Origin of the sequence: Methylophilus sp. Leaf416, assembly GCF_001424665.1 — a bacterium.
In the GTDB taxonomy this organism is placed as follows: domain Bacteria; phylum Pseudomonadota; class Gammaproteobacteria; order Burkholderiales; family Methylophilaceae; genus Methylophilus.
In genome coordinates, this window is the sequence record NZ_LMQS01000002.1 from 402,790 (window position 1) to 518,132 (window position 115,343).

The 115,343-nt window shown below is 44.5% G+C and carries 117 protein-coding genes and 2 tRNA genes (2 of these 119 only partly in view); 40 read left to right on the forward strand and 79 right to left on the reverse strand.

Translation table 11 applies throughout. The features are described from left to right. From ASG34_RS06780 to ASG34_RS06800, 5 genes are all read right to left on the reverse strand, one after another. Nucleotides 1–460 carry the 5' portion of a pyridoxamine 5'-phosphate oxidase family protein gene (locus ASG34_RS06780; protein ID WP_055828432.1) on the reverse strand. The gene continues 194 nt to the left of window position 1, outside the view, so 460 of the gene's 654 nt are visible here — the first part of the coding sequence; it begins with the start codon at nucleotides 458–460; its stop codon lies off the left edge, out of view. 434 nt (nucleotides 461–894) lie between these two features. After that, the gene (locus tag ASG34_RS06785; RefSeq protein WP_055828435.1) at nucleotides 895–3,264 is read right to left on the reverse strand and encodes a hypothetical protein; all 2,370 of its coding nucleotides are present in this window, start codon (nucleotides 3,262–3,264) and stop codon (nucleotides 895–897) included. Between the two features lie 9 nt (nucleotides 3,265–3,273). Next, complete coding sequence (locus ASG34_RS06790; RefSeq protein WP_055828437.1) at nucleotides 3,274–4,026, reverse strand: ABC transporter permease; 753 nt, start codon at nucleotides 4,024–4,026, stop codon at nucleotides 3,274–3,276. Between the two features lie 3 nt (nucleotides 4,027–4,029). After that, nucleotides 4,030–5,037, reverse strand: coding sequence for an ABC transporter substrate-binding protein (locus ASG34_RS06795; protein WP_055828440.1), 1,008 nt, complete (start codon nucleotides 5,035–5,037; stop codon nucleotides 4,030–4,032). A 13-nt stretch (nucleotides 5,038–5,050) separates the two neighbouring features. Continuing rightward, nucleotides 5,051–5,824 (reverse strand): ABC transporter ATP-binding protein, encoded by a 774-nt coding sequence (locus tag ASG34_RS06800; protein ID WP_235559694.1) that lies wholly within the window; start codon nucleotides 5,822–5,824, stop codon nucleotides 5,051–5,053. Between the two features lie 285 nt (nucleotides 5,825–6,109). Between ASG34_RS06800 and ASG34_RS06805 the strand changes: the two genes are divergently transcribed. After that, nucleotides 6,110–6,805, forward strand: coding sequence for a GntR family transcriptional regulator (locus tag ASG34_RS06805; RefSeq protein WP_235559695.1), 696 nt, complete (start codon nucleotides 6,110–6,112; stop codon nucleotides 6,803–6,805). Nucleotides 6,806–6,855: 50 nt separating this feature from the next. On the opposite strand, the gene ASG34_RS06810 is transcribed toward ASG34_RS06805, so the two are convergent. Continuing rightward, nucleotides 6,856–7,116 carry a hypothetical protein gene (locus ASG34_RS06810; RefSeq protein WP_055828445.1) on the reverse strand — a complete coding sequence of 87 codons (261 nt, stop codon included), beginning with the start codon at nucleotides 7,114–7,116 and terminating at the stop codon, nucleotides 6,856–6,858. A 197-nt stretch (nucleotides 7,117–7,313) separates the two neighbouring features. After that, nucleotides 7,314–7,544 carry a DUF2171 domain-containing protein gene (locus tag ASG34_RS06815; RefSeq protein ID WP_055828448.1) on the reverse strand — a complete coding sequence of 77 codons (231 nt, stop codon included), beginning with the start codon at nucleotides 7,542–7,544 and terminating at the stop codon, nucleotides 7,314–7,316. A gap of 290 nt (nucleotides 7,545–7,834) precedes the next feature. Here ASG34_RS06815 and ASG34_RS06820 point away from each other — a divergent pair, with 290 nt between their 5' ends. Then, the gene (locus ASG34_RS06820) at nucleotides 7,835–8,278 is read left to right on the forward strand and encodes an OB-fold protein (RefSeq protein ID WP_055828451.1); all 444 of its coding nucleotides are present in this window, start codon (nucleotides 7,835–7,837) and stop codon (nucleotides 8,276–8,278) included. Nucleotides 8,279–8,326: 48 nt separating this feature from the next. On the opposite strand, the gene ASG34_RS06825 is transcribed toward ASG34_RS06820, so the two are convergent. From ASG34_RS06825 to ASG34_RS06850, 6 genes are all read right to left on the reverse strand, one after another. Further along, nucleotides 8,327–8,602: a hypothetical protein gene (locus tag ASG34_RS06825; protein ID WP_055828454.1), complete on the reverse strand. Its 276-nt coding sequence runs from the start codon at nucleotides 8,600–8,602 to the stop codon at nucleotides 8,327–8,329. Nucleotides 8,603–8,704: 102 nt separating this feature from the next. After that, on the reverse strand, nucleotides 8,705–11,782 hold the full coding sequence (locus ASG34_RS06830) for an efflux RND transporter permease subunit (RefSeq protein ID WP_055828457.1): 3,078 nt from the start codon (nucleotides 11,780–11,782) through the stop codon (nucleotides 8,705–8,707). Between the two features lie 6 nt (nucleotides 11,783–11,788). Then, nucleotides 11,789–13,024: an efflux RND transporter periplasmic adaptor subunit gene (locus tag ASG34_RS06835; protein ID WP_055828459.1), complete on the reverse strand. Its 1,236-nt coding sequence runs from the start codon at nucleotides 13,022–13,024 to the stop codon at nucleotides 11,789–11,791. 17 nt (nucleotides 13,025–13,041) lie between these two features. Further along, nucleotides 13,042–14,430, reverse strand: a complete 1,389-nt coding sequence (locus ASG34_RS06840) for a TolC family protein (RefSeq protein WP_055828462.1) — start codon at nucleotides 14,428–14,430, stop codon at nucleotides 13,042–13,044. Next, the gene (locus tag ASG34_RS06845) at nucleotides 14,427–15,779 is read right to left on the reverse strand and encodes an ATP-binding protein (RefSeq protein WP_055828465.1); all 1,353 of its coding nucleotides are present in this window, start codon (nucleotides 15,777–15,779) and stop codon (nucleotides 14,427–14,429) included. The genes ASG34_RS06840 and ASG34_RS06845 overlap by 4 nt, the downstream gene beginning before the upstream one ends. Next, complete coding sequence (locus tag ASG34_RS06850; RefSeq protein ID WP_055829150.1) at nucleotides 15,776–16,435, reverse strand: response regulator; 660 nt, start codon at nucleotides 16,433–16,435, stop codon at nucleotides 15,776–15,778. Before ASG34_RS06850 ends, ASG34_RS06845 begins: the two co-directional genes overlap by 4 nt. 264 nt (nucleotides 16,436–16,699) lie before the next feature. On the opposite strand from ASG34_RS06850, the gene ASG34_RS06855 reads away from it, so the two are divergent. Further along, the gene (locus ASG34_RS06855; RefSeq protein ID WP_055828468.1) at nucleotides 16,700–17,449 is read left to right on the forward strand and encodes an AAA family ATPase; all 750 of its coding nucleotides are present in this window, start codon (nucleotides 16,700–16,702) and stop codon (nucleotides 17,447–17,449) included. Between the two features lie 142 nt (nucleotides 17,450–17,591). On the opposite strand, the gene rnk is transcribed toward ASG34_RS06855, so the two are convergent. Both rnk and ASG34_RS06865 read right to left on the reverse strand, forming a co-directional pair. Beyond that, nucleotides 17,592–17,951, reverse strand: a complete 360-nt coding sequence (gene rnk, locus ASG34_RS06860; protein ID WP_055828471.1) for a nucleoside diphosphate kinase regulator — start codon at nucleotides 17,949–17,951, stop codon at nucleotides 17,592–17,594. Nucleotides 17,952–18,191: 240 nt separating this feature from the next. Further along, nucleotides 18,192–19,097 carry a LysR family transcriptional regulator gene (locus ASG34_RS06865; RefSeq protein ID WP_055828474.1) on the reverse strand — a complete coding sequence of 302 codons (906 nt, stop codon included), beginning with the start codon at nucleotides 19,095–19,097 and terminating at the stop codon, nucleotides 18,192–18,194. A 124-nt stretch (nucleotides 19,098–19,221) separates the two neighbouring features. Between ASG34_RS06865 and ASG34_RS06870 the strand changes: the two genes are divergently transcribed. Together ASG34_RS06870 and ASG34_RS06875 are read left to right on the forward strand one after the other, a co-directional pair. Beyond that, nucleotides 19,222–19,575 (forward strand): hypothetical protein, encoded by a 354-nt coding sequence (locus ASG34_RS06870; protein WP_055828477.1) that lies wholly within the window; start codon nucleotides 19,222–19,224, stop codon nucleotides 19,573–19,575. Nucleotides 19,576–19,953: 378 nt separating this feature from the next. Then, nucleotides 19,954–20,490: a M15 family metallopeptidase gene (locus ASG34_RS06875; RefSeq protein ID WP_055828480.1), complete on the forward strand. Its 537-nt coding sequence runs from the start codon at nucleotides 19,954–19,956 to the stop codon at nucleotides 20,488–20,490. 63 nt (nucleotides 20,491–20,553) lie between these two features. Here the strand turns inward: ASG34_RS06875 and ASG34_RS06880 are convergent, their stop codons facing one another. Next, on the reverse strand, nucleotides 20,554–22,713 hold the full coding sequence (locus ASG34_RS06880; RefSeq protein ID WP_055828483.1) for an ATP-binding protein: 2,160 nt from the start codon (nucleotides 22,711–22,713) through the stop codon (nucleotides 20,554–20,556). Then, nucleotides 22,710–23,300: a biliverdin-producing heme oxygenase gene (locus ASG34_RS06885; protein WP_082504826.1), complete on the reverse strand. Its 591-nt coding sequence runs from the start codon at nucleotides 23,298–23,300 to the stop codon at nucleotides 22,710–22,712. The genes ASG34_RS06880 and ASG34_RS06885 overlap by 4 nt, the downstream gene beginning before the upstream one ends. A 163-nt stretch (nucleotides 23,301–23,463) precedes the next feature. Here ASG34_RS06885 and ASG34_RS06890 point away from each other — a divergent pair, with 163 nt between their 5' ends. From ASG34_RS06890 to ASG34_RS06905, 4 genes are all read left to right on the forward strand, one after another. Next, complete coding sequence (locus ASG34_RS06890; RefSeq protein ID WP_055828489.1) at nucleotides 23,464–25,464, forward strand: MHYT domain-containing protein; 2,001 nt, start codon at nucleotides 23,464–23,466, stop codon at nucleotides 25,462–25,464. A gap of 101 nt (nucleotides 25,465–25,565) precedes the next feature. After that, the gene (locus ASG34_RS06895; RefSeq protein ID WP_255352320.1) at nucleotides 25,566–26,783 is read left to right on the forward strand and encodes an MFS transporter; all 1,218 of its coding nucleotides are present in this window, start codon (nucleotides 25,566–25,568) and stop codon (nucleotides 26,781–26,783) included. 327 nt (nucleotides 26,784–27,110) lie between these two features. Next, nucleotides 27,111–27,521 carry a hypothetical protein gene (locus ASG34_RS06900; protein WP_055828495.1) on the forward strand — a complete coding sequence of 137 codons (411 nt, stop codon included), beginning with the start codon at nucleotides 27,111–27,113 and terminating at the stop codon, nucleotides 27,519–27,521. Between the two features lie 41 nt (nucleotides 27,522–27,562). After that, nucleotides 27,563–28,093 (forward strand): cytochrome b, encoded by a 531-nt coding sequence (locus tag ASG34_RS06905; RefSeq protein ID WP_055828504.1) that lies wholly within the window; start codon nucleotides 27,563–27,565, stop codon nucleotides 28,091–28,093. A gap of 520 nt (nucleotides 28,094–28,613) precedes the next feature. On the opposite strand, the gene ASG34_RS06910 is transcribed toward ASG34_RS06905, so the two are convergent. Both ASG34_RS06910 and ASG34_RS06915 read right to left on the reverse strand, forming a co-directional pair. Then, entirely contained in the window at nucleotides 28,614–29,123 is a 510-nt protein-coding gene (locus tag ASG34_RS06910) for an OmpA family protein (RefSeq protein ID WP_055828507.1), read from the reverse strand. A gap of 367 nt (nucleotides 29,124–29,490) precedes the next feature. Further along, nucleotides 29,491–29,697 carry a cold-shock protein gene (locus tag ASG34_RS06915; protein ID WP_055828509.1) on the reverse strand — a complete coding sequence of 69 codons (207 nt, stop codon included), beginning with the start codon at nucleotides 29,695–29,697 and terminating at the stop codon, nucleotides 29,491–29,493. A gap of 467 nt (nucleotides 29,698–30,164) precedes the next feature. Between ASG34_RS06915 and ASG34_RS06920 the strand changes: the two genes are divergently transcribed. The 4 genes from ASG34_RS06920 (at nucleotide 30,165) to ASG34_RS06935 (ending at nucleotide 36,430) form a co-directional block, all read left to right on the forward strand. Next, nucleotides 30,165–30,662: a cupin domain-containing protein gene (locus tag ASG34_RS06920; RefSeq protein WP_055828512.1), complete on the forward strand. Its 498-nt coding sequence runs from the start codon at nucleotides 30,165–30,167 to the stop codon at nucleotides 30,660–30,662. 1,074 nt (nucleotides 30,663–31,736) lie between these two features. Then, a complete protein-coding gene (locus ASG34_RS06925) occupies nucleotides 31,737–33,164 on the forward strand; it encodes an aminotransferase-like domain-containing protein (protein WP_055828515.1) in 1,428 nt (475 codons plus the stop codon). 128 nt (nucleotides 33,165–33,292) lie between these two features. Continuing rightward, nucleotides 33,293–35,404 (forward strand): sensor domain-containing protein, encoded by a 2,112-nt coding sequence (locus ASG34_RS06930; RefSeq protein ID WP_055828517.1) that lies wholly within the window; start codon nucleotides 33,293–33,295, stop codon nucleotides 35,402–35,404. Nucleotides 35,405–35,596: 192 nt separating this feature from the next. After that, nucleotides 35,597–36,430, forward strand: a complete 834-nt coding sequence (locus tag ASG34_RS06935; RefSeq protein ID WP_055828520.1) for an EAL domain-containing protein — start codon at nucleotides 35,597–35,599, stop codon at nucleotides 36,428–36,430. A gap of 187 nt (nucleotides 36,431–36,617) precedes the next feature. Here the strand turns inward: ASG34_RS06935 and ASG34_RS06940 are convergent, their stop codons facing one another. Continuing rightward, nucleotides 36,618–37,475 (reverse strand): LysR family transcriptional regulator, encoded by an 858-nt coding sequence (locus ASG34_RS06940; RefSeq protein WP_235559696.1) that lies wholly within the window; start codon nucleotides 37,473–37,475, stop codon nucleotides 36,618–36,620. Between the two features lie 144 nt (nucleotides 37,476–37,619). Here ASG34_RS06940 and ASG34_RS06945 point away from each other — a divergent pair, with 144 nt between their 5' ends. The 9 genes from ASG34_RS06945 (at nucleotide 37,620) to ASG34_RS06985 (ending at nucleotide 45,216) form a co-directional block, all read left to right on the forward strand. Further along, nucleotides 37,620–38,459, forward strand: a complete 840-nt coding sequence (locus ASG34_RS06945; protein WP_055828523.1) for an oxidoreductase — start codon at nucleotides 37,620–37,622, stop codon at nucleotides 38,457–38,459. An 84-nt stretch (nucleotides 38,460–38,543) separates the two neighbouring features. Beyond that, nucleotides 38,544–38,858, forward strand: coding sequence for a putative quinol monooxygenase (locus ASG34_RS06950; RefSeq protein ID WP_055828526.1), 315 nt, complete (start codon nucleotides 38,544–38,546; stop codon nucleotides 38,856–38,858). 234 nt (nucleotides 38,859–39,092) lie between these two features. Further along, entirely contained in the window at nucleotides 39,093–39,440 is a 348-nt protein-coding gene (locus ASG34_RS06955) for a FlxA-like family protein (protein WP_055828528.1), read from the forward strand. A gap of 335 nt (nucleotides 39,441–39,775) precedes the next feature. Beyond that, nucleotides 39,776–39,982 carry a hypothetical protein gene (locus ASG34_RS06960; RefSeq protein ID WP_055828532.1) on the forward strand — a complete coding sequence of 69 codons (207 nt, stop codon included), beginning with the start codon at nucleotides 39,776–39,778 and terminating at the stop codon, nucleotides 39,980–39,982. A 148-nt stretch (nucleotides 39,983–40,130) separates the two neighbouring features. Continuing rightward, on the forward strand, nucleotides 40,131–40,517 hold the full coding sequence (locus ASG34_RS06965; protein WP_055828536.1) for a BLUF domain-containing protein: 387 nt from the start codon (nucleotides 40,131–40,133) through the stop codon (nucleotides 40,515–40,517). Nucleotides 40,518–41,071: 554 nt separating this feature from the next. Then, the gene (locus ASG34_RS06970) at nucleotides 41,072–41,548 is read left to right on the forward strand and encodes a DUF2243 domain-containing protein (RefSeq protein WP_055828537.1); all 477 of its coding nucleotides are present in this window, start codon (nucleotides 41,072–41,074) and stop codon (nucleotides 41,546–41,548) included. 712 nt (nucleotides 41,549–42,260) lie between these two features. Next, nucleotides 42,261–44,216, forward strand: coding sequence for a hybrid sensor histidine kinase/response regulator (locus ASG34_RS06975; protein WP_082504828.1), 1,956 nt, complete (start codon nucleotides 42,261–42,263; stop codon nucleotides 44,214–44,216). Between the two features lie 91 nt (nucleotides 44,217–44,307). Beyond that, nucleotides 44,308–44,604 (forward strand): hypothetical protein, encoded by a 297-nt coding sequence (locus ASG34_RS06980; RefSeq protein ID WP_055828540.1) that lies wholly within the window; start codon nucleotides 44,308–44,310, stop codon nucleotides 44,602–44,604. 18 nt (nucleotides 44,605–44,622) lie between these two features. After that, nucleotides 44,623–45,216, forward strand: a complete 594-nt coding sequence (locus ASG34_RS06985) for a sensor histidine kinase (RefSeq protein WP_082523820.1) — start codon at nucleotides 44,623–44,625, stop codon at nucleotides 45,214–45,216. Here ASG34_RS06985 and ASG34_RS06990 read toward each other — a convergent pair. From ASG34_RS06990 to ASG34_RS13985, 14 genes are all read right to left on the reverse strand, one after another. Next, a complete protein-coding gene (locus ASG34_RS06990; protein ID WP_055828547.1) occupies nucleotides 45,183–45,875 on the reverse strand; it encodes a hypothetical protein in 693 nt (230 codons plus the stop codon). The genes ASG34_RS06985 and ASG34_RS06990 overlap by 34 nt on opposite strands. Before the next feature lie 789 nt (nucleotides 45,876–46,664). Continuing rightward, nucleotides 46,665–47,081: a hypothetical protein gene (locus tag ASG34_RS07000; protein WP_156376462.1), complete on the reverse strand. Its 417-nt coding sequence runs from the start codon at nucleotides 47,079–47,081 to the stop codon at nucleotides 46,665–46,667. Nucleotides 47,082–47,724: 643 nt separating this feature from the next. Next, nucleotides 47,725–48,051, reverse strand: coding sequence for a hypothetical protein (locus ASG34_RS07010; RefSeq protein ID WP_055828558.1), 327 nt, complete (start codon nucleotides 48,049–48,051; stop codon nucleotides 47,725–47,727). An 87-nt stretch (nucleotides 48,052–48,138) separates the two neighbouring features. Then, complete coding sequence (locus ASG34_RS07015; RefSeq protein WP_055828561.1) at nucleotides 48,139–48,714, reverse strand: hypothetical protein; 576 nt, start codon at nucleotides 48,712–48,714, stop codon at nucleotides 48,139–48,141. Between the two features lie 119 nt (nucleotides 48,715–48,833). Further along, a complete protein-coding gene (locus ASG34_RS13980) occupies nucleotides 48,834–49,088 on the reverse strand; it encodes a hypothetical protein (protein WP_156376463.1) in 255 nt (84 codons plus the stop codon). 109 nt (nucleotides 49,089–49,197) lie between these two features. Continuing rightward, nucleotides 49,198–49,728: a DUF6882 domain-containing protein gene (locus ASG34_RS07020; RefSeq protein WP_055828564.1), complete on the reverse strand. Its 531-nt coding sequence runs from the start codon at nucleotides 49,726–49,728 to the stop codon at nucleotides 49,198–49,200. Between the two features lie 128 nt (nucleotides 49,729–49,856). Continuing rightward, nucleotides 49,857–50,396, reverse strand: a complete 540-nt coding sequence (locus ASG34_RS07025; protein WP_055828567.1) for a hypothetical protein — start codon at nucleotides 50,394–50,396, stop codon at nucleotides 49,857–49,859. A gap of 500 nt (nucleotides 50,397–50,896) precedes the next feature. Continuing rightward, nucleotides 50,897–51,235: a hypothetical protein gene (locus tag ASG34_RS07035; protein WP_055828573.1), complete on the reverse strand. Its 339-nt coding sequence runs from the start codon at nucleotides 51,233–51,235 to the stop codon at nucleotides 50,897–50,899. 746 nt (nucleotides 51,236–51,981) lie between these two features. Further along, complete coding sequence (locus ASG34_RS07045; protein ID WP_055828579.1) at nucleotides 51,982–52,500, reverse strand: YfbM family protein; 519 nt, start codon at nucleotides 52,498–52,500, stop codon at nucleotides 51,982–51,984. A 74-nt stretch (nucleotides 52,501–52,574) separates the two neighbouring features. After that, a complete protein-coding gene (locus ASG34_RS07050) occupies nucleotides 52,575–53,036 on the reverse strand; it encodes a GNAT family N-acetyltransferase (protein WP_055828582.1) in 462 nt (153 codons plus the stop codon). A 70-nt stretch (nucleotides 53,037–53,106) separates the two neighbouring features. Beyond that, entirely contained in the window at nucleotides 53,107–53,568 is a 462-nt protein-coding gene (locus tag ASG34_RS07055) for a tetratricopeptide repeat protein (protein WP_055828585.1), read from the reverse strand. Nucleotides 53,569–53,693: 125 nt separating this feature from the next. Further along, nucleotides 53,694–54,167, reverse strand: coding sequence for a DUF6985 domain-containing protein (locus ASG34_RS07060; RefSeq protein WP_055828588.1), 474 nt, complete (start codon nucleotides 54,165–54,167; stop codon nucleotides 53,694–53,696). Nucleotides 54,168–54,242: 75 nt separating this feature from the next. Further along, nucleotides 54,243–54,569: a hypothetical protein gene (locus ASG34_RS07065; protein ID WP_055828592.1), complete on the reverse strand. Its 327-nt coding sequence runs from the start codon at nucleotides 54,567–54,569 to the stop codon at nucleotides 54,243–54,245. Between the two features lie 1,158 nt (nucleotides 54,570–55,727). Then, a tRNA-Met gene (locus ASG34_RS13985) sits at nucleotides 55,728–55,796 on the reverse strand. 406 nt (nucleotides 55,797–56,202) lie between these two features. On the opposite strand from ASG34_RS13985, the gene ASG34_RS07080 reads away from it, so the two are divergent. Both ASG34_RS07080 and ASG34_RS07085 read left to right on the forward strand, forming a co-directional pair. Continuing rightward, a complete protein-coding gene (locus tag ASG34_RS07080) occupies nucleotides 56,203–57,837 on the forward strand; it encodes a sensor domain-containing protein (protein ID WP_055828601.1) in 1,635 nt (544 codons plus the stop codon). A 182-nt stretch (nucleotides 57,838–58,019) separates the two neighbouring features. Further along, a complete protein-coding gene (locus tag ASG34_RS07085) occupies nucleotides 58,020–59,495 on the forward strand; it encodes an EAL domain-containing protein (protein ID WP_082504848.1) in 1,476 nt (491 codons plus the stop codon). Here the strand turns inward: ASG34_RS07085 and ASG34_RS07090 are convergent. The 3 genes from ASG34_RS07090 to ASG34_RS07100 all read right to left on the reverse strand — a co-directional run bounded on the left by ASG34_RS07090 (nucleotide 59,488) and on the right by ASG34_RS07100 (nucleotide 63,653). After that, nucleotides 59,488–61,770 (reverse strand): nitric-oxide reductase large subunit, encoded by a 2,283-nt coding sequence (locus tag ASG34_RS07090; protein ID WP_055828607.1) that lies wholly within the window; start codon nucleotides 61,768–61,770, stop codon nucleotides 59,488–59,490. The genes ASG34_RS07085 and ASG34_RS07090 overlap by 8 nt on opposite strands. A gap of 95 nt (nucleotides 61,771–61,865) precedes the next feature. Further along, on the reverse strand, nucleotides 61,866–63,119 hold the full coding sequence (gene hmpA, locus ASG34_RS07095; RefSeq protein ID WP_055828610.1) for an NO-inducible flavohemoprotein: 1,254 nt from the start codon (nucleotides 63,117–63,119) through the stop codon (nucleotides 61,866–61,868). Nucleotides 63,120–63,182: 63 nt separating this feature from the next. Next, entirely contained in the window at nucleotides 63,183–63,653 is a 471-nt protein-coding gene (locus ASG34_RS07100; protein WP_082488117.1) for an RrF2 family transcriptional regulator, read from the reverse strand. Nucleotides 63,654–64,667: 1,014 nt separating this feature from the next. On the opposite strand from ASG34_RS07100, the gene ASG34_RS07110 reads away from it, so the two are divergent. Continuing rightward, nucleotides 64,668–67,466: a DNA methyltransferase gene (locus ASG34_RS07110; protein ID WP_055828616.1), complete on the forward strand. Its 2,799-nt coding sequence runs from the start codon at nucleotides 64,668–64,670 to the stop codon at nucleotides 67,464–67,466. Here the strand turns inward: ASG34_RS07110 and ASG34_RS07115 are convergent. Further along, entirely contained in the window at nucleotides 67,463–68,683 is a 1,221-nt protein-coding gene (locus ASG34_RS07115) for a phospholipase D family protein (protein ID WP_055828620.1), read from the reverse strand. The two genes, ASG34_RS07110 and ASG34_RS07115, sit on opposite strands and share 4 nt — an antisense overlap. A gap of 185 nt (nucleotides 68,684–68,868) precedes the next feature. Between ASG34_RS07115 and ASG34_RS07120 the strand changes: the two genes are divergently transcribed. From ASG34_RS07120 to ASG34_RS07130, 3 genes are all read left to right on the forward strand, one after another. Then, nucleotides 68,869–69,498, forward strand: a complete 630-nt coding sequence (locus tag ASG34_RS07120) for an EcsC family protein (RefSeq protein ID WP_055828623.1) — start codon at nucleotides 68,869–68,871, stop codon at nucleotides 69,496–69,498. Nucleotides 69,499–69,610: 112 nt separating this feature from the next. Then, nucleotides 69,611–71,371: a DUF262 domain-containing protein gene (locus ASG34_RS07125; protein ID WP_082504831.1), complete on the forward strand. Its 1,761-nt coding sequence runs from the start codon at nucleotides 69,611–69,613 to the stop codon at nucleotides 71,369–71,371. 12 nt (nucleotides 71,372–71,383) lie between these two features. Continuing rightward, nucleotides 71,384–71,740, forward strand: a complete 357-nt coding sequence (locus tag ASG34_RS07130) for a hypothetical protein (RefSeq protein ID WP_055828625.1) — start codon at nucleotides 71,384–71,386, stop codon at nucleotides 71,738–71,740. Nucleotides 71,741–71,842: 102 nt separating this feature from the next. On the opposite strand, the gene ASG34_RS07135 is transcribed toward ASG34_RS07130, so the two are convergent. The 12 genes from ASG34_RS07135 to ASG34_RS07185 all read right to left on the reverse strand — a co-directional run bounded on the left by ASG34_RS07135 (nucleotide 71,843) and on the right by ASG34_RS07185 (nucleotide 79,430). Then, on the reverse strand, nucleotides 71,843–73,030 hold the full coding sequence (locus ASG34_RS07135) for a site-specific integrase (RefSeq protein ID WP_055828630.1): 1,188 nt from the start codon (nucleotides 73,028–73,030) through the stop codon (nucleotides 71,843–71,845). A 66-nt stretch (nucleotides 73,031–73,096) separates the two neighbouring features. Next, nucleotides 73,097–73,393, reverse strand: a complete 297-nt coding sequence (locus tag ASG34_RS07140) for a hypothetical protein (RefSeq protein WP_055828633.1) — start codon at nucleotides 73,391–73,393, stop codon at nucleotides 73,097–73,099. Nucleotides 73,394–73,440: 47 nt separating this feature from the next. Continuing rightward, the gene (locus ASG34_RS07145; RefSeq protein WP_055828636.1) at nucleotides 73,441–73,743 is read right to left on the reverse strand and encodes a hypothetical protein; all 303 of its coding nucleotides are present in this window, start codon (nucleotides 73,741–73,743) and stop codon (nucleotides 73,441–73,443) included. A gap of 95 nt (nucleotides 73,744–73,838) precedes the next feature. Next, nucleotides 73,839–75,317, reverse strand: coding sequence for a hypothetical protein (locus ASG34_RS07150; protein WP_055828639.1), 1,479 nt, complete (start codon nucleotides 75,315–75,317; stop codon nucleotides 73,839–73,841). Nucleotides 75,318–75,420: 103 nt separating this feature from the next. After that, the gene (locus tag ASG34_RS07155; protein ID WP_055828642.1) at nucleotides 75,421–76,032 is read right to left on the reverse strand and encodes a hypothetical protein; all 612 of its coding nucleotides are present in this window, start codon (nucleotides 76,030–76,032) and stop codon (nucleotides 75,421–75,423) included. 177 nt (nucleotides 76,033–76,209) lie between these two features. Then, nucleotides 76,210–76,497, reverse strand: a complete 288-nt coding sequence (locus ASG34_RS07160) for a hypothetical protein (protein ID WP_055828645.1) — start codon at nucleotides 76,495–76,497, stop codon at nucleotides 76,210–76,212. Between the two features lie 15 nt (nucleotides 76,498–76,512). Beyond that, a complete protein-coding gene (locus tag ASG34_RS07165) occupies nucleotides 76,513–76,923 on the reverse strand; it encodes an antirestriction protein (RefSeq protein ID WP_055828648.1) in 411 nt (136 codons plus the stop codon). A 149-nt stretch (nucleotides 76,924–77,072) separates the two neighbouring features. Beyond that, the gene (locus tag ASG34_RS13990) at nucleotides 77,073–77,225 is read right to left on the reverse strand and encodes a hypothetical protein (protein WP_156376464.1); all 153 of its coding nucleotides are present in this window, start codon (nucleotides 77,223–77,225) and stop codon (nucleotides 77,073–77,075) included. 359 nt (nucleotides 77,226–77,584) lie between these two features. Further along, nucleotides 77,585–78,061 (reverse strand): hypothetical protein, encoded by a 477-nt coding sequence (locus tag ASG34_RS07170; RefSeq protein WP_156376465.1) that lies wholly within the window; start codon nucleotides 78,059–78,061, stop codon nucleotides 77,585–77,587. An 83-nt stretch (nucleotides 78,062–78,144) separates the two neighbouring features. Then, a complete protein-coding gene (locus tag ASG34_RS07175; RefSeq protein WP_055828654.1) occupies nucleotides 78,145–78,615 on the reverse strand; it encodes a hypothetical protein in 471 nt (156 codons plus the stop codon). A gap of 70 nt (nucleotides 78,616–78,685) precedes the next feature. Next, nucleotides 78,686–79,069 (reverse strand): hypothetical protein, encoded by a 384-nt coding sequence (locus ASG34_RS07180; protein WP_055828657.1) that lies wholly within the window; start codon nucleotides 79,067–79,069, stop codon nucleotides 78,686–78,688. A gap of 22 nt (nucleotides 79,070–79,091) precedes the next feature. Then, nucleotides 79,092–79,430, reverse strand: coding sequence for a hypothetical protein (locus ASG34_RS07185; RefSeq protein WP_055828660.1), 339 nt, complete (start codon nucleotides 79,428–79,430; stop codon nucleotides 79,092–79,094). 104 nt (nucleotides 79,431–79,534) lie between these two features. Here ASG34_RS07185 and ASG34_RS07190 point away from each other — a divergent pair, with 104 nt between their 5' ends. The 3 genes from ASG34_RS07190 (at nucleotide 79,535) to umuC (ending at nucleotide 81,917) form a co-directional block, all read left to right on the forward strand. Next, on the forward strand, nucleotides 79,535–79,843 hold the full coding sequence (locus ASG34_RS07190) for a helix-turn-helix domain-containing protein (RefSeq protein ID WP_055828662.1): 309 nt from the start codon (nucleotides 79,535–79,537) through the stop codon (nucleotides 79,841–79,843). A gap of 207 nt (nucleotides 79,844–80,050) precedes the next feature. Further along, complete coding sequence (locus ASG34_RS07195; protein WP_082504833.1) at nucleotides 80,051–80,644, forward strand: LexA family protein; 594 nt, start codon at nucleotides 80,051–80,053, stop codon at nucleotides 80,642–80,644. Beyond that, nucleotides 80,622–81,917: a translesion error-prone DNA polymerase V subunit UmuC gene (gene umuC / locus ASG34_RS07200; RefSeq protein WP_055828665.1), complete on the forward strand. Its 1,296-nt coding sequence runs from the start codon at nucleotides 80,622–80,624 to the stop codon at nucleotides 81,915–81,917. The genes ASG34_RS07195 and umuC overlap by 23 nt, the downstream gene beginning before the upstream one ends. A 313-nt stretch (nucleotides 81,918–82,230) precedes the next feature. On the opposite strand, the gene ASG34_RS07205 is transcribed toward umuC, so the two are convergent. Next, entirely contained in the window at nucleotides 82,231–82,641 is a 411-nt protein-coding gene (locus ASG34_RS07205; RefSeq protein WP_055828668.1) for a hypothetical protein, read from the reverse strand. 515 nt (nucleotides 82,642–83,156) lie between these two features. On the opposite strand from ASG34_RS07205, the gene ASG34_RS07210 reads away from it, so the two are divergent. The 6 genes from ASG34_RS07210 (at nucleotide 83,157) to ASG34_RS07235 (ending at nucleotide 90,953) form a co-directional block, all read left to right on the forward strand. Then, the gene (locus ASG34_RS07210; protein WP_055829159.1) at nucleotides 83,157–85,646 is read left to right on the forward strand and encodes a heavy metal translocating P-type ATPase; all 2,490 of its coding nucleotides are present in this window, start codon (nucleotides 83,157–83,159) and stop codon (nucleotides 85,644–85,646) included. Between the two features lie 73 nt (nucleotides 85,647–85,719). After that, nucleotides 85,720–85,917, forward strand: coding sequence for a heavy-metal-associated domain-containing protein (locus ASG34_RS07215; protein ID WP_235559697.1), 198 nt, complete (start codon nucleotides 85,720–85,722; stop codon nucleotides 85,915–85,917). A 60-nt stretch (nucleotides 85,918–85,977) separates the two neighbouring features. Continuing rightward, complete coding sequence (cueR, locus tag ASG34_RS07220; RefSeq protein ID WP_055828674.1) at nucleotides 85,978–86,382, forward strand: Cu(I)-responsive transcriptional regulator; 405 nt, start codon at nucleotides 85,978–85,980, stop codon at nucleotides 86,380–86,382. A gap of 573 nt (nucleotides 86,383–86,955) precedes the next feature. Next, nucleotides 86,956–88,188: a DUF2231 domain-containing protein gene (locus tag ASG34_RS07225; RefSeq protein WP_156376467.1), complete on the forward strand. Its 1,233-nt coding sequence runs from the start codon at nucleotides 86,956–86,958 to the stop codon at nucleotides 88,186–88,188. Further along, complete coding sequence (locus ASG34_RS07230) at nucleotides 88,178–89,557, forward strand: TolC family protein (protein WP_055828681.1); 1,380 nt, start codon at nucleotides 88,178–88,180, stop codon at nucleotides 89,555–89,557. The genes ASG34_RS07225 and ASG34_RS07230 overlap by 11 nt, the downstream gene beginning before the upstream one ends. A gap of 49 nt (nucleotides 89,558–89,606) precedes the next feature. Beyond that, nucleotides 89,607–90,953 (forward strand): multicopper oxidase family protein, encoded by a 1,347-nt coding sequence (locus ASG34_RS07235; RefSeq protein WP_369814187.1) that lies wholly within the window; start codon nucleotides 89,607–89,609, stop codon nucleotides 90,951–90,953. A 333-nt stretch (nucleotides 90,954–91,286) separates the two neighbouring features. Here the strand turns inward: ASG34_RS07235 and ASG34_RS07240 are convergent. From ASG34_RS07240 to rpsU, 5 genes are all read right to left on the reverse strand, one after another. Next, a tRNA-Ile gene (locus tag ASG34_RS07240) sits at nucleotides 91,287–91,365 on the reverse strand. Between the two features lie 20 nt (nucleotides 91,366–91,385). Next, nucleotides 91,386–93,332: an RNA polymerase sigma factor RpoD gene (rpoD, locus tag ASG34_RS07245; RefSeq protein WP_055828686.1), complete on the reverse strand. Its 1,947-nt coding sequence runs from the start codon at nucleotides 93,330–93,332 to the stop codon at nucleotides 91,386–91,388. Between the two features lie 158 nt (nucleotides 93,333–93,490). After that, complete coding sequence (gene dnaG / locus ASG34_RS07250; protein ID WP_055828689.1) at nucleotides 93,491–95,230, reverse strand: DNA primase; 1,740 nt, start codon at nucleotides 95,228–95,230, stop codon at nucleotides 93,491–93,493. Nucleotides 95,231–95,310: 80 nt separating this feature from the next. Beyond that, the gene (locus ASG34_RS07255; protein ID WP_055828692.1) at nucleotides 95,311–95,754 is read right to left on the reverse strand and encodes a GatB/YqeY domain-containing protein; all 444 of its coding nucleotides are present in this window, start codon (nucleotides 95,752–95,754) and stop codon (nucleotides 95,311–95,313) included. Between the two features lie 129 nt (nucleotides 95,755–95,883). Continuing rightward, entirely contained in the window at nucleotides 95,884–96,096 is a 213-nt protein-coding gene (gene rpsU, locus ASG34_RS07260; RefSeq protein WP_055828694.1) for a 30S ribosomal protein S21, read from the reverse strand. Between the two features lie 138 nt (nucleotides 96,097–96,234). On the opposite strand from rpsU, the gene tsaD reads away from it, so the two are divergent. Next, entirely contained in the window at nucleotides 96,235–97,257 is a 1,023-nt protein-coding gene (gene tsaD, locus ASG34_RS07265) for a tRNA (adenosine(37)-N6)-threonylcarbamoyltransferase complex transferase subunit TsaD (protein ID WP_055828697.1), read from the forward strand. Between the two features lies 1 nt (nucleotide 97,258). On the opposite strand, the gene plsY is transcribed toward tsaD, so the two are convergent. Further along, a complete protein-coding gene (plsY, locus tag ASG34_RS07270; protein ID WP_055828699.1) occupies nucleotides 97,259–97,876 on the reverse strand; it encodes a glycerol-3-phosphate 1-O-acyltransferase PlsY in 618 nt (205 codons plus the stop codon). 116 nt (nucleotides 97,877–97,992) lie between these two features. On the opposite strand from plsY, the gene folB reads away from it, so the two are divergent. After that, entirely contained in the window at nucleotides 97,993–98,343 is a 351-nt protein-coding gene (gene folB / locus ASG34_RS07275; RefSeq protein WP_055828703.1) for a dihydroneopterin aldolase, read from the forward strand. Between the two features lie 139 nt (nucleotides 98,344–98,482). Here the strand turns inward: folB and xerD are convergent, their stop codons facing one another. The 19 genes from xerD to ASG34_RS07370 all read right to left on the reverse strand — a co-directional run bounded on the left by xerD (nucleotide 98,483) and on the right by ASG34_RS07370 (nucleotide 112,041). After that, on the reverse strand, nucleotides 98,483–99,397 hold the full coding sequence (gene xerD / locus ASG34_RS07280; protein WP_055828706.1) for a site-specific tyrosine recombinase XerD: 915 nt from the start codon (nucleotides 99,395–99,397) through the stop codon (nucleotides 98,483–98,485). Nucleotides 99,398–99,399: 2 nt separating this feature from the next. Further along, entirely contained in the window at nucleotides 99,400–99,879 is a 480-nt protein-coding gene (locus ASG34_RS07285; RefSeq protein WP_055828709.1) for a methylated-DNA--[protein]-cysteine S-methyltransferase, read from the reverse strand. Nucleotides 99,880–99,982: 103 nt separating this feature from the next. Beyond that, on the reverse strand, nucleotides 99,983–100,372 hold the full coding sequence (gene rplS / locus ASG34_RS07290) for a 50S ribosomal protein L19 (protein ID WP_055828713.1): 390 nt from the start codon (nucleotides 100,370–100,372) through the stop codon (nucleotides 99,983–99,985). Between the two features lie 41 nt (nucleotides 100,373–100,413). After that, nucleotides 100,414–101,148: a tRNA (guanosine(37)-N1)-methyltransferase TrmD gene (trmD, locus tag ASG34_RS07295; RefSeq protein ID WP_200934471.1), complete on the reverse strand. Its 735-nt coding sequence runs from the start codon at nucleotides 101,146–101,148 to the stop codon at nucleotides 100,414–100,416. 60 nt (nucleotides 101,149–101,208) lie between these two features. Continuing rightward, complete coding sequence (rimM, locus tag ASG34_RS07300) at nucleotides 101,209–101,760, reverse strand: ribosome maturation factor RimM (RefSeq protein ID WP_055828719.1); 552 nt, start codon at nucleotides 101,758–101,760, stop codon at nucleotides 101,209–101,211. Nucleotides 101,761–101,782: 22 nt separating this feature from the next. Continuing rightward, the gene (gene rpsP, locus ASG34_RS07305; RefSeq protein WP_055828723.1) at nucleotides 101,783–102,235 is read right to left on the reverse strand and encodes a 30S ribosomal protein S16; all 453 of its coding nucleotides are present in this window, start codon (nucleotides 102,233–102,235) and stop codon (nucleotides 101,783–101,785) included. 93 nt (nucleotides 102,236–102,328) lie between these two features. Continuing rightward, on the reverse strand, nucleotides 102,329–103,042 hold the full coding sequence (gene queC / locus ASG34_RS07310; protein WP_235559698.1) for a 7-cyano-7-deazaguanine synthase QueC: 714 nt from the start codon (nucleotides 103,040–103,042) through the stop codon (nucleotides 102,329–102,331). A 1-nt stretch (nucleotide 103,043) separates the two neighbouring features. Beyond that, nucleotides 103,044–103,685 (reverse strand): 7-carboxy-7-deazaguanine synthase QueE, encoded by a 642-nt coding sequence (gene queE / locus ASG34_RS07315; RefSeq protein WP_055828725.1) that lies wholly within the window; start codon nucleotides 103,683–103,685, stop codon nucleotides 103,044–103,046. 82 nt (nucleotides 103,686–103,767) lie between these two features. Then, nucleotides 103,768–104,616, reverse strand: a complete 849-nt coding sequence (locus ASG34_RS07320) for a YbgF trimerization domain-containing protein (protein WP_235559699.1) — start codon at nucleotides 104,614–104,616, stop codon at nucleotides 103,768–103,770. 1 nt (nucleotide 104,617) lies between these two features. Then, a complete protein-coding gene (gene pal, locus ASG34_RS07325) occupies nucleotides 104,618–105,169 on the reverse strand; it encodes a peptidoglycan-associated lipoprotein Pal (RefSeq protein WP_055828728.1) in 552 nt (183 codons plus the stop codon). 44 nt (nucleotides 105,170–105,213) lie between these two features. Continuing rightward, nucleotides 105,214–106,560 (reverse strand): Tol-Pal system beta propeller repeat protein TolB, encoded by a 1,347-nt coding sequence (gene tolB / locus ASG34_RS07330; RefSeq protein ID WP_055828730.1) that lies wholly within the window; start codon nucleotides 106,558–106,560, stop codon nucleotides 105,214–105,216. A gap of 60 nt (nucleotides 106,561–106,620) precedes the next feature. Continuing rightward, nucleotides 106,621–107,436, reverse strand: coding sequence for a TonB C-terminal domain-containing protein (locus tag ASG34_RS07335; RefSeq protein ID WP_055828732.1), 816 nt, complete (start codon nucleotides 107,434–107,436; stop codon nucleotides 106,621–106,623). A 19-nt stretch (nucleotides 107,437–107,455) separates the two neighbouring features. Next, nucleotides 107,456–107,848, reverse strand: coding sequence for an ExbD/TolR family protein (locus ASG34_RS07340; RefSeq protein ID WP_055828735.1), 393 nt, complete (start codon nucleotides 107,846–107,848; stop codon nucleotides 107,456–107,458). A gap of 11 nt (nucleotides 107,849–107,859) precedes the next feature. Next, a complete protein-coding gene (tolQ, locus tag ASG34_RS07345; RefSeq protein WP_055828737.1) occupies nucleotides 107,860–108,546 on the reverse strand; it encodes a protein TolQ in 687 nt (228 codons plus the stop codon). Continuing rightward, nucleotides 108,543–108,953, reverse strand: a complete 411-nt coding sequence (ybgC, locus tag ASG34_RS07350) for a tol-pal system-associated acyl-CoA thioesterase (protein WP_055828740.1) — start codon at nucleotides 108,951–108,953, stop codon at nucleotides 108,543–108,545. The genes tolQ and ybgC overlap by 4 nt, the downstream gene beginning before the upstream one ends. Further along, nucleotides 108,940–109,986, reverse strand: coding sequence for a Holliday junction branch migration DNA helicase RuvB (gene ruvB / locus ASG34_RS07355; protein ID WP_055829167.1), 1,047 nt, complete (start codon nucleotides 109,984–109,986; stop codon nucleotides 108,940–108,942). Before ruvB ends, ybgC begins: the two co-directional genes overlap by 14 nt. Before the next feature lie 167 nt (nucleotides 109,987–110,153). Continuing rightward, nucleotides 110,154–110,729: a Holliday junction branch migration protein RuvA gene (gene ruvA, locus ASG34_RS07360; RefSeq protein ID WP_055828743.1), complete on the reverse strand. Its 576-nt coding sequence runs from the start codon at nucleotides 110,727–110,729 to the stop codon at nucleotides 110,154–110,156. Continuing rightward, nucleotides 110,726–111,286, reverse strand: a complete 561-nt coding sequence (gene ruvC, locus ASG34_RS07365; protein WP_055828745.1) for a crossover junction endodeoxyribonuclease RuvC — start codon at nucleotides 111,284–111,286, stop codon at nucleotides 110,726–110,728. Before ruvC ends, ruvA begins: the two co-directional genes overlap by 4 nt. Before the next feature lie 26 nt (nucleotides 111,287–111,312). Further along, entirely contained in the window at nucleotides 111,313–112,041 is a 729-nt protein-coding gene (locus ASG34_RS07370; RefSeq protein ID WP_055828748.1) for a YebC/PmpR family DNA-binding transcriptional regulator, read from the reverse strand. A gap of 361 nt (nucleotides 112,042–112,402) precedes the next feature. Between ASG34_RS07370 and ASG34_RS07375 the strand changes: the two genes are divergently transcribed. Continuing rightward, on the forward strand, nucleotides 112,403–113,464 hold the full coding sequence (locus ASG34_RS07375) for a hypothetical protein (protein ID WP_055828751.1): 1,062 nt from the start codon (nucleotides 112,403–112,405) through the stop codon (nucleotides 113,462–113,464). Between the two features lie 42 nt (nucleotides 113,465–113,506). Here ASG34_RS07375 and ASG34_RS07380 read toward each other — a convergent pair whose 3' ends face one another. From ASG34_RS07380 to ASG34_RS07390, 3 genes are all read right to left on the reverse strand, one after another. Continuing rightward, nucleotides 113,507–114,415 carry a DMT family transporter gene (locus ASG34_RS07380; protein ID WP_055828754.1) on the reverse strand — a complete coding sequence of 303 codons (909 nt, stop codon included), beginning with the start codon at nucleotides 114,413–114,415 and terminating at the stop codon, nucleotides 113,507–113,509. A gap of 82 nt (nucleotides 114,416–114,497) precedes the next feature. Next, entirely contained in the window at nucleotides 114,498–114,875 is a 378-nt protein-coding gene (locus ASG34_RS07385; RefSeq protein WP_055828757.1) for a YybH family protein, read from the reverse strand. A gap of 27 nt (nucleotides 114,876–114,902) precedes the next feature. After that, nucleotides 114,903–115,343: the 3' portion of a MarR family winged helix-turn-helix transcriptional regulator gene (locus ASG34_RS07390; protein ID WP_055828760.1), read on the reverse strand. The gene runs 72 nt beyond the window's last position; the window shows 441 of its 513 coding nt (coding positions 73–513); its start codon lies off the right edge, out of view; it ends in the stop codon at nucleotides 114,903–114,905.

A 115,343-nucleotide genomic window follows, 5' to 3' on the forward strand; every position in this document is an offset into this window, starting at 1 on the left:
ACCGCGGGCAATTTACCCATATCTTGGTCACAGTCACAAAGATCAGGTACTTCGCTTCGGTATATTCCGCCATCAGTGCATGCTCACGTACCAGTTTGGCAGTGCCTTGCACCCTGATTCTGTGTGGTGTTTCAAAGTCGATAAACAGCAAGCCAACTTTACCTTGGCCACTGATATTGCCAACCGAGTAAAACATGCCATTACCATCAAAACCGGGAAAAACCAGCGTGCTTTCATCCAGCACTTTTACAAACCCCACACCGCCGCCCTTGTATGACACTGTGGGCATGCCATCCCTGTCAACGGTAGAAAGAAAAAACATGTCACGGCTAGTGATAAAAGCTTTCTCTTCATCAGAAATCGCTTCATGAATCCAGCCGTTGTCTAATAGTTCTGCAAGCTTGGTAGTTTCAAACTCTTCCTGCAGTGCGCGGTGCTCTGGTGAATATATCGATGCCATTGATTACCTCCTAAATAAGGCCATTAAGTACCGGCCATGCTATCCAACCCTAAAATCAATCCAGCCTTATTATTGGCTAAGTATTTTATCTATGATCCAGCCTACAGCTTCATTCTATTCGAACATGCCCTCATTACCAAACGGCGTTGAGGCGTCAATTTGTACCGACAAATTGCTGATGATGGTTGTGGATACAGATATTAGAAGGCGCTAAGCAGCAACAAACAGATAAGGTATAAAAGCAAAAAGGCACCCCGGAGGAGATGCCTTTTTTAACACTGGATCAATATGCAAACTGTCGAATGTGGGCAGGGATTGTTTCACTCCGTTAAAATAAGCGACTTATCCTAACGGTCCTAGTAGTAAAGCAAACCCTGGGCACCATAATGCAGGGAAACATTTTGCATGCCTATAGGAGTTTTTCCCGACCTGCACTACAAGCTTAAAAACAGTGCCGAAGTCCATACCCTGGATTGATCACGCTGTCTGGCGGTGATGAATAAAGCATGCTCGCTGCCGGATTCAAGTTTTAGCGCCGGTAAGTCAATCTGCCCGGAAACATCGCGTGGTAACTCTTTATCAGTAATACGTTCTATAGCCACTTTCAATTCGGCGCCTGGTAATTGTTTTTCGAGTTGCTGTGTTGCCAACAAGCTGTCGCCATCCAGTTCGAGCTTCACTTCCGGCGCATGCACATAAGGTTGTGGCTCTAATGGATCACCTACTTTAATGTAGCTATCAATACGCGATTTCAACATAATTTTGCAGCCAGCCAGGTTGGAAAGCTCAATCTCTATGCTGTCACTGTCGCCATTGGTATCGGTACGGAAACCAATAGTGGAAGCATCATTACGCCAGCAAACCTGTTCGGGATGATCAAGGCCAAACGCACTGAAATCGGTAATCGTTGCGCCAGTTACCTGAACCTCTCCCGTCCAGTAGGCACCGCGGTAACGATCCTTGATTCTTGCCCCACCCAGTCTTATGCGGATGCGATTGCTGGCCAATCCCAACTCCTCATGTAGGTTGCGTGTCCAGATGCGCTGGTCACCAGCGTATAGACTGACTTCTTCCCAACCCTGGTCTCCCAGCACCTGGTATTCCAGCGGAACGGATAGCTCAGGCACATATGCGTCACCCATCAGGTGTTCTCCTTGCCGCAAGCTGGCAAAACTGCGCTCGCCGGTCGTGGCAAAGGTATGGCGGGCACGAAGTGCCTTGGCTACCCCTTCACGATCAAACTGCGTGGCTAACACACCTGTTAAGCCGCCACGGGAACCAAATACTGCAGTGGCCGGTACGCCACCGCCGCAACGACCCTGATGCTCATCACTATTGGCAGCAGCACCTACGCGGTAACCGCGTTGCAAGGCTTCGGCGTAGACCCAGTGAAACTGGCCCCAGGCCGAGCTGACTTCGATCAGTCTTTCCAGTTCAGGGTGATGCCAATCCAGGTTGCAACGGCGACCTCCTACATGCGGCATCATCAAATGCCCTTCCGGGTCATGCGCATAGGCGGCATACAAATCGTCGACCGGCCACGCGCCTGGCGTCAGCGTGCCATGCGTAAACTCATTCCATTCGAACGAGCGTACCAATCTGCCGTGCTCGTCGAAAGGAAACAGCGGTTTGCTGTCACGCAAAAAGACAATATTGCGGTCGCCACCAGCGCAGGAATTACCGCACCATTCAGTGCCAGGGTAGCAAACAAACCGGCCTGGCTCATTCAGGCTGTGAATCAGGGCAACCGCCTTGTCCCAGCGTTGCTCGGTAATATTAAAATCATTGGCGGTATAACCCAGGATATCCAGACCGGCTACGTCACGGCCATAACTGAGGTTGTACAAGGTATCATTCGTGCCTACGGTATCATCCGAATGCACATGCAGGTCGGCGTAAAGCGGCCGCAACGCATTCGCTTCTGTTGAAACATTCACATAGGCTTGCGCGGTGGCGACCCGGGCATCTTCAACCTTGGCCTGTATTTTCCATTCGCCTGGATGACCTAACCTCATGCCACCCAAACGCACAATGGCCCAGCCTTGTTCCGCCAGGGTAAACGGAAAATCATGGTGCTCACCGTTAGCGCCAGACAACAGCAAACTACCAGCTAAAGGAAGATTGCGGCAGGTATTGCCCCAGGCATCGTCTGCCCGCACAATCATATCGAAAGACTCCTCGCGATTCACCAACCGTGGCGTAATGATCTGCAGCGCTGAAGGTTCGCCGGGAACAATATTCAATAACACATCGCCAGGTACTTCAGCAAATTTTGAACTGCCTAGCGGGTCGATAAACAGCCTGAACTGGAAGTCTTTTTCAACGAAACTTTGTACCCGTGTCCCAGGACCACCATGACGGCGGTCACCGAGGCGAATGATGATACGGTCGCCCGGATTCAGATAGCCATCCACGACATCGACAATCACGGTTTTCTGGAAAGGACGCTCATGCCCCTTCTGGTCAAACCTGACCTTGAGGCTTTGTACGGTAGCAGGACTTTGCCCAGGCACCAATTCACCTGCCTGATATTCAGCAGAGATGTAGTTTGCAGCTGCTGGATCACTGGTCTGGAACAATGCCCAGTCAGAATAAAATTTAAAGGCCAACTTTAACCAGGCACCATCGGCCAGACCGGAGCCGCCGACTTCATAAGTCAGTACTAACTCTGCCCACTCGCCAGCTACCAACTCGCGCCGGTTAGCGGTGAGGCTGCCAAGAAAGGGCCTGGCCTTATTGCGCTCATATAGCCCTTGAGGCGCAATATACTGACCAGCTTCATTTTTTGGATCGAAATTTTTCATAGTTTACTCTTACTGAACACGCCAGGTTTGGTAGTGTTTTTCTAAACGTTTGAATGCCAGGTTTTCCATCAGCCAGGCAATCAGGCCTATGGTCGCGATCCCTAACAGCACCTGGTTGCTATTGCCAATCTGGCCACCCATAGAAACCATCCAGCCTATGCCTTTGGAAGCACCTATCATTTCAGCGGCCACTAATGCCCGCCAGGCCTGGCTAAAGCCGATGCGTAATGCAGCCGTGACGAAAGGCAATGAAGCGGGGATATATACATGCAAAATAATTTGCCAGGTATCAGCGCCCAGGGTACGCGCAGCACGCACTTCACCACCACGTATACTTTGTATGCCTTCCTGGATCGTAATTGCCATCGGAAACACGGCGGCAATAAAGATCACCATCACAATCGACCAATAACCTAATCCAAAAATGATCATGGTCAGTGGTGCCCACGCCACCGGCGGAATAGCCATAAACAGGCTGTTCAATGGCGAGATGAAGTCGCGAAAATTGTTGGATAAGCCCGCCAGGGAGCCGAGCAATATCGCGACTACCGTTGCCAGGGCAAAGCCGCCAATTTCCTCAAGCAGGCTGGCTCGCAGATGCAACAACAAGCTGCCGTCTTTCAGCCAGCGCACAGCCTCCTGCGCGACATCCCACGGCTGGGGCAATATATAAGCAGGATACTGGCTGGCAATCGCGCTCCAGACGATGAGCAGGAAAGGGAGCGATAACCAGCCCCAATGGAATTTTGCAGAAAATCTCATTTGTTATTTAATTAAAGACTGCTCGGCTCTTTGCAAGAAAGAGGTATCTACCACCTGCTCTACTTTCAGCGGTTTATTGATAAAACCCAATGACAGTGAATAATCCATCAGGCGCTGGATGAATTGCAGGTCTTTGGTATCCAGTCGTGCAGACCAGCCCATGCGCTTACGCGCTTCCTGCACGATCTCTTCCGGCTTGATGGTTTTGCCGTTGGCACCTTGTGTAGTTTCCAGCTTGAAAGCCTCCGCAATGATCTGGTTCGACTCCTCAGGGTTTGATTGCAGGAATGCAATCGCCTTCAGATGCGCGCGCAGCAACTTGGTCACTTCTTCCGGACGGCTCTTGAGCGTTTTCGGTAATGCAATCACCACATACCAGGGGTATTGCGGCAACTCTTTATTCACATCCAGCACCAGCTTGCTGGAACCACGCAACAACGATTGGCTGACAAACGGCTCCCATGAGAATGCGGCATCCACCTCATTGTGCTCAAGTGCCGCATTCATATTGCCAGCCGGCATATTGATAATCGACAGGTCCTGGTCAGGGTCCAGTTTGGCTTTTTCTTTCAGCACATAGCCGCGCAGCAACACATCCATACCACTGCCTTTGGCTACCCCGGCCAGTTTTTTTCCGCGTAAATCACTGACGGTAGTCACCGGGCTTTTCTGATTGGCGATCACTGCTGCCTGGCCATAATTGACTTGCGCCAGAATCTTGCTCTCCAGGCCTCGCGAGAACCAGTGATACACCGGCGGCGAACCGACATAAGCGACATCCAGATCACCTGCTGCGACAGCCTGTTGCAACAATGGGCCATCGTTGAAAGATTTGAGATCTACATTCAGGCCCTCCGCTGCATAGAATCCCTTTTTATCGGCAATCACTGCCGGTGCATTGGCCATGGCATACACCCAGCCAATCCTCAGCGGCTTTTCTTCGGCAAATACGCTAGTCGCCAGGCAAACGAGGGCGACAGAAAAAATGGCAGTGATAGATTTTTTAATCATTTTTATTTCCTGATCATGAATGAATGTTGGAAGCAGTGACATCTGTATGAATGACGTCAGATATGGTGCTCATTAAGCGAGTGCGGTAATCCAGAAACGCCGTCAGTTTGCGGGTATCAATATTCGCTCGCGGACGGGTAAGATCGATAGCCAATTCGCTATGGATGCCTTGCGGCGCAATGCCCAGCACTACCACCCGATCAGACATAAAAATGGCTTCATCAATATCGTGTGTGATAAACAGCACTGTTTGGCCGAGTTCAGACCACAGTCGTAGCGTCTCTTCATTGAGATTGTTGCGGGTGATTGCGTCCAGTGCCGCAAAGGGTTCATCCATCAATAGCAATGCCGGCTCTAGCGCCAGCGCACGCGCGAGCGACACCCGCTGTTGCATCCCTCCAGACAACTGATATGGAAGTTTGTCTGCGACTTTATCCAGTCCCACCAGCGACAGATAGTGCCTGGCTTTATCCAGTTGCTCTTTAACACCTAGCTGTTTTTGCATGCTTAGACCAAAGCGCACATTTTCTAATGCACTAAGCCAGGGGAACAGTTGCGGCGATTGAAACACATAACCAAGTTCAGGCATTTCAGGATGCACAGGCTGGTGATTGATATGGATGGTACCCGATGATGGTTTCTGGAAACCTGACAGCAGGTTTAAAAGTGTAGTCTTGCCGCAACCTGAAGGACCCAAAAGTGAAACAAACTCACCAGGTTCCACATGCAACGAAAACCCATCAAATACCGTATGCCCATTCGCATAAGAAAAGTTGATATCATCCATCGACAAAGATGCAGCTGGCCTGCGCGGGGCATTTGAATTAGTACTCGCTGGGGAACGTTGAATGGCCATGACTTATTAACAGTGTAAAATTTGTCAAAATAATACAAGTTAATACAAGTTGGCACAAAGAATAAAAAAATATATTCTTATAACTTATTTGTATATTTAATCTGCCATGCAAACGCATACAATCTGTCAGTTACTCATCTCCTGATTTATACAAGATAAGCGCAATTGAAATCCATACCTTCACCTTTAATACGGGAAAACCCCACTGCTTTATATTTGCAGATTTCATCCCTGCTACGCGAAGAGATCAGCAGCGGTTTGTATGAGCCGTCAGGCAAGTTACCTTCCGAAGCGGAATTGCAGGCACGTTTTAACGTCAGCCGGATAACCGTCAGACTGGCGTTGGATCAGCTGGTGGAAGAGAAAATTGTCGAGCGGAAGCAAGGCAAAGGCACTTATGTTTTCAACAAGCAATTACGCTATGGCCTGGATACTTTACGCAGCTTTCACGAGACGCTGGTGATACAAGGACTCAAACCGGAAATGCGCCTGCTTTCCCATCGTGTCATTGATATTCCCGAAAATTTGAAAAGCACATTCAGTGCGGAGACTATTCAAAGCCTGTTCATCGAACGCTTGCACGTGGTTGATAATCAACCTATTGCAATCGGCAAAAGCCATCTGCTTGCAGAAGTTGCAGCAGTGAGTTTGGATACTATTGAAAGCCAGCCAAGCTACAAGGTGATAGAAACAGTGACAGGACTGAAAGTGGAGAGAGCAGAGTTATCGATTACCGCACAATTGGCTGATGTAAAACATGCCAAAGCTCTGGAAATCAGTCCTGGCATGCCATTATTGATTATGAAGAGGCTTTCATATCTATCAAACAACACGTGTTGTGACCATTCAATATTCTATATCCGCCCTGAACATTATGAATTTGTGTTGAGCAGCCACTTCAAAGTCAGCTAAATCAAGAAACGAGCGCCGCACCTGCTACTAATATTATTAATCGTGTTTGCCTAGGCAGGATTTTTAGGTGGGATTAATGAATCGTCCAGAATCTTTCCAGGTTCAATCTCTGGTTCAACCACAGGTGCAATTTCCGGCTCCACGCCAGGGACAACTTCGGGATCAACACCAGGAATTTTCCCTGGTTCAATCTCCGGTATGTTCGCGGGGTTTACATCGTCTGTTTCATCAGGATGAATATCCGTTTGATCATCTGGTTGATTCACTTGTTCTCCAACACCCTCAATCTTGCCATTCGGGTCAGTAGCCATTACCTTCTCCTTTTTACAGAATTACGCTCAAATATTAATTTTTTGCACATCTATCTTATTAAGCCATGCAGAAAGTTTTCATCAGAAAATAGCTGATAAGGCTGTAAGAATCGCGTGTCAGAAGTGATGACGTTCTACATTTCTCTATCAGAAAAGGAGCCTAGGCTCCTTTTTCTAATGACTGATTACATGCATGACTACATAGGCTTGCTAGACCAATCTTTCATGGCTTCATCACCTGGGCGGTCAACCACTACTTTTCCGTTTTCAACGCCGGTGACCCAACTGGTTGGAATATAGTGATGCTGACCCTGCCCGTCTTTTTTCAGCTTGATGGTATTGCTGCCTTCCATATGATCCACAGTGGCGAATTGGCCACCCTGTGAACAGACCACTGGCATTTCGGGAATAATCTGACTGGTATTCATATCTTATCTCCAAGGATGAACCGGTATTCCGGTTTAAGTATCAGAGTAAGGTTAATTCTAGCCTTGCGTTATAAGTTATGTCTGAAACTAACGTAGGAAAGAGACTATAAAAATCTCCAATATGGCTTGCAAACGGGCTGGGAGGTCACCGGCTCATAAATGATAAAAAATGGGGAGATGGAACTAAGGAAAGACTTCAGGTTCTAGCCATTGTGTACTTTTTACAAATCTATGATGTTTTAAAACCAGTGTCTCAATAATCAAAACTTTAAATAACGGACGGAGTGTTTATGACTAAAAATAACTACTTGATTGGTATGTTGGCTGGGCTGATTGTGCTTAATTTAACCGCGTGTGATAAACCCACAGAAAAAATTCAGGAGAGGACCTCTGATAACAAAATTGTGGAAGAGAAAGCGCCTTTTGAAACCACTGCAAATGAGATCGCAAAAGCATATGCGGATAATGTGGTCACTGCCGATAATAAATTCAAAGACATCACTTTTAACGTCACTGGCACAGTCGCTGAGGTAAGCAAGAATTTGATTAAAGAGCCTTATGTGCGTTTAAAAGGTGGTGTGAATACGGATAAAGAACCGCAATTTGTATTGCAGCAAAGTGAGAAAGATAAAGCCGCAGAATTGAAAGTCGGGCAAAACATCAAGCTTGAATGTATCGGGCAAGGCGATCTTGCTGAAATCCCGATGGCAGGTGAGTGTAAATTCCTAGATTAAACCAAGGCCCGTAAAACGGGCCTTTTTAATTAGATAAAGCTCACTGACTCATTTCTCGGTAAATTTTTCATCTTCCAGCATCTCACCAGGCACTATATCAGGCTGGTTATTTGCATCAATGCCCTGCACTTTTGCGGGCTGGATCTTTGTCTTAATCGCTGGATGGTCTTCGGGGTCCACACCCGGAATATTGCCGGGTTGTTTTTCCAGATCCGTAGGCGGGCTGCCTGAATTTCCATCATTGTTTCTGTTGACGTTGATATCTTTGTATTTATCTTTCGGGTTATCAGTACCCTCGACAGGACGGTTTAAATCGGTAGTCATTGCATCTCCATTTCAGGCTTTTCGCGAATAGTTACCTGATTTTGTTAAGTGTCGATAAATGATATTGATGAAACGCATTTGAAATCATCCGTACCATGCTGATTATCTTGTCAGAGAAGAATTACTTTTTCCGAACTTCATGTACAGGGAGGGTAACAGCATTAAATTCAGCATCGTCGAAGTCACCAGGCCGCCAAACATCACAATGGCTAATGGATACTCAATTTCGTGCCCTGGCCGATTGCCGCTGATAATCAAAGGCAGCAGTGCCAGGCCGGTAGCCAGGGCTGTCATCAGGATAGGTAACAGCCGCTCCTGAGCACCGCGCATGATAAGCTCCAGCCCAAATGGCATACCTTCAACCTGCTGCAGATGACGGTAATGACTTAGCAACATGATGCCGTTTCTGGCAGCGATACCTATCACGGTGACCAGGCCGACAACTGAGCCCAGCGACATGGTACCGCCACTGATAAATAACGCAATCACGCTACCCACCAGCGCAAACGGTAAGGTTGCAAACGCCATCAATGACAAACGCATGGATTTAAAGTCGCTGTACAGCACCAGGAAAATACCGATCAAGGCCAGCATGCCAAAGCTATACAACCTGAAACTGGCTTCTTTCTGGGTCTGATACTCACCCAGTAAAACAGGGTAATAACCTTGCGGAAAAGCCATCGCTTTTACTCTGCTTTCCACTTGCTGCGCAACTTCGCTCAGTGACTTGCCTTTCACATTGGCTGTGATATCGATCCTGCGAGAAGCAGATTCTCTTTTAATCTCGTTCGCCATCGGTACGATCTGAATATCGGCGACATCTTTCAGCCTGACCTGTTGCCCTATTGGCGTATCTAAAGCAAGGTTACTGATGGCTGCGAGGTCGGTTCTGCTTTGCGCTGTGCTCCAGACCAGCACATCAACACGTCTCTGATTTTCATAGATTTCACCGGCTTTAAAACCCTTTAGCAAAGTGGTCGTGATGCGCCTGACCTGCCCGGCTGTTAATCCGTATTGAGCCAGCGCACGCTCTTTCAACCGGATTTCAACCTGGGGCACCAATGTCTGCGATTCCACTTTTAAGTCAGCAATGCCATCAATACCTGCAATGGCAGTTTCTACCGCATGCGCCTGATCTCTCAACACTTCGATATCCGGCCCAAATACGCGCACAACAATACTTGAGCTGGTTCCGGTTAACACTTCTTTGCTTCGTTCTTTAAGATAGGTTTGCACATCTGTAAAAATGCCGGCGTAGCCATTCATGACTTTCTGGATCTGGCCCAAGGCTTGATCATAATCAACCTTGTCATCCAGGCTGATCCACAACTCGGTGAAGTTAGGCCCAACCACCTCATCCGCGACTTCAGCCCGTCCAATATGGGAGCCAAAGTTTTTAACACCGGGAATCGCTATCAGGTCTTTATTCGCTCTCAAAGTCATCAAACTCATTTGCTCGAGCGAAGTGCCTGGTCTTTCTACAAAATGCATGAGGAAATCTGTTTCTTTAAACGCTGGCAAAAACTCATGATTAAGTGCCAGTGCACCCAGAGCAGTCCCGGCTAAACTAACCGCAATCATCATCATGGCTTTTTTAGGACACGTAACAATCTGACTAAGGGAGTTGCTATATTTCTCCTGTAACCAGGCAGCCAACTTCGTATCTTCATGCACCGTTTTTTCATCACGTAACAAGAAGTAGGCAAGCGCGGGTGTCACTGTCATCGCCACCAGTAATGAAGCCGCAATCGCTGAAACATATGCGAGTGCCAACGGCTTAAAGAAAGAACCTGCAATGCCAGTAAGCGCTAACACTGGCAGGAAAATGATGATAACAATCAATGTAGCAAAAACCACCGAGCTCCTCACCTCCAGTGAGGCATTAACGACTACCCGCAATCTGTTTAACGGGCGCTCTAACAGGGCATTTAACTTCAGGCGCCTGGCAATATTTTCCACATCAATAATGGCGTCATCGACCACTTCACCAAGGGCAATCACCAAACCGGCAATCACCATGGTGTTCAAGCCAACACCGAATCCGGTCAACACCAGTACTGCTGCAAATAATGACAACGGTATCGCCGTCAGGCTAATCAAGGCTGCTCTGCGGTCACGCATAAAGGCAAACAATATTGCAGTGACCAGCACGCAACCAATCAACAGCGCGTTGGAAAGATTATGAATAGCGCGCTCGATAAAAGTCGCCGGACGGAAAATATGGGTATCTACCTCAACGCCTTTTAGAGCGGGAGACATCTCGGCAATCGCTGCTTCCACGCGACGGGTAACATCCAGCGTATTAGCCCCCAATTGTTTTTCAACGATCAATAATAGGCCTTCACGACCATTGATAATGGCATTGCCTATCATGGGTGGCGAACCCACCTGCACATGTGCAACATCAGAGATTTTAATAGGCGTGGCGCTACGGTAGTCAATCATCGCTTCCGAAAGTTTGACCGGGTCTACTTTGTTACCTTGATAACGCACAGATAAACGCTGATTGGGAGTGTCTAAAAAACCACCTGAATCTAGTGCAGTAGCATCAACCGCCGCCCGCGAAACCTGGTCTACAGTTACTTTCGCACTACGCAACCGATCAGGATCTATCAGCACTTGCAGCTGCTTGTCTTTTTGTCCCCAGATAGCCACATTGGCAACGCCTGGGATGGACATGATTTTTGGGCGCATGGTCCACAGCGCTAATTGTGTGACTTCCATCTGCGACATGCTGGATGAACTCAAACCGATTTTCATCACCCTGGATAGTGAAGACAAGGATTGCAACATCACCGGCGGCCTTGAAAGCGCTGGCAGCGTTGGCGTCACCATCGCCAGTCGCTCTTGCACAAACTGACGTGCATCTTTGAGGTTACTGCCCGGCTCTAGCAACAGAACAACTGAAGATAAACCTAGAACCGATTTGGACCTGATGGCAGTCATATGCGGCATGCCATTAAGTGCATTTTCTAACGGCATGGAAATCAGCGTCTCAACTTCTTCTGTAGACAAGCCCTGCACTTCAGTCTGGATTTCTATCTTGGGCGGGGCAAATTCAGGGAACACATCCAATGGCGCCTGATACACATTTTTAGCACCAACGATGACTAATAGAATCGCCAAAGCAATCACAATGACTCTTGCTTCAACCGCAAATGTAATGATCTTTTTAAACATAATGTGCTACTTCGAGTATCCGGTTTCGAGCGCAAATAACTCCTGTGCCCCTTGATCGACAATGTCTTTACCTTGCTGAGGCCCTTGTTCCAGCGCGGCATCCGCACCAATCACATGATTCAACATCACACGTTTGCGGTTATAGGTCTTGGCAGCCGTTTTCTCGTATACCCAGGTATTGCCGTAGATATCAAAAATGACCGAACTCCACGGAATAATGTCGAACATCGCCTGGCCTTTCATTTTGAGTTCCACACTCACTCTCTGCCCTGGGGTAAAAGCTGAAGAAGCATTATTCAGTTCATGATAAACATCCACTGTGAGGGTGTTTAAGACAGAACTTGGCGGTGCAGTAATGGGCAGCGCGACAAACTGCGGTGACTTTTGATTGCTGAAGTTTTGCACCACTGCACTGTCATGGCTAAGCATCTGGTCGATATCGCCGACAGGTACTGCTGTGCGTATCCAGGCTTTTGACTGGTTAGACACAACAAACAAAATTGCGCCGGCGGATACCACTTGGCCCGTCTGGAAATTCAGTGCGGTCACAATTCCATTTTCCGGTGCTGCAATAATCGTTTTGGTGCCCTGATTGGCCAGCGAGCGTATGATTAATTGCTGGCGTTGCTTAAGTGCACTTAAGGTATCGTTGGCCTGGTCGTGAGCAGCTTGCGCTTCCTGCACGTTACGCAGGCTTCCCGCTTTATCCTCCAGCAGTTTTTGCGCACGATTCAATGCAATCCTTGTGATATTCACCTGTGTTTCCGCATTGCTGATCTGGCCTTTCATATCCGTCAAACTTATCTCGAGATTGGTTTTAGTCTCGGGTGCCAGCATCGGGGTAAGTTCCAGAATAGCCTGGCCTTTTCTGACCGTAGCGCCAGGACGACCGAACTTACCTATCGAGGTCACCGTACCGGTAAAAGGTGCCTGTATCATTAATGCCTTGTCACTAGGAATAATCACTTCGCCACTGTAAATCCGCGTTTTGGAAATGGAACGACGCTCTACTCTAGCCGTACTGATCCCCAATCTTTTTTCGGCAGTTTCCGAGAGGGTAATATTGTTCAGTGACGCCTCTTTCACTGGCGTAGAAATGGTGGCATTGCCTGACTTCTCAGAAGAAACATCAGCACTACCGGCATCTGAATACTGGTTCCAGCAGATGCCTAATACGGCTATCAGGGCGAATGAAAATTTAGGGTTCTTTAAAGCGGAAAATATTATCTGTTTGTTTATCATGATTTTTATGCATCAGGTTATTGACCTAAAGATGGACTGGTAGCGGCTACGCCACTGAATTGCACAGGCTGGTTTTTGCTGGAAAGCTGGTTACCGCTTCCTCTGTCCATTTCTGCCCAGGCTTTGTAAATGGCGCCATTCAAGATGGCTTCCTGCAATCGGGCATCTATCAGCTGCTTGCTGCTTTCCAGCATGGTCAGGTAAGAGATATCGCCTTTTTCATAAGCAGTCCTGGCTGACTCGATGGCTAGCTCGGCTAGTGGTTTGAGTTGCTGGGTAAGAATGTTCAGCTCGGTGCAACTCTGTTGATAGCGTATAAATTGCTGACGCAATTCTGTTTGCGCTTGTTGAATCAAAACCTGTCGCTGTCTCTCCGCCTTTTCAATTTCGGAAGTGGCGCGATTGATGTTGCCTTGGTTCTGATTAAAGACTGGCACCGTGACTTTTACCGCAGGGCTCAGCACATTGCCGCTATTGCCACTGGTAGCATCACCAATACCCAGCAAGCGCAACCAGCCGAATCTGGAGAGTTTTTCCTTAGCCTGGCTAGACTCGATACTTGAATTGGCTGCTAGCAAATCAGGGCGGTTTTGCAGCGTAGCAGCAATGACTTTTTCAATATCAAACCCTTGAGTTTCACAGCCCGGATAAGCTTCTGTTTTGATTTTCAGGGATGATGCATGCTCCTGCAGACCCAGCAGCAGTAATAGCTTTTGTTCTGCAAATTGCACCTCATAATCTGCGCGCTTTTCATTCTGGGTAGCACGTGCAGCATCCACACGCGCCAGTAATGCTTCAGGTTCAGCAATATCACCCACTTCCAACCTTTTATCGGTCAGCGCAGTTATTTCACCTCTCAATGTCTTGGATTGGTTCTGGATTTTCTGCTGCAAACGTAACGCTTGCAAATCGATAGCTGCCTGGCGAACATCCCGGATCAAATCCAGCCCGGCTTGCTGGATAGTATTACTTACGCGCTTTGCCTCAGCTTCGGATACTTTCAATTTCATTGGTCGTAACCAGAGTGCTTCTATCGGTAAATCCAGTGCGTATTTGAACGGTTTATCCGGCACCTGAAAGCTGTACATTAATTCTGGGTTAGGCAACAAGCCTGCTTGCTCGAGGTCAGCTTGCGCGATCTTCATATCCACCAGCAATGTTTTGAAATTGGCGTTATTCCACAAGGCAAGGAGCGCTAGTTTGTTTATATCCAGCTCACTGTCTAAATCAACGCCCTCCGGTAAGGTGAACCCGGCAATAGGTGTACTGGCAGGCAAGTGCATGCCAGTGCGCTGCTCTAAATCTTTTGAAATGGTGGCGCTGCTGTATTTGTTCATCCCGGTTGTGCAGGCACTTAAACTGAGGATGATTGCCAGGCTGGCAACCCTTTTTTTATTTAGATTCATGCTGAATAACCCACACAAATTGGGAATGACACTGCGAACACATTCCCTGGAAAATCTTTCCGTGATGACACTTTGATAATGCCTTGATGTTGCGCGATGACATCTTTCACTATTGCCAATCCAAGTCCGCTTCCGCTCATACCATTGCTGTGAGCACCACGGTAAAAACGCTCAAAAATCTTTTGTTTTTCAGCTTCAGGAATGCGCTCGGCACCGTCTTGAACTTCGATCACAACGCTGGCATCAGTGGCATAAGTCATCACGTCAATCTTGCTACCGACCGCCGAGTATCTGATGGCGTTATCAATCAGGTTACGCACGACGATGCCTAACGCTTCAGCATTGCCATTAAGGTAAAGCGGTTCGGTACCATAGAAGCCAACGTCGATATTCTTAGCCGCTGCTTGATCAAGGTGATCTTCAAGAACAGGTTTTACGATCTGGTTTAGCTCGATAACCGTTTGCTGTTTGGCATTTTCTGACCCTAATCTCGCTAACGTGAGTAACTGCGCGACCAGCATACTTGCCCGTGCGATCCCTTTTTGCAATGTGCTCACTGCATCAATGCGTTCCTGCTCGGTTTTACAGCGGGCAAGCACATCAATCTGCAATTGCAAGGCGGCCAGTGGCGTCCTTAATTCATGTGCAGCATTCGCTGTGAAATGACGTTGCAAAGCGATCGCGTTTTCAAGGCGGGTTAGCAGATTATTTAACTCACTAATCACCGGCTGGACTTCTATCGGCGTGACGTCTAAATCCAGAGGTTCCAGACTGGAAGCTGAACGTGATTGAATGGCTTTAGAAATGCGGTCTAAAGGTTTGAGGCTTCTGCCAACCGCAAACCAGATGAACAACCCTATCAAAGGGATTTGTAGTAATAACGGTAGCAACAAACCTTTGGCCAGTGACCAGATATACAGATGACGGGCTTCCTGAGGCTGGGCGACTTGAATAAGCCCTTGTTCACTCTCGAGTGCCAACACGCGCCACTTCTGTTGCTCATAGTAAATAGTAAAAAATTCCCTGTTAGTTTGTCGTGGAAATTTGATTAACGGGTGTGTGGTGTAAACGACTTCGCCGGTTTTATTCCAGACTTGTATCAAAAACTCTTCTTCCTCCACAATGGCCTGCTGATGCGCATGATTGTGGTCAGGAACGATTGAAGAATTCTTAGGCGCGGAAATATCCAGCTGGGTACTGATGACTGCGGCTAATGCTTTCATATTGCTGTCGTATAGCTCATTGATTTCCTGGGCAGACTTTTTATAAAGAAATAAAGCCACCAGCAATGTGCCTACAGAGAGCGCCAAGATCAGCGACAGCAACAAATAACGACGAATCGACTTCATGATTTTTTAACCCTGTATCCCATGCCGCGGATATTAATGATGGATTCTGAACCCAGTTTTTTTCGCAACTGGTGAATATGAAATTCCACCGCATTACTTTCCACTTCTTCCTGCCAGCCGTAGAGTCGCTCTTCAAGTTGGGCTCGTGACCACACTTTGCCCGGGGTTTCCAGCAACGCATGTATCACTGCATATTCACGTGCAGAAAGTGGAAATGACTCGTCACGGAAGTGCAGCGTTTTATTAGTGGTATTCAGTGAAATTTCACCATTGGATAATTTCGAATCGCTATGCCCGGTAGTCCGGCGCAGCAATGCACGGATACGCGCTTCTAACTCAGCTACTGCAAATGGCTTCACCAGGTAATCGTCGGCACCTGCATTCAAGCCAGCGACTCGGTCATCAATCGCATCCCGGGCTGTGAGGATAAGCACCGGACTCGCCACCTTCGCCAAGCGCATATTTTTCAATACCGCCAGGCCACTCATGTCCGGCAACCCTAAATCCAGCAGCACTAACTCATAAGTGTCTGTCTTGAGTGCCTGATCGCCACTCTTGCCATCCTGGCACCAGTTCACTGCATAGCCTTCGTTTTTGAGAAATTGACTCAAACTCTGTCCGATCATCAGATCGTCTTCTATCAGTAATATTTTCATAATGTGCTTTCGCTGCAATACATAGCTTTGATTAATCATAGCCAATGTAGAGTTCATGGCGCCCAGATTACCCAAGCAATCTTATGTGAACCTTATAGATAAATATTCTTCTTTAAAAATGTTAAATGCGGCCTATGCTGCACGTATATTAAAAAGTTATTGCTTAAATGATTTGAATTGCCATTTTTTGAGTCTATTAAAATTTAGTGATATGGTCCTATGCTATTAGTATCTCCGTGTGCCCGCTAACTCCGAGTAAAACCCATGATCTCAACGCAATACGCCAGAAGTGTCAGCCTTAAACGGGAGCAAATTAAGTCCTATGAAAGCTATCCGTTTGCTCTTCCGGCTGTCCGGTCCTTGGAGTCATTAGAGCTGCATCCGAAGATCACATTCCTGGTGGGGGAAAATGGCTCGGGGAAATCAACTTTACTCGAAGCGATTGCAGTTTCTTTAGGATTTAATGCGGAAGGCGGGACCAAGAATTTTCGTTTCGGGACACGTGCATCACACTCGCAGTTAAATGAATTTATCCGTGTCGCCAAGGGAACACGGCAACCAAAGGATGGATTCTTTTTACGTGCCGAGAGCTTTTTCAATGTTGCCACCGAGATAGAAAACCTGGATGCAGCCCCTGCATACGGGCCACCGATTATCAATTCTTACGGCGGCCATTCGCTGCATGAGCAATCACACGGTGAGTCATTTCTTGCTTTGATGATGAACCGTTTTGGCGGTAAAGGGCTTTATATTCTGGATGAGCCAGAAGCCGCGCTATCTCCGCAACGACAGTTAGCGGTACTCACGCGCATGCACGACCTGATCAATGATGATTCGCAATTTATCATCGCTACCCACTCGCCAATTCTGATGGCATATCCCGATGCCTGGATATATGCCTGCTCTCCATCCGGACTCACCCGCACTGAATACCGGGACACAGAGCATTATCAAATTACACATGATTTCATCATGCATCCAGAGCGGATGTTAAAGGTACTGTTGAACATTTAATCACTACGCCACCTGGCTCTAACTATCAGTATATTTACTTGCATCAAAAAAGACCCAAAGTGCTCACCTTGAGTCTCAATTTAGGTTTTTGCGTTAGTAATCCTCCGGCCAGTGAATCTAGCGCTGACTCCACCGGCATTTTTCAAGGTGCATGAGTCACCTCTACCACCTCGAGACGCCTGGATTCGCCATTCGGAAATGGCCATTCAATCTCATGACCCACTTTTAAACCAATTAAAGCAGTGCCTACTGGTGAAAATACAGAAATTTTTCCAGACTTGAAATCTGCCTCTTCCGGAAAACACAGCTCAACTTCCCTTTGCAAGCCATTACTTTTATCAAGGTAAATCACCCGTGAATGCATTCTCACGACATTATCAGGCATTTGATCCGCTGACACGACCACAGCTCTGCCTAACTCATCTCGTAACAATGCATCATTTTTAAACAGGGATAAACGTGCATAGTCCTGCTCCGACAATATTAAGTTTTCAGATTCCATATTTCCTGGTCCTCTAATGAATGCTAATCAACCGTTCACGCAAGCCCACAGGATAATCCAGGTAGATATAAAAAATTAGCCTGTTTAATTGCACATGACTGTTTCTTTTATAGCTACAATTCTTTCGTAGAAAAGAAAATAGTTTGGTAGAAATTTAGGGAGAGGCTACAGATTGAATGAACAATACCGGGAAAGAAAACAAACTAAGCATTTTGTTATCTTCCAGTCCCGGCGGGACACTCACTCTTTATCCCAATAAGGTTCTGCGCCAAATCGCTCAGACAAATAGTCAATAAAAACTCGCGTTTTCAACGGTAAGTTTCGTTTGGGCAAATGCAATGCGTAGACATGCTGCTCAATCGGAATATATTCTGACAATACCGATCTTAGCCGCTTGGCCTGGAGGTCTTTACCAATGATAAACGTTGGTAATAACGCCATGCCAAAGCCTCCCAATACCACTTGTGATAAAGCCTCATCATCATTGATACGCAACCTGCCGGATACATTTACTGTCACGGCACCTTCCGGCCCATTGAAACGCCACTGACCTTTATCTCCCGAGTGTATGTAATCCAGACAATTGTGATTGACCAGCTCTTGCGGGGCGATTGGTACTCCGTGGCGCTCGAAGTAGCTTGGCGTTGCACACAAATTTCGCCGGATTGGCGCTAATCTTCTCGCTACCAGACTGAGCGGTAAATCTCTGGTCACGGTAATCACCACATCATAGCCTTCTTCAATCAAATCCACTGATCGATCCGTAATGGTCATGTCGATTTCCAGTTGCGGATATCGATGCATAAACTCGGCAATCGCGGGGGCTATATGCAAGGTGCCAAACGCCACGGAGGCTGCCACTTTAAGCATGCCTCGAGGTTGCGCATTCAGGCTTTCAATCATTTGATGCGCTTCTTCAGCTTCCAGATGGATGCGCGTGCAATAGTCATAAAAACTGGCACCAATTTCGGTCAGGCTAAGGTGCCGGGTACTCCGGTTAAGCAGGCTGGCCCCTAATGCATGCTCCAGCTTGGCTACAGCTTTGCTGACTGAAGATTTGGTCATTCCCATCTTGCGCGAAGCGGCTGAGAAGCTTTGCTCGTTCACCACATTGGCAAAAATAATCATCAGATTCAAATCATACATCCATTGATTGTATCCTATTAGGAAACAGTGCTATGCGATTTGATGGACTTATTTTCTTTACAGAAATGTTTAACATAAGCCTTAGATCAATTATTCAAATAAAGCTTAACCAGGGGATTTGACCATGTATAAAATTTTTTCTGATACCAGATTGTTTATTGTTTCTTATCTTTTGCTGGTTTTGCCAACTTACCTGGCTGATGCTGGCCTTGTCCAGAACGGCTTGTCATTAAATACATTCAATATGACTTCATTACTGTATGTATTGTGTATGGTGGGGATCTGGGGACTATGCCTGGTCAGGGGTGCCATGATAGCCAAAAATTGGCTGGTGCTCATCCCGACAGTTGCGTTTATATTTGATTTGACACCAGCACTGGCCGTGATTTCAGCTGTGCCTTATATATATCACGCACTGGCAATCTTTTTAGGTGCAGTTTCGCCTAGTGTCACTACCAGCGTGGATACCTATGTTTGAAAGCTATGGTGCAAGGTAAATGACATACTGCAAAAAATATCCAGCTGGAGCGGCATGCGTTTAGTGACAAAATAGAAACCTTCCCTGCTCACTCCATTTTCATTCTAGTCTTTATCTAAAAAACGCCTGCTTGATGCTGGCGTTTTTAACATTATTTCAGGCAACTTACTCATCCCTCCACCGAAAGATGGTACAAGTATGACTGTTAATCACTTCCCAATGGCGAGGCAAGCCTTTCCATCGATGTGACTTTTGATTCAGGAAAGATATTGCATTTCAATGAAGGATATATTGAAAATGGATATGCATTAGATCTGATCATTAAAAAGAATGAAATCTCAAAAAACCACCATTTTTATTAATCTGAGCTAATACTTCATGGATGACCGTTTAAATTTACTCATCGCAGAACTTGGTATTTCGACAGAAGCATTAATTGCCAGAGGCATGCAACAGTATGTTGAATCTGAACAGCTGGTGCTTGCCGAAATTGAAACCAGTGGTAGAGAACATTACCTGACTCCCGAAGCCGCAGATGCCTGGAAGAGGATGAAAGCGGCAGCGCTCGGTGAAGGTATTTCTATATATATCGTTTCTGCTTTCCGAAGCATAGACCGGCAAATCGAAATCATCCGCGGTAAATTAGTCAACGGCCAACCGATTAATAAAATCCTCGAGATCAACGCGCCTCCCGGATTCAGCGAGCATCATACCGGCAGAGCCATTGATGTGGCTACTTACGGCGGCCCCATTTTAGAAGTGGAATTCGAACAGACCACAGCCTTTTACTGGCTGCAAAGCCGCGCTAATGACTTTAGTTTTTACTTGTCGTATCCAGCGGGAAATGCATTAGGTTATCAGTACGAGCCTTGGCATTGGTGCTACCAGCCTGCGAATGCTAGCGAATTGGGTTAGCAGAGCGTTAAGTTAGCCAGATTAACCTCTTCAGCTTTTGAAGATAGCGTTTAGTAACCACTCTCAATTCTGTAGAGCAGCTAATTTCAGGGTGAATACTACTTCCGCACTCTCATCATCATAGCTGTAGATAATTTCACCATTGTGAGCCTTCATGATTTCATTCGAAATATACAGGCCCAAGCCCATGCCGGTTTTGTTACGATCATTTTGCTTGGATAAGCGTTTGAAAGGGTCAAACAATATCTTCGTTAATTCAGGATCTATCGCGGCACCTTTGTTTCGTATAGCGAGTGTGATCACGCCTGTGTTATTTTGCAGGATGACCTTGATTGGCGTGCCGATCTCACCATGATGCCGGGCATTACTGATTAAATTGGCAATCACCTGGCTAATCCGGTCAGGATCGACTACCGTGACTATTTCGCAAAGCTCAGAAATAATTTCAGAGCTCGGATAACCGACCCGGTTTTCTTCAATAATCTCGTTCAACAAAGAGGTCAGGTCTGTTTCGACCGGGCTGACTTTTAACCCCATGCCTCCGTGCAGTTTTGCCATATCCATCACATCAGTAATCAAGCGGCTCATTCTCCCTGTAGAGCTTTTGATGCGGGCCCGCATTTTTGAAGAGCCTTCCACGCGTTCCAGGAATTGATTCGCCATACTGATAGAGTTTAGTGGATCCCTTAAATCGTGCCCCAGGATCGCCATCAACTGCGTGCGTAAACGGTTATTCTCGGCACTCTTAGTGTTGGTGACCTTCATCAAATCCAGCTGCAAGTCTTTAGTGACGGATATTTCTGTCTGTGTCCACGCTTCACACTGTCCTTTTACGGTTTCTTTCCACTCATCAAATGAGCCCCGGGGCGTTAACCTGATCCCCAAGGGTCCCACCTTATACTCTTTTTCAGGGAAACCAGACCAGCTGATGGTGTGGACTTTTTCCAGTCGCAGATAAATGATCCAGCTTTGGTTACTTCTATCGATCGAGAAGCCTAACGCACCTGTGAGGCCGTTACCTACAGTGGTAAAAAAAGGAGGTGCTTCCTGGACAGAGCTAAACTGAAAGTAATCTTCTGGTAGACCATCTAACCAGTGAATCAGCTCATTGGCTAATTCAGGGCTGACTTCGAGCGTATTCACGCGGCCATTAAAAGTAATCAATACGGCATCGGCCTGAATGATTTTTTTAAACGAAGCAGCGCTATCCAGCAAGTCCTTAACGTAATCTTCTGAATTGACCAGTTTCAGGGAAAGCTGTGCGCGCTCAACCGAAGCTAACACACTCTGATCGGCCGCCGCCTTGGTTTCCAGCTGGTTAACCGTACTGCCAAGTATCTGGCAAAGTACATCGCCAGCCATGCGCAATGAGTAAGGCACCTGTTTTTTGGACATATGATGACATGCAATCAGCCCCCACAGCCTGCCATTCACGACGATTGAAATACTCATGGATGCACCGACACCCATATTCTGTAAATACTCAATGTGGATAGGTGACACACTGCGCAGTATGCAGTGACTCATGTCTAACAGCGGCTGATTGCCCAAGCTGAGAATGGGTATCGGTGTGCTGGCCACATCCGAGATCAGGCGCAGCGTATTTTCAATATATAGACGTCTCGCCTGGGGAGGGATATCGCTGGCCGGATAATGGCGATTCACAAGAGGTTCAAGATCATCACGTTTTGATTCAGCGACAATGTGTCCGCTATCATCCTGATGGAAAATGTAGGACATGACCCTGTCAAACCCGGTGAGAAGCCTGACTTCATTTGCTGCTGCCTGCATGACTGAAGCAATCGATTTTTGCTGGCGGATAACGTTAAGTGCCTTCTGCACTTTCACCGAAAAAGAAATGGTGTCGTCATCAGCCAGGCTTCTGATTTCAAACTCGGCAATCACGATATCGGCATATGTATGCATTACCAGATCATAAACTCTATGGTCTATCGCATTCAGCTCATGGGTGATCAGTATCGCCTGGCCATTTCTCGCATCTTCCAGATATTGCAGAATATAATCAGCTGCGCCCGGTAACGTTTCAAGATGCAGATTATTTAGCGAACTTGACGGAATGCTTCCCAGAAAGCCGGCCGCATTTTCGCTGAAATAAAGCAAGTCGCCACTAAGCGCAAAACCCAATAAAGCGCCGTTCGGCTGGATAGCACCAGGCGTATGGATGGGTTCTTGATCGCAATTATCCAGCGTTAATTGAGTCATTGTTCTTGAGACATCTCATGCAATTTGATATAGCGCTGGAAAGCCCATACTGAGCCTTGCTGAGCGCTCACCAAGTCGTCTTCAGTCCAGTCATGCGCCTCGAGCTTTTCAATAAATTCTTTCCAGCGGTGCTTGCCATTGTTTTTTGAATCCTGCATAAATTCAATAGGCGCAGCAGGAAACATTTTTGCAGCTTTGTTATAAAGCATCGCGGAACCCAAAGCGGAACCTTTAACAACGTATTCGATCCCCATACAGTAGGCAGCATTCAGCTTGATAGAACTTTCGTTGCTAGGCGCCGGAGAAGTTACTTTGACATTCAGTGCCTGTAAATCACGTTCAAGCAGCTTGAGTAACGCCGTATTGATCTCGCTAAACTCACTCGATGAAAAACTGCTGCGATCAACAAACGCGGCAATTTCAGAAAGCCAGTTTTTGAAACCAAGCAAGTGCTGAGAATAATCTTCAATGGATGGGTATGCAGAGGCTAATGGCAGGCTATTATCTAATTTTGCATGTAATTCTGCTGTGGCTTTCCGTAGCAGGGGTAGCACTGTATCTGAGGCCGTTGTTATCATAGCTATCATGTAATCATAGGATGCTTTACTATTGCAATAATTATTACCACATAGCAAAAAATTGCATTAAATTTGAAACAAGATTGTTACACATTTGGTGCCTTGATGCGCCTATAAATTAGCAAGAAATAAAAACTTTAAACAAGCAGCCACTGGCAAAAAAGGCACATCAATGTTGGTTAGTCATTATCAAACACCACTCGTCATCGCCTCTATCCTTGTTGCCATTTTCGCTTCTTACTTCGCCATCAGTCTGGCCGGGACCATCACAAAATCAGATGCCAAAGCTGCGCGCTGGTGGATAGCCGGTGGTGCATTAGCGATAGGTATCGGCATTTGGGCAATGCATTTCATTGGCATGCTGGCATTTCGCCTGCCTATCCCGCTAGGGTATGACTTCAGCATTACTGTCTTATCACTGGCACTTCCAATCGGCGTATCTGCTTTGGCCTTGTGGCAAGCCAGCCGGCCGGAGCTATCCGTTAAAAGCCTGGTTGTCAGCGCGCTTTTGATGGGGGCTGGCATTACTGCCATGCATTACACCGGTATGGCGGCCATGCGGATGCAACCCGGCATTGTTTATGACCCTTTATTGTTTGTTACATCAGCCTTTATCGCGGTGAGCGCTTCTGGTGCAGCCATGTGGATTGCATTCCGATTACGGCAAGGTACTAAAAATATTATGCTCACGCGATTTTGTGCAGCTGTGGTGATGGGCTCGGCCATTGTGGGTATGCACTACACTGGAATGGCCGCAGCAGAGTTTCCGCTGGGAAGTATCTGTATGGCGGCAACGGATGGCGTCAGCCAGGATAGTTTGGCACTCATCGTCATCATCGCTACCTTTGGCATCTTCACGATTGCGATGACAGCATCATTGTTCAATGCCAGGCTTGAATCACGATCCCAGATTTTAGCGCTGGTGCAATCAACCTCAGATGAGCGCCAGGATTTGTTGCAGCGTGAGCAAACAGCGCGTCATCTAGCAGATAATCTAGGCCTTCAAAATGAACAGTTGCTGAAAAGCTCAGAAGAGCGCAAACGTCTTTACGAGACTATCCTCAATACCATCCCAGATTTTGTTTATATTTTTGAATTTGGCGAGGTGCATCATCATTTTGCCTATGCCAATGAAGAGCTCTTGAAACTATTTGGCCGTACCTATGAAGAAACCGTCGGCAAGACCTTCCTGGAACTTGGCTATGAACCCTGGCATGCTGAAATGCATGATAAGGAAATCGATACTGTACGCACTACTAAAAAGCCATTGCGTGGTGAAGTCTTTTTTGATGGCGCCTTTGGCCGGCGCATGTATGACTACATTTTTGTGCCGGTATTTGATGAGCAAGGCGAGGTCAAGTGTGTGGCAGGTACGACCCGTGATGTAACTGACCGCTACAATGTGAGGGAAGCACTTAAAGAGAACGAAATCGTGTTAAGGCAGAGCGAGAAGGCCCTGCGCGAAGCAGATATGCGCAAGGATGATTTTCTTGCCATGCTGGCGCATGAGTTGAGAAATCCTTTGGCACCGATCAGCGCCGCTGCCCACATCATGTCTTTAAGCAACTTTGATGAAGCAAGAGTCAGGAATTCCACCGAGATCATTCAACGCCAGGTAAAACATATGGTAGGGCTGGTCGATGATTTACTAGATGTATCCAGAGTGAACAGAGGCCTGGTCATCATTGAAAATTCACCTCAAGACATGCTGGCCGTGATTTCGGATTCAGTTGAACAAGTGAAGCCTTTAATCGACTCAAAACAGCAAACGCTTTCCCTTCAGATCGAATCAAGACCCGTCAGTGTGTTAGGCGATTTCAAACGCTTAGTCCAGGTGGTATCCAACCTGCTCAATAACGCTGCGAAATATACACCCGCGCAAGGCAATATCAGTTTGAGCCTGGAAACCGCCGACGACCAAGTCACTATCACGATCACAGATGATGGTATTGGTATTATCCCCGAGGACCAGAAACTGATTTTTGACTTGTTTGCCCAGGCAAAACGTAGCTCCGATCGATCACAAGGCGGATTAGGGCTGGGCTTGGCATTGGTTAAAACCCTGGTTCAGCTTCACGACGGCACGGTCAGCTGCCACAGTGAAGGTTTGGGATCAGGTAGCCAATTCACTATCAGGCTTCCTTTACACGCAAAAGAAAGTGCTGCAGCTTAAAGCAATTAAAGGACTCCAAAGGCGGTTTCTGGTTTATTAACATTCGCTTAGGAAGCTAGCGTGAGTACACAAAAAAAATAAGCCGTCGCAATACCCTTTCTCTGGATGCCCTAAATTTTTTCCTGGCGGATGTCCGCGATGGATTAGGCCCTTACCTGGCCATCTATTTACTGGCAGTACACCACTGGGAACCAGCCAGCATTGGCTTTGTAATGACGCTTGCCGGTGTGACGGCGCTAGTCACGCAAATACCCGCTGGCGCCCTGCTTGATAAAACACATAGCAAACGTGCAGTCATCGTCATTGCCGCCTTACTGGTGACTATCAGCAGCGTCATTCTTCCGTTCATAAGCACATTCAGTTTGGTGGCGCTCACACAAGCGATTAGTGCACTCTCTGCATCTGTATTCGCACCGGCCATCGCTGCTATCTCGCTAGGGATCACTGGCCCACGTGCATTCACACAAAGAACCGGCCGCAATGAAACCTTTAACCATGCAGGTAATGCCGTTGCCGCCCTGCTGGCAGGTGTCTTCGCTTATTTCTTTGGTCCAGTCTTCGTCTTTTATTTAATGGGCGCCATGGCGATCGGTAGTGTAATTTCTGTCAGTTTTATCTCTGCAGATGAAATTGATCACAACCTGGCGAGAGGTTCAATTCCCAGTCCGTCATCAGATACAGAACATGCTTCAGGGTTGCGAGTGTTGCTCACTAACAAATCGCTAATCACTTTCGCCGTTTGTTGTGCATTGTTTCACCTGTCTAATGCGGCCATGCTGCCACTTGTCAGCCAGAAGCTGGCCCAGATTAACTTACAGATGGCGACGCCATTAACATCCGCCTGTATCGTTGCCGCACAGCTGGTGATGGTGCCTATGGCGATGCTGGTGGGTGCTAAAGCGGATACATGGGGTCGCAAACCTTTATTGCTTGCCGGATTTCTGATACTCCCGCTACGTGGCGTGCTTTACATCTTGTCTGACGACCCGTACTGGTTAGTGGGGGTGCAGTTGCTGGATGGCATAGGCGCCGGCATCTTTGGTGCGCTGTTCCCTATCATTGTGAAAGACCTCACCCAAGGGACCGGAAGATTTAATGTCAGCCTGGGTGCACTCTCCACTGTATTTGGATTGGGCGCGGCGCTCAGCCCCGGCGTGGCGGGTCTAGTACTACAGGAGGCAGGCTATAACGCAGCCTTCCTCACCCTTGCGGCAATTGCCACGACGGCATTTGCTTTGCTATTGCTGGCCATGCCCGAGACCAAGGATTTTTCTGAAGAAGATACGTTCGCGGAAGACAATAACTTTAGGTCAAATTAATATCTGCAACTAAACGATTTCTACATTGTGCTGACAGTCAGTAGTACCAATTTGCAGGAAGCATTGCTATGTTCCTGGTGAAGCGCTTGCAAAAGCTATCTAACTTTAAAACGATAGACCAACATTTCGATATTCGAGAATAAAGCTCACATCGTCCTATAAAACCTCTGATTAACTCCCTTGCTTTACCCAAAAAAAATTTATAGAATGGATAGACAGACCTGTCTGAACATTTAATGAGCAATTTCATATAGGTGCTGTTATCAGGTTTGAACTAGCCGATTTTGGTGATGGGTTTTATAACTAAAGATATCAAGGGGAAATAAAATGAATGAAGATAAACATGCCGGTAATGTGATTTTATTAAGAACAGCCTGTATTACATTACTAACCGGGTTGGTGCTTGCATGGTGCCTGGTCATGACCAGAGGCATGAAAATTCCTTACATGCTGAATATATTCACCAGCACAGAAAACCTTCTCTCTGGCCACCTGGACTATTTAATGATGACCATGTTGTTATTAGGTTTTTACGCATCAAAAATCAGGTTGCCCAAGTTTGTTATTTGGCCTATGGCACTAGGTTCAATAGGTAATCCAACGGCGTTTTTAATATTGGCCATAGACCCAAAAATTCATTCACTGCCATATATCTTGTTCCTCTATACAACACTCTCTTTAACTACTTTTGGGTTTGGGATGGCTGCAATTAAAGTCCTTAGATACTCCCTGAAATAAACTATCTCTACAGTAGGGCAATAGAAGCGGGGGCTTAAGCGATGGGCATTGATATTAAAAACTCGAATACACAATATGGTCTGATAGCCAGGATTTTGCATTGGACGAGTGTGGCGATGCTCTTAGCTATCATAGTAATCGCTAGTCAATTTTCGGATTTAGCTCCCGGCCCTGAAAAGCTGGAGCTCACTTCCAGCCACTCATCTTTAGGCATTTTGTTGCTCTTTTTGATGATCACCAGATTGACATGGCGAAATCTGAATCCTAACCCTATTCATTCGTACAGCATCAAACCGTGGCAAAAGCTGGTGGCGATTTCCCTGCACAGATCAATCTACATCATCATCATTACGCAATGTCTTTTAGGGCTATTGATGTTGCTAACCAGCGGCGAAACATTTCATTTTTTTGATGTATTTACATTACCTCCCCTGCTTGAGCAAACATCTCCTCTTCACGAAACGGCATTAGGTTTTCACTATTTAATTTCGGTGATGATTTATCCCTTGTTTGCTATCCACATTACTGCAGCTATCTACCATCAAATTTTTGGATTGGTAGAAGAGAGTTAATCAGCAAACAGAAATTCCAAGGCTCTCCAGGTAAGTAGTCTCCTACGTATAAATAAGAGTGTGTCGGATATGTTTGAAAATGGGTTCGTTATTAAATAACTACACGTTCTAAATTTAAATATTTAGCCCCCATATTCAATTGTTTAAAGGATCTAAAATGAAAAAATTATTATTTTTACTAGCTTTGTCAGCCATTGCCCGCAAAGTAATGGCTAAAGTTAAAAACGAGCCATCTGCTTCTCCTGATCTGAGATCATAAGAGTCTATGTAAACTGAAATATTCAGCCTAAAATAAAAAAAGAGACTTGTTTAAAGTCTCTTTTTTTTGCCTTTTATTACCCTTTGAAAAACAACACTTACAACGGCATCAGCAAACCAGTCCAAGATCATTGGAATAGCTCACTGAAAATAAATTTTTGCCAAAAAGTAAAACATAAAAAAATGCCTCGCATTTCTGCAAGGCATTTTTATAATTGAGTATCAACAGAATTTCTTAATTGATCATCAATTTAGAGAAACTCTACTTAACACCATAGCTGATATCTACACGACGATCAATTTTGTGGCAGTGTTCATCAGGGCAATCGCGGCTTGCGAATTCATTCCCGTAACTTAATGTCTCCAGTTGCGCATTCTTTACCCCTTGAGCAGCAAATGCATTTTTCACAGCCACAGCCCGGCGCATCCCAAGATCTTTGTTGTACTCAGGCGTACCTCTTTCATCTGAATGACCTTGTAGTGAAATCTTGCTTTGTGGATGATTTAGCAGATACTTGGCATGTACTGCAATCAGGTTTTTATATTTGGGATTGAGGTTATCGCTGTTGTAATCAAAATATACCTGGCGGTTTGAAAGATAAGCACCATATATTTTGTATGCCCTGCCATCATCTTTCTCGCCTACAGCATGCTCTGCAGCAGTTTCCTGTTTTGAGGTTGGATTAGCAGTATGTGATAAATCCGTTGGGGTGCTTTTACAAGCGGTTAAAACAAATGCAAGTGCAACGATTTTCCAAGTGTATGCTTTCATGATTTCTCCTGTTTTCTGCAAACTTATGAACTAGCGATGTTTTTACATAGCCGTTAGTTTGTTAATAACCAGCGTAGTGCTCACTAGGATAGAGGCTTTCTTCGTATCAACAGCATCAGACTAACCATTTATCAGATAAACATTTATCGGAAAACTTCTCTAAACTGTGTAGGAATTTGCCTGCTTGGTAAAAGTTTGATGAATGCCAAAGAATAATCAATTACAAATACTTTCAGGAAGTCGGCTATCAACCAGAACACGTAATGATAAAAACTGCCCGGATCATCACTTGATTGATGGACGTAAAAAAGCCCAGTGTTACTGGGCTTTTAATTAAGCAATGCATCACTGCTTATATGCTGGAAGATTATTCCGGCTTGATATTCGCTGCTTGCTCGCCTTTAGCGCCAACCACGATATCAAATGATACACGTTGACCTTCATTGAGGCTTCTAAAGCCGCCATCTGAAGAAATAGCTGAGAAGTGTGCAAACAAATCTGCACCACCATTATCTGGAGTGATAAAACCAAAACCTTTAGCGTCGTTAAACCATTTTACATTGCCTATAGCCATGTTAATTCCTTTGAAAATAAAAATAAGGCATTTGCCTGAAGTTAGGCGAGAAACAAGACTAGGAATGAAAAAGAAAAGAAACTTATGAAAGAAACTAAACTGATAAAAACTAAAGGACTTGCAATTCACCGCCCATCCACTATGGGCTAATGCTCCAAATATAGCAAGGTTTATTTAAGCATTTCATTCATTTGATGAGTCGCTACTTATTTAATCGACACTTTTAATCCAGTGATAATAGCAATAAAAGAGAGGCACGGTATTCAATCACACAGGCGCAATGAGGTTCAGCTCAATATAACACTTCGAAATACTTGGCCTTTAGAATGCCCTTAATCCTCAGTCAAATCATTAGGGACCACTAATGATTTATCTCAATATATTCATGATACTTCCTCATAAAATCCAGATATATACAGATCTGTATATTTATTGAATAAATTATATTGAAATAATCAGAGGATGATATGAAAAAAATATCCATGCTTGCTGCCACAACGTTTTTTTGTTTAAGCAACTTTGCAGGTGCCGCAGACAACATTGAGCGTATGAGTGCCACAACAATGAAGTCTTTTACTCCTGAGAATATTGAATGGAAAGATGAGCCCATTCTGCCGAAGGGAGCTAAAAGCGCTATTGTGGTTGGAGACCCAACGAAAAAAGGTGTTTTTATAGCCTGGTTAAAATTTCCTGCAAACTATCCAATTCCACCACACACGCATCCATTTACCGAGGTCGTCACGGTACTCAGTGGTCAGTTAGGAAATGGTATGGGGCCTAAACTCGATAAATCAAAAGGTGAGGTATTAAATGCAGGTTCTAGTTTTGTACTCCCTACAGGTCACACTCATTATGTGTGGACTACGGACAAAGAAACCATTGTTGAGTTGATTGCTACCGGCCCTTGGGATATAAAATACACAAATCCGAGTGATGACCCTAGAAAGACGGGCTCGAAGAAGTAACCATGATCCTTAGCAGATGGGGCACTATCCAATTTGCTCCTCTGCAAGGTGAATCATTGAGTTGCATTGCCATTGACTCACCTTCCTCTTAACTTCTATACCCACTAAGCCAATATACCCGCTAATCATTGCGCCGGGATAAGCTGGCGTATCAGCCAAGCCCTGATTAATTGACCGTGGTTGAAGGCGCACGCTATGGTGAGAGCTTAAAGTGGCAAGTTGGTGAGTTGCTGAAAGACAGTGGCAATTCTTTTGACCGAGATTTCTGCATATTAACAATGGTAATGTGAGCACCACCTTGAGTGGCGGCAGTAATAACTCGGTGCAGATCCTCAGCAGATATATTATTTTTGTTTAAAGTAAATCCAAGGCCTGCTTTAGCGATCCTGATTAATGCTCATGGGATTGACCTTATTAACCTAAGAGAATACTTATCTCACCTGCCTACTCTCATAGGGTAGTAAAGGCTAGTGAGCCGTTTATTAGTTGCTTTAGACTAGAACCTAGACGCATCGAATAATGCTCACGATAATCTCGCTATTTCTTAAGAACTAGCGGTTAGCGCACATAGAGGCAAATGATTCCAACTTTAATACCTTTCAATTCGATAGATACTAAAATAAAAAGACCCTGACATAGGACTTGAGTTATCTCATGGTGACAGTAACCTGCCAACCTAACAATCAAACCTGAGCATCAACGCTAATTACTCCCGCCTGAATCAATCTGAACGATCACACCAAGCCAACATAACGGCCAACAATTACCACCTGAATTATCGTTGTATCAGAACAATCCTGATTGCTTGGTTGTGCCTCTAAGCGAATGACTATTAGCAGGATTTTAGGCAGCGATCAGTGCACTCCCCCTCTCCGGCGGTGAGTTTACGAATGTGTTTCACAACAGAACATATAGGTGCTTTTTCCCACTGCAATAAATATCACTCCCCACGAACAGTTAAGTTCATAATGCAAGAGAGCGCGGCTTTAAATCTCATTAAAACCAGGTGATGGAAAATTTCGTAATGTATTGAAACAAAATAAGCCTCAATCAGGCTTTGATTCAATCTAACCCATGAAATTATATGAAGAATTAGCAAATTCGATCGCTCAATCAATTTATGAGGGCGTGCTTAGTCGCGGGGATAAATTACCTTCAGTACGTCAAACATGCAAAAGTAGAAATGTCAGTTCCTCAACAGTTTTTCGGGCTTACTATTTACTTGAGGCCAGAGGGCTCATTAGTGCTCATGAGCGTTCCGGTTATTTTGTGACTGCAGGCAACACGACTGGCAGCCCATCAGCCCCTGATCCATCATTTTCTGTTAACCCTGAGTGTAAACATGTCGATGTGAGTGAGCTCGTATTTGAAGTCCTCGAATCCATCAGAGCGCGTAATGTGGTGCCTCTCGGTTCAGCATTTCCAAGCCCTTTGTTATTTCCATGTAATAAGTTGGCTCAAGCGATGGCATCGTCTGTCAAGACCATGGATCGTTGGCACAGTGTCGACAATCTAAGTCCGGGTGATCTTAATCTGCGCAGGCAGATTGCACTTCGATACATGATTGATGGGCTTCATATTCAAACGGATGAGATCGTTGTCACCAATGGTGCGCTTGAAGCATTGAATTTATGTTTAATGGCCGTTACCCGGCCTGGCGACACGGTTCTGATTGAATCGCCCACATTTTACGGAGCCCTCCAGTCCATTGAGAGAATCGGTCTAAAAGCCATCGAAATTCCCAGCCATCCAAGAGATGGTATCGATTTAGAAGCAATGGAAAAAGCTTTGCAACTACACAAACCAAAAGCTTGTTGGTTGATGACCAACTTTCAAAACCCTTCGGGAAGCTTACTATCTGACGAAAAGAAAAAGGCCTTGGTTGAATTGCTGTGCCGGTATCAAGTGCCCTTGATTGAAGATGACGTATACGGCGAGCTGTATTTTGGAAACAAGCGGCCGGCACCGGCAAAAGCTTTTGATACTGAAGGATTGGGGATGCACTGCTCTTCCTTTTCAAAATGTCTGGCGCCAGGATATCGGATTGGCTGGGTGGCCACAGGCCAATTCTCTAAAGCCATCGAACGACTTAAATTAACCACAACGCTATCTGCCTCAGTGCCAGCGCAAGTGGCGTTGGCAAAGTATCTTCAGAAAGGTGGTTATGACAAACACCTTCGTAGTTTAAGGCACTCCTTATTACTCAATCAAATCAATTTTATTAAAGCGATAGAAAGGTATTTTCCCGCTGGAACCAGGTTAACTCCACCGCAAGGAGGGTATTTTTTATGGGTGAAACTACCAGATGGTGTAAATGCATTAGCAGTACATCGGATAGCACTTACAAACGGGATAAGCATTGCGCCAGGCCCAATCTTCTCCGCGCAAAAAAAATTCACTGATTATATTCGCCTGAACTACGGTCATATCTGGGATGCAAGTATCGAAGTTTCACTTGCTACCTTAGGTAATATTATCCGCGACCTCACTCCATCTCATTAGCTTGCTCATTCTCTGGTGCGCTTTTTATATAGCCATCTGATTCTGTTTTTTACGATCAGATAGCTTTAATGTTAATGCCTGTCAGATTAACTAAGGTTTTAATCAAACCCTTTTTAATCAGTTGGTTAATGGAACCACTACAAGGTATTGATATGAATGCTCCCGCTATCATTCGAATTGATAAGTTAAGAAACAAAAGATTTGAAGACTTGGCCAATAACAGCCCAACAATCATTTGGATGTCTGATAAGTCGGGATTAACAATATTCATTAACAAGCGATGGATGGAGATCACAGGCCAGCACGTTAATGATGCACTAGGTTACGGTTGGCTTGAAATGGTTCACCCGGATGACCGTGAGGTAATGGGCTCCACTTTTTTAAAAGCAAAAGAGGCCGAGCACGTTTTCTTTGGCAAGTATAGGCTTAAGCAAGCTGACGGCGATTACCGTTGGGTTTCAGATACAGGTTCACCCAGGATCGATAACGATGGCAATTACCTTGGCTATATCGGTGGAGTTATTGACATACATGATGGAAAAACCGCTCAAGAAGCACTCTTTTTGAGTAATGAGCGTTTTGAAGCCGCCATCGAAGCGATTGAAGGGGTGATGTGGATTAGTGATGCGCATGGAAATTTTATTGACAAGCAATCTGACTGGGAGAACCTGACCGGTCAAACATTTGAAGAATATCGTGGTTTGGGCTGGGCCAAACACATGCATCCCGATGATATCGACCTGTTTCTTGCAACTGCCTATCAATCAATCAGTATTGGCGAGTCATTGAATGCGGAACACCGGTTGAAAAATAAAGAAGGCGAATATAGAAACTATTCCGTAAGGGCGAATGCTGTTAAAAATAACGATGGCACTATCAGGGAATGGGTGGGTGTGCATACTGACATCACTGAAATTCGAAGGAATGAAGCTCGAATTTTGCATTTTGCAACCCATGATTCACTGACAAATTTACCTAATCGCACCCTGTTAGAAGATCACATACGACATCTTATTCTTCAACGTGACTCCGCAGTGCACGCTATTCTGATCATGGATATGAATCGCTTTAAAGTGATCAACGATACATTAGGGCATTCTGTAGGAGATCAAACGCTGATCGAGGTTGGTAATTTACTGAGCGCTCAAATTGGAGAAGGCGACTCTATCGCCAGAGTGGGGGGTGATGAGTTTGCCATCGTTTTACAGAACGTTAAAACCCAAGATAATGCAAGCAAAATTGGATCAAAGATTCTTGATTTTCTTTCCCATCCAATCGTCGTGGGTCAACATGAACTCATTCTGAATGCCAGCATCGGCATTGCAATGTATCCGGAAAATGGTGCAGATGCGACCACACTTCTCAGACATGCTGATTTGGCCATGTACAAAGCGAAGATGATGGGAGGTAATGCCCTCCAGTTTTACGATCACGGTACATTCATCAAAAATGAAGAAAGGTTTTTGTTAGAAAGAGACCTCAGACGCGCTCTTCAAAATAATGAATTCTTTTTAAATTATCAACCAAAAATCAACACCAGAACCATGGAAGTAGAAGGCGTGGAAGCGCTCATAAGATGGCAACATCCTAAGCTCGGCCTGATTCCACCAAATGATTTTATATCGTTGGCCGAAGAAATCGGCCTCATCAGACAAATTGGGGAATGGGTGACTCTTGAGGCAGGCGCGCAATTGAAAAAATGGCGTCTCGAAGGCATTACAAATCTCAAAATAGCAATAAATGTATCGGTAGTTGAACTCTTGAATCCATTGTTCCTGCAGACGCTCAAAAAGAATATTGCTGAGATGTCCCTGGACCCTCATCAATTTGAACTTGAGATAACCGAAAGTCGCTTGATGGAAAACATCCAGTTTTATGAAGTGTTATTGAATGACATCAAAAGCCTCGGTTTTACCTTATCTATTGATGATTTTGGAACTGGTTACTCATGTTTGAGCTATTTAAAGAGATTACCAATTGAGATCCTTAAAATTGACAAGTCTTTCATCCAGGATATAACCATTGATAAGGACGATGCTGCCATCGTATCCGCCACAATCAGTATGGCTCAAAAAATGGGCTTAGCTATTATTGCTGAAGGCGTAGAAACTAAAGAGCAAGTTGAATTCCTTCAAGAGAATGGTTGTACAGGCATGCAGGGATATTATTTTAGCAAACCACTTTCCGCAGCAAAAATCCCGGAATTTGTTAAACAGTTTCATCATGCATTGGCTCAATGAATTCACTTAAAAATTCACTAATCCTGAACCAATATTTAAATTGAAATAAATTAATTAATTAAATTATAAAATTTACATAAAACTTTAATTATTAATATTCCTCTCATTATCTAGGGGCTGAATGCTTTCTTTTGCACTTCAAGAATATTTAGTTATCTGTTTTGGTAAATCTTACTGGAAGGAACACGTGCAATGATGATTAAGAATGGCAACGTAACAGATTTAAGTCATAGAAGACAAAATGAGGAACTCATCTTCGATAAGGCAAGTATTTGCAACGCCATCGAAAATAATCAGTTTGCATTATATTACCAACCTCAAATTGACTTACCTACTGGGAGAGTGGTGGGGTTTGAAGGGCTTCTGCGATGGCAGCATCCCAAGCATGGAATAAAACTACCAGAAGCCTTCATTCCAGCAGCCGAGCAAACAGGCCAAATTGGGCAGCTAACTCATATAGCGATTGATACGGGGTTCAAATTCATTGAAAAGCTGGATCCGGAATTATCATTTTCTCTTAATATTTCAGACTGCAGCATTAAAGATAAGCATCTAGTCGATACGCTAGATAGCTCTTGCCATGCGTTTCATATAGATCCACATCGAATCGTTTTAGAGTTCACTGAAACTGCCTCTTTAGAAAACCCTGCTCATGCAGAAGATATTCTTACCCAATTAAATACCAATGGTTTTCGATCGGGTATTGATGATTCAGTGGCAGGCCATTATTCATTGACGCAACTGGAAAAAATGCATTTTTCAGAGCTGAAAATTGATAAATCACTTGTGGCAACGATGGAATTCTCTTCAAAATCCCGGAAATCTATTATTTCAACCATCGAACTGGCAGATAGCTTAGGTATTGCCACGATTGCAGAAGGTATTGAGACCAACCTAGAAGCCATAGGCCTGCGGGAATTAGGATGCCAATTGGGTCAAGGGTATTATTTTGCAAAGCCAATGGATGAAGTTAATACATTGAAGTGGCTTGAAGACTGGAATAAAAGTCTTAGGCTTCCAACCTAAGTATAAGGACTCACATATTTAAGGGGTCTCTCGATGAATAGGACTGCCGTTGTACAGGCGGTCTCTAATTACTTAGCAATGGCTCAAAGTGTTCAAGTACGAGGGTGCAGGTGGATGAGTTTAGAGAAAAGTGAATAATCGCGACTCAACGATACATTTACAGAGCAATCTTAATGGTTATTGTTGTTCATTTTTGAAATGCAAAAGTCAATAAATTGCCTACGCGTGTTGGAATTTTCGTGCGCTCTGAGTAATACATGTATATCCCTAATCTAGGCACCCAACCATCCGGCATGAGTTGTATCAATTCGCCCTCCCTCAATTCTTTCTTGATCAGGTATTCGCTTAGCTGCCCAATACCGATACCACGTTTAACTGCCTCAATTTCTGCCTCAATATTATTAAATCTCGCTACAGAGGGCACATGGATGTAATTTACCTCTCCATTTACATTGATTTCCCAAGGTAATTCCTTACCAGTTTGAGGATGTAAAAAACCGGTGCATCGATGTCCTTGAATGTCATTCAAATCGAGAGGCATTCCATATTTTTCAATATATTTTGGCGATGCACAAATGACGGAAACAATGTCCCCCAGTTTTCTGGAAATGACATTTTTATCTGGTGACTGCCCAGTTCGAAATCCAACATCGATTCTCAGAGTGACGATGTCTACGAATTCATCGCTAAGCATCAGGTCAAAGTGAACATCTGTATTTAATGACTGAAACTCATCGATCAAAGGCACCAGGATCCGATTGCCAAAAGCAAGCGGTGCAGCAAGTCTAATGATCCCATCCATGCCTTGCTTACTTTCTTCGAGACCAACGATTGCGTCTGTTAAAAGCTGCATTCCCTGATTGGCATTTTGAAATAGTTTCTCACCGTCTTCTGTCAGGCTTAAATGCCTGGTTGAGCGATGGAGTAATTTCAACCCAAGATGCATCTCGAGCTGTTTAACGGCTTTACTGACCGCTTGTGGAGATACGCCCTGATCAATAGCTGCCTTTCTAAAACTCATCGCATTTGCTACTGCCAGAAACATAGTTAAGGGTCTGATCATCCGCATATAAACAACTTATAGTTGATAATAAAACAATTATATTGAATATTTTTTTACTTTTGAATAGTAATTATGATGGCCTCCATGTTCTGCATGTCGCGGTTCATTTAGTTAAAGGAGATTGTCATGAGCACACATTCAAAAGTATGGTTTATTACTGGCGCATCAAGAGGTTTTGGTGCCTTAATCGCAAAAGATGCACTGGAACGTGGCGATAAAGTCATTGCAACTGCTCGCAATCCAAAAACAGTCATTGATGCATTGGGTAATCACCCAAACCTCCTCGCTTTAAAACTTGACGTTACAAATGAGGCTGCCTCCATCCAGGCGGCTAAAGCTGCGATTGCCCAATTCTCACAAATTGACATTCTTGTGAATAACGCCGGCTATGGTTTGCTGGGGGCCGTTGAAGAGTCTGGAGATCAAGAAGTAAAAGATCTATTCAATACCAATGTATTTGGTTTGCTCAATGTGACTCGCGCTGTATTGCCATACATGCGCAACCAGAGCAGCGGTCACATCATTAACATTTCATCGATTGGTGGGTATGCCTCTTATCCTGGATGGGGAGCATATTGCGCTACCAAGTTTGCAGTGGAGGCTTTGACCGAGTCGCTGACCTATGAACTTGAGCCATTTGGCATCAAGGCTACAACATTAGAACCAGGCTTCTTCCGTACAGATTTCCTAGATAGTACATCCCTGGTTTCCACCGAGAAGTCGTTTCCGGAATATGCGGAAACAGTGGGAGCAATGCGTGAGTTTGCTGCATCAGCTAATCATGCACAACCAGGCGATCCTGCTAAGTTATCCAAGGCGATTTTGAAATTAGTTGACAGCCAAAATCCTCCTTTGAGATTGCCACTGGGTTCAGACACTGTTCACAAGATCATTGAAAAAAATCAATTTGTGCAGAAGGAACTGGACGCTTGGAAAGAACTGGCTGTTTCTACTGACTATGTTTAACAGGTATCTCCAGCACCAGGTTGCTGGAGATCAGTTTCAACCGGGAATTCACAAACCCTGCTAATCATTATGAAAGGATTAATCATGAAAAAGAAACTAAGTCTGGTTGCATTTATATATGCAAAACCTGAATACCAAGATGAGGTGGCTACAAAACTTAAATCTCTGATTGATCTTAGTAGATCAGAAGCAGGATGTATTAATTATGCCCTTCACCGATCGTCGGATGATCCTAACGTATTTGTTATGTACGAAAACTGGCATGACCGTAGCGATCTAGATCAACATTTCAAAATGCCATATATGCAGGAAATAATGAAAATCTTGCCTAAAATGTTACGTGCGCCTTTAGTGATGCATTACCTTGATATGTTATCTAATCCCAGAGCCAGCAGTTGACAAAGCTGAGCCCAAAAATTTCTAACGGGACAACGTCATATCAGTAATGACTTATGTTTAGCTATGGCTCAAGACGTTTCTTAAAACACATGAAGGCAAATCTTGATTTCACAGGGTAAATTAGCGGCAGTTTATGTCGATAATAAAGTTAGAGAGGTTCATGTTTTGAAAAAGATAGAACTCTGTTTTCAACCATGGACTTTAATAGGCCTATCATTTGTATCAGGATAAATTATGACAAGTATCATTGCTGGAACCATGGGCCTAGGCAGGACAACTTCTTCAAACACATCTGGCGGCGCGAGCGCTGCAGCAAAAGTGGCAGCATTAATGAAGAAGATAACTGAATTACAAAAGCAGGCTTCTGAACTAAAAGGCTCGCCTGAAGAAGTCTCAAAACAATCAAAACTCATCCAAGACCAGATTAAGTTGATTCAAATGCAAATTCAACAAATTATGGCTCAAGAAGGCAAGAAAAACCAAGAATCACAAACTAAACCAAAATCTGATGAAGGTAACAATACGGCCACCTCTAATGTTTTTAAATTTGGGCCAGGCAATATTGTGGATGTTGCAGTTTAGGAAACAGGTCGTAATAGCCTGCCACCAGTTCTGATGGTACTTAAAGCTGATGCTTTCCCCCATTAAAATCTAAGACCACTGCGACTAGTCGCCACTAAGCAGCTTCCGCCTGGATAAATTCTAACGCCTACGCCAAGCCAAATAACGGCCAACGATTGCTACGGAGACATGGTATTAGCCAGCCCCTGATTACTTGGTTATTGCTGAAGACTTGCGTAAATGGGCACCCTCCTCAAGAACTCATAGTCAAAGGTCTTTTCTCTTAAAACTGAATAATCTAAAATAATATTTTCGCAAGCATAATTATCACGATATTTATATAAAAGGATGTCGTTATGAAGATATGCAAAATAAGAGGATTGAAATCGGCAGGTAAAATTGACCACCCAGTAATATTGTTATGCGACCATTGCTATGAAGCTGATGCACAACGCGGTGATAATGCCCAGATAGTAAGTTACAACGACTACACTTCGGATTATGATGTGAGCTGTGAAATTTGTTATAAAACTCTTGAAGAAGAACGTGAAGAGGTAACTTAAACTCAACCTTGATATCAAACAATAGACTCAAATTGAGATTTAGCTGTTGAAATGCCGACTTAGGCTAAATGAAGTTTATATCTCACTTAGATAAAAGTAACCGGTCCGACAATCAAAATAATCGTATTATTTATTAAGGCATGGTGAAATGAAGTTTGTTTTATATACAAGTGCATTGGATCAATCTAAATACGACCCATCAATAGTGAGCGACATCATCAGGCATGCTCGCAAACAAAACGTTAAACATAGCATCACTGGCGTGCTTTTGTTCGATGGGAGTACATTTACGCAATATATTGAAGGTCAAGCTGATGGCGTAGATAGATTGATGGAAAAAATATTGCTAGATGAACGACACAACAGAGTTTTTATAATCACGGTTGGTGCGACTCAAACACGTTTATACGATAAATGGGAATTAGGCTATATTGATCTAACCAGCCAGGCCTCTGATCCAAAAAATATCATTTCAAAAAAAGATCTGAACGTAAAAGCTTTTCATAAATTGATTGATAGGTTTGTTGTAGGGTAAATCGAAACCTCACTAAAGACCGAAGGCCTAACCTTAAGTCTTTCATCTTGAACTGCTCGCTTAAATAATCGAATGTGATTATCTACCCAGTTCTAAGATTTAAAAGTCGTTCCGACATATAAAGTAGTGAATAAAAAAAAGGATGTGCGTAAACATATCCTTGAAACACCTTTCGAAAAATCTCAAGGTGCCATCATGAATCACAATCAAGTAGCTACATTAAACTTTCATGCTTTAAAAAATCATCAGGTACAGGCTGATTGAAGCGTCAGATTATAAAATCTTCTGCATAGTTTCGACTGGGTCAATTTCTCGGTTATTTCAAATCATGTAATAGAAAGCTCATCCTAAGATGAACTTTCGTTATTATTATTCCTCTATTTTTAAAGTCTAAATCTCGGGAATTGCGTTATGCCAACGTCCATACGAGTATGTTCTCATTGCCTTACTCTAGTAAGAGAAAATGTTTACAACAGTGATTTCTGGGGTAATTTCGTATTAATTCTTTCGCCTTTACTTGTTTTATCGATATTAATTCTTTGGATATATAAGAAATGAGTAAAGTTAATGGGTCGACTCATGGCCAACGTAAAGCCCCATTGATTTCTGCCGGCATGCTGCTTGGAATTGGACTGGGAGGATTTATAGATGGAATCGTGTTTCATCAAATCCTTCAGATACATAGCATGCTCTCGAATAAAATCCCTGTCACAGACTTAGTGTCTGCAAAAATCAACATGACTTGGGATGGCTATTTTCATGCTGCAGTGTGGATAATGACGCTAGTCGGTGTTCATCTTTTGTTTAAGGCTGGCAAGAGAAATGATGTGCGTTGGTCTGGCAAGGTATTATCTGGATCAATGCTTGCTGGATGGGGCGCTTTCAATATTACGGAAGGTATTATTGATCATCAAATCCTGAATATTCATCATGTAATGGAATATGTGGGTGACAAATTGCCATATGACCTGGCGTTTCTAGCTTCGGGTATCAGTCTAATCTTAATCGGGTTAATTTTAATAAAAGATTGATCTTGACGGTTTATTAACAGTCTGCCGCGGTCATTTCCTACATTGAATCATCTGTCGTCAGACAGTGACCTAGGAGATTTATGCTTTTCCTGAAAATATTTTTATTTATAGCACTTATTGCTTCAATCATCTGGGCTGTCGCTGATCCTGGCTATGATTCCATATCGTCAATCATCATAATTGTTGGCTCTCTATTAGCTATTCGAGTGAATGAACGGGCTCAAAAAGACAAGCACAACTATGAACCTTGATTAATAGAGCTATTTTTTACAGGGATGGCTTAATTATTTTAAGCCATTCAGATAATGAATACCCCAAATTACGGAGTTTGCCTTAGCGACAGAAAGTATGACCGGAGTTTGATTTGCTTCTTCATTGATTGCAGCAGATCGGACTACTATGCTGAAGTCAGCTGAGCACTTTTCCCAAAATGCATTGCGAAAACAAACAGAATCTTAATCTAACTCTGAACTCCGCATACTGCAATTCTTACATTAAATTCAGATTTTATTGGTTATGTTTTTAACGCTACTCCAGTATCCTTTCGGCTCACTGCTCATGATTTAACTAATTCGAATGTAAGTGTGAGAGGCTTGTTAGTTAACATGCGATTGCATCATCACCGCACTATTCTATTTAATATTAAATTATTTACACTGATTTTGGGGCCTGTGGTAAAACATACGGAGACATCCCACAAGGAAGACTTATTATGATTCTTCAGGAGTTCCCTCTTCCTAAAAAGAACTATGACGCGCTTATCAATTCAGATAAACGATTCGAGATACTTGTCACTTCCATTAGTGACTATGCTATTTACCTGCTTAATCCAGATGGACAAATCGTCAGCTGGAATACAGGCGCTGAAAGGTTCAAAGGCTACAAAGCAAATGAGGTCATCGGTAAACACTTTTCAATGTTTATGTCACGGGAAGATCGTGATGCGGGATTAGCTAACAACATATTGGATCAGGCAGCAGCCAATGGGCGGTTCGAAGCAGAAGGCTGGCGCATCCGCAAGGATGGATCAGGTTTCTGGGCAAATATCGTGGTGGATGCCATCTACAATAATACCCACGAATTAATTGGTTTTGCCAAAATAACCAGAGACATAAGCGAACGCAAGGCGGCACACGAAAGCCTGCTTGAGAGTGAGCGTAGGTTTAGATATCTAGTCGAAGGCGTTACAGACTATGCCATTTATATGCTCTCGCCCGAAGGTATTGTAACAAACTGGAATTCAGGGGCTCAACGCATAAAAGGTTATTTAGCAGATGAGGTAATCGGGACTCATTTTTCTAGGTTCATGAGAGAGGAAGACCGCGCAGATGGTATGCCGGAGAGATCTCTTCGAATAGCCAGGGAGGATGGGCGTTTTGAAAATGAAGGATGGCGTGTTCGCAAGGACGGCTCTTTATTTCTGGCGCATATCATTATTGACGCGATACACAACAACGCCGGTGAATTGATAGGCTTTGCGAAAATCACACGGGATATAACAGAGAAGAAAATTGCCGAAGAAAATCTGGCCAAAGTTAATGCTGCTTTGTTCCAGGCACAAAAAATGGATGCTATTGGCAACCTGACGGGTGGCGTAGCCCACGACTTTAACAATTTGCTCTCCATTATTTCTAATGGGCTAGATATACTTGCCCACTCTAACCCCAATCCTAAGCAACATAAGCTATTGGAAACCATGAAACGCGCCGTTTCGCGTGGTTCAAAGTTAACTCAACAGTTACTGAGCTTTGCCCGGCAGCAACCTTTGAAGCCTGAGCCTCACGATGTCAATCAACTGATCAGTACATTTGAGTTAATGCTAAGACGCGCAGTTGGTTCGAACACTCATATCAACTTAGATGTAAACGGAACCCCTTTACCGATTCTGGTTGACAGTACAAGCTTTGAAGCAAGCTTGTTAAATTTGGTGGTCAACGCGAAGGACTCGATGCCTGATGGCGGACAAATCCGTATCATTTCTAGAAAACGTGTTGTAGCTAAGAATGAGATTGAAGACTTGCCTGAAGGTCTTTATGTAGAAGTGAATGTTACAGATACTGGCAATGGCATTCCCAAAGAAAACATTCAACAAGTATTGGAGCCTTTTTTTACTACCAAGGAAGTCGGCAAGGGCTCAGGCTTGGGCCTCAGTCAGGTATTTGGCTTTGTAAAACAATCAGAGGGAGGTCTTCACATCAAGAGCGAAATGAACATCGGAACCTCTGTCAGTATGCTTTTTCCTGCCGTGGAAGACGAAACTATTTTGACAGGTGCAGTCGAAGAAAGTGGCGATACAGTGCTGGTGGTTGAAGACGATCCAGACGTATTGTGGGCTACCTCTCAAATTTTCAGTATGCTGGGCTATGAGGTCTATGAAGCTTCGAGTGGGGAAGCAGCATTAGAAATCTTGCGTAGTGGTAAAAAAGTTAGCCTAGTATTCACGGACGTATTAATGCCAGGTGGCATAAATGGTATTCAACTAGGGCGAACTTTGCGAGATTTAAATCCACATATTCAAATTGTCCTCGCATCAGGGTATCCACTTCCAGCACTTAAAAAAGAGCATGGTGATTTAGATGAGTTTCAATTCCTCAATAAGCCCTATGATCTTGTAGATATTGAGAGAGTTATCAGTAGCACGACCTCTGGAAATCATCCAGCTGCCTAGGCAGTTTTGAATGCCAGTAATCGGGTAATAGAGTTCATTATTAAATGTATAACTGTCTACCTCAACGGCAATCCCAGCTGCTGGAAAGTATATGAAAACTCCAATCCGCCTAAGTGACTTTATCATTCAAAACATGGAAGTGATCTTGGAAGATTGGGAGGAGTTTGCAAGGACCATTAATCCTCCCGCCTTAACAATGGATAGCAAATCACTCCGAGATCATGCGGAATTGATGTTAACTGCCATTGCAAAAGACTTAGATAAGCCTCAAACACAAAAAGAGCAATCGGATAAATCTAGAGATTTGGCTCCCAGAAATCCAAATATGACTCCTGCAGAAAAACATGCAGAGTCTAGGTTACTGTCAGGCTTTAATATCGGGCAATGATTTTCTGAATATAGAGCATTGCGTGCAAGTGTTTTACATCTATGGCATGAGAGTTCTAATGAACGTCTAGTTAGTAATCCGGAAGATATAACACGTTTCAACGAGGCGATTGACCAAGCAATTGCCGAATCACTATCGCGTTATTCTAAATTGCTCAAAACTTCGCAAGACATGTTCTTGGCAATTTTAGGCCATGACCTTCGCAACCCATTATCAACTACAAGCATGTCTGCAATTGCGGTAATGCGTTTCGAGAATGTTAGCGATAAGATCGTTTCCACGGCCACAAGAATTTATAACAGCTCGCAACGGATGAGTAAGCTGATTAATGACCTTATGGACTATACACGTACCCAGCCAGGTAAAAAGCTTCCTGTGGATTTGAAGCCCTCAAATCTGGCTAAAATTTGTGCTGATATTGTTGAAGAGCAGCAAATTGCGAATCCGGAACACTCGATTGTGTTGTCAATGGAAGGTACCTTTGACGGTAAGTGGGATGACCAGCGCATTGCTCAGGTATTGTCTAACTTGTTAGGAAATGCGATTCAATACGGCGTAATAGTCCAGCCTAAGAATGCTTATATTGGTGTTAGTTCTTTTTGGTCTAAATAAGCAATCAAACGATCTGCACGTTCGGTGAGTTTGTCGGCGGGTTCATCTGGGGGGTATATGATTGTCTGGTAACGCTTTTTAAAGGCTGGATATAAATCAGGCTGATGCAATCTAGCAATAATCAGCACTCCCAATGCCGATGAGTAACCATCAAATACTGGAATATTAAAACGGGTCGGGTTATTCTCGTCCAGCACTTGATACAAAGGCAATAATTCTTCAGGACTAGTGAGGGCGGTCAGCATGGGATACAGGTCATCAAAAATAAAAGCTTTGAGCGTTGCCAGTGCATTTTCTACCTCCTCTTCATGCTGGCAAGGGATATAAGCATGCCAGTCTTGCTTAATTTGTTGATATCCTACGTGAAACTCTACTGCACGCTGATTAAGCTCTTCAGCGTCCTCAGGGCTATCAGCCATAAAATGCGTGTAGATTTTTTTAATATGCAGAAAACCCATCATTCCTGAAGGTACAATCCGGTTTTCACCACCAATACGGATTACTTGGCAGCCAATATCAGTAAAAGTATCCCCCTTCCAGCGGCAGAGACTGCTTCCACCTAAGACGCCTTTCTCCAGCACAAAACCTTCTGGACTCAGCCATTCAGCTAATGATACGTCTATAATTTTATTTAGTTTTTTTAATGGAATTACAGTCATTTACGGATATGTCCTTTTCAGAAGACCATTGGGCGAGTTCACATACACATTTACCTTAGGGCTAAGATTTAATAATAACAGCTCAAAACAAAAAAGACCCAAGGCGTTAACCTTGAGTCTCTCTATAAATGGTGGCCCCTCTGTGAGTCGAACACAGCACCAACGGATTATGAGTCCACAACGTTGATGCACTATGTCTTCCATTACACAACAATACATACACTTAGATAACGTTGCGCAACTAAGTAGACTTGTCATCTAACTATAGCGTTGAACTTTAGTTGTACCTCTGTAACGCTCAAATTAAGGGCGGGCGAAGCCCGTCCGCTTGAATGCCTTGTTATGCATTAGTGAATCACCGCCATAACAAGAGATAGGCCGAAGAACCCCCAACCTAAATACTTAAATGTTGTAGCGAACAACTTGTAGTTCGTTTCATTATTCCTCTGATCGTAGTGATCTACCACAACAGATAGCATCACCAAGCACGCACAGATAATAGCCCCATACATTATCCATGCTGGGACGTCATGTAGGTGAACTCCTTTTGAGCGCTTGCCTGGGACATACAGGTCGTTTAGCCACACGCCATAACTGCCATACGCGAAAAGCAATACGGAAAATATGAAGTTTGTGACGCGCTCGCCAGCTGGAATGTGATTCGGTGTGTGCGGACTAGTCATAACGTTTAAATTAAGGGGCTGGCGACACCAGTAGATCAACCCTAGTTATTAATAATTGCTCATCGAGAGTGCTCTAGCCAGTCCCGCTTGAATGAAGGGTTAGAGTTTAGCCGCATGGAGAAAAAATCTTATGAAGATATTCTTTTTCATCGGGTTGGTTTAAAAAATATTCCTGACTAAAGAATTTAATGGTTTCAGAATTTACTGGAATTTTTCCGTTAACAATAATGCGATAGCCGTTTTCAAAATCCCATGTACTTTCGATTTTATTTACTTCCAATTTCGTTTCTTTGTGTATTCTCCAACCCCGTTCCAATGGTTTTTCATCTATGCCGAAAAAATTTATAGAGCCTCTATTAAAGTCAGCAAGAGAAATGAATGCATCAGCATTCAATTTGGCACACTGTGTTTGATTAAATCCATCTATGTCGGTCAATTTAAACTTCTTCGGAATGGAGCAACCTAACATACAGGCTATTATATTTATTAATAATAAAGCTTTTAGGAACTGGTAAGTGTTCATACTCACTCTAACGTTGGACATAAGGGGCGCGCTTTAGCGCGTCCCGCTTAATGGATGTGTTAGGCAAAACACTAAATTACACCAGCCCAAATAGCAATTAAAGCCAGCATTAAAAAGGGTAGCACATTCCAACTTCTCTCAATCAACCAAGAACTACGATAAATTTGAGAAATTGGGTTGTTAGACTTGGTGGGTTCTAATCGACGATTCAGGGCATCGCTCCAAGCCAGAATTGAACAAGAGAAGAACAGAAATATAAAAGCAGTGAAAATGCCCGTATGCGCAAAGAAGCATAATGGGAATGCCGATAGCGAACAGTTTGCAGTACCTATTATCTCCTTTGCGTGCACCCACGATACGAGAATGCTTGATAGAGACAGAACACCAAATGGATAAGCGATGCAACTAGTTAGAGTGTAGAGGGCGAATTTTAATTTGCCTTTCCCGACATCAGTTCTGAACCCCCATAAACAAACACTAATGACAATTAGTAAGGCCAAAACAAATATTCCGACTTTCCAGTTCATCTTTTGCCTAACGTTTGAAGTAAGGGGCTGGCGACAATGATGGCTCAACCCTCGTTATTAATAAACATTTCATAAAAGCACCTTTTCGCCAGTCCCGCTTGACTGATGGGTTAGGCTTAAACTGTAATGCAGATATGCAATTCATCTTTTGAGCCTTGGTTGGATGTAAGCCACTGTGCAGCCTCTTTTTGAATTGTTTCGCGACAAAGTTGAGCCGCGCTAGCTACTGATAAACCCTCTAGGCTAATTGTGCCTTGAGGAGCATTTTGATGACCAATAACACCATTGCTTGATTTGACCCATCCCTCCCAACCGAGCACTAAATAGCCTTGAGACTCCAATATATCGATGGCCTCGATGGCTTCAGCTGTCGGAAGCACAATCTCTTGCTCAGAGATTGATTTGTCTGCTAGGTATTTGGGTAACAAGTCTAGGTCTGACATTGAAAGGCCTAACGTAGAGCTAACCGGCGCTGCGCGGCTTCATCGCGCAGCGTCCAGCGACTAAAATGAGCGAGGTTGAGCGCCATGTTAGGGCTCATAGCGGGCGATTGACTCGAAGCCATGGGCAGTTACGAGAATTGGTATGGACTTGGCAAGATGCCCAGCCCTCAATGCTGAGCCAATATAACCGGCGAACTTGGCCATGATCAGAAGCATTGCCGCCTCATAAATGGGCTTAAAGTCCGGCTGCGATTTCCATATACGTTTTTCGTGGTACCAGGCAAACGCTTCCTGCGCGGCAGCCATGCCAGTAAGTTCAAACTGGGGCCAGGGAGCTGACTGCCACTCGCAAAGCCAGTCGGTGTCATCGAAGTTTGGGGAGTAACTGGAGTAGGCAAAGAGATCGAAATACCAGCGGTCGTAGTTGATATCGAAGCCGTTCATCTCGAAATAGACAGACTTCACGTCAAACTGCTTTTCGTTGGCCTCGATAAATCGGTTTAACTCAGCGAGAACGGAGGAAGGGTGATTCAAGAACGATGCACCGACGACGCAAGCAAACTTCTGTGCGTCGTGACTTGAGATGAATTCTTCAAGTTGCGAGATGGCGCGAGCAACATTATTGTTTTTGAAATTCTCGTAAACAGCTTGCCAATGCGACATGCTTTAAGCCCTAACGTTTGAAGTAAGGGGCTGGCGACATTGGTGGCTCAACCCTCGTTATTAATAAACATATCATAGAAGCACCTTTTCGCCAGTCCCGCTTGACTGATGGGTTAGCCTTAGGACTCATTGCTTAAATCAATATCGGTTGGAAACTGCTGCCATAACTTGAAGTTTTCTTCAGAACATTCATGAGCTTGTGATGAAGATATTTCACGAGCGTTCCAAGCAGTATTTATATGATGATACAGATGCGCCATAGAGACATACAGCTCTCCCGAGCTATAACTTTGGTCGGTTTTTATTTCATTAATCATACGAGCCAACTCTTCCGAAGCCTCTTGTAAGTGAAATAAAGTATGTTCTCGATTCATGATGGGCTAACGTTTGAGATAAGGGGCTGGCGAAAATGGTGGCACAGCCATTGTTATTAAAATTGTATTCATCGAAGAGCGTTCTCGCCAGTCCCGCTTGATGGATGGGTTAGGGTTGATTTTTAAGTGTAATTTCGCCAAAAGTCATATATACAATTGGACCACCTGTTTTTGCCCGATATGCACCATTTGCCGAATCCAAGCGAGCAGCCAATGCTACAAATTCCCATGCTTTTTCTTCGGAGCTAAATATTTTGGGTTTAGTAAACGTAGAGATTTTGTTTTTCACCCCATATGCTTTAACCAAATTAGCCGCCCGCTTGAGTTTATCGTCAACTGAGGGATTGTCCCAGCCCCAAAGAAAGGAACCATCGTTAGGGTCATAAGTGCCAATTATTTGAACTGGAGCGGATGCTATAACTTTGTTAGGGAATATGAAGAGAATTAAGCCATTATCTTGATCAACTGACCAAGTTTTTTCTTTTCCAAAATGCCATGTGGCGCTGTGCGCTGAAGTTTGTTGCTTCAGCCCTTCAATACTTTGACGAATATATAGTTGAACAGCATCAGGGTAAATTTCACTGGAGTTTGTATTTGAAGTTGCAAATAAACCAATTAACCCAAGTAGTAGTTTTTTCATGTATTTGCTCATAAACCCTAACGTTTGAAGTAAGGGGCTGGCGACACTGATGGCTAAACCCTCGTTATTAATAACATTTCATAAAAGCTCTTTTTCGCCAGTCCCGCTTGATGGATGGGTTAGAGAAGCTAATTTCTAAGCACAAGTAAATCAGCATAATCAGTTTGCAGGCTTTTTAATTTTTGTGCATAGTTTGACCATGGCTTCAATTGGAATTTATTTATTAATTTAATTAACAAATCGATTTCTTCATCTTCAAAGTCCGTGTCGTATTCTTTCGATTCAAGCTCTTTTAGGAACTTATTGTAATTAAATACGATGTCATCTAAGCGATGGTATCCAGTTTTGCAACCAAGGGATAAAAAATCAATTAGATTTTCACCTACTATCACATTTGGATTATCGTCACCAGAGTTTGGTATTGTCATCACAACAGGTGAATTTTCGTTAAACTCATCTAATTTACCCAACAAACTAAAATAGACCCCATCAACACCTGTTATAGCAAACGGTAGTTGGTCAGGTAATGCACACCAATCAGAATCCCAAGACTCATAGGGTATATTATCCTCTAATAGAATCAATCCGACTGGCTCAAAAGCCTCAAAGGGGTAATCAATGTTTGTAGCTTTAGAGAGTTCATAAAGCTTTTTGAGCGTACTATTCATTTTTATTCCCTAACGTGTTGACATAAGGGGCGCGCTTTAGCGGGTCCCGCTTGATGGATGGGTTAGGCATTTTTGAGTTCATTGCATACACCCTCGAAGCGATCAAAATACTGCGAACATAATTCATTTTCTGACATAGAGAAAGTGTCCAATGTGTATTGGAGCGACAAGTCTCTTGCAAGTGTGCATGCCTCGCTTTGAAAAGGTGGATACAACTCGCTTGCAGTTCTCAAGTCGCCTGCATTTCTCATTCCGTAGTCCGCGACCCAAACACAGTAAATTAGCTTTTCATATGACGTGAGGCTTGCGGCGCCGTTTTGTGCTTCTTTACGGATTATGATATCGCCCGTTTCAATGAGCCATGTTTCATATTCGAAAGTCGATGTCATTCAAATGCCTAACGTTTGAGATAAGGGGCTGGCGAGGATGGTGGCACAGCCGAGGTTATTAAAATTTTTTTCATAGATGCTTGTTTTCGCCAGTACAGCTTGATGGATGGGTTAGAGCGCATTTTTGCCCCAATGGATTATTGCAAACACACCAATAACTGCTAAGGGTAATAATGTAGCCAGTAGCCAAAATGGACTAGAGTTTCTAGGTATGTTTGAAACTGGCTTATTAGAGTTATTTTCAATGTGAAATGACAAAATATATGGGTTGGATTCAGAGCCAATATTAATTGAAGTAACTTGTGTTGGCCATTCAGTAGTTTCAGTGTGAATTGGAGCTTTCAAAAGCTCGGATAACTGCTGAAGTTGAGTAGTGCTTCCGATTACCATCATCCCTTTTTCTCGCCCTGTATATTCATGGGCGCGGAATTTCAACTCTGTGGCTTTCATGATTTGTGCTCTAACGTTTGAAGTAAGGGGCTGGGGACAGTGGTGGCACAACCCTCGTTATTAATAAACATTTCATGAAAGCACCTTATCGCCAGTCCCGCTTGACTGATGGGTTAGACTAAGACTTTGGTTGGTTTCACATGGATGATTATTTACCACAGTGAACGAGGCACCTCGCTCTCGTAAAATACGCCGCATTCGGCTTGCAATTCTAACGCTCCACACCCCAATGTATTTTTCACCGCTAATGTTTCGAGCAGCGTAACCACCAAAAAAGACTTCAAATTCAGCCTCGGGTATGTATGTCTCAACAAAAGAACGAAGACCCCTCTGCAGCGTGGGTTGCGAGGCACCTTCCTTAAACATGCGTTCTTTGAACAGAAATAGCTGACCAACTCTACTTGAGCTAGGTTCTGACTTTGTTTTAGATAAAGGCCACATGTCGTCTAACGTTTGAATTAAGAGGCGCGCTTTGGCGCGTCCCGCTTGAATGATGGGTTAGGTTTTGCTAATTCAGAGTTGAGTGTCAGCTTAGCCGTACACTGATATAAACCAAATAAAAAACCTGCTAGTACAAAAATGGTTATTGCAATCGGGATACTTTGATGTACTTTCCGACCGGGATTCTGTTCCTCTTCTGTAAGGCGTACTATTTGACCCCATTTATTGATATGCCATTTCATTATGGATTAAGACCTAACGTTTGAGTTAAGGGGCGCCGTTAGGCGTCCCGCTTGAATGATAGGTTAGCCAACAAATGATAGTACGCCGTCATTGCGAGAAGCAGATTTGACAAAAAAATCTACAAGCCCACGATAATTATCTAAAATGTAATCAAGACCCTCTTGACCATCTCTAACCCATATTTGTGGATATATCTCAAACTTGTCCATTTCCTCGGGATTAAAGCGAGCACTAAAATCTTCAACGCTTAAAGCTTGAAGAGAGCTTGAAATAGATTTGACTACACTTGGATTTAGGAACCTAGCTGGACCATAGCCTAAATCCTCGCCAATTTCTTCACCACCGAAAATTACTTGTAATAATGGGTTTTTAGCAGACTCAGTTTGCTCTGGAAATTTAAATTCAGGTTCCCCAGTAAGCATGAAATTAATAGCATGCCAAGATTTATCGAGGTCAATAGAGTGTGGTTCCTCATTGTTGCTTTCATGCTGAAAGTAAACCTCATTCACTGGGTCGGATTCAATTTTTACAGCATCGATCATATTTTCTGGGACTGCAACATAACAACAAACCATGCCCATATTTTTCTCCTTATTTATTGGCTAACGTTTGAATTAAGGGGCTGGCTTTTAGCCAGTCCCACTTGAATGAAGGGTCAGCCATAGCTTGCCACCATGGTTTGATAATGCATACCATTGAATGCTTCGGGTGGGTCAATGATCTTGAACCCAAGACGTTCATAAACAGGAACCGCAAACAACGATGAGCGTACTGTAAGCGAATTGCCTAGCAACCCATTGCGTGAAGCGGAGTGCCATAGTTGTTTTCCAACGCCTCCCATTTGATGATTGGGATGAACAAAGAAGTATTTCACATGACTTCTGTCGCGAATGGTTAGAACCCCGACAAGCATTTGACCTACTTTAGCCACTAGCCAAACCATTTGCTCGGCCTGAAGTTGGTTAGCAATTTGGTGTGATGCTACGCTCTCCTTGAACCATTCAGGGCATGGCTGTTCAGGCGTGAAGCAACAAATGAGCGATGTTGAATAAATCAACTCGGCAATAGCGGAGGCATCGGTTGCTAACGCGGGGCTTATTTCGATAGGGTTTGTCATGGCTAACGTTTGAGATGAGAGGCTTGACCCGGCTTGCCGGGGCAAGTCCTCTCGATTGAAGGGTTGGGCGTCACTTCCAGAACTGCCATGACTTCTTCGGCCCTTCGATACCTTTGGCCTTGCTTTGTAGAAAGCGCAGGTATTTTGGGTCTTGGTCTTTGAAAATCTCAGTTCCCGCGCCCATGTACGCCCGCATAAGCTCGTCGGCCGCACGATCAAGGACGCCTAGTTCGAGCTGGCACTGACCTAGCCGAAGGTGCAGGAAGGGATTGCCAGTTGAATTTGGGCAGCGCATTGCGGTGGTTAGGTTGTCTTTGCCTGCCGCGTAGTCTCGACCGAGGAAATTGGCATCGCCAATAGCCGCGAGCAGCCAAGTAGCAGCTTCCCATTCGGTCTTTGGTTCGGGCAAGAGATCCCAGGCCTGCCAATACACGGGAATCGCTTCCGAATACTTTCGCTCGTTGGCCAAAGCGTCACCTTCGGCGGATAGACGCTGAATATCGGAGTGAGTGGCTTCTGACAGTTCAGACATTTCGCTTCGGCCCTAGTGGCGCCCAACGTTTGAGATAAGGGGCTGGCGACAATGGTGGCTCAACCTTCGTTTCTAAAAATTCTATCAGCGAAGTGCGCTTTCGCCAGTCCCGCTTGATGGATGGGTTAGGCATAGTTATAACTGGGTTTCTCAAGATATTCGCCCCACGGATCGCTGCCATTGAAGCCGCCCACATAGAGCACTTTATTGTCTCGAACAATCCACTCCATGCCATGCTCGGGCTCCCAATCGCAGTTGAGCTCAAAGTGAGCAACAGGTTGCCCGGGAATCTCTTCATTGGGAATTATTAAGGTACTAGGTATGACAAGCGGCAACACATCTCGCGGTGAGTTGAATTGCTTTGGGTCTTCGCCCACCATTTCAAGGAAGTCGTTGCAATAACGAATGGACGCTAGGCATAAATCGTCTATGATTTCAGAATCAAGAGCGTTGAAGTATTCAACACACTTTTCAACATAATTAATGCCTGACGCATCTTCGACTGCGAAAGGTACGTACCGATCAAAGAGCGTGAGAAATGCCTCACCCTGAAGAGGCCAAAAGCCCTCGGTCGAAACGTTCTTGAGAAGTGGTTTCATGTTATGCCTAACGTTCGAATTAAGGGGGCTGGCTTTCGCCAGCGTCCCGCTTGATGGATGGGGTAGGCCTTAACATTACATGGCCTTTAACAAGGAGGTGATTAGTTGAACAAAACCCCTACCATTTAAGTGAGACTCACCATTAAACAAACTATAAACAAACATAGTGACGAAAAATATTGCCAACCCCCAAATAGCTACCTTAGCAATATTACGTTGAGTAGGGCTTAAGTTTTGAGCGCTTAGTGGTTTTGTGAAATCAATCAAAAGAGCCCCACCAAGAAATGCCAAGAAGCAAGCAAAAGCAAATATACCCAAACTAAATGGGGCGGCGATTAGAACTATTGTTGCAAACGACAGGCATATTGCGTTTATTAAACCTTTAAATATTTTCCAAATCATTTGGTTGTGTTGCCTAACGTTTGAATTAAGGGGCGCTGTTAGGCGTCCCGCTTGAATGATGGGTCAGTGTTGTGAGTTTATTGAGCATGATTTAAGACCCACAAGTAAGGTGCGAGAAAAATTGCAAGCAGACTGAATGATTGCAGAGTTTTAGTTAGCACTGTGTTGGCATGTTGCTGATTGAGCCATATAAACAACACAAAGAGAAGAATTGGCATTCCGATTATCAACGTCCAGCGGAGCTCCGCGACACTTGAGATTTCAACCTTTAAGAAAGACAAAAGTGACTCAGCGAAAATTCCGGCGCTCATACTTAGTGCGGTCAGAACAATAGTGAAGTTTCGAACGAATGTGCTCATAAAATATGTGACGCTCAACGTTTGAATTAAGGGGCGCCGTTAGGCGTCCCGCTTGAATGATAGGTTATGTTCCTAATCAGACCTTGAATTCATACTCCTGATTTCATTCTCAACTCTTAAACGTATAGAATCCCGAAACGCTTTTTGGGAATAGTTTTTTCTCCATCCAAAGCCTACCATGCGCTTAAGCCAAAGAAACCTACTAAATCTTTTAAGTTCTTTATCAAACAAACCTAGCGGATATAGCTTTAAGAAGTGGTTTATATCTTTTCTGCACCTTCCACAGAGACCTTTATTCTTTATAAAAGTAGATGGCAATATAAGTGCTTCGCATAACTCACATTGTTGCCTATCACTAAGCTGCATCGAATCCTTATTGTTAGCGTTGTTCATGTTCGCATGGCACATAACAGTTATTAACCGGACGCATCTGTCCGCATAATAATATTCTTAAAAGGGCAACTCTCATGCGTCGTTCCAATTACTTCTTATGTTTAGAAGGAAACCTGTCCGTATAGTAATTAAGAGCAATTGCGGACGCAACCACTTTTAATTTAGGTAAGCTTCATCATTTTCACCCCCTGTTTAGGAGCTACATTTATGGGGTCAAAATCCACCTACCCCGCCGTGTCTAATGGATCAGGTAAACAAACAAGGCTAGGTGTCTACAAAACTGTGGATAGTCCAATAAATATAGGCTGGACAAGAGTGATTACAGATCCTCGGTTGAGCCTTTTGCATAGATGACAAAAAACAAAGGGCTACGAATTAACGTAACCCTTTGATTTACAGATATTTTTGGTGGCCCCTCTGTGAGTCGAACACAGCACCAACGGATTATGAGTCCACAACATTGATGCACTATGCCTTCCATTACGCAACAATACATGCACTTAGATTGCATTACGCAACTAAGTAGACTTGTCATCTAACTATAGCGTTGAACTTTTGTTGTACCTCTGTCCCGGGGTGATCAATTGGTGGTAACGGGTGGTTCTTTCCGGAACCACCTTTTTTAATGCTAAATTCAATCTTTCAATAGCTTATTGAGTAATTTTGCACAAAATAAGTCTTCTTGTTCATTTCTCTGCTTACACCAATACCGTACACTTAGTGTTTAAGTCATTCCTTTATATTTACTGTTTTAAAGTTGGAATTATAATGCTCCACCAGCAAAGTTCTAATGCAAATAATTCATTGATCGTTGTTATGAGTTCATATTAAGTGAGATATTGGACTGCATCTCAAACTTGAGTGAAATGAGTGTGAAATTTATGAATCAAAATATTGAAGGAAATTCAGACAGTTTTTGGATGACCAAATCTATTCTTGATAAGAGCAAAACCCCTTTCTATCGTCATAATCCAGTTGGCCGAATTGATTACGTTAACCAAGCCGCTTGTAAAAGCATAGGTTACAACGAAGAAGAATTATTGGGATTATATCCTTGGGATATAGATCCAGATTTCAAACCTGAACATTGGCCAGATGTTTGGGAAAAGTTAAAGAAAAATGAAATTGTTCATATCAATACTCGTCATCGACGCAAAGATGGTTCCTTTATTAACGTTGAAGTTACAGGGCACTACATCAATTCTGGAAGTTCAGAATTTAGTTTCACTTTTGTCCAGGATGTTACAGAGCGTAAAGTTAATGAAGAATTAATAAGACAAAAAGAAAGCTATCTCAGAGCGCTCATTAATAATTTTCCTTTCTTAGTCTGGCTTAAAGATAAAAATAGTCGGTTTCTTACTGTTAATCAAGCTTATGCAGATTCGTATGGCTATCAAGATCCAGATCAAATTACAGGGAAAACAGATTTTGATCTGAGTCCTTTGGATCTCGCAAAGCATTATCGTAAAGATGATTTAGCCGTCATGGAGAGTGGTAAAAAACAAATTATTGAGGAGCACCATCAAGGGGCTGAGGGACGGCATTGGATCGAAACATACAAAGCCCCAGTTATTGGCATTGATGGAGATATTTTAGGAACGGTTGGGTTTTCAAAGGACATCACTGAAAGGAAAGTTAAAGAAGCCGAACTTACGATTACAGCAGCAATCTTCAATTCTCATGTGGGTATGGTAGTAACTGATAAAGAAAACGTAATTCTGAAAGTGAATGAAGCATTCACTCACATTACTGGTTACACACCAGATCTGGCGATTGGTGAACCAATGAGTTTATTGAGTTCAAATATTCATCAAGCTTCCTTTTATCAAGAAATGTGGAAAAATATCCAAGCCCAAGGTGGCTGGCAAGGTGAAATATGGAATCGTAGAAGTAATGGTGAAATTTATCCTCAATGGTTAACAGTAACGGCTATCAAGGATGCCAGTGGTGAAGTTTCAAATTACGTGGGAACGATGATGGATATCACTGACCGAAAAGTAATTGAGGATCGCATGAAGCATTTGGCACACTATGACTTCTTAACAGGTTTACCTAACCGTGCTCTTTTAATGGATCGGCTGCAGACTGGCATAGCACACGCAAAACGAACTAAATCAATGTTCAGTCTTATGTATATGGATTTAGACAAATTCAAAGAGGTCAATGATACTTTAGGACACGACCGAGGAGATCTATTACTTCGGGAGGTTGCGCAACGTTTGCTTAAATGCGTTAAAAGAGAAATAGATACTATCGCTAGGATTGGAGGAGATGAATTTATAATCCTTCTGCCGAAAATTCAGCAGGTTGAAGACATTGAAGCTATTGCCACTTCTATTCTTAGTTCAATGCGAGATCCATTTAATCTAGAGGGCAACGAAATTAATATCTCAGCGAGTATTGGTATCGCCATATATCCTAATCATGGCGAAGATGCTAAAAGGTTGATCAAATCAGGTGATACTGCTTTATACGCTGCTAAGAACAATGGAAAAAATTGCTACAAGTTTTTGTGACCTACATAGGTATTGGGAATATCATATTTGCGTAGACCGCAAATAATATTTTCAGGCACTATAAAGTGATCCCAACAAATCTAGACCGATGGTTACAACAGAAATATAAATACACTACTTACTTTGTAGCGATTTGTATATTACTCATATCTACTTATCTGTCTCTGCTCCTTTCTGACCATATGGCGATTTCGAAAGAAATAAATCGCCTCAAATTGATTTCTACTGAAATGCACGCCAGACTTGTTGAAACTCGTATTCAGTTTGCTGAAGTAGTGACTACCTTTTCCAAAGATATTCCCTCAGAAGTATGTTCTAAACAACAAATAGAAAAAATGCAAGAACATGATGTTGCAGCAATTTTCTTACAAGCTGTTGGATACATGAAGAATAACGTCATCCAATGTTCATCGTACTCACCAACGATGGATGGACTTAATCTTGGTTCGCCTATTAATACAGAAGAGGACGGGACTAGAGTCTGGATTAACGTTGATATTCCTCATTGGAAGAAAAGCAATTTTGTTTTTTATGAACGATTAGGTTGGACTGTATTAATAGATCCACAACATGCCATCGTAGCACTTGGAGATCCAAAGGTTACAGTAGGTATATTCGGAATACGCTCTCACACTATTTTTACTGCACGAGGGAAAGTTTATTCCGAATGGCTAAATCGATATAAAAAAGAAGAGTCTCAAACTTTCATCGACTCGGTTAATAATAAACTGGTTTATCTAACTCCTGCTGAATTGGATCGTTCCGCAATTATTGCTGCGTTACCATTGGAAGAAATTCAGAAAGCGAATAAAGAATTCGCTAAATTATTCCTCCCAATTGGGATTTCAATTGGATTGGTGCTTAGTTTTGCGTTCATCCTGTTAGCAAAAAAACGTGTTTCTCCGAAAAATATCATCTTGAAAGCATTAATCAATGATGAGTTTTATATGGAATACCAACCAATTCTTGATTTGGATACGAATGCGTGTGTAGGGGCAGAAGCTTTAATCCGCTGGAAATCTTATGAAGGCAAAGTAATAATGCCTGATTTTTTCATTCCAGTGGCAGAAGCTACCGGTCTTATGTGTCAAATTACAGCGCACGTGTTTAAGCTTGTGGCCATGGACATGCAGACTGTATTCCAACAGTATCCTGATATTCAAATAGGCATAAACATTACTGCTCAAGACTTATTATCAGGTAACCTTTTAGAATTAATCGAAGAGTTCAAAACAGTTGGAGGAGCTAAAAGTAGCCAACTTGTCTTAGAAGCAACCGAACGAGGTCTTGTAAATGATGCTAAGTCGTTACAAGTCATGAAGGAAATACGTCGTCAAGGAGTCAAAATAGCCATAGACGATTTTGGAACAGGTTATTCTAACTTATCTTATCTCACAAAATTCGAACTGGATTACATTAAGATTGACAAATCATTTGTAGATTCAGTTGGAACCGAAGCGGTAACCAGACATGTCGCTTTTCATATTATTGAAATGGCAAAATCATTAAATCTTGGTATGGTTGCTGAAGGCGTTGAAACTGAAATACAGGCGAAACTTCTCTCTGAAAAAGGGGTGAAATACGTACAAGGTTGGCTATTTTCTAAAGCACTATCAGCAAGTAATTTTGAGACTTACCTGGAAAAAAATGCTAATTGATCTCACCTACGTTTTGCTTGGAGCTATCTTCTTCAGTTTTTGGATTCAACCACAACTCTAAAATAAACCAACAAAGAGATAAGGCTCCAATGCTAAAAATGATGTCTCCAGGCACTCTCATCCATACTAAAGTATCAATGATAGGTTTTTGCATGAAATCAGCAGAGCGAGCATACCAATATCCATGATCAATCGCTGCCAAAAGTTGCAAAGTCCCAATAGGTAAAAGCGTCAAAATAGCCATTAATGCGAGCCCTATATTGAGTGACCAGAAACTGACTTTTAACATTTTTTCGTTCCATATTAAGTCTGGCTTTATTCCTCGAATGCAATACAACACCAAACCTATCCCTAGCATTCCATAAACACCGAATAAAGCAGCGTGGCCATGCAGTGGAGTTAAATTTAGACCCTGCATGTAGTACAAAGATAAAGGAGGATTCACGAGAAATCCCAATAGTCCTGCGCCCACGATATTCCAGAAAGAAACTGCAAGGAAAAACATAATCGGCCAACGGTAACGCTGCATCCAAGCTGTAGCGTGACCAAGTTGATAATAGTGATAAGCTTCAAATCCAATATAAGCTAAAGGGACAACTTCTAAAGCGGAAAAACTGGCACCTAGTGCAAGAACAGCCATGGGTGTTCCACTAAAATATAGATGATGTAATGTTCCTAGCACGCCACCAGCCATGAAAATGATGGTGGCAAATAACACTGCTACTGTCGCTGTTTTAGTAGGCAACAAACCCAGCCGGGTGAATATTATGGCTAATACAGCAGTAGCAAAAACTTCAAAAAAACCTTCAACCCAAAGATGGACCAGCCACCAACGCCAATACTCAATCGTAGATATATGACTATGTTCGTTTGAAATCAGGGCTGCGCCGTAAAATAATCCAATCGCTATTGTAGAGAGCATTAATAATGCAACTATCGAACGTGATTCACTTTTAACTCGTAAAACAGGCCATAGAGATCTAGCGATTAAAACTAGCCAAAGAATCAACCCAACAAATAAGTACCATTGCCAAAACCGGCCCATATCGGAATATTCCCAGCCTTGATGACCAAACCAGAAGTTATACTTCAAACCCATCTTTTGCATAACAGCAAACCATTGCCCTGTGAAAGAGCCAATGACAATTGCAATTAATGATATCCATAGGAAATTGACTCCCATACGCTGGTATTTTGGCTCATAACCAGAAATTGCTGGCGCAATATATAATCCGGTAGCTAACCAAGCTGTTGCAATCCATAACACGGCCAATTGCGTATGCCATGTACGAGTCAAAGCATAGGGTAGAATTTCGGATAAATTGAACCCGTATTGTTGCTGACCTTCTATTTGATAATGTGCCGTGATACTACCGAGTAGTATTTGTATCAGGAATAAGCTAAGTAATAACCAAAAGTATTTTGCAGTCGCTCTCATCGAAGGAGTCACAACGATAGATCTCAAAGGATCATTTATAGGTAAAACTAATTGTTCTCTGGAATGATGTTGTGAAATTGCGTGGTGCCACCCTAATAAAGCAATACCTGCTATTAAAAAAATTACGCTGAAAGCAGACCAGACAAAGGTGCTTGCTGGAGGTTTATTTCCAACTAATGGCTCGGAAGGCCAATTATTAGTATAACTAATTTGACTGCCAGGTCTGTTTGTTACCGTCGCCCAAGATGTCCACCAGAAAAAGGCTGTGAGAGCATGGCGATTTGCTGCATTAGGCACAGTGTTATTTCGCATTGCGTATGATTCTCGTAATGAAGCTGTACTACTCTCGTCTCCAAATAATTTTTGGAAGTGAGCTTGAACCTTCAAGATTGCCCTGGCTCGATCCTTATCGAATGTAATAATTTTGGTTTTTTCATTGAATGTATTTAGACGTATTCGGCTTTGCAGTCTGCCTTGAAGTTTTGCCTGATTTTCTTCAGACAATTGTGCATAATTTAAATTGTCACCACTGCTTTTTGCCCAGATGTTCAGCAATGCAATTGCTTCCCGATGAAGCCAGTCTGCACTCCAATCTGGGGCCACATAACTACCGTGCCCCCAAATTGATCCTAACTGCATACCTCCAAAAGACTGCCAGACCTGACGACCTTTTTGAATATCTTCCAAGGTGTAAATTATCGATCCACTTTCACTCAACACTTTCTCGGGCATTGGGGGCGCTTCACGATAGATTTCGGAACCTGTCCAGAGCAAAGCACTAAAAGAAAGAACTAATAGTGTTCCGAGATAAATCCACAACCTTTTCGTAACGTCCATAAAATCCCCTGGGATAATGAATTTCGATTTGAATTCTAAAATCAGGCTGATTTTAATGAACTCGTGATGACAAAATTTTCAATCTATAGCAAGTCTTAAACTGGGCATTTTTTTATTGCCGACGGAGGTGATAAATCTTGCCGGGGACCGAAAAATTCGAAATGCACTTGTGCCGCAGGTATACCCCAACTCAATAGTTCATGATAAATACCTACCATGAAGGGCTGTGGGCCGCAGAAATAATAATCTGCGTCACGAGTCGGGACGAAAGATTCAATTAGGATAGCGTCGATAAAACCTTCATCTACATTCCCTTGTGAAAGCAGATCAGTATTTATGGGCTTACTATAGCGGTAATGATTTTTGAAATTGGAATGCTCTTCAGCCAAGCTATCTATGGTTTTTTTGAAAGCTTGAGTGTTTTCATTCACATTCCCGTGAATTAATATTATTTCTCTGTTGGGCATTGTCTCTATAGCGCTCAGCAACATACTGAGTATCGGCGTGATTCCTACCCCAGCTGCCAACAAAACTAATGGCCGTTCGTGTTTTTCAGTAACATCAAGGAAAAACTCTCCGCACGGCGGGGCTATCTGAAGTGTCGCACCTACGTCTATATCGTTATGCAAAAAGTTTGATACGTAACCTTCGGGAGTATCCGCCTTCAGACCAACTTCTCTTTTAACACTTATCCGAAACCATGGTTGACCTGGTTTATCCGATAAGCTGTAATTCCGCATAGTTGTTTGGCCATTAGCAGTTTTTACTCTTACAGTAATGTATTGACCAGGTTTGAATTTCGGGAGGTCACTGCCATCTTCTGGCACGAGATAAAAAGAAGTAATTAAATCACTTTCTTTTTCTTTTTTAGTCACTAAAAATGACTTGAAACTTTCCCATCCCCCCGGCATATTTTTATGTTCGGTGTAGATTTGTTTTTCTCGACCGATCATTATTTCCGCTAAAAACCCGTAAGCTTCACCCCAGGCCTTAATAACTTCATCACTTGCACCTTCTCCAAGTACTTCACGGATTGAAGCAAGTAAATTTTCACCAACAATTGGATAATGTTCTGGCTTAATTTGTAATGAAACGTGCTTTTGCGCAATTAACTCAACTGCGCCGCCTAAAACTTCAAGATTGTCGATATTTGCCGCATAAGCACATATTGCACCTGCCAAAGCTTTTTGTTGCAGGCCAGCTTCTTGATTCGCCGGATTGAAGAATGGCGCAACTTCAGGGTTATTGGAAAACATTCGTTTATAAAAATGCTTTGTTAAGGTTTCCGCGTGCTCTTGCAAGATAGGCGCTGTAGATTTTACAGTTGCTATTGTTTGATCACTCAACATGATTTTCTCCATCTAATATGTAATTCAAGGCCACTTGTGACAGTGCTGTGTCCAATACCGTAACTAGTGAACTGCTGAATTATTCAAAAATATTTCTATAAATCCTCTATGCATATTGCCGATCTCATTAGCCGCCAAACCATCTGTGACATCAGCTAATGTGTATTGATCCAATACAATGAAGAATCCTGCATAAGCACTTTCCAATATTTGCTTTAGGGCACATACATTTTTGAGTCGGCATTGCAGCTTATTGCAATCTATAACCTCAACATGGCCTTCTAGAACTCTAAGTACCTTACCTAATACAATTTCGGACGGTTCAATTGCCAACCTAATTCCGCCAGACCTTCCTCGAATCGACTCAATCCATCCATACTTAACTAGTTTGGCAGCCACTTTAGCAAGGTGATTTCGGGGGATATTAAATTGGTCCGAAACTTCAGCTAAAGTAACTGCTGGAATTGTTGATCTCTCTTTCGAGAGATACATTAAAAGGCGTAAGCCAATATCTGAGTACTGAGTTAATTGCATGGGATTAGTTTAATTAATATGCATTTTAAATGCAAATTAAAAATTAAACCTAACAATTCAAGATTAAGGCAATGCTATTACTGTAATTGGCGCTTCAACAAGGAGAATTTAAATCAGGGATTTGTCTAAAGGCTACGCCCAGACAATATGAAAAAGGTCACTTACGTTGAGATTAGGATGTGAGAACTTGACTATTATCCAATGGCTTTCAAAAGATTTTGCAAGTCCATTCAATTGTTGCCGATACAGAGATTTTGAAACCTCTAAGGCTTTCAAAATCTTAGTTAAGTAAAGAATATCTTTAGAAGCCAAAACGGATTTCTCCCCAACTTTTGTAGTTATTAGGAGTTCATAAGCAGGGTCACGAGCAGAACATATAAAAGCGCCAGCATACATTAGAAGCCACCCACGGCAAAGAGTGAGCCTTCCTGAAGTAATAAAAGCATGCCTATTAACATACATAATATCCCTAAGCTGGAGATATTGTTTTTTTCGACACACGGAATGATTTTATGTCGTCCATGAGGTAAGTTCTGCCATGAATTACTAGCCTGGACATACTCGAACAAGAGTGACTGAAGCACTCGGTTGAACTTTTTGTTAAGCTGACATAAAAACAAAAGGCTACGAATTAACGTAACCCTTTGATTTATAGTGATTTTATGGTGGCCCCTCTGTGAGTCGAACACAGCACCAACGGATTATGAGTACAGCTTTCTTTTCTGAGTGTGATCCAGTAAGTAGAAGATTTATAATTCATTTTTCACTTCCCAAACTCTTACCTAGCCAATACCGATCTTAATACCGAACTTTAAAATTGATCATGGGCTAAATTTCCGCTCAAATTTTGATGTACCTCAATGAGTTATGAGTTTGAAATTGCCGAACCTGTACCGAACCACAGAGTTTCATCCGTTAAATAAACAGATTTATCAATGTTTACTATCAAAAGCAATTTTCTGGGATATTGTATAAAACCCAGAAAAAAGTTAAACTCCCGTCAAGGAGTTCCACATGTCAGAGCCAGCCCCTCAAACCCAAGCACACTTATCTGCATTCCCCTCAACCGAGAGTGACTCTTTTGCAGCCACTTACGACGAATTACCTCTTCATACACTTGCACCTGATGAAGTAATCAATCACTTAAAAAAAATTGATTGGGGATTTACTGACGATGCCACTCGCTTTTTAGGGCATGATCTACACCCTTACCCCGCAAAATTTATTCCACAAATCCCTGGCACTTTTATTTCCTTATTAAGTTCGCGGGGGGAGCTAGTTTATGACCCATTTGGTGGTAGTGGCACAACAGCCTTAGAGGCAATCAGACTAGGGCGCCGTGCAATTAGCACTGATGCCAACCCGATGGCTGCCCTAATTGGCAAAGTTAAAACGGCGCGAGTCAATTCAGAATCAATAGCAGAACTGCACTTGCTTCATGGTGCATTAAGAGCTCTACTTGATTCCTTACCAAAAGATGAACAACACCTTATTTCGCTATATAAAGAATTTGCACCTGAAATTAAAAATCGTGAGAAATGGTTTGCAGACAGCGCCTATGGAGAATTAGCCCACATAAGATATCGTATCTCTGTTTTGAGTAATCCGATAGCTAGAGATGTGGCTCTTTTATCTTTATCAAGAACGGTTCTTTCTTCATCATTCCAAGACTCAGAGACTAGATATAAAAGTGTACCTCGCGCAGTTCCAGTTGGGGAAACAACGAAACGATTTATTAGAGAATATGAGTCTGTTTTGAAATCAGTAGCACGTAACGCAGCTGCAACTCGCTACGGAGTATCTCACTTTTTAACTCAAGATGTCCGCAAATTGAATAGCAAAGACATCCCCGACAGTTCTGTGGATTTTATAGTTACATCACCGCCCTATGGTAACGCCACAGACTATCATCTGTATCATAGATTTAGGTTGTTATGGCTAGGCTTTGACCCGATCGAATTAGGGAGAATTGAGATTGGCTCCCATTTAAAACATCAGCGCGAAGCAAGTGGATTTGATAGCTACTTTTCAGACATGCTTAAAGCATTGCAAAGTATGAGCAGAGTTTTAAAGCAAGGAAGGTATGCGGTCTTGGTAATTGGAGACTCGTTGTACGAAGGAAAAAAATATAATACTGCTGAACTGCTTGCCGAAAAAGCAAGCTCATTGGGGTTTGATATTGCCTATGTAATTGAACGTCAAGTCCATAAAACTAAACGTTCATTCACCGCAGGTAGAAGAGCAACTAATGAATATCTTTTAATTCTCAGAAAGGAATTGAGCGCGCTATCTACGTCTCTTAAACCACCACCATACAAACTTTGGCCATATGAAAAGAAGCTTCAGCAACGCGAGTCTGAGAAATTTCTATTGCCCTCTAATGACAAAAATAAAACAAACTTGTTTAAGGACATACAACACTTAATTTCTGCCAGATCAATGGTTTTCACACACCAACTTCAATATGGGCCAGATTATACAGAACCGACATGGCAAGCGATCTTAGAAAATGGGATGGCTTCAAACCAAAGTGCTAGAAAAGACCCTAAGTATGTCACTCATGGCCTTCATCCTTACAAAGGAAAATTCTACCCGCAGCTTGCAAAAGGCCTAATCAATCAGCTGAATTTAGAGCACGGTGCAAAAATATTAGATCCTTTTTGTGGAAGCGGCACCACTTTACTTGAAGGTCATTTAAACGGATTTGAGGCGTTTGGTTGTGACTTGAACCCTTTAGCCGCACAAATTGCACGAGTGAAAAGCTTAATTATTGAAGTAGATCCAGATGTTTTAACAGAGGTGGTTTCGACTATCCTAGAAACTATTCAAAGGGCTCCAGCAAACTTATCGGATCAATTAGATCAATTTAATTCAAACAACTTAGATGAGATTAATCGTTGGTTTGCTATTCCTGTAGCAAAAAAAATTAACTGGATACTTAAAATAATCAGATCTGGTAGTGGCGGAATTGTAAGAGAATTTCTGGAGGTCGTATTAAGCAGCATAGTACGTGAGGTTTCACAACAAGATCCATCTGATCTAAGAATCCGTTATAGAAAAGATATGTTGGTTGATGCAAAAGTGTTTGAGCTTTTCAATCAACAGTTATCTCTTCAGTTTTCTCGTATCGAAAAATTCTGGAAAGTACGGGGCTATGCCCCCAATCCTTTTTATCCCGTTCATGTCATAAATGGAGACAACCGGGAATTATCCACTTACGAAAGTTTAGGCCTAAATAATGAGTCCATAGACCTTATTCTCACCAGTCCGCCTTACGCTATGGCATTACCTTACATAGATACAGATAGACTTTCATTATTAACTATCTTTGGACTTGGTAGTGCTGGCCGTAAGCCAGTGGAAGAGAAGCTTATAGGAAGTAGAGAATTATCCAACTCAACTAAGCGCAAGTTAGAGGAGAGCTTTTTACACGACAATCAACTACCCAATGACTGTCTCAATTTCATAAGAAATCTCCATCATCAAATAGTCAATTCCGATGATGCTGGTTTTCGCAAACAAAACATGCCTGCACTAATTCATCGTTTTATAACAGATATGCAATCAGTTTTAGACCATGCATTTAGGCTATGCAAAATCGGAGCAGAAGTCATGATTGTTATTGGCGACAGCAAAATGACAGTAAATGGGCAAACAGTGCGTATACCTTCTACAGACTTTGTAGAATTGGTGGCAATTTCAAGCGGATTCACACCTATTGAACGAATTGACATTTCTGTTACAACAGAAAATTTAAAACATATTAAACATGCAATTACAGAAAATGTTGTTTTAAGACTTAGAAAAAATTAAAACCATCCAAACTTTCTTGGAACAGCTTTACCACCACTGGGCATTTTTTGATCGCAAACTGACTCCCATTGCACATAGTCAGGACTATCAGGCGTGAAAATTTGCATATCATAGTCCAGCTCAGGCAATTCAGAAGGAGTCATCACCAATACAGAATATTCAGGCACGTGCTCAACTAGAGGTGAAGCTGTTACTCGAATTTCACTATTTCTTGTATACAGCACGGTGTTCAGTGGATAGGCAGAATGATGATAAAGAACCTTATTTTTCTTTCCATAAACAGTAATACTGCACAAGGGATCTGGTTCCCTCTGAGGATATGCTTCGTTGGCACCCTTTTTAGGAATTGTTTGGCCCGTAAATGGCATTCCAAAAAATGCAGGATTCTGGCTTATTGCTCTTGTACTTAAGAAAATCTCTCCATTTGCATGAGGATTTATTTGAATAACAAAACCCGCAACAGGTATTAAGGGTTTTGATATATCAACCACCTCTGCTTGAGCTTTAATTACCTCAGCCTTCTTCTCCAACTCCTTTTTCTTCAAAGGTTTACCAAATAAAACCTTTGCAGGCAGGCTACTCATGGGTTTCACTGGTAACTTATCAACCAGACCCTTAGTCTTTGGAACAACAGCAAAAGAGTGAAAAATTCTTTTAGTCTCATCTAAAAGTACTCCACTAGCTTCCAATTCAGAGAGCAACTCTGTTGTAAGCAATTGAGTCACCGGGCACTTATCAGGCAGCAAATCAAAAAATAGCGACAAGGTGCTATCAAACACCTCTTTTTCATTCGGAAACTCAAACTCAAGTTCGATAGCAGCTTCAAAATTAAGCTCCATTCCTCCCATTGTCATATTGTTTGAGCCTACAAACACAATTCCCTTAGTTTTCCCACTAAACCAATAAACTTTAGGGTGAAAGCTATGGTTTCTCTGTTGTGTAATATAAACAGCATTAAATTTTTCCAATGCGAACTTTAATGCTTGCACACTTGTTCCCAAGTGATCTATACCGAATATTGCACTTATTTCTTTACCATCAGCTCTCCAATCATCAATTAACTCCACCAGCCTGTAAAGTGGTCCAGTTTTCGCAAATGCAACTGAAAAACCAAAAGCTTGCAAGTCCCTATCTTTTAAATAATTTTTTAAATCGTCCAGCAGGCGTCTTCTACCAATAGGTTGATCAAGTGGAGAGATAACAGTAAATTTTGGCATTTAACCAATTCTCTTCAAAGTTATTAATATATAAAGCATAATTCATTGAAGAGTTATTTGCCCCATAAATTTTAATAATGATTATGGTGTTTCTATAAATATCTAAATGGATTCAATTAAATAAAGTAGTGGAATTTATCTAATGATAAAAAATTAATTTCAAAACAATAAGGGAGAGAGTTTCAATGTCAGAGTCATTAACAGAAGGAAAAATTATGCAGGCCCTTGATTGGGCTTATGCCAAAGCTGTAGATGGTGTACCGGGGCTCGATTCGGCTGAAGAGCTTGCCCTTGACTATATGAAAGAGGAAGGCTCACTTACGGAGCAAGTTAACTCTCTTATCAGATGGCAGAATACAAAAGCTGGTACTTCAGGTTTTTTAACTGGGCTGGGCGGTTTAATAACGATGCCGATCACAATTCCGGCAAATATCACAAGTGTAATGTATGTTCAAATCCGTATGATTGCAGCTATAGCTCGTATGGGAGGCCATGAACTCAAAAATGATAAAGTCAAATCGCTTGTGTTTGCGTGTTTAACAGGTAACGCGGCCAAGGATATCCTTAAAGATGTAGGAATTGTCGTAGGTCGAAAAATTACTGAAAATGCAATAAAACGAATCAGTGGTGAGACAGTAAAAGCGATCAATCAAAAAGTAGGCTTTCGATTACTTACAAAATTTGGTGAGAAAGGCGCTATCAACTTAGGCAAAGCTGTCCCACTTATTGGTGGGATTATTGGCGCAACTTTCGACTCCGTAGCAACTAATACAATAGGAAATATTGCACGCGATACTTTCATTACTAAGGAATAGTTGAAATAACCTGCTCTAGCCATAAAACAAAATGGCTTAAATGCTTCAAAGAAAAATCTAAGTCATAATTTTAATTTAATAAATATTCTACTAATTTTCAAAGGGGTTATTAATGAGCAAGACTTTAGTGGCACATGAGCAGTCATTATCAAAAATCTTTAGTGATGATTATGTTTTTCAAATTCCTGGCTATCAAAGACCTTACTCGTGGACAACTGAACAAGCTCGTGAATTATTTGAAGATCTAATTGGATTTATGTCGGCATTAGGAGGTCCAGTTGAAAGCATGCCTCCGTATTTTCTCGGAAGCATCGTGTTGATCAAAGATGAAGCAAATCCTAAAGCCGATGTAGTTGATGGTCAGCAGCGCCTGACAACCTTAACAATACTGCTTTCTGCCATTCGTGCATTTGTAACTGAAGGACATGCCAAGGAGATAACACCACTTCTTTATGAGCAAGGCAGCGCTATTCGAGGAACTAAAGACCGATTCAGGCTTACTCTTCGGGAAAGAGATAAAGACTTCTTTCACCAATATATTCAACGCGAGACCGGGTTTTCTGATCTTATCTCTTTGAATGACACACTATCAAATAGCCAAGCGAATATAAAAGCTAATGCGATTTTATTTGCAGAACGCATTGAAAAACTCTCTGAAACGGAAAGACTATCTCTTGCTCAATTTATTGTTACACGCTGTTACCTAGTTGTGGTCGCAACTCCTGATATCGATTCCGCTTACCGCATATTTTCAGTTCTGAATAGCCGCGGCCTTGATTTGTCAGCTACAGACATATTGAAAGCTCAGATAATTGGCAATATTCCTGATACATTAAAAGAAGCATATACACAAAAATGGGAGGATGCTGAAGAAGATCTCACACGTGATCATTTTGGAGATTTGTTTAGTCACATCCGCATGGTTTATAGGAAATCTAAGCCCAAAGGGACTTTGATAAAAGAATTCAGTGAACATGTAACAGAAATCAAGCAGCCTGCAATATTTATCGACTCAGTGCTCTTACCTATGGCGAGAGCTTACGAGGAAATTCTTGATGCCAATTATGAAAGTAATGCACATGCTGAACAAGTAAATGAACACTTGAAATGGTTAAAACGCCTTGAATTTAGTGACTGGGTACCTCCTGCTTTAGCATTTATGGCCAGATTCAGACAAAAACCGGATGCAATGTTAGCTTTCTTCCGTGACCTTGAGCGACTCGCATATGCCATGCTCGTCACAAAGTTTGGGATTAATGAGCGAATCGACCGATTTTCCCGTCTCACACAACATATAGAGAATGCTAACGATTTGTACGATGCCCACTCACCTTTGCAGCTGTCAGCTACAGAGAAATTCAACCTTTATTCAAAACTTGATGGCCCAATTTATGAAGCTTTATCTGCTCGTGCACGTTCAGCGCTCCTTCTAAGACTCGACTCATTGCTTTCCGGTGGGGGAGCAATTTATGAATATGACACGGTTACGGTTGAACATGTCCTTCCGCAAACACCGTTAGTAACCAGTAAATGGATTGAATGGTTTCCTGAGGCGAAAGACCGCATTTTATGGACTCACCGCATAGGTAATTTGGCATTACTTACCCGTAAGAAGAATAGTGCTGCTTCGAACTATGAGTTTGATATAAAGAAACGAGCATACTTCACGAGAAATGGTATTTCACCGTTTGTTTTGACCACTCAAGTGTTAGATAAAGGTGAATGGTCTATTAACACAGTAGAGGCCCGTCAAAGAGAATTATTATCAGTATTCGAGAACTATTGGCGCTTAGCTGACCGAAAGAGTCCATTACAAGAGCTTGAAGAGCTTTTGGGTTTAGATGAAAATCCAGGGCATTCACTAAACCATTAATTTAGATAATTTATGAGTAGAGATATACGAGAACTACGAAACCCCCGGATTTCATATCAAATTATTATCACCTTTGATCTGGAGGGAGCAGAATCTGAGAAATATGAAAAGCTTAGAAAAACCCTAGCTTTGGAATTAGAATTGGACACCAATATCTATTTAAGTGAATCAGACGATCATAAAATAACGTCGCTTCCGTTCAACACCTTAGCTACTCTTTGGCGTAAAGACTCAACCGAACAGGAAACCCGAGATTACATCGAAAAAACGATCAAAAAAGCCTTTTTATCCCACCGTTTGAAAGGGCGCTACGTTATTGTAGTCGCTCAAAATTGGGCAGTTGCAGCAGGTAACGTCGATTATAAATAACTTTTAGTCAACCCGTCGCACCCGACGACCTGCCCCAACCCATATACTGCAAGGAATGGCGACAAGTCGTCGAGTCGTCAGGTGGGCTTCAAAAATTTCCTTTTAAGCCGCTTTTGGTTGCGCTGCCTGAATCTGCCTTGAAGCACTATTAGCTGCCGTCTGTAATGCAGTCATCGATAGATGAGCATAGCGCTGAGTAACAGACGGATCACTGTGCCCCAAAATCTGTTGGATCACGTATAGCGATTGCCCAGCATTGGCTAAGAAACTGGCATATGAATGGCGTAAATCGTGCAGGCGGTGAGAGTTCAACCCTGCTTTTAACCTTAACTCATGCCAAATTTTAGCGATATTAACGTATGGGAGTTTAGTGCGTTTATTAATAAAAAGATGTTCATATGCTCCTTTCGTATTGAGTGACGCAATTACTTCAATTGCTGAGTCATTGAGTGGAATTACTTTTGAACGCTTACTTTTATTTTGTTGTGCAGGTACCCGCCACAGTTTCTTTTCAACATCTATATGCTCCCATCTGGCAGTCAATGCCTCATTAAGGCGCGCGCCCGTGGACAATAAAAATAATGCAATCTGGCAAACCACTCTTCTCCTGTCGGTACTTAACACTTCCAATAAGCGTTGCAACTCATCTTCGTTCAAATAACGCTCAATTTGATTATCTTCATTGAACATTTTTATACGGCTGGCAACGTTCTTTTCAATGATTGACCATTCAACTGCCAGAGAAAGCATGCGGCGTATCACCTTAGCTAAATGATTCGCTGATGCCGGAGTAAGCTTATTCACTTGAATTTGGTCAGCATGCAATTTTTGTATTTCCAATCTAGTCACATCATTGAGGCGTCGATGCCCAAACACAGGTTCGATATGTAAACGATAAATTTGCTCTGATCTTTTCCAGCTTCTGATACGAGGTTTTATGTAAGGCAAAAAATGCTCTTTAAAGAAATCATCAAAAGTGATGACCTTCAAGCGAGCATGCTCCTCTGCGCGCTTATCTATACCAGCGCTCAACTCATACTTGAGCTTCTGTACAGCGGCCTTAGCATCCTCGAGGGTGATATCTTTAGTGCTACCGATAGGATAATGAGTAGTCTTTCCCGTTACCTTGCTTTTGGTCCGGTAATAAAACAAACCTTGCCCAGGAGTTGCTTTCCGTACCTCGATGTAAATGCCTGAGCGTGATACATCCACAAATTCTATGCGCGAACGTCCTTCAGGACATTGCAGGCCTGTCTGGATAAATTGAATTGATAAATCTACGACTGCCATTTCGTGAACCTCCATAAAAAGAAACGGAGCGCTAGGCCCCGATAAAGATCAAATAAATGCTTTTAGTTAAATGCGTCTGTAGGTACTTTTATTGTCCGTTCGCCTCTCAACATACTCGTAAGGTATTAATGATCTGGCAGCCATATCTTTGATACAACGACCTGCTAAATTGTGGTCCTGTGTAAAAAGCTCGTAATTCGAGAACCGCTGCTCGCACATTTTTACAGCGATACATATCGTGCCTAAAGCAATAGAATCACTATGATGCTTTATATGATCTTGTACCTTTTGATAGAACTTCTTGCAAACCATATCGCCAGTTAACAACATGGTTCTCTGCACTTCATTTTCGGTGATTGCCACAGTTATTCCTTAAAAAAGTACCGGGGCAATTACCCCGGCATGTCAATCTAGTTTTTTACTTGATAGCGTTTAGTATCCTTGCTGTATTTAGTCACGTCTCGGATAGGTATCGAACCTTGTTTGATCATGTACCTAAAGGAGGACCGTGCTTTGCCTTGCAACCCTCTGGAGCCTAAAAACCCCCATGACTCGTCACCCAACAACTGACTTAAATCGAACCAGTCCAGGCGGCGAACGTTTTCTAAATTTTCTTGGACACGCTCTCTGACTAACTGGTCTACCAAAAATTTTTGCCACTTAGCATCCTGATTAATGAATGCTGCATCACTTGGTTCTATTATTATTTTCACATTTATATCCTTTTCAATCGAAATTAATATGCGGAGACCAAAGCCTCCGCTGTGTGTTCTAGTTTCAAATATCTCAACCTATTAAAGGCATAGGTCTAGTAAAGGTCACCATCTATGTCGTCATTAGTAATGATGATCTGGCGCCGCTTGCCTCGTTTAAATTGAATGCCTATGCCCTGAGCTTCTAAAGATGCAACCAGAGGCATCAAGCGCTTCGACATGGCAATTGCATTGTCTGGCCACTCACGCGACCGACCAATACGGGTTACAGCAAACGCGCTCAAATCTTCATAAAGTTTTGTAGGCGTCCCAATCCACGGCCTTTCTTGTAGTTTGGCAAAAGCTAATATTTCGCTGCCAAGCAAATTGTCCTGCAGTGCATCTAGCTGACCATTTACAATCTGATCAGAGTAGTACTTTTGGTATGTACCTTCCGGCACACCTTGAACAACTTCCATTGCTGCCAACCACTTCGAGAACTCAGCCATGCGTTCTGCTTCTTTAACCTTAATATCTGGCAGCACAGCAAATACCTTTGCAATCAAATCCAGTAACCCAAAATAAATATCGGGATAGTCTTGATGCAACTGCCCCTGTAATTCAGCATCGGTTTGTCGCATTGCTTTGCTGATAGGTAACAGCTCAATCGTCAAACAACGCTGTGCCAGATCACTTTGGTTGATGAAGGGGTGCAACCCGTTAAGTATCACCGCTCCATGCAACCGAATTGCCATCACTTCAGCATCGGTATACAACTGCCTTACAGTAATCGATCCCCCTGTAGCAGCTATGCATAAAGCATCTGCCATCACAGGTGAAAGAAACCGCAAGTTGTCATAAGCCAATACGTGACTGGACTGACAAGCAATTGCTAATTCCTTTTGATTGCTTGGGAAAGTCCGTACCCCAATACTTCCGGGATCTGCAAACTTCAACAACAGCTTAGACATCACTGTTTTCCCTGTTCCCTGCGACCCGCTCAACACTAATATAGGGAACTTACTATTCTCAACTTTCGGTTGTGCCATTGAGAAAGTCAGCCAGGCCAAGATCAAGATTTTGGACTCCGGTGTCATATTTAGGTATTTATCGAATTTCGATAAATCGCCTGAAGACACATCTTCAGGAACAGAAATACCACCCATATGTGGGTTCCTAACAAATACTGATTGGGAACCGGAATTCAACATCTCAACACGACCGGGTGTCACTGCAATACGCCTATGTCTCTCATCACCAAGATCAATTTCTATGCCATTTGGTATTTGAGCAACTCGATACCATACTGAAGCTGTAAAACCATGTGCATGAGCAGCTGACTTCAAATCTTCATTAATGTCATCAAGCTCTTTGCTCTTTAATCGATGCCCTGATTCGGCATATTTCCTGCGGATATTACTATTTGAAAACACCCCTCCTATCCGATCCCCAGTTGGATTAGAAGTGTCAGGCCTTACCGCAAACTCCACGCCGTCTTGGCTTCGAAACGTTATAAGGTTTAACTTCTTGTTTGTAGTTGAGTTTTCTAGCCGTTCTAAATCTTGGCTATAGATACTGCTGATTAGGTTTTGCATCCTTCTCCTTATTAGAAGTTTTAAATGGATGCTCACTATAAGATGAAGGGTATCCTCCCCCACAAGAGTACCCCAATAAGATTTATGGGGTAGTGTGCCTAAGTTATAGTTTTATTTTAGCTTCATATTTGATTTTATTGGTGTCACTCAATCTATCCCAAGCATGCTTAAAAACAGTGGATCCAGTAAATAAACCTTTACCATTCAATATAGCTAAAACTTTTTTCTTCACTCCACCCTCTCTGGTATACGGAGGAAGATTTAATGGGTCGTAACCTAGTTTAGCAATTTCATTTAAAATTGCTTTTTCTTGCCTTTTAAGGTGATCGCAAGTTTTCAGATTTTGTAGGACAGCCACACTTGTCAAAAAGTCGTCAGCAAGTCTTATCCTATTAGTTGCAGCCCATGCAGGTAATTTATTTGCTCTAACTTTATTCTGGTGCAAATTTAGCTTGCCACTGTCAATGGCATCAAGCAGAAGTTCATGATAGGCCAAACCCTTTTTGGCCAAGTCTTCATCATCATTATCATAAAAAATCTGTAAATAATCCTCTAATTCATACGTCTCTTCATGATTACCAAACTCATCATAAGTAACAAAAGGATAATCAGCTAAAGACTTACCCAAAAGAACAATCACAGCTTCCTCAATTGTTAAAAGCGGACTCAAAATCACACGATTGGCTCCCGCCTCCTCATTATAAATAATTGGCATTTTTTTCCTAAACTTTTTGTTTGTGAATTAACCCGACGCACCCGACGACACGTCGCCAGCCCAAGTAGTATATGGCAGCTAATTCGGCGTCGGTTACGTCAGGTCGTCAGTTTTAGGGCAACTAACTTGAAAATTCCCAATTCACCATATTTCATCTTGAGAATTTCCTCGATAGCATCATTTCTTAATTACACCATATAGCTTGTGATACTGAATATTGCCAAATTTATCAGTCTGGTAAATCCGATCACCCTTCATTTGATACTGCTGCTTATGGTGTTGCTTATTTCCAAAAGAATCAGCCTCAATAACCCGTCCGTTACTCTGAACAACATAAGAAGGTTTGTGATATTGAATATTACCTGTTGATTCTGTCTGGTAAATTTTTGACTCTTCCGCAAAGGCAGGGCAAGCAAATATAAACATTCCAATGCTAGCCGCTATATGTAAATATTTTGTATTCATAATCAACCCTCCGGATTAATCTATCGCTCTAGAAATTGCCATCGCTTCACCATGCTCCAGTGCAAATTCACGTAGCGCGTGATAATGAGCTGAGCAGAGTTTACTTAGTTCGGGGTTATCAGAAAAACTCAAATGACTATAGGCATACAAGCTAACTACCAATCCAAATGCATCAGCTGACACCTGCCCCTCATGACCATTTTCGCTAATGAAGCTAAATGGTTCTGCTGAGTCTGGTGCTATGTAAAAACCGCCATTGCTCAGTGTGTAGAAATGCCAATATGCACCATGATAATCTTTGCACAGGTGGCGAGCGAAATAATAAACAACAGGCTCAATTTTGAATGGGAAGTATTGCTTGAATAGTTTTGGTGTAATTAATAGTCGCTGGTGTTCCGGTACTAAGGTTGCGGTAATTGATGCCATGGGGTACTTTCAAAAAAAAATAAAAATAAGCCCCACCTCGCTAAACCAATAGACGTGACAATGCCTCAGCAATAAAGCTGATTTGTTATCGTTGTCATATCCGGTGGTTTAGTGAGGTGGGAGTGGTAAAGAAAAGGAACAGAAGGGGTTTACTGCAATATGTTGATGTATGGCTGCTCGTAGTCAAAACCTGACATTAATTTAGCCTGGTCAGCAACTGCCAGTGGAATAGCCTCATCCGGGATATCCCATGACAAAACTGTTTCTAGTGCTTCAAGGTAGTTTGGGTGGTTGATACACATTTAATTTTCTCCTTAATTTGAAATAGCCAACAAACAAAACAACGAAGAACAGGGTTATAAATACAAATGGATAAACAAGCGCGATGAGAGTTAACCCAATCACACCAATCATTCGGGTAGATTTGAAAACGAGACAAAACAGCCCAATTACGAGCAGCGTTAAAAGAGCCATCAGAAAACTCCAAAATTCACTGAGATTCAGTGGTGTAAGGTGGAACGGTGAGAATTTATTTCGGCATAATTTCGACATATACCTGAGGTTGAAACAGCGAAGAGTTTGAGACTTGACTGGCTTAGCGCTATAGGAGGGACAGGCTATGGAGTTGCGTACTTATTCTCCGTAGTAGCGCTGATGGTGACTATTGCGTGGATTTAGGGGAGTTAGACTTCTTGGCGGACTCTGGTTTTAATATGACAGTCTTGCGACCATCGGGGATGTGATCGACTTTGATATCGGCACCGGATTTGATGAGTGCGTCTATTGATTCAATGACAGGCTTGGGATCACAACTGACATACACACGCGGATTGTCGATATCTCTTTCAACGAGTCCAAGTGAGTAAATAGCAGCCCACAGAAAGCCAATGGTGTTTGAGCTTTTACCCTCAGTGATGCCTTGAAGTGTGAACGATGTTAATGGGGTTTTCGCACTATCTAGCTTATCCAGGATAGTTTGCAATTTGACCCACTCTGGACTGAAGTAGCCTCCACCCTCGTTCTCGGCCACTCGGATGATGATGGCACCCTGCTCGTCGATTCCAATGTGAAACTTGATTTTGTATTTGGCAGATAGATTGAGGCATTCTGCCACCTTGACTACGCGAATTGCTTTCATAATTAATCCTTGTTTGATTATTAACTGAATAAAGAATAAGTGCATTGCACCCTTCATATAAGATGGAATGTTTATCGCAGACACTAAGCTTGATTGATAGCCAGATGCTCTTCTACTCTGGCCTTGGTCCATAACGTCTTTGGCACATAGAAGACAGGTCCCCCTGCGTTATTCCAGATGTTGCAAAAGGTCACATAGCATTCATCGAGTTTATGGCAGACATCCCAGACCATTGGCTGGTCAGTGACATTCGGCCAATCTCCATGTTTTTCAGCCCATGCCGGATTGAAACCTTTGATGCTAGTTAAGTCAGCCTCGGATTCACAAATATATGCATCGCCACCTAGGTATTTATTAAAAGAGAACTCTGCCGCAAGTTGGCCAGATAGCCAGATGAGATTGTTAGAGTTGATATCAGTAGAACTGTGAATATTAGGCGGGATGTCATCGCATGCACTCATCAGTGTGTAAGCGATATCCTGGACAATTGAAAAAGCTAGTTTATCGGCTTGGTAAAGTTGAAATGCTTGTTTGAAAGTACATATTTCTATCATAAGACTCCTTTGTATAGGCGAAAAAAAACCGCCTTGTCAGGGCGGCTATCGATACTTCTGCTTTTTATGTCTACTTCACCATTAGGTTAATTATCTTTATATCAATATTGGGGCAACTCAAACCACCGTACTTGCTGCGATCTGCATCTTTCATAAGCAAGTGAACCATACATTTGGATGAGCCTCCTGCTAAGACTGGCGAACAACTGAGCATATATTGCTCCAACGTTGCGTTTGTTTCTTTCTGCACAGTCAGTAGCGTTCCATTAATGAGCGAAATGTTCTTATCTGAAGTATTGCGAAAAGTTGCTCCTAAGATTGCACAGCCGCGTTTTGTAACCTCGATTGTGTTTCCACTACTCAATGCGAAAGTTCTTGTTGTGACATCGAAATTTCCCATAGATGCGCATCCTGAGATAGTGGCAATCAATGCCATCAAAATACTTAATTTCATTACTTCCCTTTCTTGATTTAGGTTACTTTGGTATTCCAGTGATTTGTTCCATCGTGTTGTCTATTTCCTCAAAACTATTTAAGTCTTCTTTTGAACAAGGTGCATGCTTCATTGATTCCACGATCCAAACACCATTTTCCTTTTTAAGAAAAGCAACATCCCACCCTGTGTAGCCACCAAAGCTATTTTTGGCATTCCAACTAATGCATGCGTATTGATTGCCATCGCTGGCGACATAATCTTTGAAGATTGCGGAGGTGGGATCTTTGAGGTGATTTTGAACAACTTCTTCTACAGCTGACTTTTGACTGCATCCAGATAGAAATAGAGCAGTTAGCATTGAGAACCAAGCGGATTTCATTTGGTGTTTCCTTTCTTGTTATACGAAATACTAAGCATTCCTTAGTATCGAGTTTATCAAAAAACTAAGAATCTCTGAGTACTAAAACGTACCGATGATTCTTGATGAGCGATGTAGTTGCAAAAAGATTGAAGGAAGCGAGATTGGCAAAAGGCCTTTCTCAAAAAAAGCTCGGTATTGCAGCGGGGATTGATGAATTTACGGCTAGCCCAAGAATGAATCAGTATGAACGTGGTGTGCATGTTCCCGATTACTCTACTTTGGAAAGGCTAGCTCAAGTTCTTGAAGTTCCTGCTCCATATTTCTACGCAGCAGATGATGAACTGGCTGATTGGATAAAGTATTTCTCCAAACTTACTAATAATGACAAAGAAAAATTAAAACTTTTAATTGATAACATTAATCATTATTAATAATTATTTACATCTAAAAATAACGAGATATAATTCAATTGCATCTCCCTCCAGGAATGCGATGTAAACCCTTTAAGAGGCCATCTCACGAGATGGTCTTTTTTTTTTATCAATAGTTTTGATCCTTCCGATACAGTTTCTTAGTGTTGAATAAAATCGACTTCTGGTGATACCATTGAACACTGTTACATAGTTCAATAAGAGATTATGACCAAAGGCGGCAAAAGACCCAATTCTGGCCCTAAGCGTTCAATGAGCCCATTCGGTGAGAAAACTTCTGTTATCAGAGTACCAACCAGCATTAAGGCTGATGTGTTGGTGTATCTGGATGCCTTCAAAAAAGATAGGGCAGATCAGAAATTACCGCCTCTCGCTGTATTGAAAGCAGCTCCTAACCCTGCTCTATTACCTAGGCCGCTCTACAGTGGCAAAGTATCAGCAGGTCAATCAAGATTCCCTTCACCAGCTCAGGATTATGAGCAGGAATTTTTAGATTTAAACAAAGAATACTCTCCCAACATAGCATCTACTTATTACTTCAATGTAAAAGGTAACTCCATGGAAGGAGCGTTTATTCCCGATGGCGCCAGAGTAGCAGTTGATACCTCTGTTAAGCCCAAGTCTTCTAACATTGTTGTGGCAGCTGTAGACGGTGAATGGATGGTAAAACGTTTCTATAAACGCGGTAATGTCGTGAAGCTCCTTTCAGAGCATCCAGACCACGCACCTATCGAATTTTCAGAAGGTCAAGAGCTTATGATTTTTGGAGTTGTGACTGGTGTCTTCACTCATCCAAAATGAAGATGTTTACGCGCTCTGTGATGCGAACTCTTTTTACGCTTCATGTGAGAAAGTATTCAGGCCAGACTTGAAGGACAAGCCGGTAGTCGTGCTATCAAACAATGATGGCTGTGTGATTGCTCAAAGTAAAGAAGCTAAAGCATTGATTGAGCTTTGGATGTGTAGACCATGGTTCGAGATAAAGGACGATGCCAAGCGTTTAGGTATTACAGCCTTCTCTTCTAACTATGAGTTCTACGCCAATATGAGCAATCGTTTCATGACCACTTTAAGGCAGTTTGCACCAAGACAGGAGGTGTACTCGATTGATGAGTCATTCCTGGACTTTACTGGAGTGAAACGCGACTGGATAGCGCAAGGTCATGAAATCAGAGAAACTGTATTGCAATGGACTAAATTACCAATCTGCGTAGGCTTCGGCACAACTAAAACATTGGCTAAGCTTGCTAATCACTGTGCAAAGAAGATGCCTGATATGCAGGGAGTTTGCGATTTAGTCACCATGCCAAGTAAGCAGCTAGATGACATTATGCTGTCTCTGCCAGTTTCCAAGGTTTGGGGTGTCGGTCATAGGCTAGAGGCAAGGCTTAATGAATTAGGTGTTGATAATGTTTTAAGGCTAAAGCGAGCAGACCCTAAGAGAGTTCGGGACAAGTTTGGTGTGATACTAGAGCGTACTGTAAGAGAGCTTAATGGCGAACGCTGGTTATCGCTTGAAGAGATGCTACCTGAAGCTAAACAGGTAATGAGTTCCCGCTCATTTGGTTATAGATTGTCTACTCTGGATGAATTGAGAGAGCCTATCAGTTTTCATGCATCAAATGCGGCAGCCAGAATGCGGAATAAGGGTTTGTATGCAAATGCCGTATATGTATTTGTGCAGAACAGCCCACATGATGAGGCTGAATATTACGGGCCGAGTTTAGTGATTCCATTACCCGCACCTACAGATAACGCCATGCTGATAACGAATGCTGCTTTGTGGGGACTTAAGATGATATATAAAAAAGATGTTTACTACCTTAAAGGCGGTGTGATGCTAATGGATTTGGTACATGCAGGAAGTCAGCAAACCGATCTTTTTGGTTATTCAAAACAAGATGATAAAACCAGCAATCTTATGACTGCGATGGATCGCATTAACAATAAGTACAGCCGTGGCACTATCAAATTAGCTTCAGAGGGAGTTAATAAGTCTTGGGCTATGAGAAGAGAATTGAAGAGTCCAGATTACACTGGTACTTGGAGTGAAATACCTACTGCTTACTGCTGAGAAAATTACTCAAGGTAATAGCCTCCACCTGGTTAAATCCAGACTCCCACGCCAAGCCAACATAACGACCAACTATCGCCACCGGGATTACCGTCGTATCAGCCAGCTCCTGATTGCTTGGCTATGGCTCAAAACGTGCGGCTATGGGCAGGGTTTGGGGGTGCAGGTGGGTGGTTTGGGCGTACGCTGAAATTCATTCGACGACCTGACGAAACCGACGCCAGTCAGAAAGCCATACAGTGCATCGAAAGGCGACGAGTCGTCGAGTGCGTCGGGTGAATCAGTACAACAAGAATATTTTGGTGCTCAATTCTTAGCACTTAATAAAGTCACCCGAGTAAATTAAGCCCATACCTGCTGGTAGATCAAGAACAGATGACCACAAGACTCCAGCTAGAATCCACTTAAACTTTTGACTCGTATCCAATTGCCCACTATAAAAGATATGAAACAACATACTCCATTCAACAGCTCGAATTGGCAGTAAAATTAAGAAATAAGAGAAAACGAAATATTCGTCTTTGAGAGATACATTCAAGAACTCTAATCCCATCACTACTAGACTAAAAAACAGACCAAATATGAACCCTAGAAGCAATTTAGCAAAACCAACTTTAATTACTGACTGAGATGAGTTAAGTCTTTTATTGATGAAGCTAGCTGCAATCACATAACCAACTAACTTTATAAATGTGAATACCAGAACTGAATAAGTGATATCCATAATCCACCCTTATTTTTAACTCACACCAGTTTACCTCACCCCAAAACAAAAAAGACCCAAGGCGTTAACCTTGAGTCTCCCTATAAATGGTGGCCCCTCTGTGAGTCGAACACAGCACCAACGGATTATGAGTCCACATTGTTGAGGCACTATGCTTACCATTACGCAACAATACATATACTTAAATTACGTTATGCAACTAAATAGATGCGTCATCTAACTATAGCGTCGAACTTTTGTTGTACTTCTGTATAGTCTTAACTCAACCATCTCAACGTTTAAAGTAAGGGACCTAGATTAATTTAAAATCAGTAATTTAGCGTAATTTTTTTAATATTCAAAAAACTGATTAGTGTACTGATTTTGTACTAATCAAAGCGTTACATTAGATAGGCCACCACAGATGAATAAACGTCACCTCATAGGATTCATTAATTGAAAAAATTAGTTGACCTTCCTATTGTAGGAAGCTTTAGACTGGAAATATACTTAATACAAGTTTCCGGATTATGAGCATGTCCAAAAAGACTTTAAGTGATGCCATCCAAAATATCTCACTTCCTATCGAAGGGATGACATGCGCCAGCTGTGTAGGGCGTGTTGAAGCCGCCTTAACAAAGGTACCTGGCGTTGAAAGTGTCTCAGTCAACCTGACAAGTGAGCGAGCGACTATTCACGTTACCGAAGAGGTAAATCGCACAGCCTTGATCGAAGCTGTTCATAAAGTTGGTTATGAAGTTCCAACATCCAAAATAGAACTCAATGTTATTGGCATGACCTGTGCGTCATGTGTTGGCCGTGTTGAGAAAGCCCTCAAATCTGTACCAGGGGTCGTTGAAGCTACAGTTAACTTGGCCACTGAACGTGCCTCCGTTGATGGCTCTGCCAGTTCAGAAGATTTGATTTCCGCGATCGAGCGTATTGGTTACGAAGCTAAGGTCATTGATTCCCCGGTACAGGATGTAGCAGAGAGTCAAAAAGAGATTGAATTACTCAAGTTGAAGCGGGACCTCATTCTGGCAGCAGCACTATCGTTACCAGTGTTTGTAATGGAAATGGGTGCGCATTTGATATCAGGTGTTCATGAATTAATCATGGATACCATTGGCATGAACACCAGTTGGTACGTGCAGTTTATGTTGACGGCTCTGGTATTGGCTTTTCCTGGTAGACGCTTTTACCAGAAAGGCTTTCCTGCACTGTTTAGGCTTGCTCCAGACATGAACTCGCTCGTAGCAGTAGGTACAGCTGCGGCTTTCGGATATTCAATAGTCGCGACCTTTGCTTCAGGACTGTTACCGGAAGGAACGGTCAATGTCTATTATGAAGCGGCTGCAGTCATTGTGGTTTTGATCTTACTTGGCCGATTTCTGGAGGCGCGTGCCAAGGGGCACACTTCCGAAGCAATCAAGCGCCTGGCAAAAATGCAGGTCAAAGAAGCGCATGTCATGCGCAATCATCGCTTTTTGGATGTGCATATCAATGAAGTGGTGCTGAATGATGTGCTCGAAGTGCGACCGGGTGAGAGAGTGCCGGTAGACGGTGAAGTTACCAATGGTAAAAGTTTCGTTGATGAATCCATGATCACTGGTGAACCCATGCCTGTCGAGAAGAGCCTGGGTAGTTCCGTAGTCGGGGGCACCATCAATCAGAAAGGTGTTTTGGAGATGCGTGCGACAGCCGTTGGTAACCAAACCATGCTGGCTCAGATCATACGTATGGTGGAACAGGCACAAGGATCTAAGCTACCAATACAGGCGCTCGTCGACAAAGTGACCATGTGGTTTGTCCCAGCTGTCATGGGTGCTGCATTGATCACATTTACAAGCTGGATGATTTTTGGGCCTTCGCCTGCGTTGACTTTCGCACTTGTGAATGCAGTCTCCGTGTTGATCATTGCGTGTCCATGTGCCATGGGATTGGCCACGCCAACGTCAATCATGGTAGGAACCGGGCGAGGCGCCGAGCTAGGCGTTTTGTTCAGAAAAGGCGAAGCATTACAGTTACTCAAGGATGCCAAAGTTGTCGCAGTTGACAAAACCGGTACGCTCACAGAAGGACGGCCAGTGCTGACCGACCTTGAAGTTACAGAGGGCTTCGAGCGTAAAAGTCTTCTTGCAAAAATCGGGGCGGTTGAATCTAAATCCGAGCATCCAATCGCCCGCGCTATTGTAGCCGCTGCCACTGAAAATGGACAATCGCTACCGTCTTTAACAGACTTTGAATCTGTAACTGGTATGGGCGTAAGAGCAGGTGTTGAAGGTGTTCTTGTGGAAGTGGGGGCTGATCGCTTCATGCGACAACTGGGGTTAGATTTGAACGTCTTTGCGCAAACTGCTGAGCGGTTGAGTAAAGAAGGTAAGTCACCCTTATATGCCGCTATTGATGGTCAGTTGGCTGGTATTATTGCAGTGGCTGACCCTATAAAAACTTCAACACCAGGTGCAATTGCTACACTGCATCAGTTAGGTCTGAAAGTGGCTATGATTACTGGAGATAATGCCAAGACCGCACATGCAGTCGCCCGCCAGCTAGGCATTGATGAAGTCATTGCTGAGGTCATGCCTGAGGGTAAAGTGGAGGCTGTACGTCGCTTGAAATCTACTTACGGGCAGATTGCTTTTGTGGGGGATGGCATTAATGATGCCCCCGCGCTGGCAGAAGCAGATGTGGGCCTGGCAATCGGGACCGGTACAGATATCGCTGTAGAATCAGCAGATGTTGTCTTGATGTCTGGCAATCTGCAAGGAGTGCCGAATGCGATTGCTTTATCCAAAGCAACGATAGGAAATATTCATCAAAACCTGTTCTGGGCATTTGCTTATAACACGGCGTTGATTCCGGTAGCGGCTGGTGCACTTTATCCTGCCTGGGGCTTACTACTTTCACCAGTATTTGCTGCCGGCGCAATGGCTTTATCGAGCGTGTTCGTTTTAGGGAATGCTTTGCGCTTACGGACATTCAAACCACCTCTAGTGGAATTCAACAATCCACAAAACCTTTGAATAATAATGCTTGACCTTACCATTATTGGAACCTTTAAGCTTAAATTACTACCAATTATTCTTTAAGGAGTTGATGATGGAATTTCATATTGAAAATATGACCTGCGGTGGATGTGCAAGGGGTGTGACAAGTGCCATTAAAGCCATAGACCCAGAAGCAAGCATTACTACGGATCCTCCAACCAGAACGGTCAACGTTGAAAGCAGTATTGCAAAAGACGAGATCGTTTCAGCGCTTATAGATGCTGGTTTTCCACCTGAAACTAAGTAATTTCTATCTGCCTGCTGAGCAATATCAGCAGGCTTCTTACCTATCACTTGGGCATGAACGATGAGTTTATTTAATATTGGGCAAGCTGCAAAGGCGTCGGGTATATCGACCAAAATGATCCGGCATTACGAAAGCGTCGGGTTGTTGCCTGCTGCTTCAAGAACTTTTGCGGGATATCGTCAATATTCTGAAAAAGACATCCACACGCTGAGCTTTATCAGACACTCCCGCGATTTAGGCTTTTCTATCAAGCAAATTGAGGAGTTATTAAGCTTATGGCAAGACCCGCATCGGCCAAGCAGCAAAGTGAAAGAGTTAGCAACTGCCCATGTTGAGGCCTTAAACCAGAAGATTCAAAGCCTGATGTCGATTAAGTCGGAGCTCCAAAAGCTTGTGCATTGCTGTCATGGGGATGATCGCCCAGAGTGCCCCATTCTGGAGCAACTTGCGCTTAATCAAACATAGGATATTTCATAACAGGAAAATTTCAGTTTGGCACTGAATCATTTTTAATTTAGGGTTATCATAATCTCATCGTGAGAAAACTCATCCAGATCTTCGCTATTTGGCTCATAACAATCATTCTACCGGTGCAGGGATTTGCAGCGATTAGCATGATGAATTGTGAAAAGCCACAAAACCAGCACAACCATGAAAGTGTCAGTGGTCATAGCCATGAACACCACGAGGGTGCTGTGGATAGTCATGCTCACAAACATCAAGATGATACTAAGCACGCTTGTAACCATTGTTCCAAATGTTCAGTCTGCTGTTCAGGCTTCGCCTTTGCAGCCTCGGGTGGTGATCTAAAGCATCATTTGATTGTTGCAGGTACGGCAATAGGTTTTATCGTCCCAGATTTCACTAGCCACATATCCTCCGGCCCTGAGCGACCTCCGCGTTTTATCCTCATTTAGTTTGTTATTGGCTGAAGTCCTATCAGGTCTTTAGCCACCACACTTATGCTTTTGCATGCTCGCGGCAGGCGAAAGAATGCGTTTCCAATGGATGTTTGGGAATTCTAAATGAGAGGTTAATATGAAATTTCCTACCCGAAAGAGAGCTTGGATAGCTCCTCTTCATCAATACTTACTATGTCTTTCAATGGCATTGGGGATTGGCGTATCATTTGCGGAAGAAATTCCCGCGCCATACCAGTCCACGTTTGAAGATTACAAGGCGACCAATAGTGACAATCAAAAAAATTGGAAATCACTAGATTCTTCGATTGCAGACCAAGGACATCAAATGTCGGGGATGCAGCACGCCTCGGACCAACCAATGAATCATGAAGCGATGGGACATAGTATGTCTCATGGCGATACGCATGCTTCCCACGGCTCAAAATCTCAGATGCCACCCATGGACCATAACAGCATGCCGGGGATGGACCATAGCAAAATGCATGAGATGAATAGTCAGGCTGAGGACATGGACCACAGCATGGCAAGCATGGATCACAAATCATCTTCATCTGAAATGTCGGCACACACGCACGACCATGGAATGCATGCTGAAATGGGTCATCACTCCATGCAAAATATGAATCATTCGGGAAGTGAGAGTGAAGAGGCTTTATCAATGGCCCATGCGCATGGAAATTCGGAGAGTGAGCTTGCGGAAGAGGATTTCTCAAGCCATATCCATGAGTCTTCAGAAGCTCTTAAATCAGAAGTGCCCTCAGAACACACCGGTTTCCAGATTGTTCCAAATTTGCATCCGGCAATCGTGCACTTTCCAATTGCGTTGACGATGGTGGCATTTATTTTAGGCCTAGCTGCTCGCTTGCGCCGCCAATCTGCATCATCCACTTCATTGGATGCCGCAGCATATCACGTATTGATCCTAGCTGCTGTGAGTGCTGTAGCTGCCGTTGGTTTTGGTTGGCTGGCATTCAACTCAACCATGAATCACGATGATGCCGGCCATGCTGCCATGTTATTGCATCGTGCCTGGGCAATCCCTACTGCTGTTGGATTGGTGCTCGTTGCAGTCTGGCACTCGTTGAAGTCGCGTCAGGACATGCCGATGTCCATTCCTGTATTAGTTTGCCTGGCTGGTTTATCCATGGCTGTAACGACAACGGCATGGCTGGGCGGTGAAGTGGTTTATCGCCATGGCATTGGTGTTCTATCTTTACCTGCATCTGGTGGTCATCACCACGTTGGACATCACCATGGTGAAGCAAGTGAATCAGCAATACCAGCTCAAGACAACCATTCAGGTCATCAACATGAATCATCATCTGAAGGAGATTCACATGCGCACTAATATTGGAACCTTCAGGGCACGCAGCGTCATTCTTGTTGCCGTAAGCTTGTTATTAGGTGGATGCGCGACCTTCTCAAAAGATGGCGGCATGGATGAGGTACAAAAGCAAACTCAACCGCACCTGAAGCAAGAGTATGAATGGGCTAAGACTGAAGAGTCTAAAAAGTCCCTGCAGGACAAGACTCAGGCATTGCTCGCACAACCTTTGGATGTAGAGGGTGCAGTACAGGTGGCGCTTTTTAACAACAAAGGACTACAGGCCTCATTCTACGAACTGGGCATCTCAGAAGCAGACTTGGTACAGGCTGGCCGATTGCCTAATCCACGTTTCTCTATGCTTTATGCGCGTGATGCTGGTGAGTATAAGATTGAGCAGGCATTCACGTTCAACGTCTTCTCCTTGATCACTATGCCTAAAGCTGTTGAGATTGAAAAAAGACGTTTTGCCCAGACACAAGCATCTACCGCTATTGAAGTCCTGAAGCTCGCCTATCAGACACGTATCGCTTATTTTAATGCGGTAGCCGCTACTGAACTGGCCAGATATAGCGCGCAAGTAAAAGAGTCTGCAGAAGCTAGTGCTGAGTTGGCTAAACGACTGCATGAAACCGGCAACTGGAATCGACTGGAGCAGTCACGCGAGCAAAGCTTCTATGCAGATGCCGCACTGGAATATGCGAATGCGAAAAATGCTGAAGTGAGGGCATATGAGGCTTTAGCCAGGCAATTAGGCGTAAAAGCTTCACAACTCAAAATCCAATCTCGGCTACCTGATCTGCCAAAGTCTCTTTCGGAGTTACAGGCCTTTGAACAAAATGCCTATGAACAACGATTGGATCTGCTGGTTAAGCGCTCTGAAATGGATGCCTTGGCTAAACAGCTAGGACTGACCAAAACAACGCGATTCATCAATGTGATCGAGTTAGGCCCTGCACGTGTATTGGAAGGCAGAAGAAGCGAGCCCTATAAAAAAGGTATCGATATCGCTTTTGAAATCCCGTTGTTTGACTGGGGCCAAGCCAAGGTGCCACGGGCAGAGTCCATTTATATGCAGTCTGTACAGGAAACTGCTCAGTTGGTGACCAATGCGCAATCTGAGATACGTGAGCGGTACAACACCTACCGCACCAGGCATGATGTCACTCGTCACATTCGCGATGAGATTGTGCCATTACGTAAACGCATATTGTACGAAGATCAGCTACGTTATAACGGCATGCTCACAAGCCCATTTGAATTATTTGGCGATGCCAGAGCACAAGTACAAAGCGTAAAAGGCTATATCGAATCATTACGCGACTTCTGGTTAGCTGATGCTGAATTACAAGCTGCTTTAGTCGCTAGTCCTCGTTTGATGGAAGGTCAATAAAATGACAACTATGGATAGAAGAAACTTTTTTAAATATGCTGGATTAGGCATGGCTGGCGTTGCAGTCAGTGCTGTCAGCAAGGTGGCATTGGCAGCCATCCCGGAAATCATTACCTCCGAAGTAGCCAATACTCAGGAACCTTTGCACCCGAACACTGGACGGCCTTATCAGCCTGTAGTCACATTGAATGGCTGGAGTTTGCCTTGGAAGATGAACAATGGTGTCAAAGAGTTTCACCTCGTTGCGGAGCCTGTCGTCAGAGAGATTGCACCGGGTATGAAAGCAAATCTCTGGGGCTACAATGGTCAAAGTCCTGGTCCTACGATTGAAGTTGTTGAAGGTGATCGTGTACGTATTTTTGTGACCAATCGCCTGCCCGAGAAAACCAGTGTGCACTGGCATGGTCAACGTTTGCCCAACGGTATGGATGGCGTCAGTGGTTTGACGCAGCCAGCCATTGAGCCTGGTAAAACCTTTGTTTATGAGTTTGAAGCCAGACGCCCCGGAACTTTCATGTATCACCCACATGCCGATGAAATGATGCAAATGGCCATGGGGATGATGGGCAGTTGGATCACGCATCCCAAGAACCCTAAATTCATGCCGGTGGATCGTGATTTTGTATTTTTGCTTAACGCCTATGACATCGAGCCTGGCAGCTTCACCCCTAAAGTTAACACCATGCTGGATTTCAATTTATGGACATGGAATAGCCGAGCCTTCCCAGGTATCGACCCCATTGTGGTTCGTAAGGATGACCGTGTGCGCATACGGATTGGAAACCTCACAATGACAAATCATCCAATTCACATTCACGGCCATGAGTTTGAAGTCACAGGCACTGATGGTGGATGGGTGCCCAAAACTGCACGCTGGCCTGAAGTGACGACCGACATTGCCGTAGGGCAAATGCGTGCTATTGAGTTTATTGCTAATGAACCCGGGGATTGGGCTTTCCATTGTCATAAAAGCCATCACACCATGAATGCCATGGGGCACAGTTTCCCCACCATGATAGGTGTGAAACAGGGGGATTTGATGAAGAAAATCACTAACCTCGTACCTGACTACATGCCTATGGGTGAAACGGGCATGTCTGAGATGACAGATATGTCAGAGATGATGGATATGCCATTACCCAAAAATACATTGCCAATGATGATGGGCAACGGACAGTTTGGATCACTTGAGATGGGCGGAATGTTTACTACCGTGAAAGTCCGAGATGGACTCGCTAAAAATGACTATAAAAATCCAGGTGATTATAAAAATCCCAGCGGCACTGTAGCGCATGCAGTTGAAGTGGATTTAACCAAAGTGGAGCGTCAAAAGCCACATGCTGAAGGTGAGTTGGAAGTGAATGTCAGAAAACCAATTAACCATTCTGGTCATTAGTATCGTTGTGGCTTAGACTTTGGATATTGCTCTTAACTAAGACAAACGGCTTGCACATTTGCAGGCCGTTTTGTTATTTACTCCAATGGCCTAGGCCATTTCCTCTTCTGAAATTAGTTTTTTCGATGCCTATATCTTACAGCCGTTAGGATATTTATCGTTAAGATATCAAAATCTTTATATAACCTCTTATGTGCATCTTCTCACAAAACATTTAATCCTATCTTCTGCTTAATCCATTGGCTAAACCATTCTCCGGTTGAACTTTTCGCAGAGTTGACATAAAAACAAAGGGCTACGAATTAACGTAACCCTTTGATTTACAGCAATTTTTGGTGGCCCCTCTGTGAGTCGAACACAGCACCAACGGATTATGAGTCCGCTGCTCTAACCAAGCATGAGCTAAGGGGCCGGAAAGCGAGTGATTATAAACTAATCTTGTCCGTTTTCTAAGAAGCTGCGCAGGCGCTCGGAGCGTGTTGGATGACGCAATTTACGCAGCGCTTTTGCTTCGATCTGACGGATACGTTCACGGGTCACGTCAAACTGTTTGCCCACTTCTTCTAGCGTGTGGTCGGTGTTCATTTCGATACCAAAACGCATGCGTAACACTTTGGCTTCGCGCGGAGTCAGTGACTCCAGCACTTCACTTGTTGCATCACGCAGGCTGGCGTACACTGCAGCATCCATTGGTGCCAGTGTGGTGTTGTCTTCGATAAAGTCGCCCAAATGGGAGTCTTCGTCGTCGCCAATCGGTGTTTCCATCGAGATTGGTTCTTTGCTGATCTTCAGGATTTTGCGGATTTTTTCTTCCGGCATTTCCATTTTCTCAGCCAAGGTCGCCGGATCAGGTTCCAGGCCAGTCTCTTGCAGAATCTGACGGCTGATGCGGTTCATCTTGTTGATGGTTTCGATCATATGTACCGGGATACGAATCGTACGCGCCTGGTCAGCGATAGAACGGGTAATCGCCTGACGGATCCACCATGTCGCATAGGTCGAGAATTTGTAACCGCGACGATATTCAAACTTATCTACCGCCTTCATCAACCCGATGTTGCCCTCTTGAATCAAATCGAGGAACTGCAAACCACGGTTGGTGTATTTTTTGGCAATCGAAATCACCAGGCGCAAGTTAGCCTCGATCATTTCACGCTTGGCGCGACGGGCACGTGCTTCGCCAGTGGTCATCTGTTTGTTAATGTCGCGCAACTCTTTGATCGGCAAACCAACACGAATTTGCAGGTTTTGCAAACGCTCTTGCTGATCCAGAATTGAATGGGTAAAGCGGGTGAGGCGCTCTGCGTAAGCAGGATTACCAGCCAACTCGCCATCCAGCCAGTTCATGTTGATTTCGTTACCAACGAAACTCTTGATGAATTGCTGACGCGGCATGCCCGCTCTGTCTACACAGAACTCCATGATCTTGCGTTCGTGAGAGCGCACTTCTTCAACCATGTTACGCACCTGGTCACACAAGGCTTCAACTTGCTTAGCTGAGAAACGGAACGTGGTCAGCTCATCAAGCACTTGCTGATGCAGGGTTTTATATTCGTCGTTTTGTGTCCCTTTAGCCTGACGGATTTCATTCATCTTGGCATTGTGAGAACGAATTACGGCGAAGCGGTTGAGCACCTCTTCTTTGAGTTTTGCCAGCAATTCGGCAGACATGGAAGAAGCCTTGGCTTCATCATCTTCCTCTTCTTCGTCTTCCTCTTCTTCGCCTTCTTCTTCCTCTGCTTCAACAGCAGCCAGCGCGTCATCCAGACCCAAATCGCTATCAATCAAACCATCGACCAGGTCGTCAACGCTCATTTCGTCTTTTTCAACTTTATCTACCATCTCGAGCAACTGGGCGATGGTGGTTGGACAGGCGGCGATCGCATGCACCATATGCTTGAGGCCATCTTCGATACGCTTGGCAATTTCAATCTCGCCCTCACGTGTCAGCAGGTCAACCGTACCCATTTCGCGCATATACATACGCACCGGGTCGGTAGTACGGCCAAATTCTGAATCAACCGTTGCCAAAGCTTGTTCAGCTTCTTCAGCAGCATCTTCATCAGTCACGGCTGGCGGTGCGTCTGACATCAGCAACACTTCGGCATCAGGCGCTTCTTCATACACCTGGATACCCATGTCGTTGATCATGCCGATAATGCTCTCGATCTGCTCGGAGTCTTGCACATCATCCGGCAAGTGGTCATTAATTTCGGCGTAAGTGAGGTAACCGCGCTCTTTACCCAGAACAATCAGGGTTTTCAGGCGGGTACGGCGCGCTTCTGCATCCATGGCCTGCGTGGCCGGGTCTTTAGGGGATTCGGCTTCTTTGATTCCGAGCTCTTTATCTAAACTTTTATCTGCTTTTGGTCTGGCCATGGCCGATTCCACCTCTAAAATGATTGTTGTCGAGCGCCGACCACACCTTCTGACACGTCGCTCGCTATAACATTACGGGAAACCCTACATTTTACCTGATTTTTGCATTTTCTTTAAGCATACCCATGACTGTTTTTGTGGGTATTAGGAAAAACAGGTTAGCGCTTACTGGTTAACTGCCGTAAGGACTCTCGTTCAGCGTCTGAGAGTGTAGAAAACGGTTTTTCTGTGAGTTTACCAAGCAGCGATTTGTCTCTCGCAGCTAGCGCCATATCGGATAATTGGGTACACGCCCCCTCAAATTCAAGTGTGAAGTCCAGGCTTTCATCCAGTAAAGACAATTCTCTATGTAACTGATTGCGCAAGACTTCTGAAATACCCTGACTCACTATTTGCAACAATACGACCGGGCGTGACTGAGGGTGCGCGATCGATGCTTTGACGACTTCACGCAACATATGCTCCTCATCACTCTCGCCCAACACCTGATCGAGCAAATCGTGCCGTGCCCATTGTGGTCGCATGAGCAATATCAACGCCAGTCGTAAATGCAATGACAATGGCGTTCTTGAACGCTGTCGCGGTGCTTTTTCCTGTTTCTTTGTCGGATTCGGCAACTTGAGCATGCGCTGCATTTCAGCTTGACCTAAGCCGGTCATTTCGGCGACTTTTTTACGTAACAACATGGAAAACCGTGGTGCCTGGATCTGTTTGAGAATAGGCTCGGCCTCATTCAGGAATTGCACTTTATCCTCCTGCGACGCCATTGGATTATGCTCACTCAAATGCTGGATAATATATTGCGAAAGCGGCATCGCTTTATCCATTTCTGCCTCAAATGCCTCTTTGCCAAATTCACGTACAAAACTATCGGGGTCATGTTCGGCAGGCAGAAACAGGAAGCGCAATTTCAGGCCATCTTTAATCGCAGACAAGGCATTCATCACCGCGCGCCAGGCCGCTGTGCGCCCGGCTTTATCGCCATCAAAACTGAAAACTATTTCGTCGGTCTGCCGCATTAATTTGGCGATATGAAACGGTGTAGTCGCTGTGCCCAGCGCTGCCACTGCATATTCAATACCGTATTGCGCCAGCGCCACCACATCCATGTAGCCCTCTACAACCAGCACACGACCTGCATCACGAATGGCGCGCCTCGCCATAAACAAGCCATATAGCTCATGGCCTTTTTGGAACAAAGGCGTTTCAGGGGAGTTGTAATATTTGGGCGTATCTTCCGGATTAATCACACGCCCGCCAAAACCGATGACTTCACCTTTCTGATTATGAATCGGAAACATAATTCGGTCGCGGAAACGATCATAACGACGCCCCTGCTCGTTCTGCACGACCAACCCGGCAATTTCGAGTGCTTCTGCCTCATAATTTGGGAATATCGTTTGCAGATTTTGCCAACCGGCAGGTGCGTAACCCACCTGGAATTTGGCTGCCACCTGCCCGCTCAAGCCACGTCCTTTTAAATACTCAATTGCGCGTGGTGATTTTTTAAGCTCAGCTTTATAAAAGACGGCAGCTTGTTGCAAAGTCTCTTGCAAGCTCAGCATCACTGCTTTGCTTGGGGGCTCTGGTTGGCTAGGATCGCGTTGCTCTTGCGGCACAATCATGCCGACTTGCCTGGCCAAATCATGAATCGCTTCAATGAAACTCAGCCCGTTGTATTCCATCAGAAAGCTTAGTGCAGACCCATGGGCACCGCAGCCAAAGCAGTGATAAAACTGCTTGGTTGGGCTTACAGTAAAACTAGGGGATTTTTCGTTATGAAACGGGCAACATGCCGAGTAATTCGCCCCGGCTTTTTTCAATGGAACCGCCTTATCGATGACCTCGACAACGTCTACGCGATTGAGCAGTTCTTGAATAAAACTTTCGGGGATCATAAATGGAAGTATCGCTTATGCGGAGCAAAAAACAAAGGGCGCCAATGCGCCCTCTAACTCTTTTGCAACCGGCTGCAAACTTAGCCTAAAGCAGCTTTAATCAAGCCGGATACTTTCGCCATATCCGCTTTACCTGCAACCAGCGGTTTCACAGCACCGACCACTTTGCCCATATCTTTGGCGCCAGCGGCGCCGGTGTCAGCCACTACCTTAGCGATAATGGCCTTAATTTCCTCTTCACTCATCTGCGCCGGCAAATACGTTTGCAACACGGTGACTTCAAATTTTTCCTGGTCAGCTAAATCGTGACGCTCAGCACTCTCAAAAGCAGCAATTGAATCGCGGCGCTGTTTAAGCATCTTCTCAATCGCGGTAATCACAGCTGCATCATCCATCTCGATACGCTCATCAACCTCGCGTTGCTTGATGGCCGCCAGTATCAGACGAATCACACCCAGCTTGGCCGTATCCTTGGCACGCATGGCGGTTTTCATATCTTCGGTGATTTGTGCTTTCAAGCTCATATGCGTTTCCATTAAACAGACTGACTAAAATACCGGCTACAGAAATAGCTAAAGGTTGTGGCACGCCACAACCTTTGCAATATTCAGTTAACCCCAGCCACTGGTTAACCGCAAAACATACCCTAGAAATTAATAGAGTTTTGTTGGCAACTGTTGGTTGCGCAGACGACGGTACTGACGTTTAACCGCAGCAGCAGCTTTACGTTTACGTTCCCAGGTTGGTTTTTCGTAGAACTCGCGTGCTCGCAAGTCGTTCAACAAACCAGTTTTTTCAATCAAACGCTTAAAGCGGCGCAATGCAACGTCAAACGGTTCGTTCTCTTTCACACGAATAGCGGTCATGTAAATCCCTATCCTTACAATTATTGGTTAGACTAAGGTGCTTGCGGATTGATGCAGCACTGAAAACCGCGTATTCTATCGCGCTTATCTGGTTTTATCAATCTTTTCTGTAAAAAATCATATGCGAGTTCCTTTTTAATGTTGGTGTTAGGCATTGAATCCTCTTGTGACGAAACCGGCGTCGCTTTGTACGATACACGTCACGGCTTGCTGGCCCATGCGCTGCACTCGCAAATTGATATGCATGCCGCTTACGGCGGCGTAGTGCCTGAGCTGGCTTCGCGCGACCACATCCGCCGTGCTCTACCGTTGACACAGCAGGTCCTCGCGCAGGCAGACAAAACTTTGCAGGACATTCAAGGCATTGCCTATACGCAAGGCCCAGGTCTGGCCGGCGCTTTACTGGTTGGCACCAGCATTGCGCAATCACTGGCGTTTGCCTTGAATGTGCCGTCAGTCGGCGTACACCATCTGGAAGGCCATTTGCTTGCCCCGTTACTGGAGGAAAATCCGCCAGCCTTCCCCTTTGTTGCCTTACTGGTTTCTGGCGGCCATAGCCAATTGATGCGCGTAGATGGCATCGGGCAATATGAATTGCTGGGCGATACGCTAGATGATGCTGCCGGTGAAGCATTTGATAAGACAGCAAAATTAATGAAGCTGGGCTATCCAGGCGGACCAGCGTTATCGAGACTTGCCGAGCTGGGAAAGCCTCGCTTCCAGCTGCCAAGGCCTATGCTTACCAGCCCTGACTTGAACTTCAGTTTCAGCGGCCTGAAAACGGCAGTGCTCACATTAGTTAATAACCAGCCACAACTGGATGCGGAAACCGTGCAAGATATTGCCTGGGAGTTCCAGGAATCAGTGACCGAGATTTTGACGCTTAAATGCATGAAAGCGCTCAAGCAGACCAAGCTGAAAAGACTAGTGGTTTCAGGCGGTGTAGGTGCCAACAAACGCCTGCGTGAGCGCCTGAACGAGGCAGCATTGAAACGTGGTGCGAGTGTCAGCTACCCAAGACTGGAATTCTGTACTGATAACGGCGCCATGATCGCCTTTGCCGGTGCCATGCGCCTGCATGCCATGCAGCAAAAGACACCAGATTATAGCTTTAGCGTGCGGCCCCGCTGGGATTTAGCAGAACTCAAAGCGCCTGCTTAAATTACCTTTTACCAAAGCGGGTTTCAGTGCCCGCAAGCAATTTTTCAATATTGGATTGATGGCGAATCAGTAAAAACGCCGCCATTACCACCACTACAGCCACATAGACCGGATAAGGCGACAAAAACTGCCAGGCAATAATTGGCGATAATACGGCTGCAACCATGGCTGACAATGAAGAAATTCTGCTGATTAAAAACACCGCCAACCATACAGCGACCACACTTAACGCCAACCAGCCTGAAAACGCAATCATCACACCCAACGCTGTGGCTACACCTTTACCGCCTTTGAATTTATGGTAAATAGGGTATAGATGCCCCAAGAATACGGCCAGGCCAACCAAGGCCACCACATCCATCAGCATACCTGCCTGTAACGCCAGCCATACTGGCAACCAGCCTTTAAACACATCGCCTAACAAGGTCAAAATAGCCGCTGATTTCTTTCCGCTACGGGCCACATTAGTCGCGCCGATATTGCCGCTACCTACTGAACGCGGGTCCGGTAACCTATATAATTTGCTGACAATAATGCCAAAAGCAATCGAACCGATTAAGTAGGCCGCTACTACCCAGATGATTGCTTCCAGCTCAAACCCAAAACCAAATTCGCTCATATTTAAAACTCTCAGGAGATGCGCAGTGCGCTTTGTGCCAGCCACTGCGTGATGTTGTATGATGCCGAATCATACTGGATTCCGGCCCGCGCGGAAATAACAAAGGACGCATAGTAATGGACACGATTTTTCTTGAACAAGTCAAAGTACAAACCAAACTCGGTGTACCGGATTGGGAGCGGGCAGTACCACAGACCGTGATTCTGGATATTGAAATTGGTTATGACTTTAGTAAGGCCTGCCAGAGTGATGCGATTGAAGACACCATTGATTATGGGCAGGTGGTAGGGCGCATTCGCGAGACTTTAGCAGAGTGTAGCTTTAAGTTAGTGGAAGCACTGGGGGAGCATGTTTGCCAGTTGGTTTTGCAAGAATTCAAGGCGCAGAATGTGAAGCTAAAGGTGAGCAAGCCGGGAATATTGCCGGGGCTGAAGGCGTTGGGGGTGATGCTTTATCGGACAGCTTAATCTTGATTATTTAAGTATTTTTAAACGTTTTATGTCGCTTTTAGGCGGAAAAAGAATGTTGAGTATCTGCAGAATACTTATTTAAACTCTTCCGGAAGATTAACACCCAGGTCTAACCACAATCCTGATCAGAACTCCTCTACCCTCTCGGATGATGCATCTTATGCAACTGCTGCAACCTCTCCCTCGCCACATGCGTATAAATCTGCGTAGTAGAAATATCCGCATGCCCCAGCAACATCTGCACCACCCGCAAATCCGCACCATGATTCAGCAAATGCGTCGCAAACGCATGGCGCAATACATGCGGGCTGATATGCTGGGTAATACCCGCCTGTAAAGCATAACGCTGGATCAAATGCCAAAAAGCGTGCCGTGTCATTGCAGCGCCACGGTTAGTGACAAACATGGCATCACTGAGACGGTTGCCCAGGATTTCTGCCCGCGCATATTCCAGATATCTATCAATCCACTCCGCAGCTTCTTGCCCCATAGGCACCAACCTGGTCTTGCTACCTTTACCTGTGACACGCACGACGCCATCCTGTGTGCTGATTTCCGCCACACTGACATTGACCAATTCAGAAACCCGCAAGCCGCTGGCATATAACAATTCCAGCATTGCCCGATCACGGATACCCAATGGTGTATTCACATCCGGGGCATGCAGCAAATCTTCCACTTGCGATTCACTCATGGTTTTGGGTAACTGCTTGGGCATTTTTGGCGCTTCTATATGTAGCGTCGGGTCTTGTTTAATCAGGTTTGCCAGCAAGGCATAGCGGTAAAACCGGCGCAAGGTGGCAATCAGCCGGTTGATACTCCTGACTTTGACCAGCGGGAAACGATGTGCCAGATACTCCTGCACCTGGTGTGATTGCACCTCCCATAACGTCAATGTGCGTTTGCTGACCCACTCGGCAAAGCCTTTGAGGTCATTGCGGTAACTTGCAAGCGTGTTGGGTGACAGGCCATCTTCCAGCCATAATTGATCAATGAAGCTATCAATTTCAGGAAAAGCTGTTATTGCGGTACTTTGTTTTTTTTGCTGCATTGTTATTTTTTTGCGCGCTGTTCATGCGTTAACAGCCAGCGCTTGATTTCCAGGCCTCCGTCTATAACCTGCATGAACCCACCCAGGCCATTACTGGCAACAATACGATGGCATGGATTAAACAAAGGCAACGGGTTGGCCCCACAGGCGTTGGCAACGGCACGCGGCCCGGAACCAACAGCTGCAGCCAATTGGCTATAGGTCCAGGTTTCACCCACAGGAATCGTACGCATGGCTTGCCAGACTCGCTGCTGGAAAGGGGTACCACGACTGGACTGAATGGGCTGCCAGGCCATGTGCGGATTTTCAAGATAAGCCGCCACTTGATCGGCAACTGCTTGCGCACGCGGATTAGGGCTGAATTTCACCGGCAAGGCATGCAGCAGGAATTGAAGCATCTCGCCCTTCGCATCACTGCGTACACCCACAAAACCAAATGGTGCAGGGATTAAAGCATCAAGTTCATCAACAAGACTTTTCATGCATGTATTTAACGTTAATCTTGAACCTGGCGCAACCAGCTATAGCAAGAATATCGCAATAAAAAAGCCCTTCAAAAGAAGGGCTTTTTCTGCAACGCTTGAATTAAGAGTTATCTGCCGCGATTTCTTTCTCGCGTGCAACCAGTTTCTCTTTAATACGTGCAGATTTACCTGAACGTTCACGCAGGTAGTACAGTTTAGCGCGACGAACGTCACCACGGCGCTTCACTTCGATAGAAGCGATTTGTGGGGAGTAAGTTTGGAATGTACGCTCTACACCTTCACCTGATGAGATTTTACGTACGATAAATGAAGAATTCAGGCCTCTGTTACGCTTGGCGATGACTACGCCTTCGTAAGCCTGCACACGTTTACGTGTACCTTCAACCACGTTCACACCTACGATGACTGTGTCGCCTGGTGCAAAGCTAGGGATAGTTTTGTTCAAGCGGTCAATTTCTTCCTGCTCTAACATTTTGATAATGTCTGCCATGTTACTTCCTTTCGTTCCTTTTAATTGTAAAGAGCTCGTTCCTACTCTACATCTTTGAGTAGCCTAGCCTCTTCCTTCGTCAACTGCCTTGCGGCAAGTAAATCCGGGCGTTTAGCCCTTGTTAGCAACAGCGATTGTTGTAACCGCCATTGTCTAATCTTTGCGTGGTGCCCCGACAATAACACCGGTGGCACCGCTATTCCTTCAAATACTTCCGGTCGTGTGTAGTGCGGGTAATCCAGAAGGCCGTTTACAAACGAATCTTCCTGAGCTGAATCAGCGTCCCCTAGCGCACTTGGTAACTGGCGGATGATCGCATCCAGTAACACCATGGCCGGTAACTCGCCACCGCTTAACACATAATCACCGATAGAGATTTCCTCATCTACCAGTGACTCCAGCACTCGCTGGTCTACCCCTTCATAGCGGCTGGCTAATAACACCAGCCCCTGATTATCTTTGAGCGCCATCACTTTTTCATGTGTGAGTGGCTGTCCTCGTGGTGACAGATGAATCACCCTGGGCGTTAACCCTTTTGCCTGCAAGCTTGCCTTGGCATCTTTAATCGCTGCTGCCAGCGGCTCAGCCATCATCACCATGCCGGGGCCACCGCCATACGGCCTGTCATCGACCGTATGATGCACATCCTGTGTATATTCGCGTGGATTAATCAGGTTTAACTGATACAAACCACGCTGTTTGGCACGACCGGTAATGCCGTGCTCTGTCAGTGCTGTAAACATCTCAGGAAACAAACTGATGACTTCAATCTGCATCATGAGACTGCCTTTCATTTCCGGCTTTCAATTCCGGGCTTCCAATATTTCGGACGCCTTTTAAAAATCTGCATCCCAATCAACCAGCACCGTACCGGCTTTTATATTCACATCCGGTACCGCGTCGCTGGTAAAAGGAATCAACCGCTCGCGGTATTCCTCATGCAACTTACCATCTTTACCCTTGACGCTGGTAGGCTGGTCTTCACGCACGACCAGCACATCGTTGGCACCGGTTTCAAAAACCTGGGTGATTTTGCCGAACACGACACCTTGCGTATTGGTGACATGCAAGCCTATCAGGTCAGACCAGTAATACTCGCCTTCGTCAGGTTCTGGTAGTGCTGCGCGTGGTACCGCAATTTGCTGCCCTTTCAGGCTAAATGCAGCATCGCGGTCTGCGACGCCTGCCAGCTTGATCAGCAATACGTCGTTGTGGATTTTGGTTTGTTCAACCGAACATTCGCGCCAGTTTGGCGCTTTGCCTATCCACCAGGCTTCATAATCCAGCAAGCCATCCAGATACTCAGTATCGGGCACAACTTTCAGCCACCCATAAACGCCATATGGGGCGACAATGCGCCCCATTACAACCATATCTTCAAACGCCATATGAGATCAGGCGTAAGAAAAATTATTCAGCAGCTGGTGTTTCAGCAGCTGCGGCTTCAGCGGCATCCGCTTCAGCTTTTGCGGCTGCGTCAGCTTTTTCTTTGGCAGCGGCTTCTGCAGCAGCAGCGTCAGCTTCAGCTTTTACTTTAGCAGCAGCATCTGCTTCTTTTTTCGCCTTGGCAGCATCCGCTTTAGCAGCGTCTTTAGCCTTGGCAGCAGCCATACCATCAACGCCTTTAGCGTGGAATTTAACCAGACGTGCAACAGTGTCAGACACTTGAGCACCGGTACCGATCCAGTATTGCGCGCGCTCTTCATTGATACGCAGGCCTTCTGCACCAGCACGCGCTGATGGATTGTAGAAACCGATGCGCTCTACGAAACGACCGTCACGACGGTTGCGGGAATCTGCCACAACTACGCTGTAAAACGGGTTCTTCTTAGAACCACCGCGTGATAAACGAATAACGACCATAATCTTTGTTCTCTTAAAAATGAATTCTTAGCAGAAAGGCGCGGATTATACTTGATGAATACGCGAACTGGCAAGTGTTTTTCACTTACTTAATCAGGTATTGCGGTAGAGCGTGGGATCCTTGACACCGGCCTGTACGAAACCTGTTTTGCGGAACCGGCAGGAATCACATACCCCACAAGCCGCCCCGGCATCATCTGCCTGATAGCATGAAACCGTCAGTCCGTAATCCACGCCCAAGGCGTGACCCGTGCGGATAATATCCGCTTTGGTCATATCGATCAGCGGCGCATGCACCGTGATCGGCTGCCCTTCCACGGCAGCCTTGGTTGCCAGGTTAGCCATTTGCTGGAATGCTTTCACATACTCTCCGCGGCAATCAGGGTAACCCGAATAATCGAGCGCATTCACGCCGATAAAAATATCATGCGCTTCCAGCACCTCTGCCCAGGCCAGTGACAATGACAGCATGATGGTATTGCGCGCCGGCACATAGGTCACCGGGATACCTTGCGTTTCGTGCTCAGGCACGGCAATGGCATTATCGGTGAGCGCGGAGCCGCCAAATAAGGATAAATCCAGTTGCACGGTTTTATGTTCGGCTGCGCCTAACGCTTTGGCGACGCGTTGCGCAGCCAGCAATTCGACATTATGCCGCTGGTGATAATCCAGGCTCAGGCAATAGCACTCGTACCCCTGAGATTGCGCAATCGCCAGCACGGTGGTCGAATCCAGCCCGCCAGATAACAAGATAACGGCTTTGGGTTTTTGTCCGGTTGAATTGTTGTGTTGATTCAGGTCTGTCAACTTACACCCCTTGCTTCTCGCCCCAAAGGATTTTATGTAATTGCAGCTGCATTCTGACATGCAACTGGTCCTGCAATATCCAGCCGGCAAGGGTCTCGCCACTCACTTGATTAAAGCTTGGGGAGAACAAATGATCACAGTCCGCAGGGAACGGCTGTTCGGCCATCATTTGCCTGGTCCAATCATAATCTTCACGGCTACAGATAACCCATTTCACCTCATCGCCGGCTTTTAGCAACGGCAGATTCTCCCAGCGGTTTTTCAGCATTTCGCCGGAACCCGGAGTTTTCACATCCATGATGACTTTTACTCTTTGATCTACGGGCGTCAAATCCATGGCACCGCTCGTTTCCAGGGAAACCCGGTAGCCGGCATCACACAATCTGGTCAGTAAATCAGCACAGCCTTTTTGTGCTAATGGCTCACCGCCGGTGACACAGACATAGCGCGTGCCATACTGCTCAACCTGCTGCATGATCTCGTCCAGCGTCATATTGCTGCCACCTTTGAACGCGTATTCAGTATCGCAATACGCGCACCGCAACGGGCAACCTGTGAGACGAATGAAGACCGTCGGCAAGCCGACACGGGAACTTTCGCCCTGCAAAGAATAAAAGATTTCGAAAATTCTGAGTGTGGTCATGGGAGTAATAAAGTAAACGGGCAGATATTGCTATCTGCCCGTTATTATCGCCGAAATTAGGCAATTTCAATCATGCAAACTACTACTTAATGCTTTCAAGCACCTTCAGGCGTTTTTGCGCGCTAGGTGTTACTTCTGCTGAAGGGTGGGCCGCAATCAACTCTTTTAATGTCTTCTTGGCTGCTGGTATCTGGCCTAACTGAATCTGGCTATTGGCCAGACTGAGCATGGCATTTGGCGCCAGCGGATGCGAAGCATAGTTTTCCAGGAACTTTTGCTGGGTTGCCACTGAAGATTTGTAGCTCTTGAGCGCAAACTGGGTATACCCCATGCCATACAATGCATCGGGCGCCAATTTGCTGCCAGAGTAGGTTTTCAAAAAGTTGTCATATGCAGTAAACGCCTCTTTGTATTTACCTGCCTGGTTAAGCGACTCCGCTTCAGAAAAAGCACGTGCCTCCTGCTGGGATGCATCAGATGGCTTATTGGCATCACTACCGGCTGCGCCGGGCACAGCAACACCTAACTGCCCGGAAACCTGCTGTGCCAGCGACTCAAGACCTTTGACACGGGTATCCAGGTCGGTGTACTGCGCATTTTGCTTGGTGCGCATATCCTCCAATTGATGGTTGACGACTTCGAGGTCACCCTTCAACTGCGCAACATCCTGCCGGATTTGTTCAAGCTGGTTCTGCATATCCAGCAGACCTTTGCCATTGATCAGCGCTTCCAGGCTTTGCACCCTTTTATCCAGAGATTGCTGGATACGCGTCAAATCACCAATCGATTTTTGCTGCGCATCATGCTCGGAGGCCTGCTTATTCTCTAACTCAAGAATACGTTTCCTGGCTTCAGCATCATCAAACAACGCCGCATGGCTGACTGCCGAAACAGTCAGCCCCAGTAAGGCAATCGAAATTGCTTTACGCAAATTATTGGCCTGCATAAACAACATCTACGCGACGGTCATGCTGGAAGCAATCGTCGTCAGCACAATTCTGCTTGGAGCGCTCTTCACCGTAGCTAACAGTTTCGATCTGGTTATCGCTAACGCCCAATACGTTCAAGGCATTTTTTACAGCTACAGCACGACGTTGACCCAGTGCCAGGTTGTACTCATGTGTACCACGCTCATCGGTGTTACCTTGCAATACCACTTTGGTTTGTGGATGTGCAGCCAGATATTTGGCGTGGTTAGCTACCAGTTCTTTGTACTCTGAACGGATTGCGTCGCTATCGTAATCAAAGAAGATTTGACGTTTAGCCAGTTCAGCCGCGCTTAACTGATCTTTGCCGCTATCAACATCAACTGTTTTGATATCAATTTTGTTAGTACCAGCAGAACCATCATTACCATTGTTCTGTGAGTTTGAAATTGGCTTAGTCACGCTTGAATCTTCAACTTTTGCCGGGTTCATTGGGGTGCTTTTACAAGCAGTCAATACCAATGCGAGAGCTGCGATTTTCCAGATATTATTGTTCATACTTTCTCCTTAAATTGAGTTACAAAACTAAAATTCATCCATACCTACTTGGGTGCCGCTTGCGCAGGTCCCCAGGCAGGTTCACGAATATCACCACCAGCTTCAGATAAACGCTGCCTTACCAGGCCATCCACTGTCACTGTCGCCAACGTGCCTTTTCCACCCACGCGCGTTGCATACATGATCGTGCGTGCATTTGGTGCAAAGCTAGGGGATTCATCCTGTGAGCCAGTGCTTAGCAGCTTGACGTCTCCAGAACCAAGATCTTGTACAGCAACTTTGAACGAACCACCATCATTACGGATGTAGGTCAGGTATTTCCCATCAGGTGAAAAACGCGGACTCACGTTATAACCCCCTTCAAATGTCACCCGTGAAGCTGAACCACCCGAAGCAGGCACTTTATATATCTGCGGGCGTCCGCCACGGTCTGAACTGAAATAAATGAACTGGCCATCTGGAGAGAAAGCAGGCTCAGTATCAATCGAGCTGCTCTTGGTTACTTGTTGCAGGTTTGAGCCATCAGCCGAGATAGTATAAATCTGAGAGTTTGCGCCATACGTCAACACTACCGCCAGTTTACTGCCATCCGGGGCCCACGCTGGTGCACTGTTATTACCCTTGAAGTTGGCAACGACTTTGCGCTCGCCGGTATAAAGTGATTGGACAAAAACGATAGGTTTCTTTTTCTCAAAAGACACATAGGCCATTTTGCTGCCGTCAGGTGCCCATGCTGGTGAAATAATCGGTTCATTTGAAGACACCAGGGTTTGTGCATTAAAACCATCGTAATCAGCAATCTGCAGCGTAAAACGCTTACCTGCTTTGGTCACATACGCGATACGTGTGGCAAAAGCGCCTGGCTGGCCGGTGAATTTTTCATAAATCTGGTCAGCAATTAAATGCGCAACGTGCCTGTATTGGCTAGGAGAAACAGTATAAGTAGATTGCAACAAAGGTGTTTGGCGCAAAACGTCCATCACCTGAACATTGATTTTCAAATTACCATTGGCTGTTTGCTGAACTTCACCAATGCTCAAGCCTTGTGCCTTGAGTGCAGTCCAGTCGGTATATTTGATTTGTGCAGCCGTCGTAGGCAATGAAGGCACGCCGCTGGTGTTCAGCACACGGAACATACCGCTGCCTTTTAAATCATTGCTGATGATTTCATGAATACGGCTTTTGCCTTGTACATTGGCAGGCTCGTTCAATGGCAAAATTGCAATAGGAATCTGGATGGCGCTACCACCGCTAATCTCGATTTCAAGCGCAGCTTGAGCAGGATTTGCAAACATCCACACCAGGATACTGGCGCAAAACGCATTGATTAAAGCCCGACGATTATCTATCAGGCGGCTTTTAACTCTTGTCATGGTTACAATATTATTCACTTTAAATTGCCTGTTATATGAAGAATTATAGCGAAAAGCCCGGCCAACGTCATTTCGACGCTAACCGCGCGGTTTAAATTTCAAATGTAACAACTCCAGCAATGCTTTACGCACTGCCGGGTCATCAGGTAAATCAAACGGTTTAGCTGCCACAATGGCGCGGAAAACAGCATCATCACAAACCGTGTCGCCAGAACCTTTAACCATCTTAGGCATACCGGATAAATCACCAGTATTGGTCAATTGTATGTCAAACAACAATTGAGGATTTGAAACCGGACACAGACCAGGGTTGACGTTACTCCTGATTTTACGATTCATAAGCCCGACGTAATAACTTAAAACAGAAGGATCCACTGGTCCGGTCGCGGCAGCTTGTGCATCCAGATCCTGCTGCCGCATGGCATCCTGCACTTTCTTCAGCTTTTCTTCTGCTTCTTCCTTACGTAGAGCTTCCTGAATTTTCTTCAGTTTCTCCTCCTGCTTTTTCTTCTCTTCTTCTTTCTTTTTCTCTTCCTCTAACTTTTGTTTTTTCTCATCTTCCCGCTTTTTGAGTGCAATTTCCGCTTCTTGTTCCGCTTTATTCACTTGCGGCTCTGGCGGCGTGACTTTTTCTGGTGGTTTTGGCTTAGGCTCTGGTTCTGGCTCAGGAGGCTTAGGCGGTTCCGGCTTTGGTGGTTCTGGCGCAGGCTTAGGCGGCGTCTTGCTGGGTAAACTATCCCATAACGTCGCCTCCATTACCGAAGGATTCACATGCACGGCTTTCCAGTCGATCATAAAAACCATCGCTAGAAATAGCGCGATATGCATCAGCACAGACAATATCGCTGCACGTCTGCGGAATATCTGATCTTGTGGTGAATGTGAGATTTTCATTAAATATGCGACCTGCCGCTTATTTTTCGTTCTGGAACAGCAAACCAACCTGGTTGACTTGTGCCTGTTTCAACAAATCCATCACAGAAACCACTTCTCCATAAGGCGTATTTTTATCGGCAGAAACCACGACTGGTTTTTCTGATTCGGATAACTTCTGACGGATCAATGCCAGCATGTCATCCCGCTCCATCTCCTTGCCATCCATGGTCACGGTGCCTTCTTTCAAAACGGTCACCACAATCGGGTCACCACTTTGTTTCAAGGCCTGCCCGACTTTTGGCAATTCCACCATGCCAGGATTAGTCATCGGCGCGGTCACCATAAAAATCACCAGTAATACCAGCGTCACATCAATGTAGGGCACAACATTGATCTGGTTCATCATGCGCCGTTTACGCGTTCTGCTCATAAGCGCTCCGATCAGGCTCTACGTTGCAAAATGTTGGTAAATTCTTCCATAAAGCTTTCGTAACGGACCAGCAGCCGATCTACGTTAGCTGCAAAACGGTTATAGGCAATCACCGCTGGAATCGCAGCAAACAAACCAATCGCTGTCGCCACTAATGCCTCTGCAATACCTGGCGCTACCTGGCTCAGCGTAGCTTGTGCCACATTAGATAATCCACGGAAAGAGTTCATGATGCCCCACACCGTTCCGAACAGACCGATGTACGGACTGACTGAACCTACTGATGCCAGAAAAGGCAAATGCGAATCCAGGTAATCGAGTTCGCGGTTATACGCTGCGCGCATGGCGCGACGTGTCGCTTCCATCACATCGCTGATTTCTGCGTCTTTTTGCGCATCTTTCTGCTGTTTGTGGCGGATAAATTCTTTTAAACCGGCCTGGAAAATACTGGCCATGCCTTGAGGTACCTTGCGGCCTGAGCCTATACGCTCATACAACTCGTTCAAGTCACCACCAGACCAGAATTGTGCTTCAAATTGATCGACATTTTCAGCGGCGGCCTTTAATGAAAACACTTTAATGAAGATATACCACCAGGATGCCAGCGAGGTCAGCAATAAAATCAGCATGACCACCTGGACGGGCAAACTCGCCCCGCTCACCAGGGTAAAAATCGACATATCGTTTGTTACATTCATGAAGACTCCAGTGCTATTTTGATACGGGCCGGAATACCCGTGGGTTTAAATGAATCCGCGTCTACACAGGCAACTTTTACCTGTGCTTCTAATAAAACCAATTCGTCCCGCAAAATCTGTTGCTGGCAGCTAAAACTGCCAAGCCGCATTTCAGTGACCTGCGAAACAATTGTTAACTCGTCATCCAGCCTCGCTGGCTTCTTAAATTGTATTTGCATGCTGTGCACAACAAATAACACCTGCTCATTTTGTCGCAACACGGCCTGGGCAAAACCCAGGCCGCGCAACCATTCAGTCCGCGCACGCTCCATAAAGTTCAGATACTGGCTGTGGTATACCACGCCGCCGGCATCCGTATCTTCGTAGTAGACCCGCACGGGAAATTCAAATGGTTTACTGTCCGCCATCTTGCCATAACTCTCCGCTGACCATGCTGGCAGGCGCTTTTAATCCAAAATGCTGGTAGGTTAACAAGGTTGCGACGCGGCCACGCGGCGTGCGCATCATATAGCCTTGCTGAATCAGGTAAGGCTCCAGCACATCCTCAATCGTATCGCGTTCCTCGCCGATCGCGGCAGCAAGATTATCCAGGCCTACCGGGCCACCGCCAAATTTCTCTATCACCGCTTGTAACAATTTGCGATCCATCACATCCAGTCCTTGCTGGTCGACATCGAGCATTTTCAAGGCAGCATCAGCAATCACATTGGTGACTATACCGTCGGATTTTACTTGTGCGTAATCGCGCACCCGCCGTAACAGACGATTGGCTATGCGAGGTGTACCACGCGCCCTGCGCGCGATTTCGACAGCACCGGCCTGTTGCATTTCAACCTCCAGCAGATTGGCTGAACGCGCCACAATCTTGGCCAGTTCATCGTGGCTGTAAAACTCTAATCTTGCGACGATACCGAAACGGTCCCGCAGCGGATTGGTCAGCATGCCGGCACGGGTAGTCGCGCCCACCAAAGTAAATGGCGGCAAATCCAGGCGCACACTACGCGCCGCCGGGCCCTCACCAATCATGATATCCAGACGGTAATCTTCCATCGCCGGATACAGAATCTCTTCCACCACCGGGCTCAGGCGGTGGATTTCATCAATAAAAAGCACATCATTGGGTTCGAGGTTGGTCAGCAGCGCTGCCAGGTCACCGGCGCGCTCAAGCACCGGGCCAGAAGTCATGCGCAGATTAACGCCCATTTCTTTGGCGATGATATGGGCAAGTGTGGTTTTACCTAGCCCCGGCGGGCCGAACAGCAATACATGATCCAGTGCTTCCTGGCGGCCGCGCGCGGCATTGATGAAAATCTCTAGTTGACCGCGTGCTTTTTCCTGGCCGACGTATTCGTCGAGCACTTTCGGCCGAAGCGCTCGCTCCAGCGCTTCTTCCTGCACGCTGACTGTGGCAGGAGCGACAAGTCGATCGGTTTCTATCATGGGATGGTCGGTGATGAGGTCATGGAACACATAGTGTCAATGCAAATTTAATCAGTGCAGGACTTCATTGCCGCTAATTTAAGAAGTTATTTTTTATGCATCATACCATGGCGCGCCTGACTATTACAGGCGCCCGCTGATGCGAGCCTTGGTTTGGTTTTTGTGGATTATTTGGAAAGATATTTCAGTGCCTGGCGTATACCATCACTGACACCGACACCCGGCTCGAGCAATTTGATCGTCGCTGTCGCTTCGCGCTCGTTGTAACCGAGCGCCACCAGCGCATTCAGGATGTCATCGGTGGCCGCTTTAGCCACCGGCTGCGCCGAAGTGGAGCCGGTCACCACAAACTTGTCTTTTAATTCCAGCAACAAGCGCTCTGCGGTTTTTTTACCAATCCCAGGCACACGCGTCAGCATGGCCACTTCTTGCTGGCTGACTGCCAGCATTAAATCATTGACGCTGACACCACTCAAAATAGAGAGCGCTGACTTAGCACCAATGCCATTCACTTTAAGCAACTGCTTGAAGGTGTTTTTCTCTTGCTCGCTACCAAAACCATATAGCAATTGCGCATCTTCACGCACGACCATGTGCGTCAGCAATTGCACCGGCTGGCCAAGTTCAGGCAGGTTATAAAAGGTGCTCATAGGCACCTCGACTTCGTAGCCTACGCCATTACAATCCACCACAATCAGCGGCGGTGATTTTTCCAGCAGACGACCATTCAGACGCGCAATCATACTAACCTTCCATTTTTGACTCTGAGTCCAGTTGTTGCCAGTGCACCCAGGCCTTGCCCACCATGCGCATGGCAGATGGCACAAGCCAGCGCATCCGCCGAGTCCGGGCTTGGGTTTGCAGGGAGTTTTAACAGGCGCTTGACCATTTCCTGCACCTGCTCTTTTTGGGCGTGTCCGTTTCCGACCACAGATTGTTTCACTTGTAACGCGGTATATTCCGCAACAGACAGTTGTTTAATAACTGCTGCTGAAATCGCTGCGCCACGCGCCTGGCCAAGTAACAACGTCGATTGCGGATTCACATTTACAAATACTTTTTCAATCGCCACCTGGGTCGGCTGGTAGGTATCGATCACTTCAAACAAGCCATCCAGAATAACCTTCAATCGCTCTGGCAAAGCTTCTTTTTCTGCTTCGCCAGCGACACTCTTTTTGGCAGATGCCGTTTTAATCACGCCGCTGCTGACATAACTCAACTTGCCACCAACGGCTTCTATCACGCCAAAACCGGTGACGCGCAGGCCGGGATCTATGCCTAGAATACGCTGCATGGTCATGGCAGATGTGCCGCTGGAAAAGTCAACTAGCTCTCTTCAATCACTGCCGAAGTATAGACATCCTGCACATCATCCAGGTCTTCCAGCATATCGAGGATTTTTTGCATTTTCACTGCATCGTCGCCGGTAAATACCACTTCATTGAGTGGTTTCATGGTCACTTGTGCCATCACTGCTTTCAGGCCCGCAGCTTCCAATGCTTCCTTTACCGTCACAAAATCATTCGGTGCGGTGATGACTTCAATACTGCCATCTTCATCGGTAATCACATCTTCAGCACCGGCTTCTAGGGCAGCTTCCATCACAGCATCTTCGGAAACCCCCGGTTCAAATACCAGCTGGCCACAGTGCTTGAACATAAACGCCACGCTGCCATCCGTGCCCAGGTTACCGCCATGTTTGGTCAGCGCATGCCGCACATCCATCACCGCACGCTGCCTGTTATCGGTCAGGCAATCAATAATGATAGAAGCGCCGTTGATGCCATAACCTTCATAACGGATTTCTTCGTAATTCACGCCCTCCAGCTCACCGGTGCCCTTTTTGATGGCTCGCGTGATATTGTCAGAAGGCATGTTCTCTTCTTTAGCGGCAGCCACGGCAGCACGCAGGCGCGGGTTCATGGCGATATCGCCACCACTCAGCCTGGCTGATACCGTGATTTCCTTGATTAACTTGGTGAATATTTTTCCGCGTTTGGCATCCTGGCGACCTTTACGGTGCTGGATATTGGCCCATTTACTATGTCCCGCCATGTAATGTCCTTATCAGTCTATGCTGCAATGGTTGTTTCTTAAAAGTGGCGATTTTACCACACCGCACGCACCGGATTTTCATTGTTCACCCACAATCATCATGCTGGGCAATCCTTCATATATTGATAACCACAAGTCCAAATCAAACCACCAGTGTTTGATTTTCCAACGCCAAAACTTCTGCATTTACATATGCAAAACTGGTTTTTTTTGTTTATAAAGAAATGTTAGTATTTGTTTCCCTTTGTATTTAAGGACGCTGAATATTCTTAATAAGGGGATTTTTATTGCGGTGTTTTATTAATGATAAACATCGCTATAAAGCTTGGAGAAGTAAAGAAAACAAATTAAGGAGAAGTGTATGGCATTACTTAAAACCCTGACTTTCGGATTGTTTGGCACTGTCAATGATGTGATTGATGGCACCCAGGCGAAGTTGAATAGCATACTTCCGCAAGTCATTACTCCAGTGGATAACGCCGTCGACCATTTACTCGGCAGTACCGGCAGCCTGCTAAATGTGGGAGGTTTAGTGAACACAGTAACAGGTACTGTAGGTGGCGTAATCAATACCGTTAACCAAACCGTCGGCCATAGTGTCGCAGAGGTAGGTACGCTGGTAAACGGCACCACTGCCTTGGTTGGCGATGTGGTGGCGGGCACCGGAGACTTGCTGGAAGACGTTACAGGCGTGCTCGCCAACACAACTACCACCCTTGGTGAGGTGGTCGGAAGTACCACCAGCCTGGTAGATGTTGAAGCCGTTGTAGGTACCGTCAACAATATCGTTGGTGACGTAGTGCATGCCACAAACACGCTTCTGGATCAGACAGCCACCACTGTAGGCGCTACTGTGAATGGCGCGACCGCCACAGTGGGTACTTTGTTGACCGATGTCACCACAGAAATCGCAGCACTCGTGAATGGTGCCGGCGATGGCGCACCACAAGATATCACAACTGCAGTAGGTGGCGTGGTTGGCACCGTTTCTGGTGTAGTAGCAGGTGCTCCAGAAACCGTCGGCAATTTGCTTGATAGTGCAACCGCCCTGGTTGATATAAGCGGTTTGCTGGGTAGCGTCACTAATGTGGTGGACAATGTGACCAGCCAGGTGGATGTCGGTGGTTTGCTGGGCAATGTCACAGGTTTGCTGGATGTGAATGGTGTGGTCAATACCGTTACCGACGTGACTCAAGGTGTCACCGGGGAAGTGCTGAATGTTGCGGACGTACTGTTTGAAACTACCGATGGCTTGCTGGATGGCGTGATTGCTGCGGCGGGCGACATTACCGCAACAACACCAGCCGTGACTGCCGGCTTGACACATGCAGTAGGTGATTTAACACATGCTGTAGGCGACCTGGGTTCAGTACTCGGCAACCTGCTGGGTGGAGTCAACAACGGCTTGCATGAACTGGCTTGATAGCCATCATTTAATGGAAAAAGCCCGCATGTGCGGGCTTTTTTATATGGCTTTCACAGGTTTTGGCTGCTCGCGAATAGTGACCCACGAAATCACCAGCAGCGCAAATGCAATCAATACCATACCGATAGACTCCATTGCATCCGGGACTTCACCAAGTTGTATCCAGGCTGCAATCACGCCTATCACCGGCGCCAGCATGGAGCCCATGCTCGCTACACCTGCTGGCAGCCTTTGCAGGGCAAACAGCCATAGCAGCCAGGCGAATGCGCCACAGAGAATCACATTGAACAACACTGCGCCTATCAAATAGGGTTCCCACATAATGGGCGGCGCAGGTACCAGGAAAGCAATCGCGATCATCGGCAACGAGCCCAGCAACATTGGCCACGCGGTGAGATTGATTAAATCCAGGTCAGGATGACGCCTGTGCAATTTTTTAGTCATGATGACCGACAATGACCAGGAAATACCGGAAATCACTGCCAGTGTCATGCTGAAAGCATCGGCGCGGATATGTAGTGGATCAAAAATAAATATCATGCCGAGCACGGCGGAAATCACAGCCAGCCATTGCCAGCCATGCACACGCTCACCTAATAGTGGCCACGCGAACAATAATGTCCAGAAAGGCATGGTGTAAGTGAGCACCGCTGTTTTACCGGCGCCGCCCTCAACCAGTGCCCACATTAACACACCGGTAAATCCTACATTCTGCAATATACCCAATACCAGCATGGTCGGGAACTCGGTAAGTCGCATGGACCGGCGTGTCACATACAACACCAGAAACAACACCAGCGCACCAAAAAAGGTGCGCATGGCCGCAAACTGGAAAGGCCCCGCATAATGCAGAGCGCTTTTCATCACCACCCAGTTATAGCCCCAGATAATGGCGAGCACTAATAAGGCGGTGAGCGCCTGAGAACGCTGTTTGACTAATTGATCCATACTGTTTATTCGTAGTGAATATAGCTTGAGAGAGTCAGGTTAATTAAGCGCCAGCCGGCAGCGCATAATTAACCTGATTGGATTAGTTCCAGATATGCGTCACCGCCAGCCACTGGCCGTCAGCCTGTTTTTGGAAAACTACTTGCACATTACCGCCAAATTGCTGTTTGACACCATCTTCACCGACCATGGCGCCCGCCCAGTTGCCTGTTTGCGTTGCCAATGACTCTGTGACGACTGCATCTTTCATTGTCAGTGCGTGCTCAATGACGCCGGCCTGGATCAAACCACCAAAGAAATCTGCGATTGCCTGGCGACCTTTCACTGGCTCGCCTGCTGGTGCCGGCAGTACAATGGCGTTTTCTGCATACAATGCTGCAATTGCCTGGGTGTTTTTACTATTGAATGCGGCGTCAAATTGCGTATTCAATGTGGTTAAAGTCTCAACTGTAGTCGCCATCTTTTACTCCTTTAAAAATACTATGAATTACTGATTGAAATCCCAGGCGGACATTCCTTGGTCTATCACGCCTAAAATAGTTTGCAGATCACTACGCTGGTTTTCCGACAAGCCCTGCATGCATAAACGCAAGCGAGTGTAATAATCCGGCATCACCGCATCCAGCTTGGCCTGACCAGCTGCTGTCAATTTGACCTGCACGCTGCGCCTGTCTTGTGGTGCAGAAATTCGCTGCACTAATCCGCCTTGTTCCAGACCATCCAGCAAACCGGTCATGGTTGCGCGTGTGACCCCGATTTTTTCTGCCAGCACAGAAGGCACACACGTTAAATCCTGCTCGCGCATCAGCAAAATAAGCACCCACCAGCGCCCTTGCAGCAAGTCATGTTTGGTCAAACAGGCGTCTAGTGCGAGCGACAAATCGGTTCCCACCCTGAGCAACATCAAAAAACTGGCAATCGCAGTGAC

Bases quoted from the DNA above. Each gene is read 5' to 3' on its own strand.
- ASG34_RS06975 (WP_082504828.1), top strand. From the start codon at position 42,261: ATGATTCTTCAGGAGTTCCCTCTTCCTAAAAAGAACTATGACGCGCTT.
- trmD (WP_200934471.1), bottom strand. From the start codon at position 101,148: ATGCAGATTGAAGTCATCAGTTTGTTTCCTGAGATGTTTACAGCACTG.
- ASG34_RS07115 (WP_055828620.1), bottom strand. From the start codon at position 68,683: ATGCCAAAATTTACTGTTATCTCTCCACTTGATCAACCTATTGGTAGA.
- ASG34_RS06800 (WP_235559694.1), bottom strand. From the start codon at position 5,824: ATGGATGATATCAACTTTTCTTATGCGAATGGGCATACGGTATTTGAT.
- rimM (WP_055828719.1), bottom strand. From the start codon at position 101,760: ATGGCGTTTGAAGATATGGTTGTAATGGGGCGCATTGTCGCCCCATAT.
- ruvB (WP_055829167.1), bottom strand. From the start codon at position 109,986: ATGATAGAAACCGATCGACTTGTCGCTCCTGCCACAGTCAGCGTGCAG.
- ASG34_RS07225 (WP_156376467.1), top strand. From the start codon at position 86,956: ATGAAATTTCCTACCCGAAAGAGAGCTTGGATAGCTCCTCTTCATCAA.
- ASG34_RS07215 (WP_235559697.1), top strand. From the start codon at position 85,720: ATGATGGAATTTCATATTGAAAATATGACCTGCGGTGGATGTGCAAGG.
- ASG34_RS07125 (WP_082504831.1), top strand. From the start codon at position 69,611: ATGAGCAAGACTTTAGTGGCACATGAGCAGTCATTATCAAAAATCTTT.
- dnaG (WP_055828689.1), bottom strand. From the start codon at position 95,230: ATGATCCCCGAAAGTTTTATTCAAGAACTGCTCAATCGCGTAGACGTT.
- ASG34_RS07380 (WP_055828754.1), bottom strand. From the start codon at position 114,415: ATGGATCAATTAGTCAAACAGCGTTCTCAGGCGCTCACCGCCTTATTA.
- ASG34_RS06925 (WP_055828515.1), top strand. From the start codon at position 31,737: ATGAAATTATATGAAGAATTAGCAAATTCGATCGCTCAATCAATTTAT.
- ASG34_RS07025 (WP_055828567.1), bottom strand. From the start codon at position 50,396: ATGAATAGTACGCTCAAAAAGCTTTATGAACTCTCTAAAGCTACAAAC.
- ASG34_RS07050 (WP_055828582.1), bottom strand. From the start codon at position 53,036: ATGACAAACCCTATCGAAATAAGCCCCGCGTTAGCAACCGATGCCTCC.
- tsaD (WP_055828697.1), top strand. From the start codon at position 96,235: ATGTTGGTGTTAGGCATTGAATCCTCTTGTGACGAAACCGGCGTCGCT.
- ASG34_RS07210 (WP_055829159.1), top strand. From the start codon at position 83,157: ATGTCCAAAAAGACTTTAAGTGATGCCATCCAAAATATCTCACTTCCT.
- ASG34_RS06905 (WP_055828504.1), top strand. From the start codon at position 27,563: ATGGGCATTGATATTAAAAACTCGAATACACAATATGGTCTGATAGCC.
- ASG34_RS06900 (WP_055828495.1), top strand. From the start codon at position 27,111: ATGAATGAAGATAAACATGCCGGTAATGTGATTTTATTAAGAACAGCC.
- ASG34_RS07000 (WP_156376462.1), bottom strand. From the start codon at position 47,081: ATGAACACTTACCAGTTCCTAAAAGCTTTATTATTAATAAATATAATA.
- ASG34_RS07175 (WP_055828654.1), bottom strand. From the start codon at position 78,615: ATGATAGAAATATGTACTTTCAAACAAGCATTTCAACTTTACCAAGCC.
- ASG34_RS07195 (WP_082504833.1), top strand. From the start codon at position 80,051: ATGACCAAAGGCGGCAAAAGACCCAATTCTGGCCCTAAGCGTTCAATG.
- ASG34_RS07385 (WP_055828757.1), bottom strand. From the start codon at position 114,875: ATGGCGACTACAGTTGAGACTTTAACCACATTGAATACGCAATTTGAC.
- ASG34_RS06950 (WP_055828526.1), top strand. From the start codon at position 38,544: ATGAAAAAGAAACTAAGTCTGGTTGCATTTATATATGCAAAACCTGAA.
- ASG34_RS07235 (WP_369814187.1), top strand. From the start codon at position 89,607: ATGGCTGGCGTTGCAGTCAGTGCTGTCAGCAAGGTGGCATTGGCAGCC.
- rplS (WP_055828713.1), bottom strand. From the start codon at position 100,372: ATGGCAGACATTATCAAAATGTTAGAGCAGGAAGAAATTGACCGCTTG.
- ASG34_RS07010 (WP_055828558.1), bottom strand. From the start codon at position 48,051: ATGTCAGACCTAGACTTGTTACCCAAATACCTAGCAGACAAATCAATC.
- ASG34_RS07130 (WP_055828625.1), top strand. From the start codon at position 71,384: ATGAGTAGAGATATACGAGAACTACGAAACCCCCGGATTTCATATCAA.
- ASG34_RS07015 (WP_055828561.1), bottom strand. From the start codon at position 48,714: ATGTCGCATTGGCAAGCTGTTTACGAGAATTTCAAAAACAATAATGTT.
- ASG34_RS07180 (WP_055828657.1), bottom strand. From the start codon at position 79,069: ATGAAATTAAGTATTTTGATGGCATTGATTGCCACTATCTCAGGATGC.
- ASG34_RS13980 (WP_156376463.1), bottom strand. From the start codon at position 49,088: ATGAATCGAGAACATACTTTATTTCACTTACAAGAGGCTTCGGAAGAG.
- ASG34_RS06915 (WP_055828509.1), bottom strand. From the start codon at position 29,697: ATGGCTATAGGCAATGTAAAATGGTTTAACGACGCTAAAGGTTTTGGT.
- ASG34_RS13990 (WP_156376464.1), bottom strand. From the start codon at position 77,225: ATGTGTATCAACCACCCAAACTACCTTGAAGCACTAGAAACAGTTTTG.
- ASG34_RS06815 (WP_055828448.1), bottom strand. From the start codon at position 7,544: ATGAATACCAGTCAGATTATTCCCGAAATGCCAGTGGTCTGTTCACAG.
- ASG34_RS06840 (WP_055828462.1), bottom strand. From the start codon at position 14,430: ATGAATCTAAATAAAAAAAGGGTTGCCAGCCTGGCAATCATCCTCAGT.
- hmpA (WP_055828610.1), bottom strand. From the start codon at position 63,119: ATGTTGAGTGATCAAACAATAGCAACTGTAAAATCTACAGCGCCTATC.
- ASG34_RS07155 (WP_055828642.1), bottom strand. From the start codon at position 76,032: ATGCCAATTATTTATAATGAGGAGGCGGGAGCCAATCGTGTGATTTTG.
- folB (WP_055828703.1), top strand. From the start codon at position 97,993: ATGGACACGATTTTTCTTGAACAAGTCAAAGTACAAACCAAACTCGGT.
- ruvC (WP_055828745.1), bottom strand. From the start codon at position 111,286: ATGACCATGCAGCGTATTCTAGGCATAGATCCCGGCCTGCGCGTCACC.
- ASG34_RS06870 (WP_055828477.1), top strand. From the start codon at position 19,222: ATGTATAAAATTTTTTCTGATACCAGATTGTTTATTGTTTCTTATCTT.
- ASG34_RS07185 (WP_055828660.1), bottom strand. From the start codon at position 79,430: ATGAAATCCGCTTGGTTCTCAATGCTAACTGCTCTATTTCTATCTGGA.
- rnk (WP_055828471.1), bottom strand. From the start codon at position 17,951: ATGGAATCTGAAAACTTAATATTGTCGGAGCAGGACTATGCACGTTTA.
- ASG34_RS07135 (WP_055828630.1), bottom strand. From the start codon at position 73,030: ATGGCAGTCGTAGATTTATCAATTCAATTTATCCAGACAGGCCTGCAA.
- ASG34_RS06785 (WP_055828435.1), bottom strand. From the start codon at position 3,264: ATGAAAAATTTCGATCCAAAAAATGAAGCTGGTCAGTATATTGCGCCT.
- ruvA (WP_055828743.1), bottom strand. From the start codon at position 110,729: ATGATTGCGCGTCTGAATGGTCGTCTGCTGGAAAAATCACCGCCGCTG.
- ASG34_RS07060 (WP_055828588.1), bottom strand. From the start codon at position 54,167: ATGAAACCACTTCTCAAGAACGTTTCGACCGAGGGCTTTTGGCCTCTT.
- ASG34_RS07100 (WP_082488117.1), bottom strand. From the start codon at position 63,653: ATGCAATTAACTCAGTACTCAGATATTGGCTTACGCCTTTTAATGTAT.
- ASG34_RS07165 (WP_055828648.1), bottom strand. From the start codon at position 76,923: ATGGCATCAATTACCGCAACCTTAGTACCGGAACACCAGCGACTATTA.
- ASG34_RS06810 (WP_055828445.1), bottom strand. From the start codon at position 7,116: ATGGCTACTGACCCGAATGGCAAGATTGAGGGTGTTGGAGAACAAGTG.
- ASG34_RS06830 (WP_055828457.1), bottom strand. From the start codon at position 11,782: ATGTTTAAAAAGATCATTACATTTGCGGTTGAAGCAAGAGTCATTGTG.
- queE (WP_055828725.1), bottom strand. From the start codon at position 103,685: ATGACCACACTCAGAATTTTCGAAATCTTTTATTCTTTGCAGGGCGAA.
- ASG34_RS07285 (WP_055828709.1), bottom strand. From the start codon at position 99,879: ATGAAAAGTCTTGTTGATGAACTTGATGCTTTAATCCCTGCACCATTT.
- ASG34_RS07170 (WP_156376465.1), bottom strand. From the start codon at position 78,061: ATGAAAGCAATTCGCGTAGTCAAGGTGGCAGAATGCCTCAATCTATCT.
- ASG34_RS06910 (WP_055828507.1), bottom strand. From the start codon at position 29,123: ATGAAAGCATACACTTGGAAAATCGTTGCACTTGCATTTGTTTTAACC.
- ASG34_RS07120 (WP_055828623.1), top strand. From the start codon at position 68,869: ATGTCAGAGTCATTAACAGAAGGAAAAATTATGCAGGCCCTTGATTGG.
- ASG34_RS07020 (WP_055828564.1), bottom strand. From the start codon at position 49,728: ATGAAAAAACTACTACTTGGGTTAATTGGTTTATTTGCAACTTCAAAT.
- ASG34_RS07150 (WP_055828639.1), bottom strand. From the start codon at position 75,317: ATGCAAAACCTAATCAGCAGTATCTATAGCCAAGATTTAGAACGGCTA.
- ASG34_RS06820 (WP_055828451.1), top strand. From the start codon at position 7,835: ATGACTAAAAATAACTACTTGATTGGTATGTTGGCTGGGCTGATTGTG.
- ASG34_RS06795 (WP_055828440.1), bottom strand. From the start codon at position 5,037: ATGATTAAAAAATCTATCACTGCCATTTTTTCTGTCGCCCTCGTTTGC.
- ASG34_RS07085 (WP_082504848.1), top strand. From the start codon at position 58,020: ATGGCGATTTCGAAAGAAATAAATCGCCTCAAATTGATTTCTACTGAA.
- pal (WP_055828728.1), bottom strand. From the start codon at position 105,169: ATGAACAATAATATCTGGAAAATCGCAGCTCTCGCATTGGTATTGACT.
- ASG34_RS07370 (WP_055828748.1), bottom strand. From the start codon at position 112,041: ATGGCGGGACATAGTAAATGGGCCAATATCCAGCACCGTAAAGGTCGC.
- ASG34_RS06945 (WP_055828523.1), top strand. From the start codon at position 37,620: ATGAGCACACATTCAAAAGTATGGTTTATTACTGGCGCATCAAGAGGT.
- ASG34_RS06955 (WP_055828528.1), top strand. From the start codon at position 39,093: ATGACAAGTATCATTGCTGGAACCATGGGCCTAGGCAGGACAACTTCT.
- ASG34_RS07055 (WP_055828585.1), bottom strand. From the start codon at position 53,568: ATGTCTGAACTGTCAGAAGCCACTCACTCCGATATTCAGCGTCTATCC.
- ASG34_RS06930 (WP_055828517.1), top strand. From the start codon at position 33,293: ATGGAACCACTACAAGGTATTGATATGAATGCTCCCGCTATCATTCGA.
- ASG34_RS07190 (WP_055828662.1), top strand. From the start codon at position 79,535: ATGAGCGATGTAGTTGCAAAAAGATTGAAGGAAGCGAGATTGGCAAAA.
- ASG34_RS07045 (WP_055828579.1), bottom strand. From the start codon at position 52,500: ATGGGCATGGTTTGTTGTTATGTTGCAGTCCCAGAAAATATGATCGAT.
- rpsU (WP_055828694.1), bottom strand. From the start codon at position 96,096: ATGACCGCTATTCGTGTGAAAGAGAACGAACCGTTTGACGTTGCATTG.
- ASG34_RS07255 (WP_055828692.1), bottom strand. From the start codon at position 95,754: ATGAGCTTGAAAGCACAAATCACCGAAGATATGAAAACCGCCATGCGT.
- ASG34_RS06965 (WP_055828536.1), top strand. From the start codon at position 40,131: ATGAAGTTTGTTTTATATACAAGTGCATTGGATCAATCTAAATACGAC.
- ybgC (WP_055828740.1), bottom strand. From the start codon at position 108,953: ATGGCGGACAGTAAACCATTTGAATTTCCCGTGCGGGTCTACTACGAA.
- ASG34_RS06850 (WP_055829150.1), bottom strand. From the start codon at position 16,435: ATGAAAATATTACTGATAGAAGACGATCTGATGATCGGACAGAGTTTG.
- rpoD (WP_055828686.1), bottom strand. From the start codon at position 93,332: ATGGCCAGACCAAAAGCAGATAAAAGTTTAGATAAAGAGCTCGGAATC.
- ASG34_RS06920 (WP_055828512.1), top strand. From the start codon at position 30,165: ATGAAAAAAATATCCATGCTTGCTGCCACAACGTTTTTTTGTTTAAGC.
- ASG34_RS07065 (WP_055828592.1), bottom strand. From the start codon at position 54,569: ATGATTTGGAAAATATTTAAAGGTTTAATAAACGCAATATGCCTGTCG.
- ASG34_RS06845 (WP_055828465.1), bottom strand. From the start codon at position 15,779: ATGAAGTCGATTCGTCGTTATTTGTTGCTGTCGCTGATCTTGGCGCTC.
- ASG34_RS07335 (WP_055828732.1), bottom strand. From the start codon at position 107,436: ATGAAAATCTCACATTCACCACAAGATCAGATATTCCGCAGACGTGCA.
- ASG34_RS07230 (WP_055828681.1), top strand. From the start codon at position 88,178: ATGCGCACTAATATTGGAACCTTCAGGGCACGCAGCGTCATTCTTGTT.
- ASG34_RS06990 (WP_055828547.1), bottom strand. From the start codon at position 45,875: ATGACTGTAATTCCATTAAAAAAACTAAATAAAATTATAGACGTATCA.
- ASG34_RS06880 (WP_055828483.1), bottom strand. From the start codon at position 22,713: ATGACTCAATTAACGCTGGATAATTGCGATCAAGAACCCATCCATACG.
- ASG34_RS07080 (WP_055828601.1), top strand. From the start codon at position 56,203: ATGAATCAAAATATTGAAGGAAATTCAGACAGTTTTTGGATGACCAAA.
- ASG34_RS06865 (WP_055828474.1), bottom strand. From the start codon at position 19,097: ATGTATGATTTGAATCTGATGATTATTTTTGCCAATGTGGTGAACGAG.
- cueR (WP_055828674.1), top strand. From the start codon at position 85,978: ATGAGTTTATTTAATATTGGGCAAGCTGCAAAGGCGTCGGGTATATCG.
- ASG34_RS06885 (WP_082504826.1), bottom strand. From the start codon at position 23,300: ATGATAGCTATGATAACAACGGCCTCAGATACAGTGCTACCCCTGCTA.
- ASG34_RS07090 (WP_055828607.1), bottom strand. From the start codon at position 61,770: ATGGACGTTACGAAAAGGTTGTGGATTTATCTCGGAACACTATTAGTT.
- ASG34_RS07160 (WP_055828645.1), bottom strand. From the start codon at position 76,497: ATGAATACAAAATATTTACATATAGCGGCTAGCATTGGAATGTTTATA.
- ASG34_RS06940 (WP_235559696.1), bottom strand. From the start codon at position 37,475: ATGTTTCTGGCAGTAGCAAATGCGATGAGTTTTAGAAAGGCAGCTATT.
- ASG34_RS07340 (WP_055828735.1), bottom strand. From the start codon at position 107,848: ATGAGCAGAACGCGTAAACGGCGCATGATGAACCAGATCAATGTTGTG.
- tolQ (WP_055828737.1), bottom strand. From the start codon at position 108,546: ATGAATGTAACAAACGATATGTCGATTTTTACCCTGGTGAGCGGGGCG.
- ASG34_RS07205 (WP_055828668.1), bottom strand. From the start codon at position 82,641: ATGGATATCACTTATTCAGTTCTGGTATTCACATTTATAAAGTTAGTT.
- ASG34_RS07110 (WP_055828616.1), top strand. From the start codon at position 64,668: ATGTCAGAGCCAGCCCCTCAAACCCAAGCACACTTATCTGCATTCCCC.
- ASG34_RS07375 (WP_055828751.1), top strand. From the start codon at position 112,403: ATGGCATTACTTAAAACCCTGACTTTCGGATTGTTTGGCACTGTCAAT.
- ASG34_RS06835 (WP_055828459.1), bottom strand. From the start codon at position 13,024: ATGATAAACAAACAGATAATATTTTCCGCTTTAAAGAACCCTAAATTT.
- ASG34_RS06935 (WP_055828520.1), top strand. From the start codon at position 35,597: ATGATGATTAAGAATGGCAACGTAACAGATTTAAGTCATAGAAGACAA.
- ASG34_RS06790 (WP_055828437.1), bottom strand. From the start codon at position 4,026: ATGAGATTTTCTGCAAAATTCCATTGGGGCTGGTTATCGCTCCCTTTC.
- rpsP (WP_055828723.1), bottom strand. From the start codon at position 102,235: ATGGTCGTTATTCGTTTATCACGCGGTGGTTCTAAGAAGAACCCGTTT.
- ASG34_RS06825 (WP_055828454.1), bottom strand. From the start codon at position 8,602: ATGACTACCGATTTAAACCGTCCTGTCGAGGGTACTGATAACCCGAAA.
- ASG34_RS06855 (WP_055828468.1), top strand. From the start codon at position 16,700: ATGATCTCAACGCAATACGCCAGAAGTGTCAGCCTTAAACGGGAGCAA.
- ASG34_RS07035 (WP_055828573.1), bottom strand. From the start codon at position 51,235: ATGAAAGCCACAGAGTTGAAATTCCGCGCCCATGAATATACAGGGCGA.
- ASG34_RS06970 (WP_055828537.1), top strand. From the start codon at position 41,072: ATGAGTAAAGTTAATGGGTCGACTCATGGCCAACGTAAAGCCCCATTG.
- xerD (WP_055828706.1), bottom strand. From the start codon at position 99,397: ATGCAGCAAAAAAAACAAAGTACCGCAATAACAGCTTTTCCTGAAATT.
- ASG34_RS06980 (WP_055828540.1), top strand. From the start codon at position 44,308: ATGAAAACTCCAATCCGCCTAAGTGACTTTATCATTCAAAACATGGAA.
- ASG34_RS06890 (WP_055828489.1), top strand. From the start codon at position 23,464: ATGTTGGTTAGTCATTATCAAACACCACTCGTCATCGCCTCTATCCTT.
- plsY (WP_055828699.1), bottom strand. From the start codon at position 97,876: ATGAGCGAATTTGGTTTTGGGTTTGAGCTGGAAGCAATCATCTGGGTA.
- ASG34_RS06875 (WP_055828480.1), top strand. From the start codon at position 19,954: ATGGATGACCGTTTAAATTTACTCATCGCAGAACTTGGTATTTCGACA.
- ASG34_RS06960 (WP_055828532.1), top strand. From the start codon at position 39,776: ATGAAGATATGCAAAATAAGAGGATTGAAATCGGCAGGTAAAATTGAC.